Origin of the sequence: Plantactinospora sp. BB1 (assembly GCF_003030385.1) — a bacterium.
Taxonomy (GTDB): domain Bacteria; phylum Actinomycetota; class Actinomycetes; order Mycobacteriales; family Micromonosporaceae; genus Plantactinospora.
In genome coordinates this window covers 5,961,823-6,077,165 of the sequence record NZ_CP028159.1, presented here as the reverse complement: position 1 = coordinate 6,077,165, position 115,343 = coordinate 5,961,823, and the positions used below count along the sequence as shown (strand labels likewise).

Annotated in this window: 102 protein-coding genes and 1 pseudogene (2 of these 103 only partly in view); 69 read left to right on the top strand and 34 right to left on the bottom strand. The window is 72.8% G+C overall.

Annotated features, from left to right (window positions below):
- Nucleotides 1-342, bottom strand: the 5' end (the start) of a protein-coding gene (locus C6W10_RS26515) for a helix-turn-helix transcriptional regulator (protein ID WP_107261476.1). The gene continues 708 nt to the left of window position 1, outside the view; only the first 342 of its 1,050 coding nucleotides appear in the window; it begins with the start codon at nt 340-342; its stop codon lies beyond the left edge, outside the window.
- Between the two features lie 90 nt (nt 343-432).
- On the opposite strand from C6W10_RS26515, the gene C6W10_RS26510 reads away from it, so the two are divergent.
- The 4 genes from C6W10_RS26510 (at nt 433) to C6W10_RS26495 (ending at nt 4,836) form a co-directional block, all read left to right on the top strand.
- The gene (locus tag C6W10_RS26510) at nt 433-1,629 is read left to right on the top strand and encodes an MFS transporter (RefSeq protein ID WP_107261474.1); all 1,197 of its coding nucleotides are present in this window, start codon (nt 433-435) and stop codon (nt 1,627-1,629) included.
- Between the two features lie 124 nt (nt 1,630-1,753).
- Nucleotides 1,754-2,248, top strand: coding sequence for a hypothetical protein (locus tag C6W10_RS26505; RefSeq protein ID WP_107261472.1), 495 nt, complete (start codon nt 1,754-1,756; stop codon nt 2,246-2,248).
- A gap of 139 nt (nt 2,249-2,387) precedes the next feature.
- Nucleotides 2,388-3,794, top strand: a complete 1,407-nt coding sequence (locus C6W10_RS26500) for a class II 3-deoxy-7-phosphoheptulonate synthase (protein ID WP_107261471.1) — start codon at nt 2,388-2,390, stop codon at nt 3,792-3,794.
- Complete coding sequence (locus C6W10_RS26495) at nt 3,787-4,836, top strand: low specificity L-threonine aldolase (protein ID WP_369937003.1); 1,050 nt, start codon at nt 3,787-3,789, stop codon at nt 4,834-4,836. The genes C6W10_RS26500 and C6W10_RS26495 overlap by 8 nt, the downstream gene beginning before the upstream one ends.
- Nucleotides 4,837-4,891: 55 nt before the next feature.
- Here C6W10_RS26495 and C6W10_RS26490 read toward each other — a convergent pair whose 3' ends face one another.
- Genes C6W10_RS26490 through pknB form a run of 3 tightly spaced genes read right to left on the bottom strand, consistent with a single transcriptional unit; the run spans nt 4,892 to nt 8,675 of the window.
- Nucleotides 4,892-5,725 carry a M15 family metallopeptidase gene (locus tag C6W10_RS26490; protein WP_199853753.1) on the bottom strand — a complete coding sequence of 278 codons (834 nt, stop codon included), beginning with the start codon at nt 5,723-5,725 and terminating at the stop codon, nt 4,892-4,894.
- 54 nt (nt 5,726-5,779) lie between these two features.
- Nucleotides 5,780-6,694, bottom strand: a complete 915-nt coding sequence (locus C6W10_RS26485; RefSeq protein ID WP_107261469.1) for a deoxyribonuclease IV — start codon at nt 6,692-6,694, stop codon at nt 5,780-5,782.
- The gene (gene pknB / locus C6W10_RS26480) at nt 6,675-8,675 is read right to left on the bottom strand and encodes a Stk1 family PASTA domain-containing Ser/Thr kinase (protein ID WP_107261468.1); all 2,001 of its coding nucleotides are present in this window, start codon (nt 8,673-8,675) and stop codon (nt 6,675-6,677) included. Before pknB ends, C6W10_RS26485 begins: the two co-directional genes overlap by 20 nt.
- 188 nt (nt 8,676-8,863) lie before the next feature.
- Here pknB and C6W10_RS26475 point away from each other — a divergent pair, with 188 nt between their 5' ends.
- From C6W10_RS26475 to C6W10_RS26465, 3 genes are read left to right on the top strand one after another with little or no spacing between them, the layout of a single operon-like run.
- Nucleotides 8,864-9,229 (top strand): Rv2175c family DNA-binding protein, encoded by a 366-nt coding sequence (locus C6W10_RS26475; RefSeq protein ID WP_107261466.1) that lies wholly within the window; start codon nt 8,864-8,866, stop codon nt 9,227-9,229.
- Nucleotides 9,230-9,243: 14 nt separating this feature from the next.
- Nucleotides 9,244-9,576, top strand: a complete 333-nt coding sequence (locus C6W10_RS26470; protein WP_107261464.1) for a lycopene cyclase domain-containing protein — start codon at nt 9,244-9,246, stop codon at nt 9,574-9,576.
- Nucleotides 9,577-9,595: 19 nt separating this feature from the next.
- Complete coding sequence (locus C6W10_RS26465) at nt 9,596-9,961, top strand: lycopene cyclase domain-containing protein (RefSeq protein ID WP_107261462.1); 366 nt, start codon at nt 9,596-9,598, stop codon at nt 9,959-9,961.
- 55 nt (nt 9,962-10,016) lie between these two features.
- Here the strand turns inward: C6W10_RS26465 and mptB are convergent, their stop codons facing one another.
- From mptB to C6W10_RS26450, 3 genes are all read right to left on the bottom strand, one after another.
- On the bottom strand, nt 10,017-11,549 hold the full coding sequence (gene mptB, locus C6W10_RS26460) for a polyprenol phosphomannose-dependent alpha 1,6 mannosyltransferase MptB (protein WP_107261460.1): 1,533 nt from the start codon (nt 11,547-11,549) through the stop codon (nt 10,017-10,019).
- 108 nt (nt 11,550-11,657) lie between these two features.
- Nucleotides 11,658-12,740, bottom strand: coding sequence for a polyprenyl synthetase family protein (locus C6W10_RS26455; RefSeq protein ID WP_107261458.1), 1,083 nt, complete (start codon nt 12,738-12,740; stop codon nt 11,658-11,660).
- Between the two features lie 243 nt (nt 12,741-12,983).
- Entirely contained in the window at nt 12,984-14,261 is a 1,278-nt protein-coding gene (locus C6W10_RS26450; protein ID WP_159104758.1) for a transcriptional regulator, read from the bottom strand.
- On the opposite strand from C6W10_RS26450, the gene C6W10_RS26445 reads away from it, so the two are divergent.
- The 5 genes from C6W10_RS26445 to C6W10_RS26435 all read left to right on the top strand — a co-directional run bounded on the left by C6W10_RS26445 (nt 14,260) and on the right by C6W10_RS26435 (nt 20,034).
- Nucleotides 14,260-15,936 (top strand): recombinase family protein, encoded by a 1,677-nt coding sequence (locus C6W10_RS26445; RefSeq protein ID WP_159104757.1) that lies wholly within the window; start codon nt 14,260-14,262, stop codon nt 15,934-15,936. The genes C6W10_RS26450 and C6W10_RS26445 overlap by 2 nt on opposite strands.
- Nucleotides 15,937-16,350: 414 nt before the next feature.
- Nucleotides 16,351-16,518 (top strand): hypothetical protein, encoded by a 168-nt coding sequence (locus C6W10_RS37525; RefSeq protein WP_159104756.1) that lies wholly within the window; start codon nt 16,351-16,353, stop codon nt 16,516-16,518.
- Nucleotides 16,515-16,880, top strand: coding sequence for a hypothetical protein (locus C6W10_RS38090; protein WP_199853752.1), 366 nt, complete (start codon nt 16,515-16,517; stop codon nt 16,878-16,880). Before C6W10_RS37525 ends, C6W10_RS38090 begins: the two co-directional genes overlap by 4 nt.
- A 1,685-nt stretch (nt 16,881-18,565) precedes the next feature.
- A complete protein-coding gene (locus C6W10_RS37520; RefSeq protein WP_159104755.1) occupies nt 18,566-18,736 on the top strand; it encodes a hypothetical protein in 171 nt (56 codons plus the stop codon).
- Nucleotides 18,737-18,861: 125 nt separating this feature from the next.
- Nucleotides 18,862-20,034 carry a phage major capsid protein gene (locus tag C6W10_RS26435; RefSeq protein WP_107261452.1) on the top strand — a complete coding sequence of 391 codons (1,173 nt, stop codon included), beginning with the start codon at nt 18,862-18,864 and terminating at the stop codon, nt 20,032-20,034.
- Between the two features lie 970 nt (nt 20,035-21,004).
- Here C6W10_RS26435 and C6W10_RS37515 read toward each other — a convergent pair.
- Nucleotides 21,005-21,691, bottom strand: coding sequence for a hypothetical protein (locus tag C6W10_RS37515; protein ID WP_159104754.1), 687 nt, complete (start codon nt 21,689-21,691; stop codon nt 21,005-21,007).
- Between the two features lie 908 nt (nt 21,692-22,599).
- On the opposite strand from C6W10_RS37515, the gene C6W10_RS26425 reads away from it, so the two are divergent.
- The gene (locus C6W10_RS26425; RefSeq protein ID WP_234361437.1) at nt 22,600-22,797 is read left to right on the top strand and encodes an AlpA family transcriptional regulator; all 198 of its coding nucleotides are present in this window, start codon (nt 22,600-22,602) and stop codon (nt 22,795-22,797) included.
- 58 nt (nt 22,798-22,855) lie between these two features.
- On the opposite strand, the gene C6W10_RS26420 is transcribed toward C6W10_RS26425, so the two are convergent.
- From C6W10_RS26420 to C6W10_RS38785, 5 genes are all read right to left on the bottom strand, one after another.
- Nucleotides 22,856-23,038: a hypothetical protein gene (locus C6W10_RS26420; protein ID WP_107261449.1), complete on the bottom strand. Its 183-nt coding sequence runs from the start codon at nt 23,036-23,038 to the stop codon at nt 22,856-22,858.
- A gap of 11 nt (nt 23,039-23,049) precedes the next feature.
- Nucleotides 23,050-23,661, bottom strand: coding sequence for a DUF2637 domain-containing protein (locus C6W10_RS26415; protein WP_107261447.1), 612 nt, complete (start codon nt 23,659-23,661; stop codon nt 23,050-23,052).
- Nucleotides 23,658-24,224, bottom strand: a complete 567-nt coding sequence (locus C6W10_RS39780) for a helix-turn-helix domain-containing protein (protein WP_107261445.1) — start codon at nt 24,222-24,224, stop codon at nt 23,658-23,660. Before C6W10_RS39780 ends, C6W10_RS26415 begins: the two co-directional genes overlap by 4 nt.
- A gap of 137 nt (nt 24,225-24,361) precedes the next feature.
- On the bottom strand, nt 24,362-24,541 hold the full coding sequence (locus tag C6W10_RS26405) for a hypothetical protein (RefSeq protein WP_107261443.1): 180 nt from the start codon (nt 24,539-24,541) through the stop codon (nt 24,362-24,364).
- A 135-nt stretch (nt 24,542-24,676) separates the two neighbouring features.
- Complete coding sequence (locus C6W10_RS38785) at nt 24,677-24,859, bottom strand: hypothetical protein (protein ID WP_234361436.1); 183 nt, start codon at nt 24,857-24,859, stop codon at nt 24,677-24,679.
- Nucleotides 24,860-25,048: 189 nt separating this feature from the next.
- Here C6W10_RS38785 and C6W10_RS26395 point away from each other — a divergent pair, with 189 nt between their 5' ends.
- From C6W10_RS26395 to C6W10_RS26370, 6 genes and pseudogenes are all read left to right on the top strand, one after another.
- Complete coding sequence (locus tag C6W10_RS26395; protein ID WP_159079517.1) at nt 25,049-25,234, top strand: AlpA family transcriptional regulator; 186 nt, start codon at nt 25,049-25,051, stop codon at nt 25,232-25,234.
- An 86-nt stretch (nt 25,235-25,320) separates the two neighbouring features.
- Nucleotides 25,321-25,839, top strand: coding sequence for a hypothetical protein (locus C6W10_RS26390; RefSeq protein WP_107261437.1), 519 nt, complete (start codon nt 25,321-25,323; stop codon nt 25,837-25,839).
- Between the two features lie 150 nt (nt 25,840-25,989).
- A complete protein-coding gene (locus C6W10_RS26385; RefSeq protein WP_159104752.1) occupies nt 25,990-26,256 on the top strand; it encodes a hypothetical protein in 267 nt (88 codons plus the stop codon).
- 82 nt (nt 26,257-26,338) lie between these two features.
- Entirely contained in the window at nt 26,339-27,256 is a 918-nt protein-coding gene (gene metF / locus C6W10_RS26380; RefSeq protein WP_107261433.1) for a methylenetetrahydrofolate reductase [NAD(P)H], read from the top strand.
- A gap of 64 nt (nt 27,257-27,320) precedes the next feature.
- Nucleotides 27,321-28,001 (top strand): annotated as a pseudogene (locus C6W10_RS26375) (CDP-alcohol phosphatidyltransferase family protein); the annotation flags it as partial.
- A 366-nt stretch (nt 28,002-28,367) separates the two neighbouring features.
- A complete protein-coding gene (locus tag C6W10_RS26370) occupies nt 28,368-29,570 on the top strand; it encodes a DUF418 domain-containing protein (RefSeq protein WP_107261431.1) in 1,203 nt (400 codons plus the stop codon).
- Nucleotides 29,571-29,588: 18 nt separating this feature from the next.
- Here the strand turns inward: C6W10_RS26370 and C6W10_RS26365 are convergent, their stop codons facing one another.
- The 5 genes from C6W10_RS26365 to C6W10_RS26345 are packed head-to-tail and all read right to left on the bottom strand — an operon-like array spanning nt 29,589 to nt 34,399.
- Complete coding sequence (locus C6W10_RS26365) at nt 29,589-31,085, bottom strand: NAD(P)/FAD-dependent oxidoreductase (protein ID WP_107261429.1); 1,497 nt, start codon at nt 31,083-31,085, stop codon at nt 29,589-29,591.
- Nucleotides 31,086-31,102: 17 nt separating this feature from the next.
- Nucleotides 31,103-32,212, bottom strand: a complete 1,110-nt coding sequence (locus tag C6W10_RS26360; RefSeq protein WP_369938716.1) for a glycosyltransferase family 2 protein — start codon at nt 32,210-32,212, stop codon at nt 31,103-31,105.
- A 23-nt stretch (nt 32,213-32,235) separates the two neighbouring features.
- Nucleotides 32,236-33,069, bottom strand: coding sequence for a carotenoid biosynthesis protein (locus C6W10_RS26355; RefSeq protein WP_107261427.1), 834 nt, complete (start codon nt 33,067-33,069; stop codon nt 32,236-32,238).
- The gene (locus tag C6W10_RS26350; protein ID WP_107261425.1) at nt 33,066-33,617 is read right to left on the bottom strand and encodes a GNAT family N-acetyltransferase; all 552 of its coding nucleotides are present in this window, start codon (nt 33,615-33,617) and stop codon (nt 33,066-33,068) included. The genes C6W10_RS26355 and C6W10_RS26350 overlap by 4 nt, the downstream gene beginning before the upstream one ends.
- Nucleotides 33,614-34,399, bottom strand: coding sequence for a monooxygenase (locus C6W10_RS26345; protein ID WP_107261423.1), 786 nt, complete (start codon nt 34,397-34,399; stop codon nt 33,614-33,616). Before C6W10_RS26345 ends, C6W10_RS26350 begins: the two co-directional genes overlap by 4 nt.
- 96 nt (nt 34,400-34,495) lie before the next feature.
- Here C6W10_RS26345 and C6W10_RS26340 point away from each other — a divergent pair, with 96 nt between their 5' ends.
- Entirely contained in the window at nt 34,496-35,149 is a 654-nt protein-coding gene (locus C6W10_RS26340) for a phosphatase PAP2 family protein (RefSeq protein ID WP_107261421.1), read from the top strand.
- A gap of 31 nt (nt 35,150-35,180) precedes the next feature.
- Here C6W10_RS26340 and C6W10_RS26335 read toward each other — a convergent pair whose 3' ends face one another.
- On the bottom strand, nt 35,181-36,152 hold the full coding sequence (locus tag C6W10_RS26335) for a DMT family transporter (protein ID WP_159104751.1): 972 nt from the start codon (nt 36,150-36,152) through the stop codon (nt 35,181-35,183).
- 261 nt (nt 36,153-36,413) lie between these two features.
- Between C6W10_RS26335 and C6W10_RS26330 the strand changes: the two genes are divergently transcribed.
- The 9 genes from C6W10_RS26330 (at nt 36,414) to C6W10_RS26290 (ending at nt 48,377) form a co-directional block, all read left to right on the top strand.
- A complete protein-coding gene (locus C6W10_RS26330) occupies nt 36,414-37,658 on the top strand; it encodes a hypothetical protein (RefSeq protein WP_234361435.1) in 1,245 nt (414 codons plus the stop codon).
- Between the two features lie 454 nt (nt 37,659-38,112).
- Complete coding sequence (locus tag C6W10_RS26325; RefSeq protein ID WP_107261417.1) at nt 38,113-38,562, top strand: SAV_6107 family HEPN domain-containing protein; 450 nt, start codon at nt 38,113-38,115, stop codon at nt 38,560-38,562.
- Nucleotides 38,563-38,638: 76 nt separating this feature from the next.
- The gene (locus C6W10_RS26320) at nt 38,639-39,373 is read left to right on the top strand and encodes a hypothetical protein (protein WP_107261415.1); all 735 of its coding nucleotides are present in this window, start codon (nt 38,639-38,641) and stop codon (nt 39,371-39,373) included.
- Nucleotides 39,374-39,396: 23 nt separating this feature from the next.
- On the top strand, nt 39,397-40,974 hold the full coding sequence (locus C6W10_RS26315; protein ID WP_107261413.1) for a DNA polymerase Y family protein: 1,578 nt from the start codon (nt 39,397-39,399) through the stop codon (nt 40,972-40,974).
- Nucleotides 40,975-41,133: 159 nt separating this feature from the next.
- Nucleotides 41,134-44,493, top strand: a complete 3,360-nt coding sequence (locus tag C6W10_RS26310) for an error-prone DNA polymerase (RefSeq protein WP_107261412.1) — start codon at nt 41,134-41,136, stop codon at nt 44,491-44,493.
- Between the two features lie 21 nt (nt 44,494-44,514).
- Entirely contained in the window at nt 44,515-45,264 is a 750-nt protein-coding gene (locus tag C6W10_RS26305; RefSeq protein ID WP_107261410.1) for a methyltransferase domain-containing protein, read from the top strand.
- On the top strand, nt 45,261-46,553 hold the full coding sequence (locus tag C6W10_RS26300) for an alkaline phosphatase family protein (RefSeq protein WP_107261408.1): 1,293 nt from the start codon (nt 45,261-45,263) through the stop codon (nt 46,551-46,553). The genes C6W10_RS26305 and C6W10_RS26300 overlap by 4 nt, the downstream gene beginning before the upstream one ends.
- A 62-nt stretch (nt 46,554-46,615) precedes the next feature.
- Nucleotides 46,616-47,875 carry a DNA polymerase IV gene (locus C6W10_RS26295; RefSeq protein ID WP_107261406.1) on the top strand — a complete coding sequence of 420 codons (1,260 nt, stop codon included), beginning with the start codon at nt 46,616-46,618 and terminating at the stop codon, nt 47,873-47,875.
- Between the two features lie 115 nt (nt 47,876-47,990).
- On the top strand, nt 47,991-48,377 hold the full coding sequence (locus C6W10_RS26290) for a DUF3040 domain-containing protein (RefSeq protein WP_107261404.1): 387 nt from the start codon (nt 47,991-47,993) through the stop codon (nt 48,375-48,377).
- A 318-nt stretch (nt 48,378-48,695) separates the two neighbouring features.
- Here C6W10_RS26290 and C6W10_RS26285 read toward each other — a convergent pair whose 3' ends face one another.
- The 3 genes from C6W10_RS26285 to C6W10_RS26275 all read right to left on the bottom strand — a co-directional run bounded on the left by C6W10_RS26285 (nt 48,696) and on the right by C6W10_RS26275 (nt 53,624).
- Nucleotides 48,696-51,176 (bottom strand): DUF3488 and transglutaminase-like domain-containing protein, encoded by a 2,481-nt coding sequence (locus C6W10_RS26285; RefSeq protein WP_107261402.1) that lies wholly within the window; start codon nt 51,174-51,176, stop codon nt 48,696-48,698.
- 85 nt (nt 51,177-51,261) lie between these two features.
- Nucleotides 51,262-52,560: a DUF58 domain-containing protein gene (locus tag C6W10_RS26280; RefSeq protein WP_107264302.1), complete on the bottom strand. Its 1,299-nt coding sequence runs from the start codon at nt 52,558-52,560 to the stop codon at nt 51,262-51,264.
- Between the two features lie 2 nt (nt 52,561-52,562).
- On the bottom strand, nt 52,563-53,624 hold the full coding sequence (locus tag C6W10_RS26275; protein ID WP_107261400.1) for a MoxR family ATPase: 1,062 nt from the start codon (nt 53,622-53,624) through the stop codon (nt 52,563-52,565).
- A 408-nt stretch (nt 53,625-54,032) separates the two neighbouring features.
- Here C6W10_RS26275 and leuS point away from each other — a divergent pair, with 408 nt between their 5' ends.
- The gene (gene leuS, locus C6W10_RS26270; protein WP_107261398.1) at nt 54,033-56,873 is read left to right on the top strand and encodes a leucine--tRNA ligase; all 2,841 of its coding nucleotides are present in this window, start codon (nt 54,033-54,035) and stop codon (nt 56,871-56,873) included.
- Nucleotides 56,874-57,209: 336 nt separating this feature from the next.
- Entirely contained in the window at nt 57,210-58,835 is a 1,626-nt protein-coding gene (locus tag C6W10_RS26265) for a pentapeptide repeat-containing protein (protein ID WP_107261396.1), read from the top strand.
- A gap of 15 nt (nt 58,836-58,850) precedes the next feature.
- Here C6W10_RS26265 and C6W10_RS26260 read toward each other — a convergent pair whose 3' ends face one another.
- The 6 genes from C6W10_RS26260 to C6W10_RS26235 form a co-directional block, all read right to left on the bottom strand.
- Nucleotides 58,851-61,094, bottom strand: a complete 2,244-nt coding sequence (locus tag C6W10_RS26260; protein ID WP_107261394.1) for a xanthine dehydrogenase family protein molybdopterin-binding subunit — start codon at nt 61,092-61,094, stop codon at nt 58,851-58,853.
- A gap of 13 nt (nt 61,095-61,107) precedes the next feature.
- Complete coding sequence (locus C6W10_RS26255) at nt 61,108-62,124, bottom strand: xanthine dehydrogenase family protein subunit M (protein WP_107264301.1); 1,017 nt, start codon at nt 62,122-62,124, stop codon at nt 61,108-61,110.
- A complete protein-coding gene (locus tag C6W10_RS26250; protein WP_234361949.1) occupies nt 62,111-62,566 on the bottom strand; it encodes a (2Fe-2S)-binding protein in 456 nt (151 codons plus the stop codon). Before C6W10_RS26250 ends, C6W10_RS26255 begins: the two co-directional genes overlap by 14 nt.
- Before the next feature lie 329 nt (nt 62,567-62,895).
- A complete protein-coding gene (locus tag C6W10_RS26245) occupies nt 62,896-63,678 on the bottom strand; it encodes a TVP38/TMEM64 family protein (protein ID WP_369938715.1) in 783 nt (260 codons plus the stop codon).
- Complete coding sequence (locus C6W10_RS26240; protein ID WP_107261389.1) at nt 63,621-64,379, bottom strand: type 1 glutamine amidotransferase; 759 nt, start codon at nt 64,377-64,379, stop codon at nt 63,621-63,623. Before C6W10_RS26240 ends, C6W10_RS26245 begins: the two co-directional genes overlap by 58 nt.
- The gene (locus C6W10_RS26235; RefSeq protein ID WP_107264300.1) at nt 64,369-65,616 is read right to left on the bottom strand and encodes a Mur ligase family protein; all 1,248 of its coding nucleotides are present in this window, start codon (nt 65,614-65,616) and stop codon (nt 64,369-64,371) included. Before C6W10_RS26235 ends, C6W10_RS26240 begins: the two co-directional genes overlap by 11 nt.
- Nucleotides 65,617-65,871: 255 nt before the next feature.
- Between C6W10_RS26235 and C6W10_RS26230 the strand changes: the two genes are divergently transcribed.
- From C6W10_RS26230 to C6W10_RS26100, 27 genes are all read left to right on the top strand, one after another.
- Complete coding sequence (locus C6W10_RS26230; protein ID WP_107261387.1) at nt 65,872-68,808, top strand: DEAD/DEAH box helicase; 2,937 nt, start codon at nt 65,872-65,874, stop codon at nt 68,806-68,808.
- A gap of 332 nt (nt 68,809-69,140) precedes the next feature.
- On the top strand, nt 69,141-69,572 hold the full coding sequence (gene mraZ, locus C6W10_RS26225) for a division/cell wall cluster transcriptional repressor MraZ (RefSeq protein WP_107261385.1): 432 nt from the start codon (nt 69,141-69,143) through the stop codon (nt 69,570-69,572).
- Nucleotides 69,573-69,774: 202 nt separating this feature from the next.
- Entirely contained in the window at nt 69,775-70,911 is a 1,137-nt protein-coding gene (rsmH, locus tag C6W10_RS26220) for a 16S rRNA (cytosine(1402)-N(4))-methyltransferase RsmH (RefSeq protein WP_107261383.1), read from the top strand.
- Nucleotides 70,908-71,567 carry a hypothetical protein gene (locus C6W10_RS26215; protein ID WP_107261382.1) on the top strand — a complete coding sequence of 220 codons (660 nt, stop codon included), beginning with the start codon at nt 70,908-70,910 and terminating at the stop codon, nt 71,565-71,567. Before rsmH ends, C6W10_RS26215 begins: the two co-directional genes overlap by 4 nt.
- A 4-nt stretch (nt 71,568-71,571) precedes the next feature.
- A complete protein-coding gene (locus C6W10_RS26210; RefSeq protein WP_107261380.1) occupies nt 71,572-73,806 on the top strand; it encodes a penicillin-binding protein 2 in 2,235 nt (744 codons plus the stop codon).
- Between the two features lie 52 nt (nt 73,807-73,858).
- The gene (locus C6W10_RS26205) at nt 73,859-75,430 is read left to right on the top strand and encodes a UDP-N-acetylmuramoyl-L-alanyl-D-glutamate--2,6-diaminopimelate ligase (RefSeq protein ID WP_107261378.1); all 1,572 of its coding nucleotides are present in this window, start codon (nt 73,859-73,861) and stop codon (nt 75,428-75,430) included.
- Entirely contained in the window at nt 75,427-76,833 is a 1,407-nt protein-coding gene (murF, locus tag C6W10_RS26200; protein ID WP_107261376.1) for a UDP-N-acetylmuramoyl-tripeptide--D-alanyl-D-alanine ligase, read from the top strand. Before C6W10_RS26205 ends, murF begins: the two co-directional genes overlap by 4 nt.
- Before the next feature lie 49 nt (nt 76,834-76,882).
- A complete protein-coding gene (mraY, locus tag C6W10_RS26195; RefSeq protein ID WP_107261374.1) occupies nt 76,883-77,986 on the top strand; it encodes a phospho-N-acetylmuramoyl-pentapeptide-transferase in 1,104 nt (367 codons plus the stop codon).
- A 313-nt stretch (nt 77,987-78,299) separates the two neighbouring features.
- Nucleotides 78,300-79,718 carry an FtsW/RodA/SpoVE family cell cycle protein gene (locus C6W10_RS26190; RefSeq protein WP_107264299.1) on the top strand — a complete coding sequence of 473 codons (1,419 nt, stop codon included), beginning with the start codon at nt 78,300-78,302 and terminating at the stop codon, nt 79,716-79,718.
- Nucleotides 79,718-80,824, top strand: a complete 1,107-nt coding sequence (gene murG, locus C6W10_RS26185; protein ID WP_107261372.1) for an undecaprenyldiphospho-muramoylpentapeptide beta-N-acetylglucosaminyltransferase — start codon at nt 79,718-79,720, stop codon at nt 80,822-80,824. Before C6W10_RS26190 ends, murG begins: the two co-directional genes overlap by 1 nt.
- A 190-nt stretch (nt 80,825-81,014) precedes the next feature.
- Nucleotides 81,015-82,529 (top strand): UDP-N-acetylmuramate--L-alanine ligase, encoded by a 1,515-nt coding sequence (gene murC, locus C6W10_RS26180; protein WP_107261370.1) that lies wholly within the window; start codon nt 81,015-81,017, stop codon nt 82,527-82,529.
- Nucleotides 82,526-83,473 (top strand): cell division protein FtsQ/DivIB, encoded by a 948-nt coding sequence (locus C6W10_RS26175; protein WP_199853751.1) that lies wholly within the window; start codon nt 82,526-82,528, stop codon nt 83,471-83,473. Before murC ends, C6W10_RS26175 begins: the two co-directional genes overlap by 4 nt.
- A gap of 291 nt (nt 83,474-83,764) precedes the next feature.
- A complete protein-coding gene (gene ftsZ, locus C6W10_RS26170) occupies nt 83,765-84,862 on the top strand; it encodes a cell division protein FtsZ (RefSeq protein WP_107261368.1) in 1,098 nt (365 codons plus the stop codon).
- Between the two features lie 8 nt (nt 84,863-84,870).
- The gene (locus C6W10_RS26165) at nt 84,871-85,620 is read left to right on the top strand and encodes a YggS family pyridoxal phosphate-dependent enzyme (RefSeq protein WP_107261366.1); all 750 of its coding nucleotides are present in this window, start codon (nt 84,871-84,873) and stop codon (nt 85,618-85,620) included.
- A gap of 193 nt (nt 85,621-85,813) precedes the next feature.
- On the top strand, nt 85,814-86,524 hold the full coding sequence (locus C6W10_RS26160; protein ID WP_107261364.1) for a cell division protein SepF: 711 nt from the start codon (nt 85,814-85,816) through the stop codon (nt 86,522-86,524).
- 29 nt (nt 86,525-86,553) lie between these two features.
- Nucleotides 86,554-86,850: a YggT family protein gene (locus C6W10_RS26155; RefSeq protein WP_107264297.1), complete on the top strand. Its 297-nt coding sequence runs from the start codon at nt 86,554-86,556 to the stop codon at nt 86,848-86,850.
- 52 nt (nt 86,851-86,902) lie between these two features.
- Complete coding sequence (locus tag C6W10_RS26150) at nt 86,903-87,712, top strand: DivIVA domain-containing protein (RefSeq protein ID WP_101367143.1); 810 nt, start codon at nt 86,903-86,905, stop codon at nt 87,710-87,712.
- 73 nt (nt 87,713-87,785) lie between these two features.
- Nucleotides 87,786-88,508: a hypothetical protein gene (locus tag C6W10_RS26145; RefSeq protein ID WP_107261362.1), complete on the top strand. Its 723-nt coding sequence runs from the start codon at nt 87,786-87,788 to the stop codon at nt 88,506-88,508.
- A 61-nt stretch (nt 88,509-88,569) separates the two neighbouring features.
- Entirely contained in the window at nt 88,570-88,875 is a 306-nt protein-coding gene (locus tag C6W10_RS26140) for a DUF167 domain-containing protein (protein WP_234359059.1), read from the top strand.
- 25 nt (nt 88,876-88,900) lie between these two features.
- Nucleotides 88,901-90,403 carry a potassium/proton antiporter gene (locus C6W10_RS26135; RefSeq protein WP_107264296.1) on the top strand — a complete coding sequence of 501 codons (1,503 nt, stop codon included), beginning with the start codon at nt 88,901-88,903 and terminating at the stop codon, nt 90,401-90,403.
- A gap of 431 nt (nt 90,404-90,834) precedes the next feature.
- Nucleotides 90,835-91,254, top strand: a complete 420-nt coding sequence (locus C6W10_RS26130) for a TraR/DksA C4-type zinc finger protein (protein ID WP_107264295.1) — start codon at nt 90,835-90,837, stop codon at nt 91,252-91,254.
- Nucleotides 91,255-91,290: 36 nt separating this feature from the next.
- Nucleotides 91,291-91,956, top strand: coding sequence for a signal peptidase II (lspA, locus tag C6W10_RS26125; RefSeq protein ID WP_107261359.1), 666 nt, complete (start codon nt 91,291-91,293; stop codon nt 91,954-91,956).
- A 77-nt stretch (nt 91,957-92,033) separates the two neighbouring features.
- On the top strand, nt 92,034-92,912 hold the full coding sequence (locus tag C6W10_RS26120) for an RluA family pseudouridine synthase (RefSeq protein ID WP_107264294.1): 879 nt from the start codon (nt 92,034-92,036) through the stop codon (nt 92,910-92,912).
- Between the two features lie 37 nt (nt 92,913-92,949).
- Nucleotides 92,950-94,080 (top strand): hypothetical protein, encoded by a 1,131-nt coding sequence (locus tag C6W10_RS26115; protein ID WP_107261357.1) that lies wholly within the window; start codon nt 92,950-92,952, stop codon nt 94,078-94,080.
- A gap of 134 nt (nt 94,081-94,214) precedes the next feature.
- Nucleotides 94,215-95,930 (top strand): MinD/ParA family protein, encoded by a 1,716-nt coding sequence (locus tag C6W10_RS26110; protein WP_369936983.1) that lies wholly within the window; start codon nt 94,215-94,217, stop codon nt 95,928-95,930.
- Nucleotides 95,931-96,258: 328 nt separating this feature from the next.
- Complete coding sequence (dnaE, locus tag C6W10_RS26105; protein ID WP_107261353.1) at nt 96,259-99,795, top strand: DNA polymerase III subunit alpha; 3,537 nt, start codon at nt 96,259-96,261, stop codon at nt 99,793-99,795.
- A 360-nt stretch (nt 99,796-100,155) separates the two neighbouring features.
- Complete coding sequence (locus C6W10_RS26100) at nt 100,156-100,917, top strand: DUF2567 domain-containing protein (RefSeq protein ID WP_107264293.1); 762 nt, start codon at nt 100,156-100,158, stop codon at nt 100,915-100,917.
- Here the strand turns inward: C6W10_RS26100 and C6W10_RS26095 are convergent.
- Complete coding sequence (locus C6W10_RS26095; protein ID WP_107261351.1) at nt 100,832-101,587, bottom strand: LON peptidase substrate-binding domain-containing protein; 756 nt, start codon at nt 101,585-101,587, stop codon at nt 100,832-100,834. The genes C6W10_RS26100 and C6W10_RS26095 overlap by 86 nt on opposite strands.
- Before the next feature lie 236 nt (nt 101,588-101,823).
- Between C6W10_RS26095 and hisD the strand changes: the two genes are divergently transcribed.
- The 8 genes from hisD (at nt 101,824) to hisF (ending at nt 107,761) form a co-directional block, all read left to right on the top strand.
- Nucleotides 101,824-103,158, top strand: coding sequence for a histidinol dehydrogenase (gene hisD / locus C6W10_RS26090; RefSeq protein ID WP_107261349.1), 1,335 nt, complete (start codon nt 101,824-101,826; stop codon nt 103,156-103,158).
- Nucleotides 103,155-104,303 carry a histidinol-phosphate transaminase gene (locus C6W10_RS26085; RefSeq protein ID WP_107261347.1) on the top strand — a complete coding sequence of 383 codons (1,149 nt, stop codon included), beginning with the start codon at nt 103,155-103,157 and terminating at the stop codon, nt 104,301-104,303. The genes hisD and C6W10_RS26085 overlap by 4 nt, the downstream gene beginning before the upstream one ends.
- 71 nt (nt 104,304-104,374) lie before the next feature.
- On the top strand, nt 104,375-104,986 hold the full coding sequence (gene hisB, locus C6W10_RS26080; protein WP_107261345.1) for an imidazoleglycerol-phosphate dehydratase HisB: 612 nt from the start codon (nt 104,375-104,377) through the stop codon (nt 104,984-104,986).
- Entirely contained in the window at nt 104,986-105,159 is a 174-nt protein-coding gene (locus tag C6W10_RS38085) for a hypothetical protein (protein ID WP_199853107.1), read from the top strand. The genes hisB and C6W10_RS38085 overlap by 1 nt, the downstream gene beginning before the upstream one ends.
- 17 nt (nt 105,160-105,176) lie before the next feature.
- Nucleotides 105,177-105,797, top strand: a complete 621-nt coding sequence (gene hisH, locus C6W10_RS26075; protein WP_107264292.1) for an imidazole glycerol phosphate synthase subunit HisH — start codon at nt 105,177-105,179, stop codon at nt 105,795-105,797.
- Nucleotides 105,798-105,852: 55 nt separating this feature from the next.
- Entirely contained in the window at nt 105,853-106,179 is a 327-nt protein-coding gene (locus C6W10_RS26070) for a hypothetical protein (protein ID WP_107261343.1), read from the top strand.
- A gap of 36 nt (nt 106,180-106,215) precedes the next feature.
- Nucleotides 106,216-106,941 (top strand): bifunctional 1-(5-phosphoribosyl)-5-((5-phosphoribosylamino)methylideneamino)imidazole-4-carboxamide isomerase/phosphoribosylanthranilate isomerase PriA, encoded by a 726-nt coding sequence (gene priA, locus C6W10_RS26065; protein ID WP_107261341.1) that lies wholly within the window; start codon nt 106,216-106,218, stop codon nt 106,939-106,941.
- A 49-nt stretch (nt 106,942-106,990) separates the two neighbouring features.
- Nucleotides 106,991-107,761 carry an imidazole glycerol phosphate synthase subunit HisF gene (gene hisF, locus C6W10_RS26060; protein ID WP_107261339.1) on the top strand — a complete coding sequence of 257 codons (771 nt, stop codon included), beginning with the start codon at nt 106,991-106,993 and terminating at the stop codon, nt 107,759-107,761.
- 48 nt (nt 107,762-107,809) lie between these two features.
- Here the strand turns inward: hisF and C6W10_RS26055 are convergent, their stop codons facing one another.
- Entirely contained in the window at nt 107,810-108,265 is a 456-nt protein-coding gene (locus tag C6W10_RS26055) for a hypothetical protein (protein ID WP_107261337.1), read from the bottom strand.
- A 189-nt stretch (nt 108,266-108,454) separates the two neighbouring features.
- On the bottom strand, nt 108,455-109,120 hold the full coding sequence (locus tag C6W10_RS26050) for a YitT family protein (RefSeq protein ID WP_107261335.1): 666 nt from the start codon (nt 109,118-109,120) through the stop codon (nt 108,455-108,457).
- A gap of 59 nt (nt 109,121-109,179) precedes the next feature.
- Here C6W10_RS26050 and C6W10_RS26045 point away from each other — a divergent pair, with 59 nt between their 5' ends.
- Together C6W10_RS26045 and C6W10_RS26040 are read left to right on the top strand one after the other, a co-directional pair.
- Complete coding sequence (locus C6W10_RS26045) at nt 109,180-110,637, top strand: PLP-dependent aminotransferase family protein (protein WP_107261333.1); 1,458 nt, start codon at nt 109,180-109,182, stop codon at nt 110,635-110,637.
- Between the two features lie 55 nt (nt 110,638-110,692).
- Entirely contained in the window at nt 110,693-111,097 is a 405-nt protein-coding gene (locus tag C6W10_RS26040; RefSeq protein ID WP_107261331.1) for an NUDIX domain-containing protein, read from the top strand.
- A 101-nt stretch (nt 111,098-111,198) separates the two neighbouring features.
- On the opposite strand, the gene C6W10_RS26035 is transcribed toward C6W10_RS26040, so the two are convergent.
- Both C6W10_RS26035 and C6W10_RS26030 read right to left on the bottom strand, forming a co-directional pair.
- Entirely contained in the window at nt 111,199-111,969 is a 771-nt protein-coding gene (locus C6W10_RS26035) for an ATP-binding protein (protein WP_159104750.1), read from the bottom strand.
- Between the two features lie 392 nt (nt 111,970-112,361).
- Nucleotides 112,362-114,188, bottom strand: a complete 1,827-nt coding sequence (locus C6W10_RS26030; protein ID WP_107261327.1) for a long-chain fatty acid--CoA ligase — start codon at nt 114,186-114,188, stop codon at nt 112,362-112,364.
- A 332-nt stretch (nt 114,189-114,520) separates the two neighbouring features.
- On the opposite strand from C6W10_RS26030, the gene C6W10_RS38780 reads away from it, so the two are divergent.
- A complete protein-coding gene (locus tag C6W10_RS38780) occupies nt 114,521-114,919 on the top strand; it encodes a hypothetical protein (protein WP_234361432.1) in 399 nt (132 codons plus the stop codon).
- 55 nt (nt 114,920-114,974) lie between these two features.
- Here C6W10_RS38780 and C6W10_RS26020 read toward each other — a convergent pair whose 3' ends face one another.
- Nucleotides 114,975-115,343, bottom strand: partial view of a hypothetical protein gene (locus C6W10_RS26020; RefSeq protein WP_107261325.1) — the end only. The gene runs 900 nt beyond the window's last position; only the last 369 of its 1,269 coding nucleotides appear in the window; the start codon falls outside the window, past its right edge; the stop codon is at nt 114,975-114,977.

Here is a 115,343-nt window from a genome sequence, read left to right as displayed (position 1 = left end):
CGGCACGGCGCGGATCCGGCGCAGCTCGGCGGCGAAGATCTCCTCGGCGTCACCGGCCGGGGTCCCGGCGGCGTCGGCGCGGCCGCCGAGGAAGCCGGTCGGCGTGCCGAGGAAGTCGGGCAGCCACCGGGGCGGGAAGGCGCTCCGGACGAAGGCGACGGCGAACGGGTCCGCCGCCAACCGGGCCCGGTAGGCGGCCGAGTGCGCGTCGACCCAGGCCCGCTGACCGGGCAGCGTCGGATGCCCGTCCAGCATCTTGAGCACCGCGACCGTCTCGACCAGCGGGGAGAGGGCGAACCGGCTGCGGGCCAGCACGTCCGCGTCGAGCCGCCAGAGCCCCACGACCGACCACCTCCGGTTCCGTTCGACTCCGGTTTCGTCTGCACGTGAAAAGGTAACGGCTCGCCGGAGGGCGCACCCAGACTGCCGTCCGTGCGTACCTATCGGGAGTTGTTCCGGGTCCCCGAATTCCGTCCCCTCTTCCTGGCCACCGCCGCGCAGGTGGCGGCGGGCACCGTCAACGGGCTCGCCCTCGGCACCCTGGTGTACTCCGCCACCGGGTCACCGCTGCTCGCCGCGCTCAGCCTCTTCGGCCCCTCCTTCGCCCAGATGCTCGGCGCCACCACCCTGCTCTCGATGGCCGACCGGGTGCCGCCGCGCGCCGCGCTGGTCAGCGTCAAGCTCTTCCTCTGCGCCGGCAGCGTCACGATGGCCCTGCCCGGCATGCCGATCTGGGCCATGTTCGTGGTGATCGGGCTGATGGGGCTGGCCGGCTCGATGGGTGGCGGGGTCCGCTGGGGGCTGCTCGGCGAGATCCTGCCCGACGGCGGCTACCTGCTCGGCCGGTCGGTGATGAACATGTCGGTCGGGGCGATGCAGATCAGCGGCTTCGCGCTCGGCGGCGCCCTGCTCGCGGTCGTCGCACCGCGCCAGGTGCTGCTGATCGGCGCCGGACTGCACCTGGGCGCCGCGCTGGTCGCCCGGTTCGGCCTGCCCCGCCGCCCGCCGAGGGCGTCCGGCCGGCCGTCGGTCCGGCGGACCTGGCAGGTCAACGCCACGCTCTGGGCGACACCCGCCCGACGGTACGTCTACCTCGCGCTGTGGCTGCCGAACGGGCTCGTCGTCGGCTGCGAGGCGCTGTTCATCCCGTACGCCCCGGAATCCGCCGGGGTGCTCTTCGTCGCCGGTGCCCTCGGAATGCTCGCCGGGGACACCATCGTCGGCCGGTTCGTCCCGGCCCGGTGGCGGCAGCGGCTCGTCACGCCGCTGCAACTGTCGCTCGGGTTGCCGTACCTGCTCTTCGCCCTGCCGATCCCGCTGTCGGTGGCCGCGCTCGCCGTCGCGGTGGCCTCGGCCGGATTCGGTGCCGGGGTGCTGCTCCAGCAGCGCCTCGTCGACCTCACCCCGGTGCAGATGCGCGGCCAGGCGCTCGGGCTGCACTCCTCGGGGATGTTGACCATGCAGGCGGTGTCGGCGGCGCTGGCCGGTACCGTCGCCGAACATCTGCCGGTCGGTGCCGCCATGACCGTGATGGCGGTGCTCTCCCTGCTGGTCACCCTCCTGCTCCGCCCCGGGTTGCGCACCCCGGCCGACCCCCGTACCCGTACCCGGGAACCGGCGCGGCCCTGAGTCCGGCGCCGGCCGGTCGCCCCCGCTGCCGGGGGCGCCGGTTGCCCCGTGCTGCCGGGGCGTCGGGGCGGGTGGGTCGACGGCGGCTCGACTAGGGTGGAACCCCCTCGGTGGAAGGAGCGCGATGGTCGGCGTACGGCGACGGGTGGTCGGCGTGGTCGCGGTGCTGGCGACGGTGCCGCTGGGCCTGGCCGGCTGCGGCGCGTTCGACGGGCTCGCCGGGCAGGGCGCCGAGCCCACCCCGACCCCGGACGAGGGGCCGCAGCGGGCCCGGGAGCGGGTGCAGGCATATCTGGACGCGATGAAGGCGAAGAGCGTCGCGGACGGCCGGGAACAGCTCTGCGAGCCACTGCGGGAGTCCTTCGACCAGGCGGCCACCGGCCCGAACGGCGACTTCGCCGAGCACTTCTCGGTGCCGGCGGCGACGATCACCGACGTCCGGGCCAACGGCGCCGACCAGGACGTGAGTACCTCGATCACGGTCAAGGTCGGCGGCAAGTCCACCCCGACCAAGGTCCTCTTCACGGTCGCCCGGGCGGACGGGCAGTGGTGCATCGCCAAGGAGACGATCGGCGGCCACACCCCGGCCCCGTCCGGCTCGCCGACCGAGCCGACCTGAGCACCTCGGCCGGTGCTGTCGACCGAGCCGGCCCGATCATCTCCTCCGGTGGCGCCGGCTGCCGCTCGCGGGCTCCCACGAAGCGGACGGGCGCCCCTCGCTCCCGGCGCGGTGCGGGTCCCGCCGTACGCTTTCTGACATGCGCCATGAGTGGCACCAGTTGAGCTATCCCGCCGTGGGCAACACCGCGTTGCAGACCAGCCGGCCGACCGAGGACTCCGCCGAGGACGAGGCGCTCGGCCTGGACCGCTGGCGGGGACTGCCCCGGGCCCAGACCCCGCCGTGGCCGGACCAGGCGGTGGTGGACGGGGTCTGCAAGATCCTCCAGAACGTGCCCTCGATCGTCGCGCCCTACGAGGTCGACCAGCTCCGGGCGCGGTTGGCGCTGGTCTGCGAGGGGCGGGCGTTCCTGCTCCAGGGCGGCGACTGCGCCGAGACCTTCACCGACAACACCGAGAGCCACCTGCTGGCCAACGCCCGGACCCTGCTCCAGATGGCGGTGGTGCTGACCTACGGCGCGTCGCTGCCGGTGGTGAAGGTGGCCCGGGTGGCCGGGCAGTACACCAAGCCGCGCTCGCTGCCGACCGACGCGCGGGGGCTGCCGGCGTACCGGGGCGACATGATCAACTCGCTGGAGGCGGTACCGGAGGCGCGGGTCGCCGACCCGCAGCGCATGATCCGGGCGTACGCGAACTCGGCCGCCGCGATGAACATGCTCCGGGCGTACCTCGCCGGTGGGCTGGCCGACCTGCACGCCGTGCACGACTGGAACAAGGGCTTCGTCAAGAACTCCCCGGCCGGTGAGCGCTACGAGGCGATCGCCCGGGAGATCGACCGGGCGCTCGCCTTCATCCGGGCCTGCGGGCTGACCGAGGACGAGGCGCTGCGCACCGTCACCCTCTACTGCTCGCACGAGGCGCTGGCCCTGGAATACGACCGGGCGCTGACCCGGGTCTCCGACGGCCGGGCGTACGGCCTCTCCGGGCACTTCCTCTGGGTCGGCGAGCGCACCCGGCAGCTCGACGGGGCGCACCTCGACTTCATCTCCCGGATCGCCAACCCGATCGGGGTCAAGCTCGGCCCGACCACCACGCCGGACGAGGCGATCGAGCTGTGCGAGAAGCTGAACCCGGAGAACATCCCGGGCCGGCTCACCCTGATCAGCCGGATGGGCAACGGCCGGGTACGCGAGGTGCTGCCGCCGATCGTGGCGAAGGTCACCGCCGCCGGTGCCAAGGTCGTCTGGCAGTGCGACCCGATGCACGGCAACACCCACGAGTCGTCCAACGGCTACAAGACCCGGCATTTCGACCGGATCGTCGACGAGGTGCTCGGCTACTTCGAGGTGCACCGGTCGCTGGAGACCCACCCCGGCGGCCTGCACGTCGAGCTGACCGGCGAGGACGTCACGGAGTGCCTCGGCGGCGCGCAGGCGATCGAGGACATCCACCTGCCGGACCGCTACGAGACCGCCTGCGACCCCCGGCTCAACACCCAGCAGTCGCTGGAACTCGCCTTCCTGGTAGCGGAGATGCTTCGTGGCTGACCAACCCAGCTCCACCCCGGCCCCGGTCGACCTCCGGTCGGACACCGTCACCCGACCCACCCCGGGGATGCGCGCCGAGATGGCCTCGGCCGAGGTCGGCGACGACGTCTACGCCGAGGACCCGACCGTCAACGCCCTCGAAGCCGAGGTCGCCGCGCTCTTCGGGCACGAGGCGGCCCTCTTCGCCCCGACCGGCTCGATGGCCAACCAGATCGCCATCCAGCTGCTGGTGCCGCCCGGCGAGGAGCTGCTCTGCGACGCCGACGCGCACGTGGTGACGTACGAGATCGGCGCCGCCGCCGCGATCGGCGGCGTCTCCACCCGGACCTGGTCGCCGGCCGGCGCCGACGTCGACCCCGAGGTGGTCGCGGCGATGATCCGGCCGGACGGGTACCACGCGGTGCCGACCCGGGCGATCGCGGTCGAGCAGACCCACAACCGGGGCGGTGGCGGAGTGATCCCGCTGGCCACCCTCGGCGAGCTGCGCCGGGTCGCCGACGAGGCCGGGATCGGGCTGCACTGCGACGGCGCCCGGATCTGGCACGCGCACGTCGCCGACGGGGTGCCGCTGGCAAGCTACGGTGCGCTCTTCGACACCCTCTCGGTCTGCCTCTCCAAGGGGCTCGGCGCGCCGGTCGGCTCACTGGTGGTCGGCAGCGCGGAACGGATCGCCCGGGCCCGGGTGATCCGCAAGCGGATGGGTGGCGGGATGCGCCAGGCGGGGATCCTCGCCGCGGCCGGCCGGTACGCGCTCCGGCACCATGTGCGGCGCCTCGCCTCCGACCACGTCCGGGCGGCCCGGCTCGCCGACGCGCTCGCCCCGTTCGGGGTGCTCGCCGGCCCGGTACGCACCAACATCGTTCCGCTGGACCTGACCAAGTGCGGGTTCGACGCTCCCGAGCTGGGTGCGGCGGCCCGGGACCGGGGCGTACTCGTCTCGGTGCTCGGCCCGCGCATCGCCCGGCTGGTGACCCACCACGACCTGGACGACGCCGGGGTGGACCGGGCCGTCGAGGTGCTCACCGAGCTGTTCCGGCGCTGACCGGCCAACCTGTCCCACCTGTCCCGCCCGGCGCGGCTCGGTCGCCGATGCGGGGTCAGCCGCCGGTGCGGGTGAAGTGCTGGTAGTCGGGGGAGCGCCACCGCCCGCCCCACTCCCAGCCGGCGGCGGCGAACGCCTCCACCAGTACGCCACCGGGGACGGCCATCCCGGGGCGGTGGCCGGAGCGGTCCCGGTACGCCGCACCGGCGGGTGGCAGGACCCGACCGTCGATCAGGTACGGGTTCTCCACCGGGTTGACGTCGATCGCCTTCCCGTACGCGTGCGCGGACCACTTCGCCGCGCCCGTGGAGACCGCCCGGCGGCAGTTGAAGCCGGAGGTGTTGTCGTCGGCCATCGACCGGTCGTCGCTGCCGGCGTACGCGTCGACGGGTTGTAGCCGCCGGATCGGGAAGCGTTCCCGGTAGAGGGTGGCGAAGATCTCGACCACCTCGGCGGTGACCGACCGGTGTACGACGATCGTGCCGACCCGGGGCCGGCCGTCGAAGTCCCAGTAGCCGAGCCGGATCCGCCGGAGCTGGTCCGGGCCGACCGGGCAGCCGGGTCGCCAGCTCTGGCCGAGGTCGGCGGCGGTGACCGTGGAGATCTCGTGCCCGAACGCCGGTGCGGTGGTCGCCGGGTCGCCGGGCCGGCTCGTCGTCGGCCCGGCGGGGGTGCGTGCCGCGCCCGCCCCGCCGGTCGAGGTGCCCGCGCCGCCGGTCGGGCCGGTCGCGCCGCCGCCCGGGTCGCTCGCGTTGCCGGCCGGGCCGGTCGCGTTGCCGGCCGGGGCACCCGCCGGCCCGCCGCAGCCGGCCGCCGCCACCAGCGCGGTCAGCAGCCCGACCAGCAGCAGCCCGACCGGCGGCAGCACACCCCGCACGCCCCGTCTCACCGCCGCCACGCTACGCCGCGCCCGACCCGGCACCCAAACGGAGCGGGGCCGAGGTCAGGGGCGGAAGCGTTTGAGGGTGGCGATGTCGTCGGCGTGCCCGTGGTTCTCGCTCGGCGTCTCGACCACCACCGGGATGCCGGCGGTCGCCGGATGGGTCATCAGCTCGGCGAAGGCGGACTCGCCGATGCTGCCCTTGCCGATCGTCTCGTGCCGGTCCCGGGTCGAGCCGCAGAGGTCCCGCGAGTCGTTGGCGTGCACCAGCCACAGCCGGTCCGCCCCGATCACCTCGACCAGGGTGTCCAGCGTCTCGCGCATGCCGCCCTCCCGGGCCAGGTCGTGCCCGGCCGCCCAGGCGTGGCAGGTGTCGAAGCAGGCACCGAGCCACGGGTGCCAGTCGACGGCGCCGAGGTAGGGCGCCAGGTGCTCGACCCGGGAGGCCAGCGAACGCCCGCCACCGGCGCTCGGCTCCACCAGCAGCTTCGGCCCGCCGCTGGCCGCCGCCGAGTCGAGCAGCGGCAGCAGTGCCTCGCGTACCTGTCGCATCGCCGCCTCGGCGTGCCCGGCGTCGACCGCGCTGCCGGCGTGGAAGACCACCCCGGCGGCACCGATCGCGGCACCCCGGTCCAGCGCGTGCGCCAGGGTCGCCACCGACCTCTCGACGGTCGCCGGGGTGGGCGAGCCGAGGTTCACCAGCAGCGACGCGTGGATGTACGTCAGCAGCCCGCGTTCGGCGCAGCCGGCCCGGAACGCCGCGTCCTGGCCGGGGTCGCCCGGTGGCAGCGCCCAGCCCCGCGAGTTGCCGACGTAGACCTGCACCACCTCGGAGCCGATCGCGTCGGCGTACGGCAGGGCCGCCCTGGCCAGCCCGCCGGAGGTGGGCGTGTGCGAGCCGACGGGCCGGCTCGGCGCGGGCGCGCTGCCCGAGCCGGTGCCGAGGTCGGTGGCGGGGTCAGAGGCAGGTGATGACAACCTGGGTCCCTGGCGGTACCGGAGTGTTCTCGTTCGGGTTCTGGAACCGGACCGTACCGTTCGGGTTGAACTGCACCCCGACGGGCAGGCCCTGGCTCTCCAGGAGCTGTTTCGCCTGCTGGCAGGGCATGTCGATCACCCGGGGCATGGCGATGGCCGGCGGGCCGTTGCTGACCTCGACCTTGATCTGCGCGTTCTTCTCCACCCCGGCGCCGTCCTGCGGGGTCTGCGCGATCACCTCGTCCTTGGGCTTGTCGGAGTCCTTGTACTCCTCGCTGAGCTTGAGGTCGAGTTCCTTGATGATGTTGCGTACCTCGTTGATGTTCTTGCCGACCAGGACCGGGACGCTGATCGGCGCCTTGCCCTTGCTGACGATGACAGTGATCTTGTCGCCGGGCTTGACCTCGGCGCCGACCTTCGGGGTGGTGGCCATCACCACGCCCTTGGGCAGGTTGTCGTCGTAGCGGTCGGTGCCGCGCACCAGGACCAGGTTGGCGTTCTCCAGGTCGAGCTGGGCCAGGTCCAGCGTCTTGCCGACCACGTCCGGCAGCGGGAAGCGCTCCGGGCCGAGGGAGAGGGTGAGGGTGATCGTGCCGCCCCGCCGGATCCGGCTCGTCGACTCGGGGTCCTGGGCGAGCACCCTGTCCTTGGCGACGTTCTCGCTGTAGCGGGGGTCCGCGTACTTGACCACGAAGCCCGACCGTTCGGCCTGCGCCTGCGCCTGCGTCCCGGCCAGCCCGGCCAGGCTCGGCGTCTCGGTGTAGCGGCCGAACCCGAACCACCAGCCGGTCATCGCGACGACCAGGGCGAGCGCGACCACGGTCACCACCACCGAGGCCCGGCCCGCGAAGAGCTGCCCACCGACCTGGCGGACCCGGTCGAGGAGATCGGAACCCGGGCCGGTCGCCGCGCGGCGGCGGTGCGGGGTGGCGCGTTCCCCTGGCTGGTCGGGCAGGCGGGCCCAGGACGGGCGGGCGGTGGGTTGCACCGAGGCGACCACCATGGTCGGCTGCTGCACCACCATGGTCGGGTGGTCGGCGGCGGGGATCTGCCGGAGTATCGCCGTGTTGGCGTTGGCGACGGTGCCGAGGTCGTCCCGGACCACCTGCACCTCGCTCTGGAACGCGCCCGCGTCCGTCGGCCGGGCCCCGGGGTCGCGCCGGGTCGCCCGGCGGACCAGCTCGTCGAGGACCGGCGGCAGGCCGGGGACCAGCCCGGAGGGCGCGGGTACGTCCCGGTCGACGTGCTGCCAGGCGACGTCCACGGCCCGGTCACCGTCGTACGGGACCCGGCCGGTGAGCATCTCGAAGAGCACGATGCCGGCGGCGTAGACGTCGGTACGCGGATCGGCCCGGCCCTCGGTGACCAGCTCAGGCGCCACGTAGGCGACCGTCGCCATCAGCTGGTTGCCGCCCTCGGTGGTGTCGGAACTCGCCTCGACAGCCCGGGCGAGCCCGAAGTCGGCGACCTTCACCACGCTGTCGACCAGGTTGCCCGCGCCGCCGCTCGGCGCCTCGGCGACCAGCACGTTCTCGGGTTTCACGTCCCGGTGCACCAGCCCGGCCCGGTGCGCGGCACCGATCGCGGCGAGCATCTGCTCCAGGATCGCGAGCGCCTCGCTCGGGTTGAGCCGCTTGCGCTCGGCCAGGATCTCGCGCAGGGTCCGGCCCCGGACGTACTCCATGACGAGGTACGGCAGACCGCCGTGGGTGCCCTGGTCGTAGACGGCCACCACGTTCGGGTGGGTCAACCGGGCGATGGTCTTGGCCTCGTCGGTGAACCGCTCCAGGAAGCCGGCGAGCTGCACCTGCGCCGCCTGTGCCTGGTTCGGGTGAATGATCTTGATCGCGACCGTACGGTCGAGGCGCTCGTCGATGGCGGTGTAGACGGTCGCCATCCCACCACGGGCCACGCGACCGCGGATGCGGTAGCGTCCGTCGATCAGCGAGTTCAGCAGCGTGTCGGCGACCTGTATGTCCATCGGCAGGCAGTCTATGTCTCCAGGGGGCAGCGGCAGAACAGGATGCCACAGCCGACGCCGAAGCGAAAACTTCGTGTCGCCCGTTCCGCGCTCGGCGGAGATCATTTCGGCGGGATTTGCCGGTGTCGTCCCGCCCGGCTGACCGGAGCCGTTCGTCCGGCTCGGCGGTGGCGTGGCAAGGTGAGCGGGTGACCGAATCCTCACCTGTCGACCCGCAGCCGACCGAGCCGTCCGGCTGGCTGAGCCTCCCGGACGTCGCCGAGCGCCTGGAGGTGACGATCAGCAAGGTGCACCAGATGATCCGGGACCGGGAGCTGCTGGCGGTCCGTCGGGACGGCACCCGGGTGGTCCCGGCCGAGCTGGTGGCGAATCGAACGGTACGCAAGCACCTGCCGGGCATCCTCACCCTGCTGCACGACGCCGGATACGACGACGAGGCGACGCTGCGCTGGCTCTACCTGCCCGACGACACCCTGCCGGGCGTGCCGGCGCAGGCGCTCGGCGACGACCGGGCCCGGGAGGTCAAGCGCCGGGCCCAGGCCACCGGCTTCTGAGGCGGGTCCCGCCGATGGAGCGATTCGCCTACCTGGCCGTGCTCGCCGGGTGCCTCGGTGCCGCGCTGTGGCTGGAGCCGGTCCTGCGGGTCAACGTGCTGCGGCGGTGGCGGCGGCTGCTGCTCACGCTGCTCCCGGTGGTGGTGCTCTTCGCGCTCTGGGACCTGGCCGCGATAGCCGCCGGGCACTGGACCTTCGACCCGGAGCAGACCACCGGGGTACTGCTGCCCGGCGGTCTGCCGCTGGACGAGTTGCTCTTCTTCGTCGTCGTACCCTGCTGCGCCATCCTCGGCTTCGAGGCGGTACGCGCGGTGCGGCGCTGGCCGGCCGGCGACGAGGCGCCGTGAACGGCGACGGGTCGTCCTCGTGAGCTACACCGTGGCCGCCCTGCTCGGGGTGGCCGGCGCCGTACTGGTCGACCTCTTCGTGCTGCGTACCCGGCTGGTCCGCCGGCCGGTGTTCTGGGCCACGTACCCGATCATCGTGTTCTTCCAGCTCCTCTCCAACGGCATCCTGACCGGCCGGGGCATCGTCCGGTACGACCCGGAGGCGATCATCGGCTGGCGGCTGGCGTACGCGCCGGTCGAGGACCTGCTCTTCGGCTTCGCCCTGGTGCTGCTGACCCTGAGCGTCTGGGTCCGGCTGGGCCGGGCCGGCGTGCAGCGGACCCCGGCCGCCGGGGAGGGCTCCCCGCTGCTCCGGCTGCTCCACCGGCAGCGATCGGAGCGTTGACGGCGTCCACCGTCAGCCCCGGACCGGCACGGTCAGCCTCGGGGGTGGGGGACCGTCAGCCTTGGGAGCGGGGGGACCGCCATCTTCGGTACGCCACGACGGCCAGCACCAGCACCAGGGCCACGTCGAAGAGGGCGCCGGGCAGCTTGCTGAGTACGGCCAGCCCGAACCCGCCGGGCAGGACCAGGAAACTGAGTACGGTCACCGCGACGGCGACCCGGTGCACGTGGCGCCACCCGGCGAGGCCCGCCGCGAGCACGGCGACGGCGACCAGCCCGTACCAGGGGTAGAAGATCGGGGAGAGCAGGGCCAGGGCGGTGAAGGCCAGGCCGGTGAGGGCGACCAGTCGACGCCGGGCGCCCGTCCGGTCGGGTGCCGGGACGGCCCGACCGGCCCGGACCAGCAGTACCGCGATCGTCCCGGCCAGCGCGACGAGGCCGAGGAGCCGGGCCGCCGCCACCGCGCCGTCGACCGCCTCCGGGTGCCCGGCGAGCCGCAGCAGGTATCCGGCCGCCATGCCGAGCCCGGTCGGAACCGAGGTCCACTGCACCAGCCGGCCGGTGTCGGAGAGCGCCGAGATCCAGCCCAGGTCGAGCCCGGTGGCCAGGGTCACCCCGGCGAAAGCCAAGCCGGCACCGGCGAAGGCCAGGCCGGCACCGGCCAACGCCGCGGCGGCCGGCGCGGCGCGGCTGGAGCCGGGCCGGACGACGGTGAGCAGGATGGCGAACGGCAGCGCCACGATCGCGGTGACCTTGATCGCGACAGCCAGCCCCAGCAGCGCACCGCTGCCGACCCCGGCCCGACCGGCCCCGAAAGTTGGCGACGGGCCGGCCGCTAGGGACAGCGCGGCGACGACCAGACCCAGCACCAGGGCGTCGTTGTGCGCCCCGCCGAGCGCGTGGACTCCGACGAGCGGGGAGAGCAGGCCGAGCCAGGTCGCCCGGACCGGGTCGACGCCGGCCGCCCGGGCCAGCCGGGGCAGGCAGGCGACCGCGAGTACGACGCCGGCCAGCGCCTCGGCCCGGAGCAGCCCGACCGCGACCAGCAGTTGGCCGTCGGTGGTGGTGTCGACCAGCCGGGCCACCGCGACCGCCCCGCCGGCCAGGGCCACCGCCAGCGGGCCGTACGGGGTCGGGGTCTCCTGCCACAGCGCGGGTACGGCACCCGACCAGACACACCCGCCCGGCAGCACCCCGACGGAGTACGGGTCGACGCCGTCGAGCCAGAGCGCGCCCTGGCAGGCGTAGGCGTACGCGTCCCGGCTGCCGACCGGGGGTGCGAGCAGCAGCGGAGCCGCCCAGAGCAGCCCGGTACGCAGCAGCCAGCCCAGCGGGACGCTCGCCGGCCGGCGCCGTACCCGTACCCCGAGCCGCCACCAGGTGACCGTCAGTGCCACCAGCCCGGCGACCCAGCCGGTCAGGCCGAGCCAGTCCGCCCAGGTGTCCGGCAGCGGCGCCGCCTCGGCGGCACCCGTCGGCAGTGCCCCGACCCGGTAGGCGCTGGCCGTCAGCGTGGCGCTGGCGACGAGCCCGACGATCCGCAGCCGGGTGGGCCGGTCCGGGGCGGGCAGCTCTCCGACGGATCGCACCAGACCAGCATCCCCAGCCGCCGGTACCCCGGACGCACGGTTCCACTCGACCGACCGGGGGAAACCCGACCGACCGGGGGAGGGGCCGCTCCCGTACCCCTGTCCGGGTCAGTCCTTGCGGCGGGTGGCCACGACCGCGAGATCCACCAGCACCTCGCGGGCCTCGGGCTCCAGTTCGGCGCCGACCAGCGCGGCCAGCGCGGTGTCGGTGAGGGTGGCTATCCGCCGCTCGGTGCGGTCCAGCGCCCCGCTGCTGGTGATGACCTCGCGCAGCACCTCGATGCCGGCCTGGTCGAGTCCGGGGTCGCCGAGCCGGCGGTCCAGCAGTTCCCGTCCGGCCGGGGTGGTCGCCTCCAGCGCCGCCGCCACCAGGTAGGTCCGCTTGCCTTCCCGCAGGTCGTCCCCGGCCGGCTTGCCGGTCTGGCCGGGGTCGCCGAAGACACCGAGTACGTCGTCCCGGAGTTGGAACGCCTCGCCCAGCGGCAGCCCGTACCCCGAATATGCGGCCCGCAGCTCGGCGGGCGCGTCGGCGAGCGCGGCGCCGAAGAGCAGCGGTCGCTCGACCGTGTATTTGGCGGACTTGTACCGGGCGACCTTGCTCGCCCGGTCGACCGAGGCGTCCCGGGTCGCCTGCGCGAGCACGTCGAGGTACTGCCCGATGGTGACCTCGGCGCGCATCTCGTCGAAGACCGGCCGGGCCCGGCTGACCACAATCGGGTCGATGCCGCTGCCGTGCAGCAGCTCGTCGGACCAGACCAGGCAGAGGTCGCCGAGCAGGATGGCGCTGGACTCGCCGAAGCCGTCCGGTCCACCGCCCCAGCCGGCGGCCCGGTGCTGGGCGGCGAACCGGCGGTGGATCGACGGTTCGCCCCGCCGGGTGTCGGACCGGTCCATCAGGTCGTCGTGGATCAGGGCGCTGGCCTGCACGAACTCCAGCGCGGCCAGGCCGCTGACGATCTCGTCGGAGTCGCGCCCACCCGCACCCCGGTAACCCCAGTAGCCGAACGCCGGCCGCAGCCGCTTGCCGCCGCCGAGCACGAACGCCTCCAGCGCGTCGGCGACCGTGCTGAGCCCGTCGTCGATGCTGGTCATCCAGGCGCGCTGTTTGCCGAGGAACCGGGCCAACGAGTTGTCGACCCGCTGGCGGAGGCCGGCGCGCTCGACCGGTGGGACGGGGGCGGATGCGGTCACGCCATGACGCTAGTGGATCGACCATCCGAGCGCGCGGTGCGGGCCGCGCCACCGGCTTCGGGAGGCGGCCGGTGTCGGACCGCTCGTCCGACCGTCTGCCCTGCTCACCCGCGTGATCAACTCCTGTGGCCGGCCGTCGGGGCCGCTGCGACAGCAGAGAGATTCGTCGATGGAGTCCGGGTGGCGGAGGCCGGGCGACGATCGGCGGGCGCGTCCCGGCCACGCCGGCCGGTCGGCTCGTGGTCATCCGGCGAGAGCTGCCGGCGGCGCCGTGGGCAGGTAGCGACGGGCCGCCGCCGACAGCGCCGCGTGCCGGCGGCCGGCCGGCTCCGCCCGGTACGCCGCGAGTCGCCGGCCGACGCCGGCCAGCTCCGCCGCCGCCCGTGCCGACCCGGACCGTACGGTGTCGAGCAGCGCCGCGTCCGCGACCTCGGCGGCCCGCTCCCACTCGCCGAGGTCCAGGCAGGTACGGGCCAGCCAGGCGCCGTAGACCGCCGCCGTCCTCGGCTGCCCGCCCCGGGTCAGCGCGGCGCGCAGCAGCGGCTCGGCGCGCAGCGGGCGGCGCAGCGCGGCGAGGCAGCGGCCGGTCATCGCGGCAAGTTCGCCCTCGTCCAGCCAGTAGAGCCAGGGCGGTTCCCGGGGCGGCTGGCGTCGTCCGGCCGCCCGGTCGGCGGCGCGCAGCGCGGCGTGAGCGGGGCGTCGGCGCCCGCACCGCGCCGCCGCGAACGCGATCCGGTGCAGCAGCAGCGTCCGCAGCCCGGCCGGGGCGGTTCGTCGGGCGCCGAGATATCCGGTACGGGCCAGCAGCAGGCTGCCCCGGGCGTCGCCGAAGGCGCCGAGCAGGTGGCTCGCCGAACCGAGTACGTGGGCGCCGAGGCTCCGGTCACCGGCTCCGGCGGCGGCGGTCAGCGCCAGCCGGTACGCCCGCAGCGCGGCGTCGACCTCTCCCGCGTCGGTGTGCAGCCAACCGGTGAGCTGCGCCGCCTCGGCGACCAGCGCAAGCGCCTGCCGTCCGGGGCGGCCGGTCGCGCACCGTGCCGTCGCCAGGGCGAGCCGACCGGCCGGGGACGACAGCAGGTCCGCTCCGCCGACGACGTCGTCGAGCCGCCGCAGCCCGGCGACCCCGGCCGCGTCGAGCGGCAACTCGGGCGGCGGTGCACCGGCTGTTCCGGATCGGTCCGGCGTCACCCGCACCGGCCCGCCCGGGAGCGCTCGGGTCGGCTGGAACGGGATGGTGACCGCCGGTCCGACCGGCCCGTCCGGATCGGTGAGCCAGGCATGTGCCGAGGCCAGCAGCTCCTGCCGGGCCCGCACCGCGCCGGCATCTGCGCCGTCCCCGCCCGTGCCGTCGGCCGCCCTGGGTCGGCTCGCGGCGGCGGCGACGGCCAGCTCCTCGACGGACACCTCGAACACGGCCGCCAGCCAGCTCAGCCAGAACTCGCCGGGTACCCGTTGCTGCCGCTCCCACCGGGACACATCGTACCAGTCAGACTTACAAGCATGCCGTACGCTTCGGGGCATGCAGGACATGGTGGCGGCTTCCGCTGGCAGGCGTCCCAGGGCCAGCCTCAACGTGCGGCTTTCGAAGGCGGCGGATGACGCGAACACGTCTCTTGACGGGATGGTCGCGGACCTACGCGACCTCTGCCGAAGGGAGGGGTTCGAGGAGATAGCGCTGCACATCGATGATGGGATTTCGGGAGCGGTTCGGGATCGACCCGGGTTCGTCGCTTGGTTGGACGATGCGCGTGAGGGTCGGGCTGATGTGTTAGTGGCCTGGCATGTGGATCGGATGACGAGGGAAGGGCTGAACGTCGCGGCTCTGATCCTGGATGTGCAGGAGGGGAAGGATCCTGCAACCGGCCAGAGAGTCCGTGAGCCTGTCCGGCTGATGGATACGCGAGGACTCGACTCGAATGATGGGGACAGTTTTCGAATCCGGTTCGTATTGCAGGCTGAGATGGCACGGTCTGAGCGGCAAAGAATGATTGACCGGAGTCGCCGGAGGGTGGCTCGGTTGCGTGAGGCGGGCCGGTGGGGAGGAGGCACACCGCCCTACGGCTACAAGCCTGAACGCTCTACCGATGGTAAGGGTTGGCGGTTGGTCGTCGACCCTGACTCGGAGGCTCGGGTACGGGAGATCGTTGATCGCATCCTAGGCGGCGATTCTATGAACTCGATTTGCATCGATTTCAACGATCGTGGTGTGCCGACACCGAGCGACCATTACCGGAAGCAGATGGGGAAAGATTTGTTGAGTCGTCGATGGAAGACGACTGCCCTAATTCCAATACTCAGGTCACGGACGCTGCTGGGGATTGCTGAGCAGGCGGGTGAGGTGATCCGAGACGCTGAGGGGATGCCTGTTAAGAGGGCTGAGCCGATTCTCACCCAGAAGGAATGGGATCGTGTTCAGGTAGCGTTAGATGCGCAGTCGCGTAGAAAGACGCGGACGGCGCAGACGTCGCCCCTCCTCGGTATCGTATTTTGTCATCTGTGCGGGTTGCCGATGTACCGGGTTCTGGTCGGATCTGTGGCCCGTAAGAACCGTTACCAGTACTACCGTTGCCGAGGAAAAGCGGAGCGACTGAACGATTGCACCGCATTGTCTGTCCGGGCAGACAAGTTGATGGTCCTGGTAGAAGAAATGTTGTTAGCTGCGGTGGGGGATCTTGAGATCATGGAGTCGGTTTTGATTCCGGCCAAATCCCATCACGAGGAGTTGCGGCAGGCCGAGGAGAGCTTGGCCGATCTGTTGCGAAAGTCCGCAGGTAAGCCCGAGGCAATCCAAAGGATCTACCGAGCCCAAATTGAGAGCCTAGAGCATCGGATTGTGCGACTCTCAGATCTTCCGGAGACGGAGGAGCGTACCGAGTTCCGGCCTACTGGGAAGACGTACCAGGAGGCTTGGCGTGAGGCTGATACGGAGGATGCGCGTCGAAGGATGCTCCTCCGGGCAGGGGTGAGAGTGAGAGCCGGTAGAGCCGATTCTGATGGGCTTCGGGCGGTGACGTTGCCGGTGTGGGAATCAGATAACTCGGAGTTTTCTGCTGTCACGCTGGCTGCACGGGACGGAGTTCAGGCGGCCATGTTCTTGCCTCGGGACCTGGCCGAGCGTGCCACCGGAAGCCCCAGCAAGCGGATTGCCTGGAGGCAGCGGAGTCTGTTACCTGGCACGCTTGAACGGACGCTTTAAGGGGCGCACGGCTTCGACGGAGCCCCGGGGTAAAATTCCTCGCTCCGGGGTTCCTTCATGTCATGCCTCTGCCGTCGGGCTCACGACTGTCACAGTCGCGGTAGTCTGCCGTCAGGTCCAGTCAACCCCTGCCGGTCCCCTTGGAGGAGACAGCCGGGCGCGCGGTGACCGTTCCCGCGTGTAAACGCTGCCTTCATTCCACACACCGTTAGGGGGACAACTCTGCCCGTTTCTGGTAGCCGCGTAAGTCGCGGTATAGGAAGCGCGCCCAGCCGTTCCGCTTGGGAAGCGCATGTCAAACGAATTGTCGATGAGGCGCCGCCGTTGTCTGTTGAGGCGCGCGTGCGCCTCAGGGGACTACTAGGGGGCCGCTGACTGCGGCCCTTCAACCTGTTGAGGCTAAGGAGTGTGTATATGGATTTTGCCGCCGTCGTCGCATGGGCTGAAAGCTTCGCCGAGGATGAGACGGCACCCCTCGGCCTGCGACTGTTCTGCACGGTGCTTCTTGGCACTGAGGCAGTAAAGGCGTTCATTGCCGAGCGGGATGCGCAGCTTGGCGAGAACTGCGAACGGTGCCGGTGAGCCGGTTCAAATTCGCCGGAGACTTCGGGGCAATCCATCAGCCGGAGTACCGGCGGATGGCCAAGGATGAGCGGATCAGTCCGCGTGCCTTCCGGGTTCACTTCGCTGCCCTCGGCTGGGCCAACCAGATCGGACACGCCGAGTTCGGCCCGGGGGAGCTGGCGCAGGTGTTGGGGATCGGCTGCGGCCGGCAGGCAGACAAGGCCGCTGACAAGGCCGTTACCGCAGCGAAGACGATGGGGCTTGTCCTCCCGGAGTCCGGCCTACGCTGCCTGGTGCTGCCCTACACACTCTTTCAGAAGGGCAAGGGGACGGTGGTCTGCAACCACCACCGGGCCAGCATCGCCCAGGGCGTCACGTAGCCCCTTGTCCCCCTCGCAGGGAGACAGCGTCCCCCTCACAGGGGGACAGGGATGGTGTGTGACCTGCGGGAACCTGGACGCACTCTATATCTACTTTGGGGTTGCCTTCACGGAAGAAGTTGGGAGGGGTTGAAGTACCCAGTTCAAAGGGCAGCCCTTTGGAGGGCTGTCCTAGTTGCTAGTAGTTAGTGATACTTGATCAGTGCCGAGCGTTCCTGGCGCTCGGCTTCAGCGACCAAAGAGGTGGAAGGCCAAGCGCGACCACGCTGCCTGCGACGGCACCAGAGCAGCCGACGACGGGTGATCTTGCTTTGGTCGCCCGTCAAAGGGCGGCACTAACGATCTTTCTGCCTTCGGCCCGCTTCCGGGCCGTGCAACTCCGGCGTAGGGAACCGCAACCACGGCCGACAGGCGAGGTTGCGTAAGCCGCCTACTCTGCTCTCGTGAACTCTGTTGCTCTGCAAACAGCCGACTGGGGCGACGTACCGGCGTGGATAAGCGCGATCGGCTCCCTTGGTGCTCTCGTTGCTGCTGTCATCGCATCATTGATAGCGAGGCGCATCTACCAGATTGAATCAGCCCGCGATGAACGGGCTGAGGCCGACCGACGAGCGCGCGACCTGGACGCTATGCAAACGCAAGCAAACCAGGTGTCGTGTTGGTGGGACGTGATCGTTATTGGACCGACGTCTCCTACTCCCATCGGAGGCACTATGACCGAACGAGTTGTGAGGGTGAGGAACGCCTCGGCCCTGCCAGTCTACGGGGCTTCAATCTTCTTCTACCGACCAATAGGTGACGGGACGCACAAGGCCGTACAGCCCCTAACCCGCGCCGTTATTCCGCCGAACTCCGAGCCTCTCGCCTTGGTTCCGCCACATGAAATATCATCAGATATTCGCAACAGGGAGGCGGACGACATTCTCATAGAGATCTTCTTTGCTGATGCTAGTGGCAACAAATGGAGGCGAGACGTTGGCGGCCGGCTCGAATTGCTACTGTCTGGCCGGAATGAGTAGGTCGCGCCCCTTCATTGTGTCAATCTAGCGAGCTCGATTCATCAGGGGGTAGGGGGTGCTGAAACTTTACTGAGGATCGCCTGTCGACCCACTGGTTTAGGCGCGTTTTTGCGTCTGCGAATCTTCTTAGTTTTGTGGGAATTCGTTCGATCTAGAATTGATTGGAGAATCGTATTTGGATAATTGTAAAAACTATCGGTGGTGCTCGCGGTGCAGAGTAGGGCATCCCGTAGGCGAGTCGCCGTGCCCGGAGTGGCTTGCTGCTTTGGCTGAGCGTGCCGCTGTGATCCAGCGGCGGCGCGAGGAGTGGAAGCGGGCCCAGAACCGGGGCCAGCGTTGCCGTAGGTGCCTCGTGTGCGGCCGAACGTTCGACGGTGGGCCGCCTCGGAGAGGTAGACCCCGGGAAATGTGCTCGCCAGCCTGCCAGGAGATCCGGGAGGCGGAGAACCAGCGCGCTCGGTTGTCCGGTAGCCCTGTACGGCGTAGGCGCCCTGAGCACAGGCTGCGGACGCGACGGGTTCTCCGGGTCAGTCCGGCAGTGCTGGACTTCCTAGACGCCTTCCCTGACGGCTGGTCTACGGATTAATTCACTATTGGTAGAGGGACCTAACCCCGGCCAACACCGGCCGGGGTTCTTTTGTGCCCCATACAGAAGGAGGAAGACACATGGAGCAGCTCGTTACCGCACTTGCGCGGCTCGACACTGACGACCTTGACGCGATCATCGCTGAATTCTATGACCGGACTGAGCGATGCCTTGAGGTTGGCCAGGATGCTTGGGCGCAGGTCTATGCCGCTATTGCGGTCGCTGCCGTTGACGCGCTACAGGCCAAGTAGTCAAGGCACCACAGCTTTACCAACTAGTTAGCAACACCTGGGTAGCCGTCCCGGTCATATGGGGCGGCTTTTTGTTTCTAGCCCTGCGCAGTCTGCGCTTGGGCTTGCATCGGATTGGAGTACATGTGACTGATTACGTAGCGGAGGCGGAGCGTGTCCTTGAGATGCGCGCACGCGCTTTCGAGCAGCTTAAGGCTGTGCAGGCTGACACGTCCCTGAGCGAGGCTGACCGAGGTCAGCGAGCGGCCCGGATCAACGGTGAGATTGACGAGCTGGGCCAGGAGGCGGAGCGGTACGTCCGGGCTGCGGAGCTTGAGGCGGAGCATCGGGCGTTGAACGCTCACGCTGGCCGGCTGGCTGCCGCTGGTGCCCGTAGAACGCGAGACAGCGACTCGGACAGCGGCATGGAGTGGCGAGCGCTTCTCCCGAACCGGACCGAGCTGCGGGCCCTGAAGGAGTCCGACAACGCCGATGGCGGGTACACCGTTCCGACGCGGGTGTCCGGGCGGTACATCGATCTGCTGCGGCGGCGTTCGGTGGTGCTGCGGGCCCCGGGTATCAACGTGCTGCCGCTTACGTCGAACGTGCTGAGGCTTCCTCAGCTCGTAGCGTCGTCTGGTGTCGCTGGGCCGACGCCTGAGGCGACGACTATCCCTGAGGGGGATACGGAGTGGCAGGGGCCGGAGCTGCGGGCGTACGGCTACAAGACGATTCACCGGGCGAGTAATGAGATCTTGATGGATTCGGCTCTTGAGCTGCGCTCGATCCTTGCGGACACCATGACCCGGGATATCGCTACCCGGATCGATCTCGACAGCTTCGGTGCCGCAACAGGCCGAATCACTGGCTTCACCGCCGCCGGGAATCACACCAAGGTCGCTCTTGCGTCCGGTAGCACTACGGTCGCTTGGGATGATGTTGTGGGTGCGGTTGCCGACATTGAAGCGGACGGCGGTGCCGCTACCGTCGTGTTCGCTAACGGTGCTATGGCGAAGGCGCTGCGGCTTGAGCGTGAGAACGGCACCACTGGCGCCTACCTTCAGGGGACTGTGACGGGTAATCCGGCCCGGACCGCCCAGGGGCTGCCGATCTTTGCGTCTAACAATGTTCCGGCTCGGTCGGTGATCGTGGCGGACATGTCGCGGGTCTTCTTCGGTATCCGCAGCACGAAGCTCGATATCTCCGACGACGCCTACTTCGATACGGACGAGGTTGGTTTCCGTCTAGTACACCGTGCTGCCGGTCTGATTGTGGCTGAGCCGGACTCGGTGATCTGGATCGAAGCTGCGGCTAGCTAGTTGAGGAACCCCGATGGGCCCACGCTTCCGTTGGGCCCTGGGTTCTCAACGGTGCCGTACGTAAGCAACACCTACCCCCGCAGACGCACACCGCTCAGGTAGCCCGAACTTGCGGATGGCGCATCTCAAGAGGCTGATGGGCGGTCATCCGTTCGGCTGACAATTAGCGGGGCCAAGTAGCAGCGAGTAGCAAGGCGCCGATCATACGTTTCCAGTGGTTGCCACTTGTTGCCACTCCTTGCCAGGCGGATCACCCCTTAGTCGTCTAGTCGTCCTACGCACAGCGCTCCGTGGGGTGGTTGCGGTTATACGCTAGCGCCCTTACCGTCAGTCCCGGTACTTGCAAGGGTTTAAGAGGTGACTGACGGACGGGCACGACCGCCTGTTTGTGCACATGGCGGATAGTGATCAAGGATCGTTGCGCCTTGAGGCGTGCTGGGCGGCTCTGAACTGTTCTGAGATGTCGCCAGTGCACATGGGGATGTGGAGACAGCCACACACGGTCAACTTGACGAAATCTCGAATGACTGTTGAAGTGTCCGCCAACAAGGGCAGGGTCACCCACGTAGGGCTCTGATGCCGGATGTGTTTACGGCGCCCAGATGGCCGTCTGGGCGCCGTAGGGGTGGCTCCGTCCTAGCAGCGTTACGAGTTGGGTCTCAACTACAGTTTGGAGCGCACTTGGCGACAGTAGGGGGCAGGAAGAAGCGAGTCAACAGGCGACAGCCCCAGCCGCGCAGGCGCAGGACGAACTACCTGCGGGAACTTCCCCCGCTGATTCAGGCTGTTGCGGCGTTGGTAGTCGCGCTGAGCGCTGCGGCGGCACTGATCAGGTAGAGGGCGCGGGGCGGTCGGCTCTGGTGTAGAGCCGGGGCCGGCTGTCCATCCAGAGCGGTCTAAGGGCCCCCATCGCTGCATCGGTGGGTTCCGGTTGGACGTCAATGCATCGTCGGACGCGGGTTGGGGTCCATCACGGGCAAGCTGGCCGCCCCTGCGGCCCAGCAATAACCACTTCTGCTAAGTACTCCATATCGGACTCGTCGCAGTATTGACGATCCTTGATCTCAGCTTCAGGGAGGCGGATAACAGATTTCTTTGCTGGGTCAAAAAAAACGTATTCGCCGTCTTTGCGTTCGAGTACGTATATTTTTTTCGGCGTTCCCGAAACCGTCGCCCGCTCGGGTGGTAGCCACATTCCTGGATACACGAACGGCATTAGGGCAAACAGGGCTATGGAAAACATCCCGATCTGCACGAAGCGTTTGCCTACGGGCTTCGGAAAGTCAGGGGCGAGGCGCTCGGCAGTTATGTCTGTCGTGACGAGGTGTGGAAAGGCGATTAGCATCATGGCCGCGATTGCCCAATCCCCGCTAGGAAACCCCATAGCAATCGGCACCATGAAGAATGGCAGACCCACGTACGGCGCAAGGACCACTAGAGTCGCGTGCTGCTCTCGCTGAATTGTGGCACGGCATGCCAAGCGGGCGAGGAGTACGCCGAATAATATCAGGAATATAGGAAGCGTCAGCAGGAGTGCGGCGTATATCAATTGAGCTGGTGTGGTATGCAGCATCAGTGCCGAAGCCACACCGAGATCGAAGGACGCGACCAGCCAAGCCCGTAACGCGAAGGCCGGTACGGCCAGCAGAGCCAGCATGCCAGCCAAGTCCCGGACTTGAGCCAGACGAACGTCCCACGCTGTCGGCTCAAGCGTTGACAGCGGCTCCCTTGAGTAAGGGGGCCGCTGCCGGTAGAAGCGGGATGGCAGACGCCGATCGGCTTGCCGAATCCTCGTCACGATCGTGACCATAGCGAGGCAACGCAACCCTGCCCGGCTACACCGGAGCCACCCCGGCTCTCCGGCTACGGCCGTTGATTGCGGCTAGGTTCCCCCTCCGGCCAATACGGCGCCCTGGGTGGAACTGCCCAGGCAAGGAACCGCGCGAACACGGCGGCAGCGTCAGGGCCCGGGTTTGGTCGGAGCCGGTGGAGGTCGGCTAGAGCCTCGTAGAGGTTGCTTCCGAGGTAGACGGCTAGCGCTGTCCGGTCGTCGGCGTACTCGGCCAGCAGCGATGCTCGGGCCGGGGGACACGGCCAGGGGACACCGGGGCAACTATGGCAGTACCACAGTGGCCGGCTGGGAATGTGGGACCGAGATCCGCTCACTGCGGTTCCCTGCCGGGCGGAACGGCTACCCGACACCACGCTAGCCGCACGTAGTGCCACGTCTCCCGCACTGCTTCACATCCGTCGGGGTCGAGCAGGTAGCCGCGCAGTAGTAGGAAGCCATCCCGTGCCGAGGTGTCGCGGGGTACGACTGTGACCCGTAGCCGGAGGTCCCCGAGGATGCGCGGTGTCGCGTCGTAGGGCTGGTAGTGGTGCCCCTCTGGTGCGTAGAGGGTGTCACCTGGTGTTACGGGCTGTCGGGCGCGGGGGAAGCTAGGTGACCGGTTGGGTTTTGGGGCGCTCTCACTGGGCATGCCCAACCGTCCCACCGGCCTTTACGAGTCGTCAAGAGGGGCTACATGACGTGTCGTAAAGGGTGGCCCGTCGGAAGGTCTGCCGGTGACCGAGGAAGTGATGGCGATGGCTGAGATTGCCGACTTCCTTGGCATCTCTCGGCAGCGGGCTAACGCCCTGGCGGACCGGGACGACTTCCCGGCGCCGATCGCACACCTGACGGTTGGCCGTGTCTGGGCTACGAAGGATGTTCGGGCGTGGGCCGAGAAGCGCCGTAAGGATCTTGAAGGCGAACACGGCTGACCGTAGTAGGTGCCAAGGACCCCGGAAGCCCGGGGCCCTTGTGCCAGCCGTGGTGGGCTCAGTTGATCGCTTCGACCCGGGGAACCTCCCACCTCATGTAGAGCCTGTCTCCGTCCTGTTCCACGTCGGTGCAGACAGCTTCCGCCGGAACCTTGCCGGCAAGCTCCGTCAACTCCTCGGGTGCGAGCGGCATCTCTAGAACGGCGACCCATTCGCCCGGGTTCTCTTCGGTGACCTTCATAAGGGTGGCTCCTAACCAGCGTTGAGGACGGTACGGAGGTAGCGGGGGGTTATGCCGAGGGATGCTGCCACTTGCTCCCGGGTGGTTCCGGGCTCGGCAAGCATCGCGGCGGCAAGCTTCCGGGTCTCTGTGGCCGGTCGCCGCTTCCTAGACAGCTTGTGATCCTCCCGAGGGGTGGACGGCGGTCCCGGATCTACCGGCGGCTGTACGGCTGTTTCAGGCTGCGGCGCGGCTTGTTCCGCCGGTCGTTCCGCCGGAAGTGCCGGGGAAGGCTTGCCGGACCGGGCTAGAACCTCCACCGTGAGCAGCAGAGCAACCGCCGGCCACGCCGACACGACGCGGGACACCGGGTCAGGGTCGGCAACGATGACGTTCGCTGCCAGGGACGCGGCCACCCCGACGAGGAACGCCAACCAGGCAGACCAGCGGGACCGGCGGCCGTCCCCGAGTGCCAGCGTCGCTACGAGAATCATCCCGTCAACGGACAGCGGCAGCAGGGCCGCCAGCAGCGGCGACTGTCCGGCCCGTAGCGCAAGCTCACGCATGTGGTCGTACGACGCGACAGCGGCAATCACCGTGACGGCAACGGTTCCGGCGATCGACGCGACCCGGCGAACGTTCACGCCGCACCGCCGAGACCTTCACTGCGGCACGGTCCACAGTTCCCGGCAGGGCTGCCCCTGTGCTTCGGGCACTGGTCGGCCCTATTCGCTACCGGTAGAGCGGCACCTCGCCGCTCCGGGTACCCGTACGACTGCCGTTGCGGGGGAGTGTTGGGTTTGATCCACTGGCGCCAGTTCCGCGCGGCAGCGCGGCCCTTCAACTTCGATTGATCTTCAACAACTTCAGGTGACACGCTACGGCTGTCACCCCTCGGCCCGTCATCCGTCACCCCCTGGCCCTGGTCGTCACCCCCGGCTCGCTGTCCCGACACCAGCCGGTAGACGCGGGTGGCGATGTTGGCGACCTGGCGCACGGCTAGGCGGCCGAGCTGCACCAGCTTGGCAAGGCACCGCTGCACGGTCCGGGTAGAGACACCCGCGTAATCGGCAATCGTGGCGACCGAGGGCCAGGCGTCCCCGTCGCGGTTCGTGTGAGCGGCGATAGCTACCAGCACAAGCCGTTCATTGGGGCGAAGATCCTTGGAAGCGAGCAGGGCCGCCTTCACGGCGGCAGCTCCGCCCATGGCGGACGTAGGTCCTACAGTGGTCACGGGTCAGGACTCCGATCCTGATCAAGCCCCCGGACCAGTGTTCGCAGCACTGCCCGGGGGCGCCCAACAAGGCGCAGGTCAGAGCCGCACAGTGTCTGTAACTCCGACCGTCACGACACCTCGTGCCGGCTGACCGTCGGTACGCCGGACGCGGCGCAGAGCTGCTCGGCCACCCGGAGCTGACTCCAGCCCCGGGCGAGGCGCAACTCGGTCAGCAGCGCGCCGAGTGAGCCCGGTGCGGCCGGGTGGCGGGACGCGGAGTCGTGCGGCTGGTGCTCTGGTCGGGGCATCGGCGGTCCTTCGGCGCGTGACGATCTGACGAAAGCTGCTGCTGACCCCCGCGCACGACCCCGGAGGCGGCGACGCCACCTCCCTGCGCGGCTCAATTCCTACCGCCCGGGTACGACGTTCTCGTGTCATCGGGCTCAGTGGAGAGGTTCCCGGGCAGTCCATGCGACGAACCGCTGGAACAGGATCTTGGGCTCCGGTGCCGGGCTGGGGCTGAGCCGGTGCAGGTCGGTCAACGCCTCCATGAGCTGTGCCGACATGTACAGGGCGAGTCCGACCGGGGCGTTGGAGAATTCGGCCCGCAACAGCAGTCGTGCCACCCCGCACGGCCATGGTTGGCCGGGGCAGCCCGAACAGTGCCACAGCGGGCGCCTGGGCGAGTGCGGTCGGAGTCGGAACGGCATCGGGCGCTCGGAGATCGGTAGCTCGTTCGGGGAAGTCATAGCCCCTAGTGTTGACGTCGTAGTTGTCGACGTCAACGGCAAGTGCAGTTGCTTAGCGTCGGCCCTGTGGAGGAACTGGTCGGAGTGGCGGAGATCCGCGACATGTTGGGCGGCAACCTGTCCCGACAGCGAGTCCACGTCATCACCAGCCACCGAGACTTCCCGGCGCCGATCCAGAAACTGAAGATGGGCAACGTCTGGTTGAAGCGGGACGTCGAGGAGTGGATCAGAAAGCGGCAGGCTGCCGGATAGAGGGAACCGACTCGGGGTCGGGGCCAGGGAGAGATGGGGATCATCCCCGATCACGCCGCCCCGCCTCCGGCCTAGCGTCGGAGGCCATGTCCAGCTTCGTACCGCAGACCGCTGACCAGCGGGACGACCGTGTTCCGACCCGGTGGACCCGACCGGTGCAGAACCTGACCCTCGTCTGCTCACTCCTCTTCGTGGCCGGCACGGCGCTACAGAACTTCGTGGTCATCGACCTCCGGGCGATGGAGGAGATGATGCGGCTGGCCGGCTCCACGCAGGCACAGGCGCAGGCCGACGCGCCCGGCTTCCTGACCGGGTTCCGGATCGTCGGCTGCGTCTACCTGGTCGGCAACGCGGTCGGCCTGCTCGCCAGGACCGGCCGGACCTGGGTCTTCTGGACGGCACTGGCGGTGAACGTGACCCAGGCGGCCGGTCTGGTGATGATCCCGCCGGAGGTCTTCGAGGCCACCCGGGACCGGTTCGGCGTGCCGGGACTGCTGCCGTCGTACGTCACGGACGGCGGGGCGGCGCTGCTCGCCGTCGTACTGCTGGCGGTCCTGCTGCGGTACCGGCGGCCGTGGGCGTACCGGAGGATCCCGGCACCGTAGCGCGGCGGCTGGCCCCGACGCTGGCCCCGGGGCCAGCGGGCTGGCCCCGCCCCGCTGGCTCCTCCACGGCGGCCCGATCCGCCGTTCGATCGGCACCCGACGGCACCACCGACCGGCGGTGTCCGATCGAGGAGTCGAGGAGTGCCCGTCGTGCCCAGCGAGTTGCCGTTCGACCCGGAGGACCCACCCGACGAGCCACCGCCCGAGGTGGTGCACCCGATGGCCTGGCGGCTCGCCATACGCCTGCACCGGGAGCACAGTCCACTCCCCGCCGAGCCGGGGAACAGGCTCTCCGGCCCGGCCGGACCGAACGTCTGCCGTGCCTGCGCCGACCCCTGGCCCTGCCACGGCCGGCAGATCGCCGTACGCGGACTGCTCGCGGCCTGCCGCGGCCCGCAACATCGTGGTGACCGCTAGATGGGACCGAAAAGCGGACTTCCCGCCCCCAACAGGGCCCAATGGTGCGGGACCAGGCCGGCCCGACCGGTAGAGTCGCGGCGTGGCGCTCGGTCTTCCCTCCGTCCTCCCCGACTCGCGGCCGGCGATCGGGGACCTGGTCCGTGGTCCCTCGCCGACCTTCTCCTTCGAGTTCTTCCCGCCCAAGACGGAGAAGGGCGAGCGGCTGCTCTGGCAGGCGATCCGCGAGCTGGAGTCGCTGCGTCCCTCGTTCGTCTCGGTCACCTACGGTGCCGGCGGGTCGAGCCGGGACACCACCGTCGCGGTGACCGAGCGGGTCGCGACCGAGACGACCCTGCTGCCGATGGCGCATCTGACCGCCGTCAACCACTCGGTCGCCGAGCTGCGCAACGTGATCGGCCGGCTGGCCGGCGCCGGGGTGCGCAACGTGCTCGCGGTGCGCGGCGACCCGCCGGGCGACCCGATGGGCGAGTGGGTGCAGCACCCGACCGGCGTGCTCTACGCCGAGGAACTGGTCCGGCTGGTCCGCGAGGCGGGCGACTTCAGCGTCGGGGTGGCGGCGTTCCCGTACAAGCACCCCCGCTCGCCGGACATCGCCACCGACACGCGGTACTTCATCCAGAAGTGCCGGGCCGGAGCCGACTTCGCGATCACCCAGATGTTCTTCGACGCCGACGACTACCTGCGGTTGCGCGACCGGGTCGCGGCGGCCGGCTGCGACACCCCGATCCTGCCCGGCGTCATGCCGGTGACCCAGCTCAGCACGATCGAACGCTCCCAGCAGCTCTCCGGGGCACCGTTCCCGCCCGCGCTGGCCGCGCAGTTCGACCGGATCGCCGACGATCCGGAGGCGGTCCGCCAACTCGGCATCCAGCAGGCCAGCGAGATGTGCCGCCGGCTGCTCGACGAGGGTGTGCCGGGGATCCACTTCATCACCCTCAACCGGTCGACCGCGACCCGGGAGGTCTGGCAGAGCCTCCAGGCCGGCGTCGGAGTCTGACCGGATGCGGCCCGGGCCGGAGCCGCAGGCGCGACCTGGGCCGCCGTCCGGCGGTTGAGCCAACGTGGGCAACCGGTTGACGTGGGACGAGTACGCCAACAAGTGGGCGCGGCTGCACGGCGGCTTCGACCCCCGGATGGCCACCACGTCGGTGCGCCGCTGGCTGCGGATGTCGTACGTCCTGGGCTGCTTCCTCGCCCGGCTGCACGTGTCGCCGACCGCGGTGACGGTGCTCGGGGTGCTGCTCTGCGTCGCCGTACCCGTGGCGGTCGCCCAGTCCCGGCCGGGGCCGCTCGGGCCGCTCCTGGCGGCGGGGTTCGTGCTGCTCGCCGCCGTGGCGGACAGCATCGACGGCGCGGTCGCCGTGGTCACCGGCCGGACCACCCGACTCGGGTACGTCTACGACTCGCTCGCCGACCGGGTCGGCGAGGTCTGCTGGCTGATCGCCTTCTGGCTGGTGGGCGCCCCCGGCGTACTGGTGGTGGCGGCCGGTGGACTCTCCTGGTTGCACGAGTACACCCGGGCCCGTTCGGTCTCGGCGGGGATGAAGGAGATCGGCACCGTCACCGTCGGGGAGCGGCCGAGTCGGGTCAGCGTCGCCGTGGTGGGACTACTGGTCGCCGGGCTGGCGCACCTGGTCATGCCGGAGCTGGCGGCCGGCACGATCACCCTGGCAACCGCCGTCTGGGTGCTGCTCGGCTTCTTCGGCATGGTCCAGTTGCTCTCGGCGGTCCGCCGGTCGCTGGATACCGGCCGGGAGTCGACCGGCAGGGGAGCGGGTGGCGGCGACCCGGCCGGGCAGCCGTCCGCCGGTCGGCCGGTCGGTGCGGAGTCGTCCGGCCGGCACCCGATCGGGGAGGCGCCGACCGGCGACGAGATCCTCCCCGGCAAGGAACTGGCCCGCCGCGAGCCGACCGGGATGGAACTGAGCCGCCGCGAACCGCCCGAGTGACGTCGACGCTGCCGCCGAGGCTCCGAGCGGACGGCCCGGCACGGTGAGCCGTTGAGCCGGTGAGCTGATCGGTCGTCGATGCCGGCGACCGACTTTGGTCGATCCGTTACCGACCGAAGCACGACGAGAACCGGTACCCGACCCTGGTTGGCTCTGGGCATGACAGCGCACCGTCGCCCGGACCTGACGGACCAGCCCCCGAGCCGGCCGACGACGTCGAGTGCGGCCCGCCCGGCGCCACTGTCGACCCGCGCTCTCGGGCCCGACCTGGCCCGCGGCTTCATGCTGTTGTTCATCGCCCTGGCCAACTCGCACTACTTCCTGCGCGGCGCATCGGTGCTGGGTGGCTACCCGCAGGACGGCTCGGCCCTCGACCGGGCCGTCACCTGGCTGCTCGCGACCTTCGTCGACGGTCGGGCGTTCCCGATGTTCGGGCTCCTGTTCGGGTACGGGGTCGCCCGGATCGCGCACCGGCAGGAGGCACTCGGGCCACGGGCCGTACGCCGGCTGCTGTGGCGACGCAGCCTGGTGCTGGTGGTGGTGGGTTTCCTGCACGCGGTACTCCTCTACGTCGGCGACATCCTGGCCGCGTACGGGGTACTGCTGTTCGCGGGCGCCTGGCTGGTACGCCGCCGGGACCGCTGGCTGCTGTCGACGGCCGTCCTCTTCTTCCTGCTCGGTGCGCTGCCGGGGGCCGACTCGTTGACGATCAGCACCGACCCGCCGCACGTCTCGATGCTTCCGCCGGACCCACTCGCCATGGTCGTGCAGCGTGCTCCGGTGTCGCTCTACGTCGCCCTGCTCGGGCCGCTCGGCTTCGCCTGCCCGTTCGCGCTGGGGCTGTGGGCGGGGCGCCGACGCGTGCTGGAGCAGCCGCAGCGACACCGGAGGCTGCTGCGCGGCACGGCGGTGGCCGGGATCGGCGCGGCGGTGCTCGGTGCCCAGCCGATCTCGTTGATCCTCGCCGGTGTGCTGGCGGTGCCGGACCGGGCGACCCTCGAACTGCTGGGTCCGCTGCACGACGCGACGGGGCTGCTCGGCGGCCTCGGGTACGCCGCGCTGCTGTCGCTGGTCGCGGCCCGGCTCCAGGCCCGCCACCCCCGGCCGGTGGTCGACGCGATCGCCGCCACCGGCCAGCGCTCCATGACCTGCTACCTGGCCCAGTCGATCGTCTGGGCCGTCACCTTCACCCCGTTCCTGCTCGACCTCTCCGGCACCCTCACCGTCGCCGGCACGGCGGCACTGGCCGCCACGACCTGGCTGGGTACCGTGCTGCTGGCCGACTGGATGCGCCGGACCGGACGGCGCGGACCGTTCGAGGTGTTGATCCGGCGGGTCACCTACCGGCAGCCGCCAGGCTGAGTCTCCGGCGCGGGCCGGTCAGGCCGGGCCGATCTCGGCCGCGACGATCTGCGCGGAGAGCGCCACCATCGGCAGGCCGCCGCCCGGGTGGGTGGAGCCGCCGACCAGGAAGAGGCCACGCGCCGGACCCCGGTTCGCCGGCCGCAGCAGCCCGCCGACGCTGCCGTGGATCGCCCCGCCCGGGGCGCCGGCCGCGCCGGCCAGGTCGGCCGGGGTACGCACCTGTCGGAAGAGCAGCCGGTCCCGCACCTCCACACCCCGGTCGGCGAGCACCTGGAGCACCCGGTCGGCGTAGGCGTCCGCCAGCCCCGGCCGCCGCCAGTCGACCCCGCCCAGCGTCCGCCCCTGCCGGGGCGCGTTGACCAGCACGAACCACGCCTCGTGCCCGGCCGGCCGGACCAGCGGGTCGTCCGGCACGCTGACGAAGACCGTCGGGTCGGCCACCGGGCGGGCCGGTACGCCCCGACCCGGATCGCCGAAGACCGCGTCGAACTCGGCGTCGTAGTCGGTCGGAAAGAAGACGTTGTGGTGGGCCAGGCCGGAGTCGCCGCGCACCCCGAGCAGCAGTACGAAGCCGGCCAGGCTGCGGTCGGCCAGCCCGGCCAGCCGCTCCGGGGTCGGCAGCAGGTCCCGATAGAGGGTCAGCGCGTCGGTGTTCGCCACCACCACGTCCGCCGGTACCGGACGTACGGCACCGGCCAGGCGTACCCCGTGCACCCGGCCGCCGGCCGCCTCGATGCCAGTGACGGTGCTGCCGGTCGCCACCACCACCCCGAGGTCGAGACAGCGGGAGAGCAGCACGTCGGCGATGGTGCCGAGCCCGCCGCGCGGATACCAGCCGCCGAAGGTCAGCTCCGCGTACGGGATGGCGGCGAGCACGGCCGGCGCCCGGCGCGGATCGGCGCCGGTGTAGGTGGCGTACCGGTCCAGCAGCATACGGAGCCGAGGGTCGCGCAGGTAGCGCCGGCCCAGGTCGCGCAGGGTCCGGCCGGGTGCGATCGCGGCCAGGTCGCCGAGCCGCCAGGCGAGCCTCGCCAGGTCCCGGGGCGAGTCGACGGGGCGACGCAGCACGTCCCGCCAGGAGGCCGTCCAGATCCGCTCGGCGCGGCGCCACAGCCGCCGCCAGTCGTCGGCGGCCGGCCCGCCGAACCGCTCGGCGATCCGGGCCGCGAAGACCTCCGGATCGGCGCCCGAGTCGAGCACCGTCGCCGCAGAGGTGGCCGACGACGGGAAGACGTGCCGGACGATCGGGTCCAGCGGGGTCAGGTCGAGGTACTCGTCCAGTTTGGCGCCGGTCGCCTCGAACAGGTCGGCGAAGACCTGCGGCAGGGTGAGCAGGCTGGGGCCGGTGTCGAACCGGAACGTCCCGAACGGCGTCTCCCGGGCGTACCGGCCGAGCTTGCCGCCGACCACGTCGGACCGCTCGTAGACGGTGACCTCGTGGCCGAGCGCCGCTGCCCGGGCCGCGGCGGCCAGCCCGCCGACGCCGGCACCGATGACGACCACCCGACTCACCTACGTACGCCCCCTCGTCAGCGCACCGGTCGGCCCCGCCAGCTGAGCCGTCCCCGCCTTCGCAGATGGTACGACCGGATGGTGAGCCAACCGAGGAGCGCGACCGACAACGGATGTGCCAACGCGTCCGGCCAGCCCCGGCCACCGGTCGCCCGGGCGCTGACCAGGCGTCCGAGCACCCCGAACAGATAGCCGAGCAGTGCCGCCAGGGCGACCGTCGGCGCGCCGCCCAGTGCGGCGCCGACGGCGAGCAGCGGCGGCAGGGCGTACAGCAGGAGCAGCAGCAGCACGACGGCGGTGGCGCCGGCCGGCGACCCGAACGCGGCCCAGAGCGACTTGGTGTAGCCGTCCCGCAGCTCCGGCCAGGAACCGTACATCCGGCACTGCGCCAGCCGGGAGCCGTCGGCGAGCGCGATCCGGCCGCCGGACCGCTTCACCGCCCGGGCCAGCTCGATGTCCTCCAACACCCGGTCCCGGACCGCCGCGTGCCCGCCGGCCCGCCGGTAGCCGGCCCGGTCCAGCACCAGGAACTGGCCACCGGCGGCGGCCAGGCTCGGCCGGGGCGAACGCTCCATCGCCGCCAGCGGCAGGAAGGTCAGCCAGAGCCACTGCAACAGCGGCTGGACCAGCCGCTCGGCCGCCGAGCCGGCGACGATCCGGGGGTACGCGGAGAGCAGCACCGCCTCCGCCGACCGGAGCGTGTGCACGGCGGCGGCGACCGCGTACGGGCGAAGCGTCACGTCGGCGTCCACGAAGACCAGCACCCGCGCCTTCGGGCCGGCCCGGTCGGCGAGCTGCTGGCAGGCGTACGGCTTGCCGAGCCAGCCCGGCGGCAGCGGTGCACCGTCGAGCAGGCGTACCCGTCGGTCACCGGCCGCGACCGCCCGGACCACCTCGGCGGTACCGTCGGTCGAACCGTCGTCGAGCACCACGATCTCCAGCTCGGGTACGCCCCGCTGGGCGAGCAGCGCCCGCAGGCAGGGCCCGACCCGGGTCGCCTCGTCGCGTACCGGCAGCAGCACCGCGACCGGCTCGTCGGTGCCGGCGGTGCCGGGCGGGGGACGGCGCAGCCAGCGGTTGGCGTTCAGCCAGGCGTGCCCGGCCAGCAGCCCGAGGACGGCGGTCAGCGCCCAGGCGGGCAGGGTCCCGGTCACGCGGGTGCGGCGGCACCGGTGCGGGACCGTCGCCGCTGTCGGGCCAGCCGCACCGCGAGCGGTACCGCGACGACCGCCATGGCCAGCCCGCCCCAGCCGGCCGACGCGGGCAGGTCGAGGAAGACCGCGTGCGCGAGGAGGCTGCCGGCGTAGGTCCAGAGGTAGAGGGCGTGCATCGGGGCGTCCCGGTCGGCGGCGAGCCCGGCGGCCCGGCCGGCGACCGGCCCGAGCAGCGCCATCAGGAGTACGGCGAAGACCAGCCAGCCGAGGTAGTTGCTGATCGGCACGTCCGGCACCCCCGGCAGGGCCGGGTCCGGGTCCCGCCAGCTCCAGTAGCCCTCGGCGACCATCTGCGGGTCGAGGAAGAGGTCCCAGCCGGCCAGCCCCACGGCGGCCAGGGCGACCCGACCCGCCCCGGGCCGGGTGAGCCGGACCGCGGCGAGCCAGGCCGGCCAGGCCATCCAGGTCCAGGCGAGCGGGATGATCAGTGGTACCCCGGCCAGCTTCGGGCCCAGCTCGCCGGAGTAGGCGTACCCGCCGAACGGTACGCCGGTGGCCACGCCGAGCGCCTCGACCGCGAGCCCGCCGCCGGTGGTGACCAGTACCAGCCCGGCGGCCACCCGCGATCCCCGGGTGAGCAGGGCGTGGCTCACCGACAGCAGCCAGCCGAGGCAGACGGTGGCGACGGTCAACCGGGCCCGATCGGCGCCCCCGGTCAGCGGATAGCCGATCTGCGCCAGCACCAGTACGCCGAGCAGCAGCCAGCTCAGCCGCCCGGCGGCGGTACCTCCGGCGGCCGTACCTGCGGTGGGGGTGCCGCCGGTGGTCATCGCTCCGGCGCGGGGAGCGGCAGCTCCCGGCCGAGCACCGCGAAGGCCCGCTCGTCACCGGGGAAGCGGAAGTCCCGCAACACGTCGACGAAGCCGAACCGGCGGTAGAGCCGCCAGGCCCGGGAGGTCCGCTCGTCCGCCTCCGGGGTGGAGAGCAGCGTGGTGCTGCCCTCGGCCATCCCGAGCAGGGCGCGGAGCTGGCGGGCGCCGAGCTGGTGCCCCTGGGCGGCCGGACGGACGTGCAGCTCGACCACCTCGAAGCAGTCGGCGAACCAGCTCTTGCGGGCGTCGCCGGGCAGCGCGTTGTACACCTGGTCGTGCCACCACTGCCCGGGGGCGGAGAGGTACCCGTAGCCGAAGCCGACCAGGTGACCGTTGCTGCTCAACGTCGCCACCGCACGGAACCCGGGCCGGCGTACGTGGGTCGCGATGTAGCCGCGGCGGGCCTCCAGCAACTCGGCCCGATATCCCATCGCCTCGCCGTAGACCGACACCACCTCGTCGAGCCGCCGGGCGAGATCGTCCGGTTTCCACGGCACCAGCCTCATGGTCGTCCGCTCCTCACTACCTGACCGCTGCCGGGCTCCGGGGCACCGCCGGATCCGACCCAGCCGAGCACCGCCGGGTCACCGGCGAGATTGCATACCTCGAACCGCGCGAACAGTTCCTCGGCGTACCAGCGTTGCCGGGGCGTACGAGTGATCGCCGCGCGGTGCTCGGGGGAACGGTACGCGAACTGACGCAGGTACGTCGCGTTCCGCCACACGCTGACCGTGCCCTGCCAGCCGAGCGGCGCCTCGCCGATGCCGAACCGGGCCAGCAGGCCGGACGCGTCCCGCAGCGCGGCGGCGACGGGCGGGACGGCCCGCCAGAAGGTACCCGCGCGCAGCGGTCGGAGCCGGGCCCGGGTGAGCGCCAGCACCGGCCGGTCCGGCGCGGTGCGCGCCGAGGCGCCGTCCGGCCCGGACGGGGGTACCCCGAACGGCTCGACCCCGGACCACCGGCCCCGGCTGGCCAGCGGGGCCAGGTCGAGCCGGGCGCCGGCCAGGGCGATCCGCCGCCAGGCCCGGCCGACCGGTGACTCGTCGAAGGCGGCGGCCCGCTCCGGGTCGGCCCAGACGGCCAGCGCGGCCCAGCGGGTCAGGTCGGCGTCGGTGGGCCCGAATCCGGTACCCGTGCCGGTGCCGAGCAGCTTGCCGAACCGTACGCCGGGAACCGCCCGCAGCCGGCGCGGGTCGACGGCCATCCGGGTCAGCGCCCGGGGCAGGGCGCGCGGCGGCACCCGCCAGACGTGCAGGGTGACCAGCGGTACCGGCTGCATGGGCTCCATCTTGCCTCCCCGTTCGGTGGACCTGACCAAGGTCGTACGGACCGGATGACCTTCGACCGGGGCGGCGGGCCGGGCGAACGACTACCTTGATCCACTATGACGGTGTTGCGGCGGATTCTGCTGGTCGTGCCGATGCTCCTGCTCGCCGGGGCGGCGGTGGCCCTGCTCGCCCCGGGCGGGCTCGGCGACCCGCAGCCGCAGGTGGTGACCGAGGGACCGTCCGCGCAGGCGTACCGGGGGATGGTCGGAGGCGCCGGTGAGCTGCCCGGCTGGCTGCACGGCCTGGGGGAGTACGGCGCCGCCGGTGGCCTGCTCGTCCTCGCCGCCCTGCTGGCCCGGGTCGGCTGGCTCGGCTGGCGGCGCAGGCGTACCCCGGACGCGCTCGGCGCGCTCCTGGTCGGCCTCGGCACGTTCCTGGCGTACCTGGTCAGCGAGGCGGTGAAGCTGGTCGTGGACCAGGAGCGGCCGTGCCGGGCGTTCGCCGACGTGGTGACCTGGGTGTCCTGCCCGCCGACCGGGGACTGGTCGTTTCCGAGCAACCACTCCACGCTGGCCGGTGGGCTGGCGGCCGGGCTGGTGCTGCTGGCGCCCCGGCTCGGGTACGTGGCGGTGCCGGTGGCCGGTGCGGTGGCGGCGCTGCGGGTGGCGGCCGGTGTGCACTATCCGCACGACGTGCTCGCCGGGCTGCTGCTCGGCGCGGCGGCCAGCGTCGCCCTGCTGATCGCGCTGCGGCCCGGTCCGCGCCGCTGAGCGTGACCGGTCACCCGGTCCGGCGGGCCGGTCAGCGGGGTACGGCGACCACGTCGGGCGCGGGAACGGGCGGGACGTCGACCGGTGAGGCGGCGATCCGGGCCGTCTCGGCGAGGGCGACCCCGGCCAGCACCAGCAGCCCGCCGCCGAGCTGGGCGGCGTTGAGCGCCTCGCCGGCACCGAGCGCGATCCAGGCGACCGTCGCGGCGATCACCGGCTCGATCATGCCGAGGATGCCGACGCTGGTCGCCGGCAGGTGCCGCAGTGCGCCGGCGACCAGCAGGAAGGGCAGGATCGAGCCGAGCAGGACGACGTACCCGCAGAGCAGCGCGACCGGCACCCCGCCGCTGGTCTCGCCCAGCGGCGCCCAACCGCCGGTGCCGTCGGTGACCGCCCGGGTGAGCAGCCCGGCCACGGCCGCGGCGCCGAACGCCCAGGTGGTCAGGGCGAGCGTGTCGTGCCGCTCCACGCCCCGGGCACCGAGCAGGTAGTAACCGGCCAGCAGTACGGCGGCACCGAGGCCGGCGAGTACGCCGAGCCCGTCCAGTTTGAGTTCTCCCCAGACCTCGGCCACGCAGGCCAGGCCGGCCAGGCTGAGGGTGAGCCCGACCCAGAGCCGGGGACGTACCCGCTGGTGCTGCCCGAACCGGGCCCAGAGCGCGACCAGCAGCGGCGCGGTGTACTCGAACAGCAGCGCGATGCCGACCGGCATCCGGGAGATGGCGACGAAGTAGAGCATCGGGGTCAGGAAGAACCCGGCGAGGCCGTAGAGGAGCAGCAGCGGCAGTTGGCCCGGGGTGATCCGGAGTCGGCGGGCGCCGGGCCGGAGCAGCAGGCTCAGCGCGAGCAGCCCGGCGAACGCTCCGGCGGCCCGGATCAGGGTCAGCTGCGCGGCGTCGACGCCGGCCCGGAGTACGAGCTTGGAGACGGTGCCGTTGACGGCGAACAGTACGCCCGACGAGAGCACCATCACTACGCCGAGGGCGGGTCTGCGAGTCGTCACCGGGAGAGGGTAGCCGGGGATTGGTCAGGAGCCGAATAGCTTTTGGTCATTACCACCCGGGTGATCGCCGGTTGCTGGGCGGTCGGTGGTCGGTCGGTGGCTGGTCGGTGGCCGGTTCGAGGGCGAATTCATCGATGACGTTGACTTGATTGAAACGATTCGATACGTTGCCGACGTTGGGAAAGGGCTTTCCGATCCGGCCCGTCCCGCCGGTGCGGCACCGGCTTTCCCGACCACCGTTCCCCCAGCTCAGGAGGACCAATGACGCTCACCACCACCACCAACCGGAGACCACCCGACCACCGGTCGCGACGACGCGGCCGGCGAGCCGGCCTGGTGCTGGCGCTCACCACCACGCTGGTCGGCGCCGGCACCGCGGTCGGACTCCCGTCCATGGCGGCCACCGGCGACCAGCGCATCTCCGGCGAGGCGCCCGGCCTCTACGCCGCCGAGTGCGGCAGCGGTTCGTACAACGCCGAGGCGGTGCTCAGCGGCAGCACCTGGACCGCCCGCAACGGCGGCAGCACGGTCTACACCGGCAGCGACATGCGCTCCGCGGTGCAGGCCGCGGTGAACAGCCTCTCGTCGGGGCGTACCTCGAAGCAGCGGGTGGTCGTCCGGGGCTCGGGCTCGGTGAGCGCCAACTCCCGGATCTCGCTGCCGAGCTACACGGTCCTGGACGTCTGCGGCACGATCAACGTGACCGGCTCCGGCTCCGGAGACCAGGCCCCGGTCTACGCCCGGGGCGCCACCGACGTCGAGGTGCAGCACCTCAACCTGACCGGGTCGCCGCTCTACGGCATCTTCATGCGCAACGTGAACAACCTGACGCTGGGCCAGATCGACATGCGGCTCTCCAGCGGTCTCGGGGTGCGGATCGACAACCACGGCGGCGACCGGGCGGTGAAGGTCCGCAACATCCGGATCGACAACGTGTACGTGCAGGGCACCCGCAGCCAGGGCGTGGAGACGTACGGGGTGGACGGGCTGACCGTCGGCACCGTCACCGCCCGCAACGTCGGCGAGTCCGGGCTGCTGCTCAACGACACCATCAACGCCAACATCGGTACGGTCGACGCGGACAACGCCGGTGCCGGCACCGGGTACGCGGCGTTCCGGATGGCCAACCGCAACGGCCGGGTGGGCAGCAGCTACCCGACGAACATCCGGGTCGGCAACGTGATCGCCCGGGGTGGCGGGCGCGGCATCTTCTGCGTCTCGGAGAGCGGCGGCGCGGTGATCGACCGGGTGACCATCTCGAACACCGGCAACAACTCGATCCTGATCGAGAACTGCTACAACGTCACCATCGCCGGGCAGTCCGGGACGGTGACCGGTGGCGGCGAGGTCCGGATCGCGGCGCGCAGCGAGTTCCCGATCTCCTCGGGCATCACCTTCCAGAACCTGACGGTGACCAACACCAACATCAGGCAGAGCCCCTGCGGCGGCGCCAACAACGTGATCCGGAACGTCACCCGGAACAACTCCACACTGACCTGGTGCTGACCCGTACCCCGGCAGCTTGCGTTTTTGTCGGTGCCGGGGTGTACTCTCTCCAGTAGTTAGAACGAGTGTTCGATTGGGCAGGGTTCGATGCGAGTCGGCCCGCCGACCGGGTGCTCGGGCTGACGCCGGGGGCGGCGTTCGCGGCGTAACCCCCGAGTGCGGTTTCGCGGACCGCACGGGATCCGGATCCGCGAGTCCGGGCCCAACCAGGCAGGATCGTCGTCCGCCGCCCACGACCCCCGGGCGGCGGACGACGAACCCGCCGGTCGGCCGGCCGGGTGTGGTGTGGGGAAGCGTCCACATCCGGCCGGCCAGACACCGGTGCGTCTTCCTCCGCAGCCGGTTAGCTCGACGTGATGCGTCGCCCTCGGCCACCGCGCTGGCGTTGACCAGCGTGGTCGTTCCGGCCGACAACGGCGACGCGGTGAATGGGTGACGCGGAGGAGACAGTCCCATGCCGACCAGCCAGGCTCAGGCGCCGACGGTGCCGTCGCACGTGCTGCCGCACCGCACCCCGGCCCAACTACTGACGATCGCCCGGATGGGGCTGGCGGAGGCCGCCGAGACCCGCCCCGACGGCCTGCGGTACGCCGCCGCGCACCTGGCCGCGCTGCGGGCCGCCGCGGCGATGCTCGCCGCCCGGGCCCGCCCCGCACCCACCCGCCGAAACCGGGTCACCAGTGTCTGGGCCCTGCTGGTGGTCGTCGCCCCGGAGTTGGGGGAGTGGGCCAACTACTTCGCCACCGGTGCCACCAAGCGGGCCGCCGCCGAGGCGGGCATCCCCCGGGTGGTGACCGCCCGGGAGGCGGACGACCTGCTCCGCGCGGCCGAGCAGTTCGTCGCGGTGATCGAGGTGGCGCTCGGAGTGGCGCACCAGCCCGTCCTCGACGGGATCGCCGCCTGACCGCTGCCGCACGAGCGGCGGAGCACAGAGGCGGAGCACGAGGCGGAGGCGGGACACACGGGGGAGCAGGGTCGAGATGGCGGGGCGGATGGTCGTCGGTTCCGCTGCCCTGGCAGACCTGGTACGCCCGGCGAACGGCTCCGACCAGGCCGGCGCCCACCGCCTGCTTCCGGTGCTTCCAGAGCTGGCCGGGCTGCTGCCCAGCCGGGGACTGCGTCGGGGCAGCACCGTCGCGGTCGGTCTCGGCCAGCCGGCCCGGGGTGGCAGCACCTCGCTGATGCTGGCGCTGCTCGCCGAGGCGTCCCGGGCCGGATCGTGGTGTGCCGTGGTCGGAGTGCCGACCCTCGGCGCGGCCGCCGCCGCCGACCTCGGCATCGAGCTGGACCGGCTCGCCCTGGTCCCCCATCCCGGCCCGGAGTGGGCGACGGTGGTCGCCGCACTGATCGACGGGGTCGACGTCGTGGTCGCGGCGGTGCCCGACACGGTCTCCGCCACGGTGGTCAGCCGGCTGGCCGCCCGGGCCCGGCAACGCGGCAGCGTGCTCGTTCCGTATGGCCGCTGGGCCGGTGCCGACGTGACGCTCCAGGTGATCCGGGGCGCCTGGGAGGGGCTGGGACAGGGCCGGGGCAGGCTGCGCCGCCGGGAGGTGACGATCTCCGCCCGGGGCCGTGGCGCGGCGGCCCGCCCCAAGGAGATCCGGGTCTGGCTGCCCGGCGACGGGGCGACCCGGGCACGTGCGTCGGCACCGTCGGGGACGACAACACGGGGTAGGGGCAACCTGAGTCGAACACACGTTCTAAGATCCGCATAACTGCTGGTCGAGGGAGGTGTGCGGTGGCGCCGGTGCGGACGATGCTGCTCTGGTGCCCCGACTGGCCGGTGATCGCCGCGGAGATCGTCGACGGGGTGTCGGCCGCCGCCCCCGTCGCGGTGCTGTACGCCAACCGGGTCGTCGCCGCCTCCGCCGTCGCCCGCGCCGAGGGCGTACGCCGAGGGCTGCGCAAGCGGGAGGCGCAGAGCCGCTGCCCCGGACTGACCGTCCTGGACCACGACCCCGGCCGGGACGTACGCGCCTTCGAGCCGGTGGTCGCCGCCGTCGAGGAGGTGGTGGCCGGGGTCGAGGTGATCCGCCCGGGAGCATGTGCGGTCGCCGCGCGCGGCCCGAGCCGGTACTTCGGCGGCGAAGAGCAGGCCGCCGAACGGATCGTCGAACACGTCGCGCAGAGCTGCGAGGTGGAGAGCCAGGTCGGGATCGCCGACGGGGTCTTCGCCGCCGGGCTGGCGGCCCGGTCCGGTCGGGTCGTCCCGCCCGGCGACACCGCGACGTTCCTCGCCGGGCTGCCCGTCGAGGCGCTGGGCCGGCCGGGGCTGACCGACCTGCTGCGCCGGCTCGGGCTGCGTACCCTGGGTGACTTCGCGGCGCTGCCCGCCGCGGACGTGCTGGCCCGGTTCGGCTTCGACGGGACGCTGGCCCACCGGCTGGCCGCCGGCCAGGACCACCGCCCGCTCGCGGTCCGCCGCCCGCCGCCCGACCTGGCGGTGACCGAGACCTACGACGATCCGCTCGACCGGGTCGACGCGGCGGCGTTCGCCGCGCGGACGCTCGCCGAGCGGCTGCACGACACCCTCGCCGGGCACGGGCTGGCCTGCACCCGGCTCGGCATCGAGGCGGTCACCGCGCACGGCCAGGAACTGCGCCGGGTCTGGCGGCACGACGGGCTGCTGACCGCGGCGGCGATCGTCGACCGGGTGCGCTGGCAGCTCGACGGCTGGCTGACCGGGACCAGCCGGCGTCCCGGCTCCGGCCGGGCCGGGCCGGCCCGGCCGACCGCGGGGATCATCCGGCTGCGCCTGGTCCCCGAGGGGGTACTCGCGCACGTCGGCCTGCAACCGGGGCTGTGGGGCGAGACCGGGGCGGAACGGGAGCGGGCACACCGGGCACTGAGCCGGGTGCAGGGCATCCTCGGCCCCGAGTCGGTGCTGACCGCGGTGCTCGGCGGCGGGCGTTCCCCGGCCGACCAGACCCGGCTGGTGCCCTGGGGCGACGAACGGGCGCCGGGCCGGCCGGCGGCTCCGCCGTGGCCCGGCCGGCTGCCGTCCCCCGCACCGGCGGTCGTGCTGCCCGAGCCGTTGCCGGCGGCGGTCTACGACGCGGCCGGAGAACTCGTCCGGGTGACCGCCCGACTGGCAGTCAGCGCCCCGCCGGCCCGGCTGGAGCTGACCACCACCGTGGCCTCCGTCGGCTCGGTGGAGATCGTGAACTGGGCCGGTCCGTGGCCGGTCGACGAACGCTGGTGGGCTCCGGTGGAGGCCCGGCGCCGGGCCCGGTTCCAGGTGGGCCTGGCCGACGGTACGGCGCTGCTGCTCTCCCTGGCCGGCGGCCGGTGGTGGGTGGAGGCCATCTATGACTAGACGCGCGGGGGCGGGCGGGGCGGCGGCGTGGACGATCGGGTGTCGGGCCGACCGAGGCAGGTATGAATCGAGGAAGGTGCCAGGAAGTCACCTTGGTGACTCCGTGGCACCTTCCCCGAGCCACACCTGCCCGCTCGACGGGCTCGGGGAAGGCCGACGGTGAGCTTCCACAACCCCGACATGCCCTGGTCCGAACTGGAACGTGTGCTCTCCGGCCGGCCCGGCGGCCCGGACGAGCCACGGCTGCGCGTGGTGGACCCGCTCGCGGTCGACGCCGACGGCGGCGACTCCCCGGCCTGGACCCGCAAGCGCCCCGGCTACACCCCGGCCGAGCTGCCCGCGCCGGTCGAGGGCGCGGTGCCGTACGCGGAACTGCACGCGCACACCAACTTCAGCTTCCTCGACGGGGCCAGCCACCCCGAGGAGCTGGCCGAGGAGGCGACCCGGCTGGGGCTGACCGCGCTGGCGGTGACCGACCACGATGGGTTCTACGGGGTGGTGCGGTTCGCCGAGGCGGCCAGGGCGCTGCGGCTGCCCACCATCTTCGGCGCCGAGCTGTCGCTCGGGTTGCCCGGACCGCAGAACGGTGAACCGGACCCGCTCGGCCGGCACCTGCTGGTGCTCGCGCACGGCCCCGAGGGGTACGCCCGGCTGGCCAGCACCATCGCCCGGGCACACCTGCGCGGCGGCGAGAAGGGCCGCCCGGTCTACGGCGAGCTGGAAGAGGTCGCCGCGGAGCTGAAGGACCACGTACTGGTGCTGACCGGCTGCCGGAAGGGGACGGTACCGGCGGCGCTGCTCACCGAGGGGGTCGAGGCGGCGGCCCGGGAGCTGGACCGGTTGACCGCGCTGTTCGGGGCCGAGACGGTGGCGGTGGAGCTGACCGACCACGGCGACCCGTACGACGGCGACCGCAACGACGCGCTCGCCGAGCTGGCCGCCACCGCCGGGCTGCCCACCGTGGCCACCAACAACGTGCACTACGCCACCCCGTCCCGCCGCCGGCTGGCCACCGCGCTGGCGGCGGTACGCGCCCGGCGCAGCCTCGACGAGATCGACGGCTGGCTGCCGGCGGCCGGTACCGCCCACCTGCGCAGCGGGGCGGAGATGGCGGCCCGGTTCGCGGCCTATCCCGGCGCGGTGGCCCGGGCCGCCGAGTTCGGCGCCGAGCTGGCCTTCGACCTCAACCTGGTGGCGCCGAGCCTGCCGGACTACCCGGTGCCGCCCGGGCACACCGAGATGAGTTGGCTGCGTGAGCTGACCATGGACGGCGCGCTGCGCCGGTACGGCCCCCGCGACGCGCACCCGGAGGCGTACCGGCAGCTCGACCACGAGCTGGGGATGATCGAGGCGCTCGGCTTTCCCGGCTACTTCCTGGTGGTCTACGACATCGTGAAGTTCTGCCGGGACAACGACATCTACTGCCAGGGCCGGGGTTCGGCGGCCAACTCGGCGGTCTGCTACGCACTCTGGATCACCAATGTCGACGCCGTCCGGCACCAGCTCCTCTTCGAGCGCTTCCTCGCCCCGGAACGGGACGGCCCACCGGACATCGACGTCGACATCGAGTCCGACCGCCGGGAGGAGGTGATCCAGCACGTGTACGCCAAGTACGGCCGGGAACACACCGCCCAGGTCGCCAACGTCATCTCGTACCGGCCCCGGTCGGCGGTACGGGACATCGCCAAGGCGTTCGGCTTCTCGCCCGGCCAGCAGGACGCCTGGAGCAAGCAGATCGACCGGTGGGGCAGCGTGGCGGCGGTCGACGTGGACGACATCCCCGAACACGTGATCACCTACGCCAACGAGCTACAGACCTTCCCCCGGCACCTGGGCATCCACTCCGGCGGGATGGTGATCTGCGACCGGCCGGTCATCGAGGTGTGCCCGGTCGAGTGGGGGCGGATGCCGGGCCGCACCGTGTTGCAGTGGGACAAGGACGACTGCGCCAGCGCCGGACTGGTCAAGTTCGACCTGCTCGGCCTCGGCATGCTCTCCGCGCTGCACTACGCGTACGACATGATCGAGTCGACCCTCGACCTGAGCTCGATGTCCCTGGACGACCCCGAGGTCTACGACATGCTCTGCCGGGCCGACTCGGTCGGGGTGTTCCAGGTGGAGAGCCGGGCCCAGATGGCCACCCTGCCCCGACTGAAGCCGAAGTGCTTCTACGACCTGGTGGTGGAGGTGGCGCTGATCCGGCCCGGCCCGATCCAGGGCGGCTCGGTGCACCCGTACATCCGGCGCAAGAACGGGCTGGAGGAGGTCACCTTCCCGCATCCGCTGATGCGCAACGCGCTGGAGAAGACCCTCGGGGTGCCGCTCTTCCAGGAACAGCTGATGCAGCTCGCGATCGACCTCGCCGGCTTCGACGCCGGTGGCGCCGACGAGCTGCGCCGGGCGATGGGGTCGAAACGCTCGGCCGAGCGGATGGCGCAGATCCGGGACCGGCTCTATGCCGGGATGGCCGAGCGGGGCATCACCGGTGAGGTCGCCGACGACGTCTATCTCAAGCTCTCCGCCTTCGCCAGCTTCGGCTTCCCGGAGAGCCACGCGATGAGTTTCGCCTACCTGGTCTACGCCAGCTCCTGGCTCAAGCGCTACCACCCGGCGCCGTTCCTGGCCGCGCTGCTGAACGCTCAGCCGATGGGCTTCTACTCGCCGCAGACCCTGGTCGACGACGCCCGCCGGCACGGCGTCGAGGTACGCCGCCCGGACATCAACGCCAGCGGCGCCAAGGCCACCCTGGAGTCCACCCGGCAGACCCGGTGGGGAAGCGCGCCCGGCGAACCGCCGCACCGGTGGGGGCTGGGCGGTCCGGCGGTCCGGCTCGGGCTGGCCGGAGTACGTACCCTCGGCGACGACCTGGCGGAGAAGATCGAGCGGGAGCGGGCCGCGCACGGGGCGTACCGGGACATGGCCGACCTGGCCCGCCGGGTCGGACTCTCCGCCGCGCACCTGGAGGCGCTGGCCACCGCGGACGCCTTCGCCTGCTTCGGGCTGACCCGCCGGGCCGCGCTCTGGGCGGCCGGCGCCGCCGCCCAGGACAGGCCGGACCGGCTGCCCGGCACCATCGCCGGAGCGGAGGCGCCGACCCTGCCCGGGATGGACGCGGTGGACCGGCTGGTCGCGGACGTCTGGGCCACCGGGCTCTCCCCGGAGAGCCACCCGGCCCAGTTCGTCCGGACCCAGCTCGACGCCGCCGGCGCGGTGCCGATCGTCCGGCTGGCCCAGGTCGAACCCGGCACCCGGGTCCGGGTCGGCGGCATCGTCACACACCGGCAGCGTCCGGCCACCGCCGGTGGGGTCACCTTCATCAATCTGGAGGACGAGACCGGCATGCTCAACGTCACCTGCTCGCCGGGGCTGTGGCAGCGCTACCGGAAGGTGGCCCGGACCAGCACCGCACTGCTGGTGCGGGGGAGGCTGGAGCGGCACGACGGGGTGACCAACCTGGTCGCCGACCGGCTCGACGCGATCACCCCACCGGTCACCCCCGCCTCCCGCGACTTCCGCTAGCCAGCCCATTAGGCTCGTCGGGTGGAGCGAACCCAGAGCCGCCCGTCCGGCCCGGCGACCGGCCCGCGTACCGCCGTCGTCTGGACCGTGCTGCGCCGCGAGTTGACCCGGCAGCAGGGCAGGACGCTCACCGTGCTCGACGTCGGCGGCGGGACCGGCGGCTTCGCGGTGCCGCTGGCCGAGGCCGGTCACCGGGTGACGGTCGTCGACGCCAGCCCGGACGCGCTCGCCGCGCTGACCCGGCGGGCCGCCGAGGCCGGGGTCGCCGATCGGGTACGCGCCGTGCAGGGCGACGGTGACGCCCTCGCCGGACTCGTCGAGCCGGCCAGCGTCGACCTGGTGCTCTGCCACGCCGTACTGGAGGTGGTCGACGATCCGGCCGGAGTGGTCGGGGCGATCGGCACCGCGCTGCGTCCCGGCGGCGCGGCGAGCGTACTGGTGGCGAACCGGGCGGCCGCCGTGCTGAGCCGGGTCACGAACGGGCACCTGGAGGTCGCCGCCACGCTGCTGCGCGACCCGGACGGGCACGCCGGACCCCGGGACACCCTGCGTCGGCGGTACGACGCCGAGGGTGCCGCCGCGCTGCTGGAGGCCGCCGGGCTGACGGTCGAGCAGACCCACGGGGTACGCGTCTTCGCCGACCTGATCCCGGCGGTGGCCGCCGAGGCGGATCCGCCGGCCCTGCTGGAGCTGGAGCTGGCCGCCTCGGCCCTGCCGCCGTACCGGGACATCGCCGCCCAGCTGCACCTGTTCGCCCGTCGTGCGGCATGACGAATCCACTCGACCCACTCGACCTGGTCCGGCCGCACTACTTCGGCGGCAGCCTCTCCGACGTACTGCCCAGCGCGCTGTCGGTGCTCGGCGTCGACCGGGCCGACCCGCTCGGGCTGGCCGGCGAGCTGGCCGGGGTACGCCGGATCGCGGTGCTGCTGGTCGACGGCCTCGGCTGGTACCAGTTGCCGACCGCCGCCCCGCACGCACCGACGCTGGCCGACCTGGCCGCCCGGTTCGGACGCCCGCTCACCTGCGGTTTTCCCTCCACCACCCCGACCAGCCTGGTCAGTCTCGGCACCGGCGCCGCACCCGGCGCCCACGGGGTGCTCGGCTTCCACGTCAACGTGCCCGGCACCGACCGGATACTCACGCACATCGACTGGCCCAGGTCACCGGTCGACGGCCCGAACTTCCCCGGCGGCGGTCCGGGCTCACCCGTCGGCGGCGACCGCCCCAGCGGCTCCTGGGCGCCAGCCGGCGACCCGGTGCCCACCCCCGCCACCGGGTCGGGCGACGACCCCGATCCGCGCCGTTGGCAGCCGCTGCCGACCCAGTTGCAGCGGGCCGAGGCGGCCGGAGTCGCGGTGACCGTGGTGAGCCGGCCGGCGCTGGCGAACACCGGGCTGAGCGTGGCCGCCTACCGGAACGGAACGCACCGGGGAGCGGACGACACCGACGCGCTCGCCACCGAGATGCTCGGCGCGCTCACCGCCGGGGACGGCCCGACCCTGGTCTACGGCTACCACCCGGAGGTGGATCGGCACGGGCACCTGCGCGGCATCGACTCCGCCGACTGGCGGTCGGCCGTCGCCGAGGTCGACGCGCTGGTCGCCCGGCTGGTCGACGGGCTGCCACCGGACGCGGCCCTGCTGGTCACCGCCGACCACGGCCAGCTCGACATCCCGGCCGAGGGGCGCTACGACCTCGACACCGATCCCCGGCTGCGCGCCGGACTGCGGCTGGTTGCCGGCGAGGCCCGGGTCCGCTACCTGCACACCCTGCCCGGGGCGACCGCCGACGTGGTGGCCGCCTGGTCGGAGGTGCTCGGTGAACGGGCCTGGGTGGCGACCCGGGAGGAGGCGGTCTCGGCCGGCTGGTTCGGCCCGGTACCCGAGGCGCACCTGCCGCGCATCGGCGACGTGGTGGTCGCCTGCCTGGCCCCGACCGTCGTACTCGCCTCGAAGACGCACAACCCGATCGAGACGACGCTGGTCGCGTACCACGGCTCGTGTACGGCGACCGAGATGACGATCCCGCTGCTGGCCGTACCGTCGAGCAGGGGTTGACTCCACAGCCCGGTGTCGGCAGCCGGCGCGGTCGCGTCGTACCCCCGGGTTAACCTGCCGATATGGGTCGCAGCCACGCCGTGCCACGCGGCGGTGATCCGCGCTTCGGCGCGGACGCCGACGACTCCGGCTCGCCGATCCTGCACGTCGACATGGACGCGTTCTTCGTCGCGGTCGAGGTCCGCCGCCGGCCCGACCTGCGGGGCCGGCCCGTCGTGGTCGGCGGGATCGGCCCGCGCGGCGTGGTCAGCTCGGCCAGCTACGAGGCCCGGAAATACGGCGTACGCAGCGCGATGCCGACGATGCGGGCCCGGGCGCTCTGCCCGTCGGCGATTTTCCTGCCGCCCGACTTCGCGCAGGTCTCGGCGGCCTCCCGGGCGGTGATGGAGATCTTCCGGGACGTGACCCCGCTGGTGGAGCCGCTCTCGCTGGACGAGGCGTTCCTCGACGTGGCCGGGGCGCGCAAGCTGCTCGGCCGGCCGGCCGAGATCGCCCGGCTGATCCGGGCCCGGGTCGCCGAGCAGGAGGGTCTGACCTGTTCGGTCGGGGTGGCGCCGACCAAGTTCGTGGCCAAGCTCGGCTCCAGCCGGGCCAAGCCGGACGGGCTGATCGTGGTACCGGTCGACCGGGTGCTGGAATTCCTGCACCCGCTGCCGGTGGAGGCGCTCTGGGGGGTGGGGGAGCGGGCGGCGGAGACGCTGCGCCGGCTCGGCCTGCGTACGGTCCGGGACATCGCCGAGGCGCCGGTCGGGCTGCTCCGGGGCAGCCTGGGTGACGCGGCAGCGGCCCACCTGCACGAGCTGGCCTGGGGGCGCGACCCGCGCCGGGTCAGCCCGGAGCACGCGGAGAAGTCGATCGGCGCCGAGGTCACCTTCGACACCGACCTGGCCGAGCCGGAGACGATCCGGCGGGCCCTGCTGGCGCTCGCCGAGAAGGTCGGCGTCCGGCTGCGCCGGGCCGGGCAGGTCGGTCGGACGGTTTCGATCAAGGTCCGCTTCGCCGACTTCCGGACGATCAACCGGTCCCGCACCCTCGGCGGCCCGACCGACGTGACCCGGGAGGTGTTCGACACCGCCTGGGCGTTGTTCGACGCACTCGGCCCCGGTGACCGGATCCGGCTGATCGGCATCCGGGTCGAGGGGCTCAGCGACGGCGACCAGACGCCCCGACAGCTCGCGCTCGGCGCGCCCGAGCACGGCTGGCGGGAGGCGGAGGCCGCCGCCGACGCCGCGGCCGCCCGATTCGGGCGTTCCATGGTGCGCCCCGCGAGTCTCTTGGGGCACGACGACCTGCGGCGGACGGAAAATCCGACGCGGCCATAGGTCGTCCCGCTTTCCGACCCGCGACCCCCCTCGTAGACTGGCGGGTAAGCAGCCGGTTGGCTGCCACGGTCTGTCGGTCCGAGCGGACCGGCCAACGTGACCGGGGAGGAGTGCCGTGCCGCTCTCGGAGCACGAGCAGCGGCTGTTCGAGCAGATCGAGCAGTCGCTTGCCGAGGACCCCAAGTTCGCCTCGGCTGTGCGCGCCAGCGATCCGCGTTTCCACGCGCGGCGTCGCCTGCTCGTCGCGGTCAGCGTGATCATCGCTGGCCTTGCATTGGTCGTCTACGGCACGGTGAGCAAAACTCCGCTGCTCGGAGTGGCGGGCTTCGTGGTGATGCTCGGTGCGGCCGCGTTCGCGATGATGTCGCAGCGTAAGGCGCAGTCACCGGACCTGCACGTGGTCGGCGGCACCACCAGCCGCCGCGTCCGCAGCGGGCGACGCCTGTCGTTGATCGACCGACTCGAGGAGAGGTGGCGTCAGCGGCCGGAAGGCCACCGCTGACCGTTGCCCGTCCGTGGGGTACGCCCCGCTGGCGGTAGCCGTCCGGGATCCGTCCCGGCGACCAGTGGCAATTCTCCATGCCTGCACACCTGCCGTCGGGGGTGCGCCTCCGCCGGCCGTTCGCGTTTCCGACTGCGGCCGCAGGGCGCTGCCGAGCCGCACCCGACTTCCGGTGTGCCAATCCAGCGGGTCCGGGGCGCTGTGATCCGCCTCACGATTCCGTGGTACCCGCGCCGCGACATCAGCTGGACCGAAGGGCCCACCCCGCGACTCGCGGAGTGGGCCCTTTCGATCGGTCGACGGTACCGGCGGCCCGGGTCAGCGGGACGGACGTCCGGCGAGCACCCGTCGAGGGCTCCACCGCAGCAGGCGGTCCCGGACCCGGCCGGTCAGCCCGACGAAGCCGGCCGACATATCCATGATCGCCAATCGCCAGCGGAACAGTACCGACGGCGGCAGGGTGGCCGCGACCAGCCGGGTACGCCGGTCGGCCCCGGCGCTCAGCGCCCGGCGTACCGAGCGGAGCGCCTCAGCCAGCGGACCGTGCCGCAGCGGCTCCCGCGCGTACCTGGCGCGTTCCTCCGCGTGCCCGAGCAGCCGGATCGCCTCGTCGGCACTGCCGGCGGTCAGCCCCTCCCGGACCAGCCGGTCGGCGGTGGCCCGGGGCGTCTCCGCCGGATCCACCCGGACCCGGAAGTCCACCAGGGTGTCGACCAGCTCGTCCCAGGCGGCGTGCGCGTCGGCCCGGGCCCGGGCCAGCTCGGAGTCGCTGAGCACCACCCGGGCCACCCCGGGCGCCGCGTTCTCGTCCGCCGTCACCGAGGCCAGGGCGGTGGCCGCGGCGGCGGCCCGGGTCTGGCGGCGCCGCCGCAGCAGCACCCGCCGCAGCGCCGGCACGGTCAGCAGCAGGGCCAGCAGCACCACCCCGGCCAGTACCCAGAGCGGCCAGTTCGGTCCGCTCTCCGGGGCGATCCCGGCGGTGCCGTCGAACGCCTCGTCGAGCGGGCGGTCCGACCCGTCAGCCGCCTCCGGGCCGGCCGACGGGTCGGCGGTCGGGCCGGTCTGCGTCGTCGGGGAGGTGGAGGTCTGCTCGGGCGCGTCCGGGTCCGGTGCCCACTGCGAACGCCACGAGCCGGTGACGCTGGCCGCCGGCGTCGCGTCGAACGGGACCCAGCCGATCCCGGTGAAGTAGACCTCGGTCCAGGCGTGCAGGTTGTTGTTGGTCAGGGTGTAGGTGTTGCCCGACCGGTTGGCGCTGGTGAAGCCGAAGGCCACCCGGGCCGGGATGCCGGCCTCGCGGACCAGCCAGGTCATCGCGGCGGCGTACTGCTGGCAGAAGCCGACCTTGTTGGTGAGGAAGTTGACGATGTCCTGCCCGCTGGTGCCGCCCTCGGTGTTCAGGGCGTAGCTGAAGCCGTTCTTCCGGGAGAAGTGGTCGTAGATCGCCCGCACCCGCTCGTAGTCGTTCCGCTTGCCGCTGGTCAGCCGGGCGACGAGTTCCTCCACCTCACGTACCGGCTCCACGGTGGTGTAGAGCTTGCGGAACGCGTGCTCCGGGGCCAGCGTCGGTGCCGCGGCGAGCGCCGCCGGGGTGTACTCCGAGCGGACGAAGTCGAAGGAGTACTTCCGGTTCCGCGACGACGCGCGTTCCGAGTAGAGGACCTGCATGGTGGCGTCGTAGCGCCAGTTCGCGTCGACCTGGCGGGTGCTCACCGGAGCGGTGTAGACCGGCAGGAACGGCATGGCGAAGTCGAGGATCTCGATGTCGGCGTTGTACTGCTCGCGGCTGATGCCCGGGGTCTCCCGGGTCACCTCGCGCGGATCCGGCAGCCCCTGGGTCACCGGCGTCCCCTCCGGGGAGCGCGGCCCGAACCCGGTCCGGGAGAAGTCGTCGGCGACCGCGAAACGCAGGTAGAACGGATCCGGGTCGCTGGTGCTCACCCGTACCATGTCGCGCTGCTCGGCCCGGTTGAGTTCACCGCTGAGCTGGGCGAAGAGGTTCACCCGGCCCGGCGAGCCGCCCGGCCCGGCCCGGCCGCTCCCGTCGCCGCTGCCACCACCGCTGTTGAACTGGCTGAGCAGGCCCGAGGTCATCCCCGGTACGGCCAGCGGCAGCAGTACGGCCACCGCGACGCCGATCACCGCCAGTCGGCGACCGGCGGCGGCCAGCGGCGACGGCTCCCAGACGTCCACGTCCCGCCCGTCGCCGGTGAACCGGCGTCCGAAGTGGCGGACCCGGTCCACGTTGTCGGCGGCGAGCAGCCAGAGGAAGCCGACCGCCCCGATCACGAACGGCACCGCCGAGACGCTGTCGACGTGTACGGCCACCGGCACCGAATAGATCGCCAGCATCGGCAGCCCGGCCAGGGCGGGCCGGCGCATCCCGACGGTGAGCAGGTCCACCACGATCGCCACCCCGCCGACACCGAGCGCCGTCAGGAAGAGCAGCGAGTCGAGGTCCTGCACGGGTACGCCGTACGCGCGCATGTCCGCGCCGGAGCTGGCGAGCAGCGAGCCGAAGTGGGTGATGGTGCCCGGGGTGGGGAGCAGGGAGAGCATCTCCTGCCCGCTCGGGAAGATCCAGGTCAGCCCGAAGAGCAGCGCGGCGACCATGCCGAGCCCCTGGGCCCAGACCGGTGCCCGCCACCAGCGGGTCAGGGTGGCTGTGCCGGCGATCAGCCCCACGACGACCGCGCACTGCACCAGCCAGGTCCACCGGTCGTAGATGGTGGACATCGGCGCGGCCGCGAGCAGGGTGGCCGCGGCCGCCACGAATCCCAGGTGTCGGCGTCCCCTCATCACATTTTCCCGTCCGTGCCGGTGCTGCCGTTCGGTTTCATTCCGCCGCCCTCATCCGCCTAGCCGGTCCCGTCCCGCGCGACCGTCACCGCACTCCACCGGCGACCGTCTCGGCCAGTACGGCCCGCCAGGCGAAGCCCTGCGAGCCCCGGGCCGCCTGCGGCCAGAGCGCCGGCAACTTGCTGCCGTGTTCGACCCCCACCACCCGCCAGCCGCTCTGCATCAGCCCGAGTGCCGCCGCGCCGTGCGCGTGGTTCGCCTCCTCGCGGGCCTGCGGGTTCAGGTTGAGCCAGGTCGAACTGTCCACCAGGAACGCGATGCAGGTCGCGCCGTTGCCGCGCAGCCCGGCCAGCAGGTCCGCCTCGGCGGTGGTCAACGTGCCGAGCAGTGCGATGACCAGCCCGCCGTCGGAGCGTTGCCGGACCCGCTCCACAAGCGTAGCCACGTCGCCGCGCTGGCTGGGCCGGACGTCGGCGAGGTAGTCCAGCAACAGTCCCTCGCCACCGGCGTCGTTCGCGCTGGCGTCGATGCCGGAGTCGCTGACCAGCCGCAGCTTGTAGCCGGCCTGCCGCAGGTGCACGGCGATGCTGGCCACCGCCGAGACCGCCCACTCGAAGCTGGCGGTCGGCCCCTCGCCCCGGTGCGCGAACGCCCGGGTGTCCAGCACCACCGTCGCCCGGCTCTCCCAGGGCTGCTCCTCCCGGCGCACCATCAGCTCGCCGGTGCGGGCGGTGGACTTCCAGTGCACCCGGCGCAGGTCGTCGCCGCGCCGGTACTCCCGGGTCGCCGCGTCGTCCTCGCCGTGCACCGCCACCGAGCGGGCCCGGCTCTCGCCGGTCCCCGCGTACTCGCCGGCCAGCCGGACCGAGGGCAGCGGGGTGACCTGCGGGATGACGGTGAGCGGGTCGACGCTGGGGAAGGCCCGGGTCAGCTCGCAGAGCCCGAACGGGTCGGTCAGCCGGATCACCAGCGGGCCGACCTCGTAGCGGCCGCGCACGTCGGCCCGGACCGTGTACGCCACCGAACTGGCCTGGTGCGCGCCGAGGCGCTCCAGCACCACCCGGGGGCGGCTGCCGAGCGCGTACGGCAGCCGGTCCTCCAGCAGCAGCGTCCCGGTCGGCAGCCGGGACATGTTCTGCAACCGGAGCACCACCCGGGAGCTGGCACCGACCGGCACCCGGTGCGGCTCCAGCGAGCGGCTGCACGCGAGCTTGTAGCGGCTGCGCCCGACGTAGAGGGCGGCGAGCAGCGGCAGTACGCCGAGCAGGATGGCGACCCGGAGCAGGTCCTTCTCGCCGAGGATCAGCGCGGAGATCGCCGCTGCCACGGCGGCGGCGAGGAAGGACCGCCCCCGGGTGGTGAGACCGCGCAGTGCCTCGCGCACCGTCATCGCCTCCGCGGCTCGTACTGCGAGCGCCCGGTGCTGCCGTCCCCTGAGGGTGGCCGGGTGTCGTAGGGGGAGCGCTGCCGCTCGTGCGGCAACGCCAGCCGGTGCACCAGGTCGGAGATGATCGCGTCGGTGGTGCGCCGGGCGAGCTGCGCGTCCGCGGTGGAGATCACCCGGTGCGCCAGCACCGGCACCGCCAGCGCCTGGAGGTCGTCGGGGAGGACGTAGTCGCGCCCCTCCAGCGCGGCGACCGCCCGCGCGGTGCGCAGCAGTTGCAGGGTGGCCCGGGGGGAGGCGCCGAGGCGCAGGTCGGGAGCCTCGCGGGTGGCGGTGACCAGGTCGACGGCGTACTGCTTGACGGCGTCGGCGACGTGCACGTCGCGGACGGTGGCGATCAGCTTCCGTACGGTGGCGGCGTCGGAGACCGGCCGCAGTTCGTGGATCGGGTCCCGGCCGCCGTGCACGTCCAGCATGGCCAGCTCGGCACCCGGGTCCGGGTAGCCCATGGCGATCCGGGCGGTGAACCGGTCGCGCTGCGCCTCCGGCAGCGGATAGGTCCCCTCCATCTCGATCGGGTTCTGGGTGGCGATCACCATGAACGGGGTCTGTAGTTCGTAGGTGACGCCGTCGACCGTGACCTGCCGCTCCTCCATGCTCTCCAGCAGCGCGGACTGGGTCTTCGGCGAGGCCCGGTTGATCTCGTCGCCGACCACCAGGTTGGCGAAGACCGCGCCCGGCTTGAACTCGAAGTCGTGCGTCTCCTGGTTGTAGACGCTGACCCCGGTGACGTCGCTGGGCAGCAGGTCGGGGGTGAACTGGATGCGCCGGACCGAGCAGTCGATCGACCGGGCGAGCGCCTTGGCCAGCTTGGTCTTGCCGACCCCCGGTACGTCCTCGATCAGGAGATGGCCCTCGGCCAGCAGGACGGCGAGTGCGAGCCGGACCGTCGCGGTCTTGCCCTCGATGACCTCTTCGATATTGGCCACGATCGCGTCGCTGGCGGCACGGAACTGGTCGCTCGGCAGCGCGCCGCCCAGTTCGTCCCAGGTCTGTTGAGTCACGGGCCTCCTCCTCGTCGATCACGGCCGCCGCCTAATAAGAGTCGTTGGGCCGGCCGTATGGTTCGCGGGAGAATACGTCCGTCCGGAGTAACCGGATCACCCGCATCACTCAGGCTAACCGCATTCGGCGGGAGAGCCGAGCACACCCGAGAGCCCGGGGTCGGATCCTGGCGCCGGTATCGGGTGCGACAGCCCTGCCGGGGGCGCGGTACGATGACCGCATGTCCAGGGTCCACCTGCTCCTTAGCGAGCCGTGCTGACGCGACAGACAGCGACAGCGCGGCCACCCCTCCTGCGTGAGGGGCTTTTTTATGCCCGGAGAACGGACCCGGCCCACAGACCTGAATTCGGTGCTCAGCCAGCTCGGTCGACCAGGGCGGAGCGACGAGGATGTAGCGAGGAGACGACATGACCGAGGCAGCCGAGCCGGCGGCGGACATCCCGCCGTTCCGGTACACCGCCGCGCTGGCCGGCGAGATCGAGATCCGCTGGCAGGACCGGTGGGCCGAGCGGGGTACCTTCCGGGCGCCCAATCCGGTCGGGCCGCTGGCCGACCCCGACCACCCCCGGGTGGACGCGGAGAAACTGTTCGTGCTGGACATGTTCCCGTACCCGTCCGGTGCCGGGCTGCACGTCGGGCACCCGCTGGGCTACATCGGCACCGACTGCTACGCCCGCTACCAGCGGATGGCCGGGCGGAACGTGCTGCACACGATGGGCTTCGACGCGTTCGGGCTGCCCGCCGAGCAGTACGCGGTGCAGACCGGCACCCACCCCCGGACCACCACCGAGGCGAACATCGGCTACTACCGCTCGCAGCTGCGCCGGCTGGGGCTGGGGCACGACGACCGGCGTTCGGTGGCGACCATCGACACCGACTACTACCGCTGGACGCAGTGGATCTTCCTACAGGTCTACAACTCCTGGTACGACACCGCCGCCGCCCGGGCCCGGCCGATCGCCGAGTTGGTCGCCGAGTTCGAGTCCGGCACCCGGGCCACCCCGGACGGCCGCCCCTGGGCGGAGCTGTCCGCGACGCAGCGGCGCCGGATCGTCGACGACCACCGGCTGGCGTACGTCTCCGAGGCGCCGGTCAACTGGTGCCCGGGCCTGGGCACCGTGCTGGCCAACGAGGAGGTGACCCCGGACGGCCGCTCCGACCGGGGCAACTTCCCGGTCTTCAAGCGCAGCCTGAAGCAGTGGATGATGCGGATCACCGCGTACGCCGACCGGCTGATCGAGGACCTGGACGCGCTGGACTGGCCCGAGCCGATCAAGCTGCAACAGCGGAACTGGATCGGCCGGTCGACCGGCGCGCACATCGAGTTCCCGACCGCCGCCGCGCCGATCCGGGTCTTCACCACCCGGCCGGACACCGTCTTCGGCGCCACCTACATGGTGCTGGCCCCGGAGCACCCGCTGGTCGAGTCGCTGGCCGCCGACGCCTGGCCCGAGGGGACCCGGGACGCCTGGACCGGCGGGCAGGCGACCCCCCGGGCCGCGGTGGACGCCTATCGGAAGGCGGCCGGCGCCAAGACCGACATCGAGCGGCAGGCCGAGAACCGGGAGAAGACCGGCGTCTTCATCGGGGCGTACGCCAGCAACCCGGCCAACGGCGCGCAGATCCCGATCTTCATCGCCGACTACGTACTGGCCGGCTACGGCACCGGCGCGATCATGGCGGTGCCGGCGCAGGACGAGCGGGACTGGGAGTTCGCCGAGGTCTTCGAGCTGCCGATCGTGCGTACCGTGCAGCCGCCGGAGAACTTCGACGGCAAGGCGTACACCGGGGAGGGGCCGGCGATCAACAGCGCCGCGCCGGACCGCGGCCTGGACCTGAACGGGCTGTTCGTCGCCGACGCCAAGGCCAGGATCATCGAGTGGCTGGAGGCGAACGGGCACGGCTCCGGCGCGGTGACCTACCGGCTGCGGGACTGGCTGTTCAGCCGGCAGCGCTACTGGGGCGAGCCGTTCCCGATCGTCTACGACGAGCAGGGCAACCCGCACGCGCTGCCCGAGTCGATGCTGCCGGTCGAACTGCCCGAGGTGGACGACTTCGCGCCGCGCACCTTCGACCCGGACGACGCCGACTCCGACCCGGAGACCCCACTGTCCCGGCGCAAGGACTGGGTCGAGGTCGAGCTGGACCTGGGCGACGGGCCGAAGCGCTACACCCGGGAGACCAACGTGATGCCGCAGTGGGCCGGCTCCTGCTGGTACGAGCTGCGCTACCTGGACCCGACCAACGCCGACCGCTTCGTCGACCCGGCCAACGAGGCGTACTGGATGGGCCCGCAGTCGCCCGGCGACCCGGGCGGGGTCGACCTGTACGTCGGCGGCCAGGAGCACGCCGTGCTGCACCTGCTGTACGCCCGCTTCTGGCACAAGGTGCTGTTCGACCTGGGCCACGTCTCGTCCTTCGAGCCGTACCGGCGGCTGTACAACCAGGGCATGATCCAGGCGTACGCCTTCCAGGACGACCGGGGCAGCTATGTCGAGGCCGCCGAGGTGAAGGAGGACGACGGCCGGTACTACTTCGGCGACAGGCAGGTCACCCGGGTCTACGGCAAGATGGGCAAGTCGCTGCGGAACGTGGTGACCCCGGACGAGATGTGCGAGGCGTATGGCGCCGACACGTTCCGGGTCTACGAGATGTCGATGGGCCCGCTGGACGTCTCCCGGCCCTGGGAGACCCGGGCGGTGATCGGGGCGTACCGGTTCCTGCAACGGGTCTGGCGGACCATCGTCGACGAGCAGACCGGGCAGCTGCGGGTCACCGATGCCCCGGCGGACGAGCAGACCCGCCGGCTGCTGCACCGGATCATCGACGGGGTCCGGGGCGACCTGGACGGCATCCGGATGAACACCGCGATCGCCAAGCTGATCGAGCTGACCAACGGCCTGACCAGGCTGGACGCCACGCCCCGCGAGGTCGCGGAGCCGCTGCTGCTGATGCTGTCGCCGTTCGCACCGCACATCGCGGAGGAGCTGTGGCAGCGGCTGGGGCACGCCGAGTCGCTGGCGTACGAGCCGTTCCCGGTGGCCGACCGGAGCCTGCTGGTCGCCGAGTCGGTGACGTACCCGGTGCAGGTCAACGGCAAGGTCCGGGGCCGGGTCGAGGTGCCGGCGGAGGCGACCGAGGAGGAGATCCGGTCCGCCGCGCTGGCGGCGGTCGCCGACCAGTTGGCCGGTCGGGAGCCGCGCAAGGTGATCGTGGTGACCGGCCGGATGGTCAGCGTCGTCGCCTGACCTCCCGTCGTCGCCTGACCCCCCGTCGGGGAGCCCGCCTCCGCCACCGGGCGGCGGGTTCCCGGCGTCACCGGGCGGCGGGCTCGCGGGGTCACCGGGCAGCGGGTCCGGCCTCGACCTGGACGCCAGAGGCGTTATGGCAGCGTCGTAGCGCCTCTGGCGTCCAGGTGAGCGGCCCAGGTGAGCGGCCCAGGTGAGCGGCTGCCGGCGCGCAGGGGGCCGGCGGCGCAGGGGGCGGGCGGCGGTTCGGAGTTGCCCGCGGTGGCTAGGGTGCGTTCCGGCGGCGCCCTCGGGGGCGCCGCCGAGGCCGGAACGGCGGGGGAGGGCGGGTCGGGCATGGCGGATCGGGACCTGGCGGAACACCGGGCGGACCTCGCCGCGCTGGCGGACGCTGAGGCGCCGTCGACCGACCGGCTGGCGGCGGTACGCCGGCTGCTGGCCCGCGCCGACGACCGCCCCGAACTCCGGCAGCCGGTGGCGGACGCGATCTGCGCACACCTGCGCGCCACCGCGCCACTGGAGTCCACCGCGCCACTGGAGTCCACCGTCCCGGTGCTCCGAGCCACCGGCCCGACGGACCGTTCGGCGAATCGTCCGGCGGACCGTTCGGCGGATCGTCCGGCGGATCGTTCGGCGGACCGTCCGGCGAACCCTCCGGCGGATCGTCCGGCGGCCGGGACGGAAGACACCGACGAGCGGGGGACCGACCTGCGCCGGGCCGCCCTCGACCTGCTCGCCGCCCGGCTGCGCCCCGGCGGTCCCGGGCCGTGGCCGGAGATCGACCTCGACCTCTCCGGTACGACCCTGGTCGACGTCGACCTGCGCGGCTGCGAACTGGCCGAGGGACGGTTCGCGGACACCCGGTTCGTCGGCACGGCGTCGTTCGAGGGCGCCAGTTTCGACGGCGACGCGCTCTTCCCGCGTACGGTCTTCGAGGGCGACGCCCGGTTCGACGGCGTCCGCTTCGGCGGCGAGGCGGTGTTCGGCCGGGCCCGGTTCCGGGGCGTCACCGGGTTCGCCGGTGCCCGGTTCGACGGGATCGCCTGGTTCGGCCGGGGCGAGGAGACTCTCTGGGAGGACGACCCGGCCTGGGAGGCGATCGAGGAACTCTCCCCGCTGCCGTGGGACGAGCCGAACGAGACCGATCCGCAGTGGCCGGTCGCGGTCCTGATCGAGGACTACCAGGACTGGGAGGAGGGCGGCGACGGGGCGCGTTTCGCCGGGCCGGTCTCGTTTCGGGACGCCCGCTTCGGCGGCCCGGCCTGGTTCTACCAGGCCCGGTTCGGTGCGGTCGCCGACTTCCGGGAGGCGGGGTTCACCGCCCGGGTGCACCTGGACCAGCCGGCCGTGCGGCTCACCGGCGCGCACTGGTCCGACGAGAACGACGACGGCTACGGCGAGACGTACTGGCCGCTGGGCTGGGCGGTGGAGTCCGGCACCGGCCGGCTGGTGCCGGACGACGACGTGCACCCGTACGCCGGGCAGCTCGGCGACCCGGACCCGGAGACTCGGCGGGCCGGCCTGCGCCTGCTGGCCGTACTCGGCGACAGCCGCCCCGAGCTGCGCCAGCGGGTCGTCGACGCGCTCTGCGCCTACCTGCGTACCCCGCTGCCGTTCCGGGTCACCGGTGACCTCGATCCCGGGCAGGCCGAGGAGTTGCGGCTGCGCCGGGAGGTTCAGCAGGTGCTCGCCGAGCGGCTGCGCCCGGCCGCCGAGCCGTACTGGCCGGAGCTGGACCTCCAGCTCTGCGGCGCCACCCTGGTCGAGCTCGACCTCAGCGGCGGTGCGGGTGGGTACGCCGATTTCGTCGGGGCACAGTTCCACGGCTCCACCAGCTTCGCCGGCTGCCGCTTCGAGCGGACCGCCTTCGACCTCGGCACGGGCAGCGGAGTCGCCACCTTCCACGGCCCGGTCGACGTCAGCGGGGCCCGGCTCGGCGCCGATTCGCCGCTGCCCGGGTAGCCCCGGGGGTGCGGTTCAGAGCAGGTCCTCGACGGTGATCGGCAGGTGCCGGATCCGCCGGCCGGTGGCGTGGTGGACGGCGTTGGCGATCGCGGCGGAGGTGCCGACGATGCCGATCTCGCCGACCCCCTTCACGCCGAGCGGGTTCACCACCGAGTCGGGTACCTCGATGGTCTCGACGACGACGTCCGGGACGTCGGCGTTGACCGGTACCAGATAGTCGGCGAGGTTGGCGTTGGCCCAGCGCCCGGTCTGCGGGTCCATCCGGGTCGCCTCCAGCAGCGCCTGGCTCAGCCCCCAGAGCATTCCGCCCATCAGTTGGCTGTGCGCGGTCTTGCGGTTGAGTACCCGGCCGGGGGCGAAGACGCCGACCAGCCGGCGTACCCGGACCAGGCCGAGGTCGGCGTCGACGGCCACCTCGGCGAACTGCGCGCCGAAGGTGTGCATCGCGTGGTCCGTCATCGGCGGCAGGACCGGCTGCCAGGTGCCCACCGTCTCGACGTCCGGGATGTGGTTCCGGCCGAGCAGCTCGGCGTAGGTCTCGCCGACGTCGGGGCGGTCGCGCAGGCACATCCGGCCGTCCCGGACCACCACCCCGGCCGGGTCGGCGCCGTGCAGCGGGGAGTGCTGGTCCGCCACCGCCTGCGCGACGAGCTGGTCGCGGAGCTGGGTGCAGGCCAGGTGTACCGGCGAACTGGTCGCCCCCGAGCCCGCCGAACCGACCGCGGAGGCGACGTTCGGCAGGTCGGTGGTGCCGCCGAGGAACCGTACCCGGTCGACCGGCAGGCCGAGGCCGTCCGCCGCGACCTGGGTCATCGCGGTCAGCGCGCCGGTGCCGAACTCCGAGATGCCGGCCTCGACGACCGCGCTGCCGTCGAGGTAGATCCGGGCCCGGGCCCGCTGCGGGCTGATCGGGGCGGCCACCGGGTAGGCGGCGGTGGCCATTCCGGTACCGATCCGCCAGCGTCCCTCCCAGCGGACGCCGGGGGTCGGGTCGCGCTCGGCCCAGCCGAAGAGTTCGGCGCCGCGCTGGTAGCACTCCTTCAGGCCCTTGCTCGACCACGGCTTGCCGGTGTCGGGGTCGACGTCGGCGTGGTTGCGCAGCCGCAGCTCGATCGGGTCGATCCCGGTGGCGTACGCCAGCTCGTCCATCGCGGACTCCAGCGCGAACATCCCGGTCGCCTCGCCGGGGCCCCGGGTGAAGGTCGGGGTGATGATGTTGCCCCGGGCCAGCCGGTAGCCGCCGGCGTAGTTCGGCGAGGCGTAGCTGATCGCGGCCGACTCCAGCGAGGTCTCGGCCCAGTCGTCGAAGTGCGAAGTCAGCGAGATCTTGTCGTGGGTAAAGGCGACCAGCCGACCGTCGCGGCCGGCGCCGAGGCGGATCCGCTGCTCCTGTTCCTCCCGGTGCCCGCAGGAGTGGAACATCTGGTCGCGGCTGAGGGTGAGCCGGACCGGCCGGCCGACCTGGCGGGCGGCGAGCGCGGCGAGGGTGACGTGCGGCCAGATCAGCGCCTTGGACCCGAAGCTGCCGCCGACGAAGTGGCTCACCACCCGCACCTGCGTCGGTGGCAGGCCGAGCAGTTCGGCGACGCTGAGCTGGGTGGCGGTCGGCCCCTGGGTCGAGTCGTACACGGTGAGCCGGTCGACGTCGTCCCAGACCACCGTGGTCGTCGACATCTCCAGCGGGTTCTGGTGGTTGGCCGCGAAGCCGTACGTCAGGTCGAGGCTCAGCTCGGCGTCGCGCAGCCCCGTCTCCGGGTCGCCCCGGGTGGGATTGCGGCCGGGTACCAGCCCGCCGAAGATCCGCTCCGGCTGGTAGCTCTGGTCGCGTACCTGGTCGAGCAGGGTCGCCGACGGTGTCTCGGCGTAGCTGACCTGGACCAGGGTGCCGGCGTACTCGGCCCGCTCGATGGTGTCGGCGACGACGATCGCGACGGGCTGCCCCGCGTAGTGCACCACGTCGTCCTGCATCGGGAAGAAGCTCTGCCCGTGCGCGACCAGTCCGGCCAGCGACGGGAAGAGCTTCGGCTGGGCGGCGACCCGGGGCAGGTCGAGGTGGGTCAGCACCGCGCAGACACCGTCGGCGACCGTGGCCTGCCGGCAGTCGATGCCGATGATCCGGCCGCTCGGCACCCGGGCGCCGACCAGCACCGCGTGGCCGAGGTTGGGCAGGTTCAGTTCTCCGGAGTACCGGGCCGCGCCGGTGACCTTGGCCCGGCCGTCCACCCGGTCGAGGGCGGCCCCGAGCACCGGACTCATCTGCGCACTCCGTTCATGGCGGGTTCCCGTCCTCGCTGACCATCCGGGCGTCGCCGGTGACCATGCGCAGCGCCCGTACGATGGTGCGCCGGCCAAGTTCGATCTTGTACGCGTTCATCGCGTGCGGCACCGCGTCGGCCATCTCCGCCTCGGCCGCCGCCCGGAACGACTCGACGGTGGCCGGGGCGCCGACGAGCACGGACTCGGCCCGACGGGCCCGCCAGGGTTTGCTGGAGACACCGCCGAGCGCCAGCCGGACGTCGGTGACCACCCCGGCGTCCAGTGCGACGGCGACCGCCGCCGAGGCGAGCGCGAACTCGTACGATTCCCGGTCCCGCACCTTCAGATAGATCGAGGTACTGGCCATCGGCAGCGGCGGGATCTGCACGGCCACCACGAGTTCGCCGTGCGCGATCGGGTGTTCGCGGTCCGGGGTGTCCCCGGGGGCGAGGTAGAAGTCGTCGGCGAGGATCTCCCGGTGCCCGACCGGCCCCTGGGTGAGGACCACCGCGTCCAGCGCGACCAGCGCGACGGCCAGGTCGGAGGGGTGGGTGGCGATGCAGTGCTCGCTGGTGCCGAGGACGGCGTGGCCACGGTTGACGCCGGTCATCGCGCTGCACCCGGTGCCCGGCTCGCGCTTGTTGCAGGCCGCCGCCACGTCCCGGAAGTAGCCGCAGCGGGTCCGCTGCATCAGGTTGCCGCCGATGGAGGCCATGTTGCGCAGTTGCGCGGAGGCGCCGAGCAGCAGCGCCTGGGAGACCATCGGGAAGCGGCGCCGGACCGGCAGGGCCTGGGCGACGTCGCTCATCCGGGCGACGGCGCCGATCCGTACCCCGCCGCCGGGCAGCTCCTCGACCTGTCGCAGCGGCAGGTCGTTGATGTCGACCAGGCGCTTCGCGCTGGCGACGTGGATGCGTTGCAGGTCGACCTCGGTGGTGCCGCCGGCCAGGAAGGTGCTGCCCGGGTCGGCGGCGACCGTGCCGATCGCGGTGGCCACGTCGGCCACCCGGGAGTAGCTAACCGGTCGCATCGGGCCCACCCGTTCCGGCCTCGTCCCGGACCTGCCGGATGGCGGCCCGGATGTTCGGGTACGCCGCGCACCGGCAGATGTTGCCGCTCATCCACTCCCGGATCGTGTCGTCGTCGGCGGCGTGCCCCTCGGCGAGGAACGCCACCGCCGACATGATCTGTCCGGGGGTGCAGTATCCGCACTGGAAGGCGTCCTGGCTGATGAACGCCGCCTGCATCGGGTGCAGGTCCACCCCGTCGGAGAGCCCCTCGATCGTGGTGATCTCGCGGGTCTCGCAGGTGATCGCCAGGGTGAGGCAGGCCAGCACCCGCCGCTTGTCGACCCAGACCGTGCAGGCGCCACAGGCGCCCTGGTTGCAGCCCTTCTTCACGCCGGTGAGGTCGAGCCGGTCGCGGAGCGCGTCCAGCAGGCTGACCCGGGGCTCGACCAGGATGCTCCGGATGCTGCCGTTGACGGAGAGCCGGACGACGGTCGCGTTCGGGCCGCGTACGACGGCGGTGTCGGCGACCTCGACCGCACCGGCTGTCTCGGCGTACGACTTCACCCGTCACCTCGCTGAGCAATGCTGCGCGGAGATCGCGCCCGGCGGGAATGCCCACCGCCGGGGCCGGGGGGTCGCCCGGCCCCGGGGTGAGGCTCGGCCATCCGTCCTCCCGGGCTGCCGCTCCCGGAGGACGGTGGTGCGATCAGCCTATCGACGAAGAGTCCTTATAGGGCAAATACCGCGAAATGCACAACGTGCCGGTAATCGCCTGGGCTGGGTGGGGTTGGCTACTCCGGGTTCGTCGCCGGCTGGTCGACCCGGGGGCGCCGGTCGTCGGCACCGACCGGCCCGGTGCGGCGTTCCGCCCGCCACCAGCGCACCGCCAGCACGCCGGTGGCGACCAGGCCCACCGCGCCCGGGGTGACCGCCAGCCAGTTCACCTCGTCCGGCGAGACCGCCGCCGCACCCACCGCCGCGTAGCCGAACGCCGACGGGGTGGCGGCCAGCACGCTGCCCAGCAGGAACGGCCCCAGCCGTGCGCCGGTGGTGCCGTAGCCGTAGCTGACCAGCCCGAACCCGCCGATCGGGATCAGCCGTACGCTGACCACCCCGAGCACGCTCTGCCGGGCGAACCAGCCGTCGAGCCGGGCCAGCCGGCCGCGTACCCGTTCCGCGACGAACTCCCGACCGAGCAGCCGGCCGACCGCGAAGCCGGTGAGCGCGGCGATCAGGGCGGCGGCCAGGGTGTAGCCGGCACCGAGCAGCGGCCCGAAGATCGCCCCCCAGACCACCGTGATCGCCGTCCGGGGCACCAGCGCGACCAGCAGCAGCGCCCCGCCGCCGATCGCCGCGACCGGTGCCAGCCGGCCGAGCCGGTCGGCCAGCCGGGGCAGCTCGGCCACCTCGGGCCGGGGTGCGAGCAGCAGTACCAGCCCGAAGAGGCCGAGCACCAGGAGCAGTACGGTGAACCGCGCGACCGACCGCTGCCGGAGCAGCCGCCGGACGCGTCCGATCACTGCCGGGCGGCGGCCAGCGCGGCGCTGCGTTCGGCCCGCAGCCGCTCCGACCAGGTGTCGTCCAGCGGCGGTAGCTGCGGCACCCCGATCGCCCAGCGCAGCAGCAGGTCCGCCAGGGCCGGGTTGCGGGCCAGCGCCGGCCCGTGCGAATAGGTGCCGAGCAGCTTGCCCCGCCAGGCGCCCTCGGTGCTGCCGTCGTTGCCGACCCCGGTGCTGACCCGGGCCAGCGGGGAGACCCCGGCGCCGAGGTGGGTACGCCCGCCGTGGTTCTCGAAGCCGCTCAGCGGCGGCAGCCCCAGCCGGGGGTCGATGGCACCGGCGATCTCGCCGACCGCCCGGGACGGTCCCCGGTCGGAGTGCAGGTCGAGCAGGTCGAGGCCGGCGCACTTGGTGCCCTTGGCGAAGAACGAGCCGCCCAGCAACTGGTAGCCGGCGCAGACCGCGAAGACCACCGAACCCTGCTCGGCGGCCCGGCGCAGCCCGCCGTCCGCGATCAGCCGCTGCGCGCCCAGCGCCTGCGGGCCGTCCTCGCCACCGCCGAGCAGATAGATGTCGGCCGAGACCGGCAGCCGCTGGTCGGAGCGGATCTCGATGCACTCCACCGGCAGGCCGCGCAGCTCGGCCCGGCGGGCCAGGATCAGCATGTTGCCCCGGTCGCCGTAGGTGGAGAGCAGGTCCGGATAGATCCAGACGACCCGCAGGTTGCTCTCCCCACCGGCCGGGCCGGGCGTGCGGTAGACGGGATCAGTCGACACGGTCCAACTCCGCTCGGATGTCCTGGAACGCCGTGTAGTTGGCGATGACCTCGAGCCGCCCCGGCGGGACGCTCGTGATCGCTTCGGTGAAGGTCCGTACGTGCTGGAACGGTACGCCGTTGATGTCCAGCCGGACCGCGAGGTCGTACGCCCGGTCGCCGGTGATCAGCACCTGCCGGCCGCGCAGCGGGGCGAAGTCGACGTCGAAGAGCCAGGAGGTGTCCAGCCCGTCGGGGTCCCGGGCGTTGATCGAGAGGAGTGTCGGCGCCTCCTCGGCCATGTCGAACGCCTCCAGCCAGCTCGCCGGGTTCTTCGCCAGCAGCAGCCGGATCGTCCGGCCGTCCCTGATCACCTGGGCGTACCGGCCGGCGACCGAGGCGACCCCGCCGAGCCGGGAGACCGCGTCGGTCGGGCGTACCCCGAACTCGGCGGCCACCGCCAGCGCGGTCGCCGCGTTGCCGAGGTTGACCCGGCCGGGCAGTTGCAGGACCACCTTGTGCCAGTCGCCGGCCGGGTCGACCACACCGTCGTCCTCGACCACCCACTGCGGCTCGGGCCGGCGCAGCCAGCAGCCGGTGCACCACCACTGGTCGGCCAGCCGCTCGATCGGGGAGCCGCACTCGGGGCAGACCCAGGAGTCGTCGTGCCAGCGCTGGCCGGCGCTGAACCAGGTGACCGGTGCCGGGGTCAACTGCGGGCTGCGGGTCGCCGGTGGGGTCGCCGCCCAGACCACCATCGGGTCGTCGGCGTTGGCGACCACCCGTACCGACGGGTGCCGGACCAGCGCGGCCCGCCAGAGCTGGGCCATCATCGCCACTTCCTTGGCCCGGTCGAGCTGGTCCCGGGAGAGGTTGAGCAGGGCCACCACCCGTGGCTCGGTCGCCTCCAGCACCTGGGCCAGGTAGTGCTCGTCGACCTCCAGCACGGCATAGGGAGTACTGCCGGCCTTGGCCAGCGCCGAAGTGTGCCCGGTGGGCATGTTCGCCCCGAACGAGTTGGTCGCCACCCGGCCGAGTACGCCGACCGCCGCCGCGGTCAGCCGGGTCGTGGTCGTCTTGCCGTTGGTGCCCGACACCAGCGCGATGGCCCGGCCGGACGACAGGTGGGCCAGGAGATCAGGATCGATCTTGAGACCGATCCACCCGCCGATCACCGAGCCGTCGCCCCGGCCGGCAGCCCGGGACAGGGCCGCGGCGGTCCGCGATACCGAACTGGCCACCTTTGCCCGGAGAGGCATCTTCCCGTCCGTCACGCGAGCGAGGTTACCGGACGGCGCCGGCTGGGTGACCGCCGCACGAAAGTACCGGACGGCCCGGGACGCGGTCGGCGACCGGCCGGGTCCCGCCGGACCGGCCCGGAGCGGGTCCGCCGGCCCCGGATGCCGGCGACCGGGTCTGCGCGACCGGCTTGTCCGGGCCGGTCGCGCGGCTGCCCGGCGACCCGGACCGAGGACCCGACCCGGGGCGTACCCGGTTGCTAGGCTCGGCTGCCGATGAGCCCCTCCGTCGCGTCCGTGCTGCGGGCCCTGGCCGACCTCGCCCCGGCCGCCCCCGAGCGGGTGCTCGACGTGACCCGTCCCGGCCAGCCGTTGATCTGGCTGGCCGATCCGGACTCCTGCCGGCAGTCCCGCGAGGTGGACCGGCTGGCCGCGGCCGACCTGCTGCACCGCGACGATCGGACCCTGCGCCGAGGCTGGGGCCTGGTCGCCGGGGTGGTCGAGACCGACGGGGTGACCCGGAAGGTGCGGTTTCCGCTGCTCAGCGAGCCGGTCCGGCTGGAGCGGACACTGCGCGGATACCGGGTGGTCCCGGCCGGCGACCTGGAGGTCACCCCGCTGGTCGAAGACCGCGACCTGGCCGCCCGGCTGGAGGTGGCGCCGGGGCTGGGCGGAGCCGGGTGGCTGACCAGTGCCGGCGGTGAGGAGTGGTTGCGCACCGTGGCCCGGGCCGCCGGCCTGCCGGTACGCGAGTTCGACCGGGTCCGGCGTACCGGTCGGGCGAGCTTTCCGGCCCGGCCGCCGGTGCTCTACGTCTCGGCGGTGCTGTTCAGCGTGCGGGACGTCGCCGGGCTGGCGCTCGGCGACCGGCTGCGCGCCTGGGCCGCCCGGCCCGACGTCGAGTCCACCGCCCTGGCCGTGGTGTACGGCACCGCCGCCCCGGACACCGCCGACCCGGCCGAGGCCGCCGACCCGGTCGACTCGCCGCTGCCGTTGAACGAGGCCCAGACCGAGGTGGTACGCCGGGTCCGGCACCAGCCGGTGACCGTGGTCTCCGGTCCGCCCGGCAACGGGAAGAGCCATGCGGTGGTGGCCGCCGCGCTGGACGTGGTGGACCGGGGCGGGAGCGTACTGGTCGTGACGCAGTCGGCGCACGCCGCCGACGTACTCGGCGAACTGCTGGAGCGCTATCCCGGCCCGCGACCGGTGCTCTTCGGCGACGCGGAACGCCGGGCCGCGCTGGCCGCCTCGCTGGAGCTGACCGTCGAGGCGGAGGTGACGGCGGCGACCCTGGCGGCGGACCGGGCCGCCGTGGCCGAGGCGGCGGCCGAGGTCGAGCGGGTGACCGGCCAGCTCACCGAGCTGCTCGACCTGGAACTGCTGGCCGGCGAGGTGCCGCGCTGGGCGCCGGTGGTCGGCGGGCTGCGGCTCGACGTACCCGGTGCGTTCGAGCCCGGTGCGGACCTGGCGGCGGCGGCCCGGGCGGCCGGCCGGGTTCGGGCCTCGGCCGGTGCCTGGTGGCGGCGCTGGTTGCCCGGGCCGCCCGGCCGGCTGCTGCGCCGCCGGTTGGGCGCGGCCCGGACGGTGCCGCTGGACCGGATCGACGACGCGATCGCGGCGGCCCGGGCGGAGGTGGCGGCGGCCCGGCTGGCGACGGTCGGCGGCGCCGACCCGGGTCCGCTGTGGCCGGTGCTGGCGGCGGCCCGGCAGCGGTTGTCGGCGGCGCTCGGCACCGCGATGCGGCATCGCAGCCGTGGCCCGGACCGGTGGGACCCGGCCGGCCGGCGCAGCGCGGCCGCGCTGGCCGGGGCGCTGCGGGCCGGCCGCAACCGGCGCCGGGAACTCCTCGCCGAGCTGAGCGGGGAGTCGCTGGTCCGGGCGCTGCCACTCTGGATCGGTACGGTCACCGACGTCGAGGAGTTGCTGCCGCCGATCGCCGGGCTCTTCGACCTGGTGATCATGGACGAGGCGTCGCACACCGACCAGATCCGGGCGGCGCCGGCCCTGGCCCGGGCCCGCCGGGCGCTGGTGGTGGGCGATCCCCGGCAACTGCGGTTCGTCTCGTTCGTCGCCGACGTCGACGTGGCGGCGACCCTCCAGCGGTACGGCCTGGACAACCGGGTCGACGTACGCCGGGTGAGCGCCTTCGACCTGGCCGCCGGGGCCGCCCCGGTGAGCTGGCTGGACGAGCACTACCGCTGCGCCCCGCACCTGATCGAGTTCTCCGCGCACCGCTTCTACGACGACCGGATCGCGGTGGCCACCCGCCATCCGGGCAACGAGACGGCGGACGTGATCGACGTGTTGGCGGTGTCGGCGGAGCCCACCGAGGCCGGGGTGAACCGGGCCGAGGTGGCGGCGGCGGTGGCCGAGGTCCGCCGGCTGGCCGAGGCGGGCCGGGTCGGGATCGGCGTGATCACCCCGTTCCGGGCCCAGGCCGACGCGCTGGAATCGGCGCTGGTGGCGGCGTTTCCGGTGACCGAGATCGAGCGGCTCGGGCTGCGGGTCGGCACCGTCCACTCGTTCCAGGGCAGCGAGGCGGAGACCGTGATCGTGTCGCTGGCGGTGACCGATCCGGTCCCCGCCGGGCGGCGGCGGTTCCTGACCGACCCGAACCTGTTCAACGTGATGGTCACCCGGGCCCGGCGCCGGATGGTGGTGCTGACCTCGCAGTCCGCCCCGAACGGCCTGCTCGGCGACTATCTGCGGTACGCGGCGCTGCCACCGCGGCCGCGCGGCGAGCCGGTCGCCGTCCCGGCCCCGTTCGGCGCCGGTCCGGGCGCCGTCGCCAGTACGGTCGGCGGCGGACCGGTGGCCGTCGCCACCAGGTTCGGCGGCGCCCCGGCAGGTGGCTGTGCCCCGGCAGGTGGCGGCGCCTCGGAGCCGGTGCCGGCCCGGCCCGGTGTCGCGCCGGCCGGGTCGGGAGGTCCGGGGTCGGAGGGCTGGCCGGGCGAGTTGGCCGTGGAGCTGGCCCGGATCGGGCTGCCGGTCCGGCGTCGCTATCCGGTCGGGCGCTGGACCGTGGATCTCTGCGTCGGCACCGGCGAGTCGGCGATCGGGCTGAACTGCGTCGCCCATCCGGCCGGCCCGGCGGCGCACATCGCCCGGCACCGGGCGCTGGTCCAGGCCGGTTGGGTGGTGGTCGACGCGTTCGCCAGCCGGTGGGGCGGAGATCCGGTCCGGGCCGCCCTGGAGGTCGCGGCCCGCCGTTGATTTTTCCTCCACTTCCCTCTCCACTCCGCTCCACCGGGGGTGCCGAGGTGCCCGGATGGGTCGGAAAAAACCTCTATATCCGGGCACCGTACGGCCGGTGTACCGCTGTCGGATAGCGGACCTTCCCGTCGGCAGGCCCATTTCCCTCCACCGCCGGCCACCCCTTCTGACGTGCGGTTTCATCCGGCGGACAGCCGGTCTTTCCGGGCGATTCCGGTTGCGGGTGGAGGGAAGTGGAGTAGAGTGGGGCGCGATGGGGGGCCAGGAGGGCCCGCCGGCCCGGGGGGCAGCGGCGCCGCGAACGCCGCTGGTAGGGCGAGGGGGTTGGGCCGGTGTTTCTCGGCACGCACACCCCGCGCCTGGACGACAAGGGCCGGCTGATCCTTCCGGCCAAGTTCCGGGACGAGCTGGCGGGAGGTGTCGTGATCACCAAAGGGCAGGAGCGCTGCCTCTACGTCTTCCCGATGCCCGAGTTCCAGCGGATCGCGGGGCAGTTGCGCGAGCAGCCGATGACGCACAAGGCGGCCCGAGCCTACAGCCGGGTCTTCTTCGCCAGCGCGCACGACGAGATCCCGGACAAGCAGGGTCGGGTCACCATCCCGATCCACCTGCGGGAATACGCCGCGCTGGATCGTGAGCTGGTGGTCATCGGGGCGAGCACCCGGGTGGAGATCTGGGACAAGCGGTCCTGGGAGACCTACCTCGCGGAGAGCGAAGAGGACTTCGCCGACATCGAGGAGGGGGTGCTGCCCGGCGGACTGTAGGGCGGCGCGTGCCGACGCCCGACGTACTGCGAGATCTCCACCCGCTCGAGGTTCCTGGCGCCTCTTCCCCGGTGCCAGGCGCGATTCCTCCGAAGGTCCGAAGGTCGGCCCGGAGGAGCAGAGCGGATGGGGATCTGGCGGTACGACGAGCGCCACAACTACCGGGCACGTCCGGACGAGACAGGGGTCACTGGGGGTCGACATGGGGGAGCTACGCGGTACGCACGTGCCGGTGCTGCTTGAGCGATGTCTCGAGCTGCTCGCCCCCGCCCTGGACCGGGCCGACGACCGGACGACCGTCTACGTCGACGCCACCCTCGGGCTGGCCGGGCACGCCGAGGCGGTGCTCGCCGCGCATCCGCGTACCGTCCTGATCGGACTCGACCGGGACACCGAGGCACTGGCACACGCGCGGGCCCGGCTCGACCGGTACGCCGACCGGATCCACCTGGTGCACGCGGTCTACGACGAGCTGCCCGAGGTGCTGGAGCGGCTCGGCCACGACCGGGTGGACGGCATCCTCTTCGACCTGGGCGTCTCCTCGCTGCAACTCGACGCGCCCGACCGCGGGTTCGCCTACGCGCAGGACGCGCCGCTGGACATGCGGATGGACCAGTCGGCCGGTACGACGGCCGAGGAGGTCGTCAACGGCTACTCGCACGGCGAGTTGGCCCGGGTGCTCCGGGTCTACGGCGAGGAGCGGTTCGCCGGCCGGATCGCCTCGGCGATCATCCGGGAGCGGGAGCGCCACCGGCTCACCTCGTCGGCCCGGTTGGCCGAACTGGTCAGGGAGTCCATTCCAGCACCAGCCCGACGAACTGGTGGACATCCGGCCAAGAGGACGTTTCAGGCTTTACGGATTGAGGTAAACCGGGAACTGGCCGCGCTGGAAACGGCGCTGCCGGCCGCCCTGGACGCACTGTCCGTGGGCGGTCGCGCGGTGGTGCTGTCCTACCACTCACTGGAGGACCGGATCACCAAGCAGGTGTTCGCCGGGCGTGCCCGGAGCACCGGGCCGGTCGACCTCCCGGTCGAACTGCCCGGTACCGGGCCGATGCTGCGGCTGCTCAGCCGGGGAGCCGAGCTGCCGGGCGAGGCGGAGGTCCAGGCCAACCCGCGGGCCGCATCGGTGCGGCTGCGGGCGGCCGAACGGATCGAACGGGACGGCGGTACGAGTACGACGACGAGGCGGGCCAGCCGCGAACGGCCCGGGCGAGTCGTCGGGGCAACAGGTCCGGCCGGTGCGGGGGCACCGGGCGGATCCGACGGAGCGCGACGGGACTTGTCGCCGCCGGCATCCGACGGCGGCGGCACGACAGTACAGGGGGAGGGAAGATGAACGTCAACAAGCGCGAGCGCCGGGAACAGCCCGACGCGACGCGCGACGCGCAGCAGCGCGCACCGCGGTCGGGGGGCCGGACCACGGTGCAGCGGGCGCAGCGGGCGGGCGGCGGCCGGTCGAACCCGGCGTCGGAAGCCCGGGTGCGGGGGGCGCGACGGTATCCGACCCAGGGCAGTGCCGCGCTGCGGGAGCCGGACTGGGAAGAGCCGGCGGTGCGGGTCTGGGACAGCTCCGAGGAGCGGCCGGAGGGGGCATCCGAGTCGGCGACGCCGGCCCGGCGCTCCCGGCTCCGGGTGGCGCCACCGATGCCGGTGGCCCGACCCCGGGTCTCCTTCGTGGCGCTGATCCTGGTGCTGGTGGTCGGCGGGATGCTCGGCATCCTGGTGGTCAACAGCAAGGTGAACGAGAACGCGTTCCGGCTGGAGCGGTTGCAGCAGCAGCAGTCCACGCTGGACATCCAGGAACAGGAGCTGAAGCAGAAGATCGCCGACGCCGAGGTGCCGGGCAACCTCACCGCCCGGGCCCGCCAGCTGGGCCTGGTCGACTCGGGGCCGCCCGCCTTCATCCGGCTGCCCGACGGCCGGGTGATCGGGGTGCCGCAGCCGGCCGGTGGCGAGCCGGCGATCACCAGCCAGCAGGGCGCCGGGGGATGACCCGGTGACGCCGCGGTCCGACGAGCCGCGCCGGGACGCTTCGGTGTCCCGGCGCGGCTCGTCGCGTGCCGGTCGGGACCCCGAACGCGGCGCCGAGCAGGGCGGCCGGTCCGGCTCCGGGCTGGGCGGCATCTCCGACGCCCGGGCCTACACGCCGCGCGGGCGGACCGTGCGGGACACCCCGGAACTTCGGCGTACGCCCGGATCCGTCGGCGGCTCCGGCGACCAGGGCGGGCGATCCCGGCGTACCCCCAGGACCGGACGGTCGGCCGACCCGTTCCGGCCGGCGTTGCAGGTGCTCGACGGCGGCCGTGCCGGCGCGGCCCGGACCGCCCGGCGCACCGCGCCGACCGGCACCGGACGCACCGTCACCCCGCGCCCGGTCCGCGGCGCCGACGTCGCCAAGCCGGTCCGGCGGCGAACGCCCGACCCGGCCGGCGGCCCGAACCGGACCGGCGCCGGAGCGCCAGCCCGCCGCCCGACCCGGCGACCCCGCCGGCCACCCCGACTCGCCGACGCGCACCGGCGGCTGCGCCTCGGCACGCTGCTCGCGCTCGCCATGTTCACCACCATCGGCATCCGGCTGGTCGCACTCCAGGTCGTCGACGCACCGGAGTACGACGGCGGCGGCGTCGGCGACCGGCTGCGTACCGTCGTCCTGCCCGCCCCCCGGGGCGCCATCTACGACCGCTCCGGGGCGGCGCTGGCGCAGAGCGTCGAGGCCCGCTACGTCTACGCCGACCCGGAACTCGTCGAGGATCCGGCCCGGACCGCCGCGGCGCTCTCGCCGCTGCTCGGCATCGCCCCCTCGAAACTGGCCGAGGAGATGCGCAAGCGGAAGCGGCCGGACGGACGCCCCTCGAACTTCGAATACCTGGCCCGCAGCGTCGAGGTCGGCACCGCCGAGAAGATCATGGATCTCAACCTGGCCGGCATCGGCACCGGGCGGGACGAGCGGCGCGAGGTCCCCGGCGGCGACCTGGCCGCCAACCTGCTCGGCTTCACCAGCCAGGACCGGGTCGGCCTGGAGGGGATCGAGGCCCGCTACGACGAGCTGCTGCGCGGGGTGAACGGCGAACGGGAGTACGAGGTCGGCAAGGGCGAACTCGCCGCCGAGATCCCCGGCGGCTACAGCCGGGTCACCCCGGCCCGGCCGGGCAGCTCGCTGCAACTCACCATCGACCGGGACCTCCAGTTCATGGTGCAGCGGATCCTCGCCAAACGGATGCAGGAGGTCAACGGCACCACCGGGGCGGCGGTGGTGCTCGACGTACGCACCGGCGAGGTGCTGGCCCAGGCGAGCTATCCGACCTACGACGCCGCCGACTGGCGGAAATACGATGCCAGCGACCGCAACGACGCGGCCACCAGCTTCGTGGTCGACCCCGGATCGGTGCACAAGGCCATCATCTTCGGCGCCGGACTGGAGGAAGGGGTGATCACCCCGGAGACCGCCTGGCCGACGCCGTACAGCATCCGCAAGGGCGACCAGACGTTCCGGGACACCCACAACGCGCAGGGCCGCCGGCTCAGCGTCGCCGGGATGCTCGGGTTCTCCTCCAACGTCGGCACCATCCGGGTCGCCGACAGACTCGGCGCGGAGAAGGTCTACGAATACCAGCTCCGGTTCGGGCTGGGCCGGCCGACCGGGGAGGGGGTGCTCGGCGAGGCGTCCGGCCGGGTGCTCAAGCCGTCGGAATACAGCGGCTCGACGTACGGGTCGGTGCCGATCGGGCACAGCGTCGACGTCACCCCGTTGCAGATGGCCGCCGCGTACGCCGCGATCGCCAACGACGGCACCTGGGTGCAGCCGCACCTGGTACGCGAGATCATCGGCCCGGACGGCAAGCGGAAGCCGGTACCCGCACCGCAGACCCGACAGGTGCTCCGGCCGGAGACCGCCGCCGCGCTGCGTACCCTGCTGGAGGCGCCGGTGACCATCGAGGGCGGCACGGCCAGACAGGCGGCGATCAAGGGTTACCGGGTCGCCGGCAAGACCGGCACCGGATCGCGGGTGGTCGACGGCCGGTACGCCCCCGGCGAGGTCGCCTCCTTCATCGGGATGGACCAGGCGGACGACCCGCGCTACGTCATCGCGGTCTTCGCGCACACCCCCTCCGGTGGCGGCGGGGACGTCTCCGCACCGGCCTTCAAGGAGATGATGGAGTTCGTACTCGCGCACTATCGGGTGCCCGCCACCGGCACCGCGCCACCCAAGTTCGTCGTCTATCCGCGCTGACCTGCCGAAACGGGACATCATCGGTGGGTGCGGGCAAACCACCGGGGCGGCTGTGCGGGGTGGACCCCCCGACGGGGTAGGGTCTGACGCCGTGCCCGGCAATCCCCGTCCCCGCGCCGTGACGCCGGTCCGGCTCACCGATCTCGCCGCGCGAGTCGCCGCCGAGTCGCCCCCGGACGCCGCCGAACTGGCTGTCACCGGGGTGACCCATGCCAGCGGCGAGGTCCACCCCGGTGACCTCTACGCGGCGCTTCCGGGCGCCCGCCGGCACGGCGCCGAGTTCGTGGCGGCGGCGATGGCGGCCGGCGCGGTGGCCGTACTCACCGATCCGGCCGGCGCCCCGGCGGCGGCCGAGGCGGGGCTGCCCGCCCTGGTGGTGCCGGAGCCGCGTGCGGTGCTCGGCGAGCTGGCCAGCGCGGTCTACGGCGACCCGACCGCCGGGTTGACCGTCGTCGGCGTCACCGGCACCGCCGGCAAGACCAGCACCACCTACCTGATCGAGTCGGGGCTGCGGGCCGCCGGGGAGGTGACCGGGCTGATCGGCACCGTGGAGTGCCGGCTCGGCGACCTGGTGGTGGAGAGTGTCCGGACCACCCCGGAGGCCACCGACCTGCACGCCATGCTCGCGGCGGCCCGGGAACGCGGCGTCACGGCGGTGGCGATGGAGGTCTCCAGCCACGCCCTGGCGATGGGGCGGGTCGGCGGGGTGCGGTTCACCGTCGGCGGCTACACCAACTTCGGCCACGACCACCTGGACTTCCACGCCGACGTCGACGACTACTTCGCGGCCAAGGCGCGGCTCTTCGACGGCCGCTGCGACGTCGAGGTGCTCAACCACGACGATCCGGCGCTCGCGCCGCTGCGCAAGCCCGGCACCGTCACGTACTCGGCCGCCGGTGACCCGACCGCGACCTGGTGGGCCGACGCGGTCCGGGAGCCCGGCTACACCCAGACCTTCACCGCGCACGGCCCGGACGGACTCGCGGTCGAGGCCGGGGTGGCGCTGCCCGGCCGGCACAACGTGGCCAACGCGCTGCTGGCGATCGCCGTGCTGGCCGGCGCGGGCGTCGACCCGGCGGTCGCGGCCCGGGGCGTGGCCGCCTGCCCGGGCGTGCCCGGCCGGCTGGAACTCGTCGCGGCGCCCGGCCCGGTGCGCGGGGTGGTCGACTTCGCGCACACCCCGGACGCGGTGGTGGCCGCGCTGACCGCGCTGCGCGACCTGACCAGCGCCGGCAACCGGCTGATCTGCGTGCTCGGCTCCGGCGGCGACCGGGACCACGGCAAGCGCTCCCTGATGGGTGCCGCCGCGTCGGCCGGCGCCGACCTGGTGGTGGTCACCGACGACAACCCGCGCAGCGAGGAGCCCGGGGTGATCCGGGCCGAGGTGCGGCGCGGGGCCGAGCGGAACGGCGACCCGGACCGGGTACGCGAGGTGGCCGGCCGGCGGGCGGCGATCGACGAGGCGGTACGGCTCGCCGAGCCCGGTGACGTGGTCGCCGTACTCGGCAAGGGGCACGAACGCGGTCAGGAGATCGCCGGCCGGACGTACCCGTTCGACGACCGGGTGGAGTTGGCCGCCGCGCTCACCGCCCGGTTCGGCAACCTGGTGGAGGGGCGCCGATGATCCCGCTGACCCTGGCCGAGGTGGCCGCCGCCGTCGACGGCTCCCTGGTGGCGGCCGAGCCGACCCTGCGGGTCACCGGCCCGGTCGAGTTCGACTCCCGCAAGGTACGCCCCGGTGGGCTCTTCGTGGCCTTCCCCGGTGAGAAGGTGGACGGGCACGACTTCGCGGCGGCGGCGGTCGCCTCCGGCGGCGCGGTGGCGGTGCTCGGCTCCCGGCCGGTCGACGGGGTGCCGATGGTGCTGGTCCCGGACGCCCGGGCGGCGCTCGGCCGGCTGGCCCGGACGGTGCTGGACCGGCTCCCCGAGCTGACCGTGATCGGGCTGACCGGGTCGTCCGGCAAGACCACCACGAAGGACCTGGTGGCCCAGCTCACCACCCGGCTCGGTCCCACCGTGGCACCGCCCGGCTCGTTCAACAACGAACTCGGGCACCCCTACACCGCGTTGCAGGCCGACGCGCAGACCCGGTTCCTGGTGCTGGAGAAGGGCGCCCGGGGGTTGGGGCACGTCCGCTACCTCTGCGAGATCGCGCCGCCCCGGATCGCGGTGGTGCTGAACGTGGGCGTGTCGCACATCGGCGAGTTCGGCTCCCAGGAGGCGATCGCCCAGGCCAAGGGCGAACTGGTCGAGGGGCTGCCGGCGGACGGGCTCGCGGTGCTCAACGCCGACGACGAGCGGGTACGCGCGATGGCGACCCGCACCGGCGCCCGCGTCGTGCTGGTGGGCGAGGCCGCCGACGCCGAGGTACGGGCCGAAGAGGTCAGCCTGGACGATCGCGGGCGGGCGTCGTACACCCTGGTGACGCCGGAGGGGCGGGCGGCGGTCCGGCTCGGGATCAGCGGCCGGCACCAGGTCGGCAACTCGCTCGCCGCGGCGGCGGTGGCCCGGGAACTCGGCATGCCGCTGGCCGAGTTGGCCGAGGCACTCGGCCTGCTCGGCCTGCCCTCGACCCGCCGGATGGACGTCTTCGACCGCACCGACGGGGTGACGGTGATCGACGACTCCTACAACGCCAACCCGGCCTCGACCTCCGCGGCGCTGCGGGCGCTGGCCGGGATGGGTGAGCGGCGACGGACCTTCGCGGTGCTCGGCTACATGGCCGAGCTGGGCGATTTCGAACGGGACGGGCACGAGCAGGTCGGTCGGCTCGCGGCCGAGTTGGGCGTCGACCGGCTGATCGTGGTCGGCGAGCCGGCCGCGCCGATCCACGACGGCGCGGTGGCGATGGCGAATTGGGGAGGAGAGTCGGTGCTGGTTACCGATCAGGCGGCGGCGGTCGAGGCGCTGCGCCGCGAGTTGCGGCCGGGCGACGTCGTCCTGGTGAAGGGCTCGCGCTACCGCACCTGGGAGGTGGCCGACGCGCTGCGCGCCGAGGCCGTCCAGCCCGGAAACGGGTCCCGATGAACGGGCGGGTCGCGGCTGTCGTGCCGGTCACGGCGGAAGGTCTGCCGGCGTGAGGGCGGTCATCGTCGCCATCTTCGTGGCGTTCCTGATCTCGCTCTTCGTCACCCCGGTCGCGATCAAGGTCTTCACCCGGTTGAAGGCCGGGCAGCCGATCCGGGCCGAGGGTCCGATCATGCACCAGGGCAAGAAGGGCACCCCGACGATGGGCGGCGTGGTCTTCATCGTCGCCACGGTGATCGCGTACGTCGCCGGGCACCTCGCCCTGACCACCCTGCCCGAGGCGCAGATCGCCCAGGTCACCCCGACCATCACCGCGCTGGTGCTGCTCGGCCTGATGGTCTTCTCCGGTGCGGTCGGCTTCATCGACGACTTCCTCAAGGTCCGCAAGCGGAACAGCGCCGGGCTGAACAAGCGGGGCAAGCTGCTCGGCCAGATACTGGTCGGCGCCGTCTTCGGGGTGGTCGCGCTCTATTTCCCGAGTACCGCGGGCGTGACGGTCGGCAGCACGGCGCTCTCCTTCATCCGGGACATCAACGCGCTGGAGGTCGGGAAGGTCGCCTCGGTCGTCATCTTCATCTTCGTGGTGATGGCGACGACCAACGGGGTGAACCTGACCGACGGGCTGGACGGGCTGGCCACCGGCGCCTCGGTGATGGTGCTCGCCGCGTACGCGCTGATCGCGTTCTGGCAGTACCGGCACTGGTGCGCGGACACCGACTACGCCCGGGGCGGTGCGTACTGCTACACGGTGCGGGACCCGTTGGAGATCGCGCTGATCGCCGGGGCGGCGGCCGGGGCGTGCGTCGGCTTCCTCTGGTGGAACACCTCGCCGGCCCGGATCTTCATGGGCGACACCGGGGCGCTCGGCCTGGGCGGGTTGATCGCCGGGATGGCGATGGCCACCCGGACGCTCCTGCTGCTGCTGATCCTCGGCGGACTCTTCGTGATCATCACGATGTCGGTGGTCATCCAGATCATCTCGTTCCGGACCACAGGAAAACGGGTCTTCCGGATGTCGCCGCTCCAGCACCACTTCGAGCTGGCCGGCTGGAGCGAGGTCAACATCGTCGTCCGGTTCTGGATCATCGCCGGGATCGGCGTGGCGATCGCCCTCGGCCTCTTCTACAGCGAGTTCCTCGCCTCCGTCACCTGACCTCGGCCCGGGACACGCCGTACCGTTCCGACACGCCGGTCGGCCACCTGCGCCAGGGTGGCCGGACCAGCGCCGATGATGGGCGGATGGGGGAGGACGAGGGGACAGCGCGGTGACCGGGGAAGAGCCACGACGGCCGGCGGGTCCCGCCGGCCCCCGTGCGAGCGGGCGGCCGGCCGGCGGCGGTCGGTCCACCGACGACGGCGGGCGGCCGGCCGACGACACCGCCCGCGAACCGGTCGGCGCCGGCCGCGAACCGGTCGGCGGCGGCCGTCCACCCGGCGCCCCGACCGGGGTCGACGTGGCCGGTGGCCTGGCCGCGCTGCGCGGGCTGCTGGCCCGGCCGCTCGCCTCCTACTACCTGCTCATCTCCAGCTCCGGACTGCTGCTGCTGATCGGGCTGACGATGGTCTTCTCGGCGACCAGCGTCCGGGCGTACGCCAGCGACGGGAACGCCTTCGCGATGCTGGCCAAGCAGGCGCTCTTCGCCCTGATCGGGCTGGTCGCGTTCTGGATCTGCCAGCGCCTGCCGGCCCGTACCTTCCGGGCGGTCGGGCTGCCGACCCTCGGCGTCGCGGTGGTACTGCTGGTGGTGCTGGACGTCCTGCACCTGTGGGACAAGCTCAACGGGGACCGGGACGCCGTCCTCGGCCCGCTGGAGGCCCGGCTGCTCTGGCTGTACATCGGCCCGATCCAGGTGCAGCCCTCCGAGTTGGCGAAGTTCGGCCTGGTGCTCTGGGGCGCGGACATGATCGCCCGCAAGGGCGCCGCGCTCGGCTGGTGGCGGGAGCTGGCCACCCCGCTCTTCCCGGTGGTCGGCCTGCTCTTCCTGCTGGTCGGCTACAACGACCTGGGCACCATGCTCTGCCTGCTCGCCGTGGTGGTCGGGCTGCTCTGGGCCGCCGGCATCCGCAAGCGGGTCTTCGCCACCCTCTCGGTCTTCGGCCTGGTCGGGGTCGGGCTGCTGGTCGCCGCCGCCTCGATCGGCGCCGGATCCGGCGCCGAGGACGCCAAGAACTACCGGCTGGCCCGGCTCACCATGTTCTTCAACCCGCCGCCGCCGGACGAGTGCGGGCTCACCGACTGCTACCAATACCTCCAGGCCCGGTACGCGATCGACAACGGCGGCTGGTTCGGCGTCGGGCTGGGCAAGAGCAGCCTGAAGTGGAACTGGCTGCCCGAGGCGCACAACGACTTCATCTTCGCCATCCTCGCCGAGGACCTCGGCGTGGTCGGCTGTGCCGTGGTGCTGACCCTCTTCGCCGTGCTGGCGTACACCGGGTTGCGGATCGCCCGCCGGGTCGCCGACCCGTTCCGCCGGCTCGCCGCGACCGCCGCGACCGCCTGGCTGGTCAGCCAGGCGGTGATCAACATCGGCGGGGTGGTCGGGCTGCTCCCGATCACCGGCCTGCCGCTGCCGTTCATCTCCGACGGCGGCAGCGCGCTGGTGGTCACCCTCGCCGCCATCGGCATGCTCGCCTCCTTCGCCCGCGCCGAACCGGACGCCGCCCGGGCCCTGCACGCCCGTCCGGCGCCCCGATGGGTACGGCTACTCTGGGCCCCGTTGCCGCCGCTTCCCTCGGCGCGCCGCCGTGGGAAGCCATCCGCGCCGGCTCCCCGGGAACCCCTGTCCGGGTCCGGATCCGGGCGGCGACGGGAGCCGGAGGCCGGGCCAGCAGGTGGCCGGGCGAGGCGAGGGCGCGCCGGTACGGCGAGCGAGAGGAGACGCTGATGGGTCCGCTGCGGTCGGTGGTACTAGCGGGAGGCGGCACGGGTGGGCACATCTACCCGTTGCTCGCCTTCGCCGACTGCCTGCGCCGGCACGACCCGGGAGTACGGATCACCTGCCTCGGCACCCCGAAAGGGTTGGAAAACGACCTGATCCCGCCGCACGGCTACGATCTGCGGCAGATCCCGGCCTATCAGCTCCCCCGGTCCGTCAACATGAACCTGATGCGTACGCCGGACCGGATGTGGAAAGCCGCCCGGGCCGCCGGAAAGGTGATCGACGAGGTACGCGCCAACGTCGTCATCGGGTTCGGCGGCTACGTCTCGGTGCCGGCCTACCTCGCCGCGTGGCGCCGGGAACTGCCGATCGTGATCCACGAGGTGAACGTGCCGCCGGGGGTGGCGAACCGGCTCGGCATGAAGTTCACCAAGCACGTGGCGGTCGGCTTCCCGCACCAGCCGGCCCAGGCCGAGTCGCTGCGCAACGCCCGGGTGGTCGGGGTGCCGCTGCGACGCGGCATCACCACCATCGACCGGGTCGCGCACCGGGCGGCGGCACGCCGGCAGTTCGGCCTGCACCCGGACCTGCCGGTCCTCTTCGTGGCCGGCGGTTCGCAGGGCGCCCGCTCGATCAACCTGGCGGTGGCCGGTGCGGCCAAGGCGCTCGCCGCCGCCGGGGTGCAGGTACTGCACGTGATCGGCGCCCGCAACGAGCCGGTGCACGTCCCGGCCGACCTGCCGGTGCCGTACGTGACCCTGCCGTACCTCTCGCAGATGGAGCTGGGTTACGCCGCCGCCGACCTGATGCTCGGCCGGGGCGGGGCGATGACCTGCGCCGAGGTGGCGGCGATCGGCCTGCCCACGGTCTACGTGCCGTACCCGCACAGCAACCAGGAGCAGAAGCGCAACGCCCTGCCGGTGGTCGAGGCCGGCGGCGGGCTGCTGGTCGACGACTCGGAGATGACGGCGGCCTGGGTCGAGCAGACCGTGATCCCGCTGATCCGCGACCCGCGCCGGCTGGCCGCGATGGGCGCCGCCGCCGCCGCGTACGGCCGGCGCGACGGCGACGAGGCGCTGCTCGACTTCGTCTACGAGGCGGTGGCCCGGTGAGCGCGAGGAGTGAGCCGGGTTTGCGAGCCCCGCAGTCGCGAACGAACGGAAAACCCGTGAGCGCGAGGAGTGAGCCGGGTTTGCGAGCCCCGCAGTCGCGAACGAAGAGCGGCCCGATGATGGTGGGCGTACCTGTGGTGAGTGTGGGCAAGCCGGTGACCGGACGGATTCCGAGTGGAAGGCTGGTGTCATGAACACCGCGCAGTTCAGCCCGGTCGGCACGCTGGCCGCCGAAGACCTGGGCCGGATCCACCTGATCGGGGTCGGCGGGGTCGGCATGAGCGGGCTGGCCCGACTGCTGCTCACCCGGGGCCTCCAGGTCTCCGGCAGTGAGTTGCGGGAGTGGCCGGCGCTGGCCGGGCTGCGGGCGCTGGGCGGCACCATCCACATGAGTCACGCGCCGACCAACCTGGACGGCGTCGACACCGTGGTCTACTCGACCGCCATCCCGCAGGACCACCTGGAGCTGGTCGCCGCCCGGGAGCGCGGGCTGCGGGTGCTGCACCGGTCGGAGGCGCTGGCCGCCGCGATGACCGGCCGGCGCACGATCGCGGTCGCCGGCACGCACGGCAAGACCACCACCACCTCGATGGTGACGCTGATCCTCCAGCACGCCGGCCAGGACCCGTCGTTCGTGATCGGTGGCGAGATCTCCGAGGTGGGCTCGAACGCCCACCACGGCAGCGGGGAGTACTTCGTCGCCGAGGCGGACGAGAGCGACCGCTCCTTCCTGCTCTACCGGCCGTACGTCTCGATCGTCACCAACATCGACGAGGACCACCTCAACACGTACGGCGACTACGCCGGCCTGGAGGAGGCGTTCGCCGACTTCGCCCGGCTGACCGACCCGGACGGGTTCGTGGTGACCTGTGCGGACGACCCGGGCACCCGGCGGATGGCCGAGCGGCTGCGCGACGAGGGCCGGACCGTCTACACCTACGGTACGGCCGCCGACGCCGACCTGCGGCTGACCGACGTGGTCTCCTCGGCCGGCGGCGTACGCTATCTCGCCGCGCTGCACGGCGAGTCGCTGGGCGAGGTCCGGCTGCCGGTGCCCGGCGCGCACATCGGGCTGAACAGCGCCTCGGCGGTGCTCACCGCCTGCAAGCTCGGCCTGCCGATGGATTCCGTGACCTCGACGCTGGCCTCCTTCCCCGGGGTACGCCGCCGGTTCGAGCGCAAGGGGGTGGTGGCCGGCGTCCAGGTCTACGACGAGTACGCCTACCACCCGACCTCGATGACCGCCGCGCTGAGAACCCTGCGCGAGGTGGCCGGCGACGGCCGGTTGATCGTCGTCTTCCAGCCGTACCGGGTCTACCGCACCCGGGACCTCCAGGCCGAGATGGCCACCGCGCTCGCCATCGCCGACGAGGTGGTGATGCTGGAGGTCTTCGGCCCGGGTGAGGTGCGGGCGCCCGGTGAGGGCGGGGCGGCGCTGACCGACGCGATCGACCTGCCGGCCGAGCGGAAGATCTTCCTTCCCTCCTGGGAGGATGTACCGGCCGAGGTGGCCCGGCGGGCCCGCCGGGGTGACGTGGTGGTGACCATGGGTGCGCCGCCGATCTCGCTGATGGGCGACGAGCTGCTCGACGCGCTGGCCGGCGGCGGCGCTGCGACCGGCCGGCCGGCCGCGACGGCGGGCGCCGCCGAGCAGGCGGCGGGGGCGACCCCGCGCGGCGCCGGGGCAGCCAGCGACGCCGGATGAGCCCGGGCACGTCCCGGGGCCGCTCCGGCGGTCCGGCTCCGGGTGGTCGCGCCGGCGGTCCCGGGCAGGGTGGCCGGGGAGCCGGTGGGCGTGGCGCGGGCCGTTCGGTCCGGGGTGGTCCGGCCGTCGGCGGTGCCCGGTCCGGCGCGGGTCGTCCGCCGGCCGGCCGGTCGGGTACGGGTCGTGGCGCCGACCGGGGCTGGCGGCTGGTCCGGGCCGGCACCGACGCGGTGCCTCCGTCGGTACGCCGGTTCACCCGCCGGGCGCGGCAGCGGCGGGTACGGGCCGCGCTGCCGTGGACGGTGCTCGCCGGAGTGCTGGTGCTCAGCCTGGCCGGTGCCGCGATCGTGTACGCCACCCCGCTCCTCGGCTTCCGTACCCTGCGGGTCGTCGGCACCACGCTGGTCACCGACGACCAGGTACGCCAGGCGGCCTCGGTGACCGAGGGCGTTCCGCTGGCCCGGGTCGACCTCGACGGGGTCCGGGCCAGGGTCGCCGAGCTGCCGCCGGTGGCCCGGGTGACGGTCTCCCGGCAGTGGCCGAACACCCTGCGGGTGGAGGTGGTGGAGCGCACCCCGGTCGCGGTGGTGCCGCAGAACCGGCGCTTCCTCGTCATCGACGCCGCCGGGGTGGTCTTCCAGACCCGGTCGGACCGGCCGGCGGGGCTGCCGCTGGCCCGGCTCCGCACGCCCGGCCCCGACGACACCGCCACCGAGGGGGCGTTGACCGTGCTGGCCAACCTGACCCCGGAGCTGCGGGAGCGCCTCGTCGAGCTGGTGGTGGAGGGTCCGGCCCGGATCACCGTGAAGCTGCGCGGCGGCCGTACGGTGCTCTGGGGCGACGCCTCGCGCAGCGACGCGAAGGCTCAGGTGGCGACGTCGTTGCTGGCCCGCGAGGGGGAGACCATCGACGTACGCACGCCGGACGTGGTGACCATCCGCTGACCGTTGGTGGGCCCTGCGGTCCGCTCCGCCGGTCGGTCGCGTCGACACGCCGGTCGGTCGCTCGCCGGTGACGTTTGTCGGCGGGCGTGCCGACACGCCGCGCAGGTCCTTGGGTTCGGCCGCGCGTACGCATACGTTGCCCCGAGAGGATCAATGGTTGACATAACTGTAAGCCTCTAGTAGAGGGTGAGGGTTACCCTTCGCATCCTCGTACCGAATGGTTGTCGGCCTCGCTCCGGCCGGATCGCCGGGCGGGGTAGCGGCCGCCGAGATCGAAGGAAAGGACCGGCGATGACACCTCCGCACAACTACCTGGCGGTCATCAAGGTCGTCGGCATCGGCGGCGGCGGCGTCAACGCCGTCAACCGGATGATCGAGGTCGGGCTCAAGGGCGTCGAGTTCATCGCGATCAACACCGATGCACAGGCCCTGCTGATGAGTGACGCCGACGTCAAGCTCGACGTCGGCCGGGAACTGACCCGGGGGCTGGGTGCCGGCGCCAACCCGGACGTCGGCAAGAACGCCGCCGAGGACCACCGCGACGAGATCGAGGAGGTGCTCAAGGGCGCGGACATGGTCTTCGTGACCTGCGGTGAGGGCGGCGGCACGGGTACCGGCGGCGCGCCCGTGGTGGCGAACATCGCCCGCAAGCTCGGCGCGCTCACCATCGGTGTGGTCACCCGGCCGTTCTCGTTCGAGGGCAAGCGCCGGCAGGTGCAGGCCGAGGCCGGCATCGACGAGCTGCGCAACCAGTGCGACACCCTGATCGTCATCCCGAACGACCGGCTGCTCGCCCTCGGCGACCGCGGCATCAGCATGATGGACGCGTTCCGGCAGGCCGACCAGGTGCTGCTCTCCGGTGTGCAGGGGATCACCGACCTGATCACCACGCCGGGTCTGATCAACCTGGACTTCGCCGACGTCAAGAGCGTGATGAGCGGCGCCGGCAGCGCGCTGATGGGCATCGGCAGCGCCCGGGGCGACAACCGGGCGGTGGAGGCGGCCGAGGCGGCCATCTCCAGCCCGCTGCTGGAGCAGAGCATGGACGGTGCCCGGGGCGTGCTGCTCTCCATCGCGGGCGGCTCCGACCTCGGTCTCTTCGAGATCAACGACGCGGCGCAACTGGTCACCGACGCCGCACACCCGGACGCGAACATCATCTTCGGTGCCGTGATCGACGACGCCCTCGGCGACGAGGTCCGGGTCACCGTGATCGCGGCCGGCTTCGACGGTGGCACTCCGGCGTACAAGCCGGTGGAGCAGGCCCGCAAGGTCAGCCCGCCGGCCGTCGCGCCGGTCTCGCCGCCCCCTCCGCCGCCGGTGCAGGCCCCGCGTCGGGTGCTCTTCGACGACGTGGACGTGCCGGACTTCCTCAAGAACGGTTCCTGAGCCGCCAGATGACCGAACCACCCCTCCCGGCGCCGGACGACGAGCGCCGGGCAGAACTCGCGGCCAACCTGGCCCGGGTACGCTCCCGGATCGACGCCGCCTGCTCGTCGGCGGGGCGGGATCCGGCCAACGTCACCATGGTCGCGGTGACCAAGACCTATCCGGCCTCCGACGTGGCGCTGCTGGCCGGGCTCGGCGTGCGTGACGTGGGGGAGAACCGCGACCAGGAGGCGGCACCGAAGGCGGCCGAGGTGGCGGCGACCGGTGCCCGGGTGCGGTGGCACTTCGTCGGGCAGCTCCAGCGCAACAAGGCCCGCTCCGTCGTCCGGTACGCCGACCTGGTGCACTCGGTGGACAGCGTACGGCTGGCCGGCGCCCTCGCCGACGCGGCGGCGCGGCACCGGGAGCACCCGCTGGAGGTGCTGGTGCAGGTCAACCTGGACGGTGCCGCCGACCGGGGCGGTGCGCTGGTCGGCGGTGACGACCCGGACCGCGGAGTCGACCAGGTCGCGGCGGCGGTGGCCGGGTCGGACCGGCTGCGGCTGGCCGGGGTGATGGCGGTGGCCCCGCTCGGTGCGGATCCGGAGCCGGCCTTCGCCAGGTTGGCCGAGGTCGCCGCCAGGCTGCGGGCCGGATATCCGGAGGCGGTCGCGGTCTCGGCCGGGATGAGTGGTGACCTGGAGGCGGCGATCGCGCACGGCGCGACACATGTGCGGATCGGCAGCGCGTTGCTCGGAATGCGTAGCACGCTGCGGTAGCCTGATAACCGGACACCAAACTACATCAGTGTTGTTTGAGGCGACATCCCCACTGGCGGGGGTCGGGGTGAGACCGGTTTCACGGTCGTGCCAGGGGTTGCCGTCTCGGGCCGGTGGGCACTGCAGTGTTCACGCGCGTGACAGGGGCACGGCACGGGGGGTGTGTGTCGCACGGCGGACGGAGGGGCGCGGGATGGGTGCACTGCGCAAGGCGGGGGTCTGGCTCGGGCTCGTCGAGGAGGACGACGAGCGGGCCTACGACGACGGTGGCTACGAGAAGAGTGGCTACCGCGAGTCGCGTTACCGGCAGAGCCGGTACGCCGACGAGTTCGCCGACGAGGACGAGGAGCAGGACGAGGCGCCGCCGCCCCGGCCCCGGGCCGGTGAGCGGACCCGGCTCGCCGAGCGCAACGTCGGCCGCTCCGTCGAGCACGACCGTGACCGCGTCGACGGTGACCGTCCGGAGCGGACCGAGCGCGGGGAGCGATCGAGCGTGCGGTCGATCAGCCGGCCGAGCGGCACCGAGCCGTCCAGCGCGTTGACGTACCAGACCCGGGACAATCTCGCGCTCGCCCCGCAGGCCCAGGTGCGGGAGCGGCCCGTGCCGGTGGAGCAGCCGGAGCAGCGCTACCAGATCACGACGCTGCACGTCACCACCTATCGCGAGGGTCGCACCATCGGCGAGCACTTCCGGGACGGCGTCCCGGTGATCATCAACCTCACCGAGATGGACGAGGCCGATGCCCGCCGATTGGTCGATTTCGCCGCCGGTCTGGCGTTCGGACTGCGCGGTACGATCGAGCGCGTGACCAACCGGGTGTTCCTACTCTCACCGGCTAACGTCCAGGTCACCGCGGAGGACAAGGCCAAGATCGCTGAGGGTGGGTTTTTCAGCCTGAGCTAGCCCGACCGAGGGATCCGCCTGCCGTGTTTCTGCCCATCCTGTTTCAGGTCCTCTACCTGATTCTCTACGTCTTCCTCCTGGTGCTTTTGGCCCGGTTTGTCCTAAGTGCCGTCCTCCAGTACGGTCGCCGCTGGCAGCCGAGCCGGGGGGCGTCGGCAGGAATGGAGTCGGTGTGGAGCGTCACTGATCCGCCTCTCAAGGCGTTGAGGCGTGTGATCCCTCCATTGCGAATTGGTACCGTGAGCATCGACCTGGCCTCCCTTGTGCTCCTGGTTATCCTGTTCGTGCTGATGGAGTTCGTGTTAAGGCCGTTGATCTTCAGTTGAACAACCTGGTGACCGGCGTGCCGCGCGGCCGCAACTGACCCGAGGAGTTTCGATGCCGCTGACCCCGGCCGACGTGCACAACGTCGCCTTCAAGAAGCCGCCTATCGGCAAGCGGGGGTATGACGAGGAGGAAGTCGACGCGTTTCTGGACGAGGTCGAGCGTGAGCTCGCCCGTCTGATTGAGGAGAACAACGAGCTGCGCGCCCAGGTGGAGCGCGGTGGCCGTGGCGGCGCACCAGCCGGCCCGGGCCCCGACCCACGGCTGGCCGCCGAGCTCAACGACGTCAAGGCCCAGCTCGACCGGGTGCAGCGAGACAAGGCCGCGGCCGAGCAGGCCGCCCGGGCGATGCAGGCCGAGCTGGAGCAGGTCCGGGCCCAGGGCGGCCCGGCGGTCGGCGGCGGCGACGGGGAGCAGCAGGCGCTCCGGGTGCTGATGATGGCGCAGCGCACGGCGGACGACCACGTCTCCGACGCGCGCCGCGAGGCGGACCAGCTCCTCTCCGAGGCCCGCACCAAGGCCGAGGAGGTCACCCGTGAGGCCCGGGCCAAGGCCGACGCGCTGGAGCGGGACGCCCGCCAGCGGCACCAGGAGGCGATGGGTGGGCTGGACGCCAAGCGCACCGCCTTGCAGAAGCACATCGAGGAGCTCAAGCAGTTCGAGCGCGAGTACCGCACCCGGCTCAAGGCGTACCTGGAGAGCCAGTTGCGGGACCTCGACGGGCGTGGCCAGGGCCTTGAGGTGGAGATGACCCGGACCGACGGCAATCGGTCCGGCGGCAGCACCCCCGGCCTCGCCACCGCGGGCCTGGCGAACTCGTACGGCGGGAGCGGGCGCTCCGGCGCACTCGAGACCGGGCGCTGATCCCCCGACGGGGACCAGCGTGGTACGTCAGGACGCCGTACGACAACCGGAACCGATGCGTCGGGGGTGAGCCGTGATAGTCGGCAGTCTGGTGCTCATCCTCGCCGCCGTCGCGCTGCTCGTGCTCGGCCTGGCGAGCGGGTCGAGCGGGCTGCTGATCAGCTCGATCGCGGTCAGCCTGCTGGCCGCCGTCGCGCTGGTGGTCGGCGCCCGGCAGGCGGCCGGGGAGCGGGGCGTGGCCAGCGGCTTCGCCCCGGACGGGCCCGATGACGACGGGCTGGCCGCGCGTGGCGGCGGCGACGGGGACGAACCGCGCCGTCGCCGGCCACCGACCAGCACCCGGATGGCACCGCACGATCCACGCCTCCCCGGCAGCGACGCGACCGACCCGTTCGCCGAGAGCGGTTCGGTGCTGACCGAGCCGGTGGAGGCCACGGTTCCGGCCCAGGCCACCCGGGCCGGCGCCGACGACGACACCGGCTGGCGGCAACCGGCCGGCGCGTCGGAGCCGACCGTGGCGGGCCCGGTCGGGCAGGGCGAGCCGGACGACGACGTCCCGGCGGACGAGCCGGCACCCCAGCCGGTCTCCGAGGCCGACGCCGCGCTGGTCGCCGCCCTGCTCGACGACGTGTACGTGGTCGACGGCCGGCCGCGCTACCACCTCGCCGACTGTGCACACCTCGCCGGTCGGGAGAGCGAACCGCTTCCGGTGAGCGAGGCGGTGGAGCTCGGCTTCACCCCGTGCGGGCATTGCGAGCCGGCCACGGCCCTGCTCACCGATGCGCCCCGGGCCTGACGGTGGGGCGCCGGCGCGGCCGTCGCGTGCCCGCGGCGCGGAGGGTTCCGGTGTCGAGGCGGTGACCGGGCCGGCGGTGCTGACCGTCGCGGTCCGGGTCAAGCCCGGGGCGTCCCGGGCCCGGGTCGGCGGCCGGTTCGACGGCCCGTACGGACCCGCGCTGGTGATCGCGGTACATCCACCGGCGGCCGACGGCCGGGCCACCGAGGCGGCCCGGCGGGCGCTCGCCGAGGCGCTCCGGCTGCGGCCGGCGGCGGTGCGCCTGCGTACCGGCGCGGCCAGCCGCGACAAGCTCTTCCTGGTCGACGGGGCCGATCCCGACCTCGACGCGCGGCTGCGCCAACTGCGCGACGGACCGGCACGGTGAGGCCCCGGCCGCGTGCGTGGCGGCCGTGACCGATCGGCTCGACGTCGCCCTGCTGATCGGCGCGGCGGTACTGCTCGTCGCCGTCGGCGCGGTCCGGCTCTCGACCCGGCTCGGCGTGCCGAGCCTGCTGGTCTATCTCGCCATCGGGGTGGCGATCGGCGAGTCCGGCCTCGGCATCCGGTTCGACGACGCCGAGCTGACCCGGGCACTCGGCTTCTGCGCGCTGATCGTGATCATCGCCGAGGGTGGCCTGACCGCCCGGTGGAGCACCCTGCGACCGGTGCTCGGCATCTCCGTCACGCTGGCCACCGTCGGCGTGGTGGTCAGCATCGGGGTGGTCGGGGTGGTGGTGCACGCCCTGCTCGGGCTGGACTGGCGGCTCGCACTGCTCTACGGGGCGGTGCTCTCCTCCACCGACGCGGCGGCGGTCTTCGCCACGCTGCGCTGGCTGCGGCTGCCCCGTCGGCTGGTGGCCACCCTGGAGGCCGAGTCGGGGATGAACGACGCCCCGGTGGTACTGCTGGTGGTGCTCCTCTCCACCTCGTCGCTGGCCGGGCACGTCTGGTGGTACGAGGTGCTGCTGGTCTGCTACGAGCTCGCCGTCGGCGCCGTACTCGGCTTCGGGGTGGGAATGCTCGGGCGCTGGACGTTGCGCCGGGCCGCCCTGCCCTCCTCCGGGCTCTATCCGATCGCCGCGGTCGGCCTCACCGTGCTGGCGTACGGGGTGGCGACCGTGTTGCACGCCTCCGGCTTCATCGCGGTCTACGTCGCCGGGGTGGTGCTGGGCAATTCGCGGTTGCCGCACCGGCAGGCGATCCTCGGCTTCGCCGACGGGCTGGCCTGGCTGGCCCAGATCGGCCTCTTCGTGCTGCTCGGCCTGCTCAGTTCGCCGGGCCGGCTGGAGGACGCGCTCTGGCCGGCCGTGGTGACCGGGCTGGCCCTGACCTTCCTGGCCCGGCCGCTGTCGGTACTGGTCAGCGTGGCCGGGTTCCGGGTGGGGCTGCGGGAGCAGGCGTACCTGTCCTGGGCCGGGTTGCGCGGGGCGGTGCCGATCGTGCTCGCCACCATCCCGCTCTCCGAGGGGCTGCCCGGTGCCGACCTGCTCTTCGACACCGTCTTCGTACTCGTGGTGATCTTCACTCTGGTGCAGGCCGGCACCCTCGCGCCGGTGGCTCGCCGGTTGGGGATCATCGCCCCGGCCGAGCTGACCGAGCTGCGGGTGGAGACCGCTCCACTGGAGCGGATGCAGGCGGACCTGTTGCAGTTGGAGATCCCGCCGGGCTCGCGGCTGGTCGGCGTGCACCTGGACGAGCTGCGGTTGCCGGTGGGTGCCTCGGTCACCCTGGTCTCCCGGGACGGGGTCGGGTTCGTGCCCGGGCCGGACACCCGGCTGAAGGTCGGGGACAGCTTGTTGATCGTGGCGACCGCCCGGGTCCGGGACGAGGTGGAGCGCCGGCTCCGGGCGGTGAACCGGCGCGGTCGACTGGCCCGGTGGTTTGGGGAGTCCGGCGACGATCGCGGCAAATAGTGTTATTGTTCCCTTTGCCCGGTTTGCGGATTATTACGGGTTGAAATCGGTAACATCGGTGCGGCATGTTGTCGGACGTCTGTACGTTCCGTATTCTTGCCAACCTCCGGAGTGCGCGGCGTCCCGCCGCGCGCCCGTTTTTGCAATGGGGGACGTCGTGGTCGGACGGGCGAGGGTCGGAGGCGAGACAACCGGAAAGTTCGGTTTGTCGCCCGCGCCGGACCCGGCCCGGCAGCCCCGCACCGCCGCGCGGCGTCGACGTCCGGCGCCTCCGGGACCCGGCGGCGGTGGAGCCCGCCGGCAGCACCCCACCGGTCGCGCCCGCCGTAGCGACCGGACCGCGCAGGACCCGCCGGACCGTCACGGGAGCGTCGGAGGTTCCTGTCCAGGCACGGCCGATCGCCGCGGAGTCCGCGGCCGAGGGAGCGACGATGGCTAAGCCAGCAGAGACCAGGACCGCCGGGCGCAAGTCGGCCCCGAAGACGTCGCGCACCGCCGCGGAGACCGAGAAGATCCGTGCCGCGCTGGCGGCCCGCCGGGACGAACTCCGTGCCGAGTACGATCAGACGCTGAGCGAGATCACCGAGCTGCAGCGCGACCGGTTGACCGACTCGGCCGGGGACGACCAGGCCGACACCGGCACCAAGACGTTCGAGCGGGAGCAGGAGATCTCCCTCGCCAACAGCATCCTGGAACGCATCACACAGGTGGAGCGGGCCCTGGAGCGGCTTGACGAGGGCAGCTACGGCTGGTGCGAGCGGTGCGGCAACCCGATCCCGGTGGAGCGGCTCGCCGCGTTCCCCTCCGCCACGCTGTGCGTCTCGTGCAAGCAGTTGGAGGAGCGCCGGTGAGCCCCACCGGGCGGTGAAGCTGACGGAAAGGGACTCCTGCTGAACATCGACGACGAGCGGACGACCACCGACGACGAGCCGACCGCGCAGACCCGGGCGACCGGGTCCGGGTCGGAGGCGCCCGCACCGGGGCGGGCCCGGCGGGTGGCCGTCACGGTACTGCTGGCCACCGCCGTACTGGCCTGGCTCGCCGATCTCGGCACGAAGCACCTCGCCCTGGAGGCCCTGACCGACCGTGACCCGGTACGCCTGCTCGGCGGCGCGGTCTACCTCACCCTGACCCGCAACAGCGGGGCGGCGTTCAGCCTCGCCTCCGACCACACCTGGGTCTTCCCGCTGGTCACCGCCGGGGTGATCGGCTGGATCGGCTGGATGGCGGTCCGGCTCCGCTCGCTGCCCTGGGCGATCTCGCTCGGCCTGGTCCTCGGCGGCGCGCTCGGCAACCTGACCGACCGGATCTTCCGGGCCCCCGGCGTCTTCGTCGGACACGTGGTCGACATGGTCAGCCTCTTCGACCCGTACGGTCGGGTCTGGCCGATCTTCAACCTGGCGGACAGCGCCCTGGTCAGCGGCGTCGTCCTGGCGGTACTGCTGGAACTGACCGGTCGGCAGCGGGACGGCACCCGGCTGCGCTCCCGGCCCAAGGGCGCCGACACCGACACCGAGTCCGAGTCCGAGACCGAGCGACGGGACCAGTCGTGACCTCCATCTCCGACGCCGGCCCGCTGCGGCCCGCCGGCGACCGCCGCTCCCTGCCGGTACCCGACGGCCTGGACGGCATGCGGCTGGACCAGGCGGTCTCCCGGCTCTTCGGCCTCTCCCGCACCGTGGCGGCGGCCCTGGTCGAGGCCGGCGACGCCCTCGTCGACGGTGCCGCCCGGCCCAAGTCCGACCGGGTCTCGGCCGGCTCCTGGCTGGAGGTGGTGCTCCCCGCGCCACCCGTCGCGCCGACCGTCATCCCCGAGACGGTGCCCGGACTCCGGGTCGTCTACGCCGACGACGACATCGTGGTGGTCGACAAGCCGGTCGGGGTGGCGGCGCACCCGAGCCCCGGCTGGACCGGCCCGACGGTGATCGGCGGGCTGGCCGCGCTCGGGCACACCATCGCGACCAGCGGCGCGGCCGAGCGGCAGGGCGTCGTGCACCGGCTGGACGTCGGCACCACCGGGGTGATGGTGGTGGCCAAGAGCGAGCAGGCGTACAGCCTGCTGAAGCGGGCGTTCAAGGCCCGCGAGGTGGAGAAGCGCTACCACGCGGTGGTGCAGGGTCACCTCGACCCGCTGCGCGGCACCGTCGACGCGCCGATCGACCGGCACCCGAGCCACGACTACCGCTGGGCGGTGGTGGCCGGCGGCAAGCCGAGCATCACCCACTACGACACCCTGGAGGCGTTCCCGGCGGCGAGCCTGCTCGACGTACGGCTGGAGACCGGGCGTACCCACCAGATCCGGGTGCACCTCTCCACCCTGCGGCACCCCTGTGTCGGTGATCTGACATACGGCGCCGATCCCACCCTGGCGGCCCGGCTCAAGCTCACCCGACAGTGGCTGCACGCCCGCGAGTTGGCCTTCGCGCACCCCCGGACGGCCGAGCAGGTCCGGTTCGTCAGCGACTACCCTGACGACCTGGAAGTTGCACTCCGCATCCTGCGCGACTGACCGACCGGCAGGGATCACCCGACGAGGGAGTTCGTCCGTGCGCCTCGGCGACCTGTTGCGACAGTTGGACAGCCGACTGTTGCCGCCCCTGGCCCGGGGCATGGCCCGGCTCGGGCACGGCCGGCTCCGGCTCCGCCTGCTGACCACGGTGGCGCTGCTCTGCTCGGCGGCCGTACTGGTCACCGCGGTCTGGGCGGCGGACCGGCGGCCGGCCGGCGACCAGACCGTCGGCGAGGTGACCCGGGTCGGGGTGATGCAGGGCGAGTCGATCCCCGGCTATCTGGAGGCGACCCGGGGAGAGCTGCGGTCGCTGGTCGCGGCCGGCGCCTCCGAGCCGGCCCAACCGACGTACGCCCTGGTCACCATGTCGGCCTACCTGGCGCCGGACCGGCTGACCCCGGTGCTGACCGGGATCGGTGTCTCGGAGGTCTTCGCCCGGCTGTGGCGCCCCGGCACCCAGACCGAGATCGTCCGCATCCCGGCGCTGCGCGTCCCGGACGACGTGGTCGCCGGGATGTCGGAGGTCGCGGCCCGCAAGGAGCAGGAGGCCCGGGACTACCAGGAGCGGGCCGCCGGGGTCACCGGCGACGGTGCCGGGGAGCGGGAACTGCGCCGGTACTACTCCAGCGGCGCCCGGGTCGCCGACGAGGAGGCGACCGCGTACCGGGCCGGGTGCTCGTGCGTCTACGCCGCCGTGGTGCGGGGCGAACCGGCCGCACTGGAGCGGATCGCCGCCCGACCGGAGGTACGGGCCGTCGACCCGGCACCGGAGGTACGCCGGCTGGACCGTACCGTCTTCACCCCGCCCCTGCCCGAGCAGGCCGACGTGGCCCGGCCGCCCGCCGACGCGAGCCTGCCGGCCACCCACGCCGACGGGACCGGTGGCCCGGGCGCCGAGGATGCGCCGGAGGCGGACCCGCTCGCCCCGTCGACCTCGGCCCGCCCGGCGGCCGATCCGCCCGTCGACCCGCCGGCCACCGGGACCGCCGGCCCGGCCGGTCCGGGTGCGACGGAGCCGCCACCCACCGTGGACTCTCCGGTCGACGACCTTCCGCCGGAACCGGACCCGACGGCCGGTTCGCCGTCGGCCGAGATACCGTCGGACCGGCCGCCGGCCGAGGCGCCGCCGGCCGACCCGCCCACCACCGGGGCGAGCGGCGGGGCGTGACGGTGGGCGGCACGATGGACGTCTGGTCGACGGCGGGCACGCCGACGGCGGTGGTGCGCTGGCACAGGTGGCCCGAATAGGGTTTGCTTCGTAGCCTGTCAGGGCGGGGACCGATGGTGCTGGGAGGGCGAGCCGTGGACGGCACCGAGACCGGCTGGGGCCGGCCGGCGGAATCAGCGCCGCGTTGGCGGGCGCTGCTCGACCGGGCCCTGCACGGCGGTCGCACCGACGAGCAGCAGGTTCTCGACGAACGAGGCGGGCCGGAGCCGCCCGCCGAGGGCGGTCAGGCCACCGGTCGGTACGCCGGCAACGGCTACCCCGGCAGGCCGGAGCCCGACCCCCGCCCGCCGGCCCCCGGCTACCCGGCCGGGCCCGGTTATCCGGCCGCCCCCGGTTACGGCGGCGCCGGTCATCCGGGGGAGTCCCGCTACGCCGCCCTGGAGGAGGGCTACCGGCCCGATCCCGGCTTCGGTCCCGGACGCCCGGCCGAGCCCGGGTACCGCCCCGGCCCGGGGCATCCCGCCGAGCCGGGTTACCGGCCCGGCCCGGACTACCGGCCCGGCACCGACCGGCGGGAGCCCGGCTATCCGCCCGGCGGCTACCGGCCCGACCCCGGTTACCGCCCCGAGCCGGTGGAGCCGTACCGGCCGGAGCCGGCGGGCCCCGACTTCGCGGGCGAGTCCCGCTACGCGGCGCTCGGCAGCGGCTACCAGCCTCCGCCGCCGGTGGTGCCGGCACCGCGACCGGCCCTGCCCAGCCCGCCGCCCGCGGTCCGGCGCACCGACCCGCCCCCGGCGCAGCGGCCGCTGCCGCCGCCCGCCACCGGCCGGTCGGTCCCGGCACCGCGCAACTCGCTGGCCCCGCCGCCGGTGACTCCGCCGCCGGCCGTCGCCCCGCCCGTCGTCCCACCGGTCGTCCCGCCGTCCGGCCCGGCACCGGCGCCGCCCGCCGGCTATCCGGCGGTGGACGTCGGCTACGCCCCGGTGTCCCGGCGGGCCACCATCGACCCCTACCCGACCCGGCAGCAGCGGTCGGCCGACCCCGAGGTGGAACGCGCCCGCAACGTGCTGCGTCGCGACCTCGGCTCACCCCGGGTGGTCGCCTTCGCCAACCCGAAGGGCGGCGTGCACAAGACCACCGCGACGGTACTCGGCGCGGCGACGGTGGGCAGCGTACGCGGCCGTGGCGTGCTCGCCTGGGACGACAACGAACTGCGCGGCACCCTCGGCCTGCGGGCCGGCAGCGCCCGGCACGCCCGGACGATCCGGCATCTGGTCGCCGACCTGATCGAGATCGAGGCGCTGCCGAGTACCCAGCTGATCGAACGGCTCGACGACTATCTCCGGCACGCCTCCGACGGCTCGTACGACGTGCTGGCCGGCGAGGAGAGCCCTCGGTTCGCCCAGCGCCTCGACCAGCACACCGTCCGGCGGGTGCTGGAGCTGCTCCGCCGCACCCACGACGTGATCTGTGTGGACACCGGCAACAACGTGGAGAGTTCCAACTGGCAGACGGTGCTGCGCGCGGCCGACCAGCTGGTGGTCACCACGGTGCCCCGGGAGGACGCCGCCTTCACCGCCGACTGGATGCTCGACCTGCTGCACGACATCGGGATGGGCGAGCTGGCCGACAACGCGGTCACCCTGCTCTCCTGCCCGACGCCGGGCCGCTCGCCGCTGCTCGACGACCTGAAGCGGCACTTCGCCACCCGGACCCGCGCGGTGGCGGTGGTGCCGTACGACCCGGCGCTGGAGACCGGCTCGTCGATCGAGTACGCCCAGCTCGCCCAGGAGACCCGGGACGCCTGGCTCCAGGCGGCGTCGATGATGCTGGAGCCGTTCGCCCGCTGACCCGGCGCGTGCCGCATCGGCGCCGCGACCGCCCCGTTCGGGCCGGGACGAACCGGTCGGACGACACGCCCGGGGGCGGAATGTGGGACAGCTCGCCCGGGCGGGTGTCAAGCCTGGAGACCGCGCCGCCCTGGGACTAGGCTCGGGGACCGGCGGTCGCGCGTCGGGGTACGCGCCCTGCCGTCGGGGCACGGATCGTGCCGTCCGGCCCGCGCTCGCCAGGCGCTGCGTGGTGCCGTTGGGGGATGCGTCGCTGGGTGACCGGCCACCGCCGTCGAGCTGTCGTCGGCGTGCCGGCCGGCAGCCGCGTGAGGGAAGGGGGCCCTGGGTGTCTGACTCGTTCGTGCACCTGCACGTGCACACCGAGTATTCGATGCTCGACGGGGCGGCCCGGCTCAAGGAGTTGTTCGCCGAGACCAACCGGCTGGGCATGCCGGCGCTGGCGATGACCGACCACGGCAACCTCTTCGGCGCGTACGACTTCCACAAGCAGGCCACGGCCGCCGGGGTGAAGCCGATCATCGGCAGCGAGATGTACCTCACCCCGGGGACCGACCGGCGGGAGCGGACCCGGGTCCGCTGGGCCGACGGTGGCGAGAACGACGTCTCCGGCGGCGGCGCCTACACCCACATGACCATGCTGGCCGGGGACGCCGACGGGCTGCGCAACCTGTTCCGGATGCAGTCCCGGGCCAGCCTGGAGGGCTACTACTTCAAGCCCCGGGCCGACCGGGAGCTGCTGCACCAGTACGGCAAGGGGATCATCGCCACCACCGGCTGCCCGTCGGGCGAGGTGCAGACCTGGCTGCGGATCGGGAACTTCGACAAGGCGTGCGAGTCGGCGGCGGAGTTCCGGGACATCTTCGGGGCGGAGAACTACTACCTGGAGGTGATGGATCACGGGCTCGACATCGAGACCCGGATCCGCCAGGACCTGATCCGGCTGGGCAAGAAGCTCAACCTGAAGCCGGTGGCCACCAACGACCTGCACTACACCTACGAGAAGGACGCCGACGCGCACGAGGTGCTGCTCTGCGTGCAGTCCGGCTCGACGCTGGCCGACCCGAAGCGGTTCAAGTTCGACGCCCGGGACTTCTACCTGAAGTCGCCGGCCGAGATGCGCGCGCTCTGGGACTCGGAGGTGCCGGGGGCCTGCGACAGCACGCTGGAGATCGCGGAGCGGATCGGCGACTACTCCGAACTCTTCGCGCCGCGCAACCTGATGCCGCAGTTCCCGGTGCCGGCGGGGGAGACCGAGGAGACCTTCCTGCGCAAGGAGGTGATGCGCGGGCTGGAGCGGCGCTTCCCGGGCGGGGTGCCGGAGGACCGTCGGCGGCAGGCCGAATACGAGCTCGACGTGATCCTCAAGATGGGCTTCCCGGGCTACTTCCTGGTCGTCGCCGACCTGGTCGCGTACGCCAAGCGGGAGGGGATCCGGGTCGGGCCGGGGCGTGGTTCGGCGGCGGGCGCCCTGATCGCGTACGCGCTCGGCATCACCGAGCTGGACCCGATGGCGCACGGCCTGCTCTTCGAGCGGTTCCTCAACCCCGACCGTGTCTCGATGCCCGACATCGACATGGACTTCGACGAGCGTAGGCGCGGCGACATGATCCGCTACGCCACCGAGAAGTACGGCGAGGAGCGGGTCGCCCAGATCATCACGTACGGCACGATCAAGGCGAAGGCGGCGATCAAGGACGCGGCCCGGGTCCTCGGGTACCCGTTCGCGATGGGCGACCGGATCACCAAGGCGATGCCCCCGGCGGTGATGGGCAAGGACATCCCGCTCGGCGGCATCTTCGACCCGGGCCACCCGCGCTATCCCGAGGCGGCCGAGTTCCGGCAGCTCTACGACGGCGACGGCGAGGTACGCAAGGTCGTCGACACCGCCAAGGGCCTGGAGGGGCTGAAGCGGCAGTGGGGGGTGCACGCGGCCGGGGTGATCCTGTCCCGGGATCCGCTGGTCGACGTGCTGCCGATCCAGAAGCGCGAGCAGGACGGCTCGATCATCACCCAGTGGGACATGGGTGCCTGCGAGACCATCGGCCTGCTCAAGATGGACTTCCTGGGCCTGCGCAACCTGACCATCATGGACGACGCGCTGGAGGCGATCCGGGAGAACCGGGGCGAGGACCTGGTGCTGGAGGACCTGCCGCTGGACGACAAGGCGACGTACGCCCTGCTCGGTCGGGGTGACACCCTGGGGGTGTTCCAGTTCGACGGCGGTCCGATGCGGGCGCTGCTGCGCTCGATGGCGCCGGACAACTTCGAGGACATCTCGGCGGTCGGCGCGCTCTACCGGCCCGGTCCGATGGGCGCCAACGCGCACAACGAGTACGCCGACCGCAAGAACAACCGCAAGCCGGTGGTACCGATCCACCCCGAACTCGCCGACTCCCTCGCGGAGATCCTCGGCGACACCTACGGGCTGATCGTCTACCAGGAGCAGGTCATGGCGATCGCCCAGAAGGTGGCCGGCTACTCGCTCGGCAAGGCCGACCTGCTGCGCCGGGCGATGGGCAAGAAGAAGAAGGAGATCCTCGACAAGGAGTTCGCGCCGTTCGCCGCCGGCATGAAGGACAACGGCTACAGCGACGCGGCGATCAAGACGCTCTGGGACATCCTGGTCCCGTTCTCCGACTACGCGTTCAACAAGGCGCACAGCGCGGCGTACGGCGTCGTCTCCTACTGGACCGCCTACCTGAAGGCGAACTATCCGGCGGAGTACATGAGCGCGCTGCTCACCTCCGTCGGCGACGACAAGGACAAGTCGGCGGTCTACCTGGCCGAGTGCCGGCGGATGGGCATCAAGGTGCTGCCGCCGGACGTCAACGAGTCCAACGCCCGGTTCGCCGCCGTCGGCCAGGACATCCGGTTCGGGCTGGCCGCCGTCCGCAACGTCGGCGCGAACGTGGTCGAGTCGATCCGCCGGTCCCGCAAGGAGAAGGGCAACTTCACCGACTTCTACGACTACCTGCGCAAGGTCGACGCGGTGGCCTGCAACAAGAAGACCGTCGAATCGCTGATCAAGGCGGGTGCGTTCGACTCGCTCGGGCACACCCGCAAGGGGCTGCTCGCCGTACACACCGACGCGATCGACTCGTTCATCGCGCTCAAGCGCAACGAGGCGGTCGGCCAGTACGACCTCTTCGGCGACGCGTTCGGCGGCGGGGACGACGGCGGGGGCGGCGGCATGGTGGTGACCCCGCCGATCCCGACCGGCGAGTGGGACAAGACCGACCTGCTCACCTTCGAACGCGAGATGCTCGGCCTCTACGTCTCCGACCATCCGCTCTTCGGCGTCGAGCACGTCCTCGCCGCCGCCGCCGACATGTCCATCTCGGCGCTGGCCGAGGAGGGCGGGGTCGCCGACGGGCAGGTGGTCAACCTGGCCGGCATCCTCTCCGGGGTGCAGCGCCGGATCACCAAGCAGGGCCGGGCGTGGGCCTCGGCGACCCTGGAGGACCTCGGCGGCGCGGTCGAGGTGCTCTTCTTCCCGAACACCTACGAGCTGGTCGGGCAGTACATCGCCGAGGACGCGATCGTGGTGGTCAAGGGCCGGATCGACCGCCGCGACGACCAGCCCCGGCTGATGGCGATGGACCTGTCGATGCCCGACATCACCGCACCGGACGAGGTCAAGCCGGTGGTGCTGGCCCTGCCGCCGTCCCGCTGCACGCCGCCGCTGGTGGAACGGCTCCGCGAGGTGCTGGCCAGCCATCCCGGCTCGGCCGAGGTGCACGTCAAGCTGGTCAACGGCTCCCGGGCCACCCTGCTGCGGCTCAGCCCGCTCCGGGTGGCTCCCACCACCGCGCTGATGGCCGACCTCAAGGCGCTGCTCGGACCGAGCGCCGTCGCGGGCTGACCGGGGCCGGCGTGCTCGTGCACCGCGACCGGAGCCGGCTGCCTGGTCGGCCGGCGCTCCGAGCGGGGACGTCTCGCCGGCCGTCGCGGTGGGAGCGGGCAACTCCGGGTCGGGCCTCCGGAGGGCGGCCGGGCCTGAGAGGATCATCTCGTGAGTCCGGCAACCTCCCCTTCCGACGGCCCGCTCGGCGACGGCGACCACGGCGGTCCCGTCGTACCGCCGGCACCTGCTCCGGCGGCGGCGCCGGGCCCGCCGCACGGCGAACCGGCCGGGACAGCGCCGGGCACGCCCGGCGGACCGGTCACGGACGCGCCGGGCCGGGCCGACCCGGGTACGCCGGCCGGTGCGACCCCGGACCCGCTGACCCGACCCGGCCCGGATCCGGCCGCCGCGAACGGCAGCTGGCCGGCCCCGGCGGATCCGACCGCTGCGCCGCCGGCCGGGAGTGAACCGGCCCGCCGGCTGCTCCGGGGCGCGGCGGCCAACGTCGCCGTGCTGCTGGCGCTGATCCTGTTGGGAGTTCCGTTCGGCCTGCTCTGGTCGGCCGTGTCGCCCGGTGTGCCGGTGGTGCAGACCGAGGACGGTGCGCTGCTGGCGGCGCCGCAGCCGGAGGAGTTCATCGCCGCCGACGGCTGGTTCAGCGTGCTCGGGTTCGGCCTGGGCGTGCTGGCCGCGATCGCGATGTGGCTGCTGCTGCGCCGCCACCGGGGGCCGGTCGGCATGCTGGTGACGGTGCTCGGCATGCTCGGCGCCGCCGTACTCGCCTGGCAGCTCGGTCGGCAGATCGGCCTCTCCGGCTACGAGCGGCTGCTGGCCAGCGCCCCGCCCGGGGCGACGTTCAGCAAGCCACCGGACCTGTACGGCGGGCAGTACGACCTGCTGCTCGGGTTCGTCCCGGCCATCGGGGACCTGCTGGTGCCGGCGTTCGGCGCGGCGGTGATGTACACCCTGCTGGCCGGCTGGTCCCGTTACCCCGGACTGCGGCCGGAGGCCGAGCCGGTGTTCCGGCCCGAGGTCGAGCCGGCATCCCGGCCGGTCAGTTGGGACTTGCCGGTACCGCCAGCTCCGCCAGTGGCACCGGCACCGCCCGTACCTGGCGCAGCAGAGCCGCCTCGCGATTGAGCAGCCGGAGTTCCGCACTCAGCCGGCCGGCGGTGTCCGGCGTCGCCAGCAGCCGCTGCCGGTCGGTGAGGGTGAGCGCGGCGGTCGCGGCGACCAGGTGCGACAGCACGGTGGGGTCGTCCGGCAACTGCTCGGAAAGCTCCTCCGGATCGTCCCGGACCAGCGTGAGATAGCGCCGGAAGACCGCGAGCACCCGGGGTGCCAGCAGGTCGGCGAGCTGCTCCTGCCCGACCGGCTCGGGCAGCCACTCCACCTCGGCGGTCAGGTACGGCGTGCTGCCCGCCTCGACGCGGGCGATCCGGAACCGCCGACGGCCGACGGTGACGATGTCGAGCCGACCGTCCGGCAGCTCGGTGACCTGCCGTAGCTCGGCGGTGCAGCCGACGTCGTGCAGGGTGACCGGCGAACCGTCCGGGCGCCGGTCGGTCAGCTCCGGCTGGCCCGGCCGCGACTCCGGCCCGGTCCGGGACTCCGGTTCGGGGCCGGCGGAGACCGACGCCGACCCGCCGCTGCGGATGGCGACCACGCCGAACTCCCGGGGCGTGCCCTCCGGCAGGCCGCGCAGGTGCCGCATCAGGTCGAGATAGCGCGCCTCGAAAATGTGCAACGGCAGGACCAGGCCGGGAAAGAGCACCGTCCCGAGCGGAAACACCGGCAGCCGCGCGTCCACCGTCCGAGCCTAGCCCGTCGGCACCGGCGGCGAACCGCCCCGCCCGGGGAGATCCTGCCGCCGGTCGGCCCGCTCGACCGGTCCGTCCGGCACCGCTGGTACCGGGTCGCGCCGCCCGGCGTGGAGCCGCTGCCGCGCCGGGCGTGTCCGGTGTCCCCGGCCGGGTGGCCCGGGTCACCGTCCCGCCGGCTGGGCGGACGCGGACCGATCGGTGGGTGCCGAATAGACTGCCAAGGGTGTTGAACCGGATCGACCTGCGCGGCGGTTGGCGTGATCCACGTCCGCTGCTGCCCCGTGCCCAGCTCGACGTCTCCGTGGCGGTGGAGAAGATCCGCCCGATCGTGGAGGCGGTCCGCGAGCATGGTTTCGCGGCGATCCAGGACGCCACCCATCGGCTCGACGGCCTGCGGCTGGAGCGGTTCCGGGTGCCGGCCGAGACGATCACCGAGGCCGAGTCGACGCTGGAGCCGGAGGTCCGGGCCGCGCTGGTCGAGGCGATCGACCGGGCCCGCCGGGTGCACGCCGACCAGCGGCGGGCCGACGTGACCACCGAGGTGGTGCCGGGCGGCACCGTCACCGAGCGCTGGGTCCCGGTCGACCGGGTCGGGCTCTACGTCCCCGGCGGCCTCGCGATGTATCCGTCGACCGTGGTGATGAACGTGGTGCCGGCCCAGGCGGCCGGCGTCCGCTCGCTGGTGGTGGCGAGCCCGCCGCAGCAGGAGAACGGCGGCCTGCCCGACGCCCGGGTGCTGGCCGCGTGCGCGCTGCTCGGCGTCGACGAGGTGTACGCGGTCGGCGGCGCCCAGGCGGTCGCCATGCTGGCGTACGGGGCGGACACGGACGCCGACGGGCAGACCCGGTGCGAGCCGGTCGACATGATCACCGGACCGGGCAACATCTGGGTCACCGCCGCCAAGCGGCTGCTCCGGGGCGTGGTCGGGATCGACGCCGAGGCCGGCCCGACCGAGATCGCCGTACTCGCCGACGAGACGGCCGACCCGGTGCACGTGGCGGCCGACCTGATCAGCCAGGCCGAGCACGACCCGCTGGCCGCGAGCGTGCTGGTCACGCCCTCGGTGGAGCTGGTCGAGGCGGTCGACCGGGAGCTGCGCCGGCAGGTGCCCGAGGCCAAGCACGCCGACCGGATCGGCACCGCGCTCGGCGGGCCGCAGAGCGGTGCGGTGCTGGTCGACGACCTGGAGGCGGGGCTGCGGGTGGTCGACCTCTACGCCGCCGAGCACCTGGAGATCCAGACCCGGGACGCCCGCGCCTGGGCGATGCGGGTACGCAACGCCGGGGCAATCTTCGTCGGCCCGTACGCGCCGGTGTCGCTCGGCGACTACTGCGCCGGCTCCAACCACGTGCTGCCGACCGGCGGCTGCGCCCGGCACTCCTCGGGACTGTCGGTGCAGTCCTTCCTGCGCGGCATCCACATCGTGGAATACGACGAGGCGGCACTGCGGGAGACCGCCCCGCACGTGGTGACGCTGGCCGGCGTGGAGGACCTGCCCGCGCACGGCCAGGCGGTGCGGGTCCGGTTCCCGGAGCGCACCGACGGGGCGACGACGTGACCTCGCTCGCCGACCTGCCGATCCGGGACGACCTGCGCGGGCGCAGCCCGTACGGTGCGCCGCAGCTCGACGTGCCGGTGCGGCTGAACACCAACGAGAACTCGTACCCGCTGCCGGAGCCGGTGGTGGAGGCGATCGGCAAGGCGGTCGCGGCCGAGCTGCGGGACCTGAACCGCTATCCCGACCGGGACGCGGTGGCGCTCCGGGCCGACCTCGCCGACTATCTCGGGCACGGGCTCGGCACCGCCAACGTCTGGGCGGCGAACGGCTCCAACGAGGTCCAGCAGCAACTGCTCCAGGTCTTCGGCGGGCCGGGGCGGACGGCGCTCGGCTTCACCCCGGCGTACTCGATGCATCCGCTGCTCGCCACCGGCACCGGCACCACGTGGCGGGACGGCCGGCGGGACGCCGATTTCGGGTTGACCGCCGCCGACGCCGTCGCGCAGGTCCGCGAGTACCGGCCCGATCTGGTCTTCCTCTGCTCGCCGAACAACCCGACCGGCACCGCGCTGGACCCGGCGGTGCTGGACGCGGTGCTGGCCGAGGCGCCCGGGATGGTGGTGGTGGACGAGGCGTACGCCGAGTTCGCCCGCCCCGGCACCCCGACCGCGCTGGCCCTGCTGCCCGGCCACCCCCGGCTGGTGGTGACCCGGACCATGAGCAAGGCCTTCGGCTTCGCCGGTGGCCGGCTCGGCTACCTCGCCGCCGATCCGGCGGTGGTGGACGCGGTGCAGCTCGTCCGGCTGCCCTACCACCTCTCGGCGCTCACCCAGGCCGCCGCCCGGGCCGCCCTGGCCCACCGCGACCGGCTGCTCGGCACCGTCGAGGCGATCAAGGAGCAGCGGGACCGGATCGTGGCCGGCCTGCGCGCGGCCGGCCGGACGGTCGCCGACAGCGACGCCAACTTCGTGCTCTTCTCCGTCGGCGGCGACCAGCGGGTCGCCTGGCGGGCGCTGCTCGAGCACGGGGTACTCGTCCGCGACGTCGGGCTGCCCGGCTGGCTGCGGGTCACCGCCGGCACGCCGCAGGAGACCGATGCCTTCTTCCGGGCCCTAGAATCGGTGCCGACCGGCTCCGAACCGACCGGCTCCGGCCTGGGTCCGGCCGGCTCGGGCGCGGCGCCGACCGGCTCCGGGACGGCGTGATGCGTTACCGAACAGCAGGTCGGCCGAGCCGGACAACCGGTCGGCCGCCCCGGACAGCGAAAGGTCCTACCGTGAGCAGAACCGCCCGGGTCGAGCGGACCACGGCCGAGACCAAGGTGCTCGTCGAGCTGGATCTCGACGGCTCCGGCCAGGCCGACATCACCACCGGGGTCGGCTTCTACGACCACATGCTGCACCAGATCGCCCGGCACGGCGGTTTCGACCTGACCGTGCACACGGTCGGCGACCTGGAGATCGACGCGCACCACACCATCGAGGACACCTCGCTGGCCCTCGGTACCGCGTTCGACCAGGCCCTCGGCAACAAGATCGGCATCCGGCGGTACGGTTCGGCCACGATCCCGATGGACGAGGTGCTGGTCCGGGCTGCCGTCGACCTCTCCGGCCGACCTTACGTCGTGCACGACGAGCCGGCGCTCGCCCCGTACATCGGGCCGGTCTATCCGACCAGCATGACCCGGCACATCTGGGAGTCCTTCGGCCAGTCCGCCCGGCTGACCCTGCACGTCTCGGTGCTCCGGGCCGCCTGGCCCGGCGGGCACCCCGACGCGCACCACGTGGTGGAGGCGCAGTTCAAGGCGGTCGCCCGGGCGCTGCGCGAGGCGGTGGCGATCGATCCCCGGTCGGCCGGCGCGGTGCCGAGCACCAAGGGGCTGCTCTGATGGACGTCGTCCTGCCGGTGGCGCTCTTCGCGCTGGGTGGCGTGCTGATCGGTGGCGCCTGGTCGCTGCACCGCCAGGGCGCACCGCAGCGGGTGCTCTGGATCGTCGGCCTGCTCGCCCTGCTCGCCACCGCCGGTGGCGTGCTCTGGCTCGTACCCGGAGAGGGCGGATGACCGCCGAGGTGCCGGCGCTGCCCCGGGTGGTGGTGCTGGACTACGGCTCCGGCAACCTCCGCTCCGCGCAGCGGGCGGTGGCCCGGGCCGGCGCCGAGGTGACGGTCACCGACGACCTCGACGCGGCGGCCGCCGCCGACGGTCTGGTGGTGCCCGGGGTCGGCGCCTTCGCCGCCTGCATGGCCGGGATCGAGGCGCTGCGGGCCGGGCCGGTGATCGCCGAGCGGGTCGCGGCGGGCCGCCCGGTGCTGGGCATCTGCGTCGGCATGCAGATCCTTTTCGAGTACGGCGAGGAGCACGGCCTCGTCACCAAGGGGCTCGGGCTGCTGCCCGGCGGGGTGACCGGGCTGGCCGCCCGGCGGGTGCCGCACATGGGCTGGAACACCGTCGCCGCACCGCCGGAGTCCCGGCTCTTCGCCGGGCTGCCGGCCGACGCCCGCTTCTACTTCGTGCACTCCTACGCCCCGACCGACACGGCCGCCCTGACCGCCTCCGGTGCGCTGCCGACCACCGCCGAGCACGGTGGACGGTTCGTGGCGGCGGTGGAGCGCGGCCCGCTGTCGGCCGCCCAGTTCCATCCCGAGAAGTCCGCCGAGGCCGGTCGGATCCTGCTGCGCAACTGGCTGGCCACGCTGTGACCGCGCCCCGGACCGGGGCCGTCCCGGGGTGCCGTGCCGGGGCGGGGGTCGCCCGGTGAGCAAGGAACGGGCCCGCCGCCGCGCGGTACGGCTCGCCGAGGCGGAACGGGAACGCGCCGTCCGGGCCCGTCGGGTCGCCCGCCGGCAACGCCGCCGTACCCTGCTGCGCCGGCTCGCCCCGCGACTGCCGGACCGGCGTACCGGGCGGTTGTTCGCGCGGCGCAGCCGGGGCGAGCGGGCCGGAGTGGTCGTACTCTCCGTGGCGGCGGTGATCGTCATCTGGCTGCTCGTCGACGACCTCGCGCTGCGGCTTCTCCTGGTCGCGCTGCTGCTGCTGGTACTGCCGGCGGTCGTGGTGATCGCGCTGGGCCGCCGGACCTGAGCCACCACCGTCGTTTCGCCAACCGAGGAGTGCACGTTGAGCCTGACCCTGCTTCCCGCCGTCGACGTCGCGAACGGCCAGGCCGTCCGCCTGGTCCAGGGCGCCGCCGGCAGTGAGACCAGCTACGGCGAGCCGCTGGAGGCCGCCCTGGCCTGGCAGCGTGACGGCGCCGACTGGGTCCACCTGGTCGACCTCGACGCCGCGTTCGGCCGGGGCTCGAACGCCGAACTCCTGGCCGAGGTGGTCGGCCGGCTCGACGTCAAGGTCGAACTCTCCGGCGGGATCCGGGACGACGCGTCGCTGCGGGCCGCGCTGGGCACCGGGGCGGCCCGGATCAACATCGGCACCGCCGCGCTGGAGGACCCGCAGTGGTGTGACCGGGTGGTCGGCGAGTACGGCGACCGGGTGGCGATCGGGCTGGACGTGCGCGGCCGTACCCTCTCGGCCCGGGGCTGGACCCGGGACGGCGGCGACCTGTTCGAGGTGCTGGAGCGGCTGGACAAGGCCGGCGCGGCCCGTTACGTGGTGACCGACATCACCAAGGACGGCATGATGCGCGGCCCCAACCTCGACCTGCTGCGCGAGGTCTGCGCCCGTACCGACGCCCCGGTGATCGCCTCCGGTGGCGTCTCGACCCTGGACGACCTGCGCGCGCTCGCCACGCTGGAACCGATCGGGGTGGAGGGCGTGATCGCCGGCAAGGCGCTCTACGCCGGTGCGTTCACCGTCGCCGAGGCCCTCGCGGTGCTGCGGGCGGCGTGATGGTCCGCGCGGCGGAGGCGGTCGTGGCCGCGCCGGTTAGGCTCGGCGCATGACGGTGGCGGTACGGGTGATCCCCTGTCTCGACGTGGACGCGGGGCGGGTCGTCAAGGGGGTCAACTTCGTCGACCTGCGGGACGCGGGCGATCCGGTCGAGCTGGCCGGGGCGTACGACGAGGCCGGTGCCGACGAGCTGACCTTCCTCGACGTCACCGCCTCCTCCGACGACCGGGGCACCATGCTCGACGTGGTACGCCGGACCGCCGAGACGGTCTTCATCCCGCTCACCGTCGGCGGCGGGGTACGCCGGGTCGCCGACGTCGACGTACTGCTCCGGGCGGGTGCGGACAAGGTGGGGGTGAACACCGCCGCGATCGCCCGACCGGAGCTGATCGCCGAGATCGCCGAGCGGTTCGGCCGGCAGGTGCTGGTGCTCTCGCTGGACGTGCGGCGTACCCCGGCCGGGACCAGCACCGAGAGCGGGTTCGAGGTGACCACCCACGGCGGCCGGCGCGGCACCGGGATCGACGCGGTCGGCTGGGCCGCCCGGGCCGCCGAGTTGGGCGCCGGGGAGATCCTGCTCAACTCGATGGACGCCGACGGCACCAAGGCCGGCTTCGACCTGGAGTTGATCGGCGCGGTCCGGCGGGTGGTGGACGTACCCGTGGTGGCCAGCGGCGGGGCCGGCGCGGTCGCCCACTTTCCCCCGGCGGTGGCGGCCGGTGCGGACGCGGTCCTGGCGGCCAGCGTCTTCCACTTCGGTGAGCTGAGCGTCGGCGAGGTCAAGGACGCGCTGCGCGGCGCCGGGCACCCGGTCCGCTGACCCCGCCGCTTTCCGACGCGGCGCTGCCGGCCGGTCGGCCCCGGTGGACTATCTGCCGTTCTCCGGTGAGCGGCGCGGCATCGGCAGGGTGAACCGGGCGGCGTACTCCTGAATCGCCGCGGCGTGCTCGTCCTCGGCGAGTTCCCAGTCGTGGCTGCCGGGGGAGTGCCGGCGGGTCAGCACTCCGTGCACCGTCTCGACGGTGGTGGCGAGCCCGCCGTGCGGCCGGGTACGCCACAGGTGCTCACCGGCGGAGGTGACCCGGAACCAGCCGTCCGAGACGGTGATCAGGCCGGCGCCCACCAGGCGGCGCACCGCGGCCTCGATCTCGTGCCGGGCCGGGAGGGCCCGGTTGAGATGGTCGGCGGTGGAGAGCACGTCGGCGAGCCGGACGCCCTCCGGCCGGCGGGTGCTGCTCGACCGCCGGTGCCGTCCGGCACCGCCCGCGATGATCAGCGATACGAAGATCCAAGCGTCGGACCAACGCCATCCCTCATCCCCCATGGGGAAATGATGCCGTGCCGCGCCATCCGACGGAACCGTTGTGCACCGCTTCATTCCGTCGAACCAAGGACACCCGCCCTCCACGTGGGACGATCCGAGCCGGATCGACGATCTTTTTCGGCCGCACCGCCGGGCTCCGCGCGGTGCCCCGGGCGACGGAACGGCTCCGGGCTATGAAGCGGCTCCGAGCTACGGAACTGGGTCGGGCTGTGAGACGGGGTCGGGCCGCGCCGGTGGTACGGGCTGCGCGGGTGGCACCGTGAACATCGGGATGAAGGCGTGCACCAGCGGGCCGATGGCCAGGGCGTAGGCGACCGTGCCGATCCCGACCTGGCCGCCGAGGGCGAACCCGATCGCCAGTACGGCCAGCTCGATGACCGTACGGACCAGCCGGAGCGAGCGGTGTGGCCGGCGGGCGACGTACCCGGTCATCAGGCCGTCGCGCGGGCCGGGGCCGAGCCGGGCGCCGATGTACAGGCCGGTCGCCATGCCGTTGAGCAGGATGCCGGCGACCAGGAAGCCGATCCGGGTGGGCAGTGCCTCGACGGTCGGCAACAGGGCCAGCGCCAGGTCGACGGCGAGCCCGATGACGACGACGTTGCTCACCGTGCCGAGGCCGGGACGCTGCCGCAGCGGGATCCAGAGCAACAGCACCAGGGCGCCGACGGCGATGGTCACGGTGCCGATCGACGCCCCGGTGAGCCGGGAGAGCCCCTGGTGGAAGACGTCCCAGGGGTCGAGCCCGAGGGACGCCTCGACCATCAGCGCCATGCTGACGCCGTAGAGCGTCAGTCCGACGTAGAGCTGTCCGAGACGCCGGACGAGCCGATCGCCACTGTTGCCAATTTTTGCCATGCATGCCACTCTGAGGGCCAATCCAGCGGTACTGAAGGGCCAATCGAGGTGAAGTGGCTATGACCAGCCTCGTTCGAGGCGCACAGCTCGGCCGGATGCTCGGGCAGTGGCACGCCCTGCCGGGGCGCCGGCGCAGTCCCGACTACGTCGCGCTGGCCGGCGCGGTGCGCGGGCTGCTCGCGGACGGCCGGCTGCCGCTCGGGGTACGGCTGCCGGCCGAGCGGGAACTGGCCGAGGCGCTGCGGGTCAGCCGGACCACCGTCACCGCCGCCTACCGCGAGCTGCGGGAGAGCGGGCACCTGAACAGCCGCCGGGGGGCCGGCAGTTGGACCACGCTGCCGGGCGGGCACCGGGTGGCGAGTTCGGGACTCTGGACCCCGCAGGACGACCTGGACATGATCGACCTCGGCTGCGCCGCGCTGGCGGCCCCGGCGGAACTCGCCTCGGCCGCCCGGGCCGCCGCCGAGGACCTGCCCCGCTATCTCGGCGGCGCCGGCTACCACCCGACCGGGATCGTCGAGCTGCGCGCGGCGGTGGCCCGGGGGTACACCGAGCGGGGCCTGCCGACCAGCCCCGAGCAGATCATGGTGACCAACGGGGTGCAGCACGCCCTGGACCTGGTGCTCCGGCTCGCCCTGCCGACCGGCGGCAGCGTACTCGTGGAGTCGCCGACCTATCCCAACGCGCTCGCCGCGCTCGCCGCGCGCCGGGCCCGGATCGCCACCCACGGCCTCGCCACCGAGGGCACCGGCTGGGACGCCGACCTGCTGCTCGGCAGCCTCCGGCAGACCCGTCCCCGGCTGGCCTACCTGATCCCCGAGTTCCAGAATCCCACCGGCCACCTGATGCCGGCCGAGCTGCGCGAGCGGGTGGTGGCGACCGCGCACGCCAGCGGCACCGACCTGGTGGTCGACGAGTCCTTCGTGGACCTCGCGCTGGACGGCACCGAGGTGCCCCCGCCGACGGCCGTCTTCGACCGCCACTCCCGGGTCGTCACCATCGGCGGGATGAGCAAGCCGTACTGGGGCGGCCTGCGGATCGGCTGGATCCGCGCCTCGGCACCCCAGGTGCAGCGGCTGGCGGCGGCCCGGGTCGGGGTGGACATGGCCGGTCCGGTGCTGGACCAACTGGTCGCGGTACGGCTGCTCGGCCACGCCGGGACGATCGTGCGGGCCCGGCGGGCGCAGCTGGCCGCCCAGCGCGACGCCCTGCTCGCCGCGCTCCGGGCGGAGCTGCCGAACTGGCGGGTGCGGACCCCGGCGGGCGGGGTGACGCTCTGGGCCGAGCTGGACGGCCCGATCGCCAGCGCGCTCGCCCGGGCCGCCGAGGAGGCGGGGGTACGACTCGCCCCCGGCCCGAGGTTCGGCCTCGACGGCACCCTGGAACGCTTCCTCCGGCTGCCGTTCACGCTGCCCGCCGCCGAGCTGACCGAGGCGGTACGCCGGATCGCGGCCGTCCGGTACGACATCGACCGGGCGGAGCGCCCGCTCTGGCGGGAGCCGGTGGTGATCGCCTGAGCGGCCCCCGCCGGGGTCTCCGGCGGGCCTTCCTGCGATCATCGGCCCGGTGACGATGACCGACAAGACGATCGACAAGATCGCGTGGATCCGGCTGGAAGAGGGCCGGATCCTCAGCTCCCGATCGCACGGCAAGGACGTCTACTACCTGCCGGGCGGCAAACGGGAGCCCGGCGAGACGGACCTCGAAACCCTGGTACGGGAGATCGAGGAGGAACTCAGCGTCGCCGTCGTCGCCGGTACCGCCGAGCCGGTCGGCGTCTTCACGGCACCGGCGCACGGGCACCCGGCCGGTACGGTCGTCCGGATGACCTGCTACGCGGCGGAGTACCGGGGCGTGCTGCGCCCCGCCAACGAGATCGCCGAGATCGTCTGGCTGGGGTATGCCGACCGGCACCGGGTCTCCCCGGTCGACCAGGTCATCTTCGACCACTTCCACGGCACCGGCGAGCTGCGCTGAGCCCGTCTCCGCCCAGGCTGAGCCCGTCGCTGGCACAGCCCCCGGTCAGGCCGGTGGTTGACCAGCGTCCGGTCGGGCCGGTGGCCGGGTACAGCGTCCGGTCAGGCCGGATAGCCGGCCCGGGGGATGGTGACCAGGCTGGGCAGGCGCAGCCGGGACGCCGGAGTGGCGGCCAGGCTGGCCCAGACGATCTTGCCGTCGCTGCCGGGCAGTACGCCCCAGTTGGCGACCGACCGGCTCACCATGCCGAGCCCGCGACCGCGCAGCGCGAGCGGCTGCCGCGGATCCGGGGCCGACTCCCGCCGGGGCAGCGCCGGTACGTCGGGGTGCCGGTCCGCGACCGCGATCCGCAGCCGCTGCCGGTGGTGGCAGAGCGTGAGGTCGATGTCGGTACCGGCGTGCTCGACGGCGTTCGCCACGAGTTCGGAGGCGACGAGTTGGGCCTCTTCGGCGACGTCGGTGATGCGCCACCGCTCGCAGCACTCCCGGACCAGTCCGCGCGCCGCGCTCACCGCCTGCGGCACCGGCGGCAGCCGACGGTGGGCCCGCCGGGCGCGGGCCGACACGGGGTAGGGCCGGATCCGGCTCAGCGCGTCGGTGAGCCGGGGATAGATCCGGACCCGCCGGGTGGGCAGGCGGCGCAGCAGCACGGTCAGGGCCGAGGCTGGTGCGCAGACCAGCACGGTCATGCCGCGCCGGCACGACTCCCGGAGCATCACCATCGCCGGCAGCAGGGTCGGCAGCAGCTTGTCCGGGGCGATCCGGGTGCAGTCCACCGCCACGTACGGGGGGTGGTGCGCGGCGCAGCGCGAAATCGCCCGTTGCAGGGTGTATGCCTGAGCCACGCTCCACCGGCCTGCCAAGGTGATCACCAAGGCACCGGTCTCCACGTGCGCTGCCACCGTGGCCACCATCACCGGAACCCCCTTACCGCCCGCGTACCGTCACGACCGGGCACCTGATCTTGAGCCCGCCGTGCGCCTGACTCTGCTCTTACCCCGGTGACGGGTCGGTGAAGCCGCCCCGATGTCACCTTGTCGCCGGTAGTCGAGCCGGAACCGACGGTAGCGTCCCGGCCGGCCGGGACGGGCGGCCGAGCCGGGGGTGGCTGAGCCGGGGTGGCCGAGCCGGGTGGCCGGGCCGTCGGCCGGGTCGCCCGCAGGCCCCGGAGAGCACCGGACCGCCGGGCGATCGCGGGTCGCACGGCGGTCCGGTGGGGTGCCGGATCCGATCCCGGAGGGGAGGGACCGGATCGCGGACGGGCTCAGATCTGGGCGAGAGTGCCCTCGTACATCTGGTCGATCTCCGCCTTGAAGCTGCTCTCCACGGCACGACGCTTGATCTTCATCGACGGCGTCATCTCGCCGTCCTCGACGGTCAGGTCGCGGGTCAGCACCGTCACCTTCTTGATCGTCTCCCAGCGGTTGAGCTTCTGGTTCAGCTCGGCGACGTAGCCGTCGACCATGGCACGCACCTCAGCCGAGGAGACGATCTCCGCGTACGGGCGGCCGGCGAGCGGACCCCCGGCGGCCCAGGTGCCGATCGCGTCCGGATCCAGGGTGACCAGCATCGTGCAGTAGTTGCGGGCCTGCCCGATCACCACCACCTGCGAGGTGTACGGGCAGAGCGCCTTGAACATGCCCTCGATGTGCGACGGCGAGATGTACTTGCCGCCCGACGTCTTGACCAGGTCCTTCTTCCGGTCGGTGATCTTCAGGAAGCCGTCGTCGTCGAGTTCGCCGATGTCACCGGTCCGGAAGAAGCCGTCCGAGGTGAACGCCTCGGCGGTCTCCTCGGGCAGGTTGTGGTAACCGCGCATCACCGGCATGCCCCGGAGCAGGATCTCGCCGTCGGAGTCGATCCGGCACTCCAGGTCACCCATGGCCTTGCCGACCGTACCGATCTTGAGGGCGCCGGGCCGGTTGACGAAGTTGCCGGCGCTGGTCTCGGTCAGCCCGTACCCCTCGGAGATCGGCAGGCCGGCCGCGGCGAAGAAGTGCGCGATCTCCTGGCTCAGCGGCGCGGCGCCGGAGACGAGTACCCGGATCCGGCCGCCGAGCCGGGCCTGGAGCTTGCTGAAGACCAGCTTCTCGGCGAGCCCGTAGCGCAGCCGCAGCCCGGCCGAGACGGGCTGGCCGGCCTGTTCCAGCGCCACCTTGTGCTTGCCGGTCCGGACCGCCCAGGCGAAGATCTTCGCCTTCGCGCCGCCCGCCGTCTGCGCGGTGGTGACCGCCCGGTTGTAGACCTTCTCGAAGATCCGGGGTGCGCCGCACATCAGGGTCGGCCGGACCACCCCGAGCAGCTCGACCAGCCGGTCCAGCCGGCCGTCGACGTAGGTGGGCATGCCGACGTGGATCACGCCGCAGATCAGCGTCTTGCCGAACGAGTGCGACAGCGGCAGCCAGAGGTACTGCAGGTCCTCCGCCTTGATCAGTCCGAGCTGTGCCTGTGCCACGCCCTCCCAGCACCAGCCGGCGTGCAGCAGTTCGACGCCCTTGGGCCGGCCGGTGGTGCCGGAGGTGTAGATCAGGGTGGCCAGGTCGTCCTGGTCGATCTCGGCGACCACCCGGTCGATCAGCTCCGGGTCGCTCTCCAGGGCCAGCGCGCCCTGCACCTCCAGGTCGGCGAGGGTGAGCTGCGGCGGGGTGGCGCCCGGGTCGGCCGGCCCGTCGATCAGTACGACGTGGGTCAGCGCCGGCAGCTCCACCCCGGCGATCTTGGCCGCCTGTCCGGCGTCCTCGGCGATCAGCACCTTCGAGCCGGAGTCGGCCAGGATGTAGGCGGTGTCCTCCGGCTCGGTGGTCGGGTAGACCGTGGTGGTCGCGCCGCCCGCGCACATGATGCCGAGGTCGGCGAGGATCCAGTCGAGCCGGGTGTTGGCCAGGATCGCCACCCGGTCCTCGGAGCCGACGCCGAGGCCACGCAGCCCGGCCGCGATCGCCTTGGCGCGCTGGCCGACCTGGGCCCAGCTCAACCAGACCGGGCCGGAGTCGTCCGGGGCGGGGTGGGCGAAAGCGTCCCGGTCGGGGGTGGCCGAGACACGCTTCAGGAACATGTCGGGGATGGACCGGTAGGGGACGTCGAGTGCCATGGCGGGGGGTGCCTCCGAGATATCGTCGCGTGACGGTGATCACGTTGAGTCGCGGTTACCGAAGGGTATTGGGTGCCCCGGGGCCTCGGCTAGTGCCGATCGGTCCGGCTGGCCGTACCGATCGGACCGGGGTCGCCGCCGCCGCCGGGTCGACCGGCTCGGCAGCGCGCCGTTCCGTCGGTCGGCTCGGGCTGACTCAGAGTGGCAAACCCGAAATTTCCGGGTACGTCTGGCAAGCTATCGGGGCGTCGGCCCAGGCTGGCCGGGCCGGCGGCACCGCCCCAGGCGGGCGGAGCGCGAAGGTAACCGAATTTCGGGTGAGGTCATCCACCATGGGTCATCTGAGGTCATCCACCCTGGGTCAGCCAGGACCGGCCACCGGAGGTTCCGGTGCCGGCGACGGGCTGCCGGGCCACGTCATCCACCTTCCGGTTGCCGTGGACACCCTGCACGCCGCCACCGAACTGGCCGCGCGGCTGGCCGAGTCGCTGGCCTTCCTCCCGGAACTCGATGCCGGCGAGGTCACCGTGTCGGCCGAGGACGCCCAGCACGAGCGGTACCGGGTCTTCTGTGACCGGCTGCTCCTCGGCGCCGGCCGGTGCGGCGAGCGGGAGGGTCACCGGGGCGCCTGCGTCGCCGGCCCGCCGGCCGCGACCGGGGCGACGACCGGGCGCCGGGCACTGATCGACGCGACCTCGGGCTGGGCCGGAGCGCTGCCGCCGGCCGGATAACCACCCGGGCACGGGGCCGGGCGAACCCGCCGAAGGGCGGCGGACCACCGAGGGGTCAGCCCCAGGGCACCATACGCACGTCGCCCAGATCGGCCACCGCGACCCGGTCCTCGACCGCGAGTACCCCGACCATCCGCTCGGCCTCCGGAATCGTCACGTGTCGGCCCAGCGAGGCGGCGGCCTCCGGATCCGGCGTCTCCAGCCAGAGCCTGCGCTCCTTCCACCGCATCTGCACGATCCCGCCGGAGCGGCCGAGGAAGGAGACCCAGGCACCCGTGCGGACCGGCATCCGGCGCAGCAGGTCGACACTCTCCCGGAGGGAGAGCGGCACGCCCTGGTATTCGCGCCCCGCCGAATGCTCCCAGGTCGCCTCCACCAGCCCGCCGTCGCCGCCGTCACCGGACGCTTCACCCGGCCCACCCTG

Excerpts from the sequence above, each read along its gene's own strand:
- C6W10_RS26505 (WP_107261472.1), top strand. The coding sequence starts at position 1,754 with ATGGTCGGCGTACGGCGACGGGTGGTCGGCGTGGTCGCGGTGCTGGCG.
- C6W10_RS26500 (WP_107261471.1), top strand. The coding sequence starts at position 2,388 with ATGCGCCATGAGTGGCACCAGTTGAGCTATCCCGCCGTGGGCAACACC.
- pknB (WP_107261468.1), bottom strand. The coding sequence starts at position 8,675 with ATGGACATACAGGTCGCCGACACGCTGCTGAACTCGCTGATCGACGGA.
- C6W10_RS26470 (WP_107261464.1), top strand. The coding sequence starts at position 9,244 with ATGGAGCGATTCGCCTACCTGGCCGTGCTCGCCGGGTGCCTCGGTGCC.
- C6W10_RS26445 (WP_159104757.1), top strand. The coding sequence starts at position 14,260 with ATGCAGGACATGGTGGCGGCTTCCGCTGGCAGGCGTCCCAGGGCCAGC.
- C6W10_RS26450 (WP_159104758.1), bottom strand. The coding sequence starts at position 14,261 with ATGCCCCGAAGCGTACGGCATGCTTGTAAGTCTGACTGGTACGATGTG.
- C6W10_RS37525 (WP_159104756.1), top strand. The coding sequence starts at position 16,351 with ATGGATTTTGCCGCCGTCGTCGCATGGGCTGAAAGCTTCGCCGAGGAT.
- C6W10_RS37520 (WP_159104755.1), top strand. The coding sequence starts at position 18,566 with ATGGAGCAGCTCGTTACCGCACTTGCGCGGCTCGACACTGACGACCTT.
- C6W10_RS37515 (WP_159104754.1), bottom strand. The coding sequence starts at position 21,691 with ATGCTGGCTCTGCTGGCCGTACCGGCCTTCGCGTTACGGGCTTGGCTG.
- C6W10_RS26420 (WP_107261449.1), bottom strand. The coding sequence starts at position 23,038 with ATGAAGGTCACCGAAGAGAACCCGGGCGAATGGGTCGCCGTTCTAGAG.
- C6W10_RS39780 (WP_107261445.1), bottom strand. The coding sequence starts at position 24,224 with ATGGGCGGAGCTGCCGCCGTGAAGGCGGCCCTGCTCGCTTCCAAGGAT.
- C6W10_RS26405 (WP_107261443.1), bottom strand. The coding sequence starts at position 24,541 with ATGCCCCGACCAGAGCACCAGCCGCACGACTCCGCGTCCCGCCACCCG.
- C6W10_RS26390 (WP_107261437.1), top strand. The coding sequence starts at position 25,321 with ATGTCCAGCTTCGTACCGCAGACCGCTGACCAGCGGGACGACCGTGTT.
- C6W10_RS26370 (WP_107261431.1), top strand. The coding sequence starts at position 28,368 with ATGACAGCGCACCGTCGCCCGGACCTGACGGACCAGCCCCCGAGCCGG.
- C6W10_RS26355 (WP_107261427.1), bottom strand. The coding sequence starts at position 33,069 with ATGACCACCGGCGGCACCCCCACCGCAGGTACGGCCGCCGGAGGTACC.
- C6W10_RS26350 (WP_107261425.1), bottom strand. The coding sequence starts at position 33,617 with ATGAGGCTGGTGCCGTGGAAACCGGACGATCTCGCCCGGCGGCTCGAC.
- C6W10_RS26345 (WP_107261423.1), bottom strand. The coding sequence starts at position 34,399 with ATGGAGCCCATGCAGCCGGTACCGCTGGTCACCCTGCACGTCTGGCGG.
- C6W10_RS26340 (WP_107261421.1), top strand. The coding sequence starts at position 34,496 with ATGACGGTGTTGCGGCGGATTCTGCTGGTCGTGCCGATGCTCCTGCTC.
- C6W10_RS26330 (WP_234361435.1), top strand. The coding sequence starts at position 36,414 with ATGACGCTCACCACCACCACCAACCGGAGACCACCCGACCACCGGTCG.
- C6W10_RS26325 (WP_107261417.1), top strand. The coding sequence starts at position 38,113 with ATGCCGACCAGCCAGGCTCAGGCGCCGACGGTGCCGTCGCACGTGCTG.
- C6W10_RS26320 (WP_107261415.1), top strand. The coding sequence starts at position 38,639 with ATGGCGGGGCGGATGGTCGTCGGTTCCGCTGCCCTGGCAGACCTGGTA.
- C6W10_RS26300 (WP_107261408.1), top strand. The coding sequence starts at position 45,261 with ATGACGAATCCACTCGACCCACTCGACCTGGTCCGGCCGCACTACTTC.
- C6W10_RS26295 (WP_107261406.1), top strand. The coding sequence starts at position 46,616 with ATGGGTCGCAGCCACGCCGTGCCACGCGGCGGTGATCCGCGCTTCGGC.
- C6W10_RS26285 (WP_107261402.1), bottom strand. The coding sequence starts at position 51,176 with ATGAGGGGACGCCGACACCTGGGATTCGTGGCGGCCGCGGCCACCCTG.
- leuS (WP_107261398.1), top strand. The coding sequence starts at position 54,033 with ATGACCGAGGCAGCCGAGCCGGCGGCGGACATCCCGCCGTTCCGGTAC.
- C6W10_RS26265 (WP_107261396.1), top strand. The coding sequence starts at position 57,210 with ATGGCGGATCGGGACCTGGCGGAACACCGGGCGGACCTCGCCGCGCTG.
- C6W10_RS26260 (WP_107261394.1), bottom strand. The coding sequence starts at position 61,094 with ATGAGTCCGGTGCTCGGGGCCGCCCTCGACCGGGTGGACGGCCGGGCC.
- C6W10_RS26255 (WP_107264301.1), bottom strand. The coding sequence starts at position 62,124 with ATGCGACCGGTTAGCTACTCCCGGGTGGCCGACGTGGCCACCGCGATC.
- C6W10_RS26235 (WP_107264300.1), bottom strand. The coding sequence starts at position 65,616 with ATGCCTCTCCGGGCAAAGGTGGCCAGTTCGGTATCGCGGACCGCCGCG.
- C6W10_RS26230 (WP_107261387.1), top strand. The coding sequence starts at position 65,872 with ATGAGCCCCTCCGTCGCGTCCGTGCTGCGGGCCCTGGCCGACCTCGCC.
- rsmH (WP_107261383.1), top strand. The coding sequence starts at position 69,775 with ATGGGGGAGCTACGCGGTACGCACGTGCCGGTGCTGCTTGAGCGATGT.
- C6W10_RS26215 (WP_107261382.1), top strand. The coding sequence starts at position 70,908 with ATGAACGTCAACAAGCGCGAGCGCCGGGAACAGCCCGACGCGACGCGC.
- murF (WP_107261376.1), top strand. The coding sequence starts at position 75,427 with ATGATCCCGCTGACCCTGGCCGAGGTGGCCGCCGCCGTCGACGGCTCC.
- murG (WP_107261372.1), top strand. The coding sequence starts at position 79,718 with ATGGGTCCGCTGCGGTCGGTGGTACTAGCGGGAGGCGGCACGGGTGGG.
- murC (WP_107261370.1), top strand. The coding sequence starts at position 81,015 with ATGAACACCGCGCAGTTCAGCCCGGTCGGCACGCTGGCCGCCGAAGAC.
- C6W10_RS26175 (WP_199853751.1), top strand. The coding sequence starts at position 82,526 with ATGAGCCCGGGCACGTCCCGGGGCCGCTCCGGCGGTCCGGCTCCGGGT.
- ftsZ (WP_107261368.1), top strand. The coding sequence starts at position 83,765 with ATGACACCTCCGCACAACTACCTGGCGGTCATCAAGGTCGTCGGCATC.
- C6W10_RS26165 (WP_107261366.1), top strand. The coding sequence starts at position 84,871 with ATGACCGAACCACCCCTCCCGGCGCCGGACGACGAGCGCCGGGCAGAA.
- C6W10_RS26160 (WP_107261364.1), top strand. The coding sequence starts at position 85,814 with ATGGGTGCACTGCGCAAGGCGGGGGTCTGGCTCGGGCTCGTCGAGGAG.
- C6W10_RS26150 (WP_101367143.1), top strand. The coding sequence starts at position 86,903 with ATGCCGCTGACCCCGGCCGACGTGCACAACGTCGCCTTCAAGAAGCCG.
- C6W10_RS26130 (WP_107264295.1), top strand. The coding sequence starts at position 90,835 with ATGGCTAAGCCAGCAGAGACCAGGACCGCCGGGCGCAAGTCGGCCCCG.
- C6W10_RS26120 (WP_107264294.1), top strand. The coding sequence starts at position 92,034 with ATGCGGCTGGACCAGGCGGTCTCCCGGCTCTTCGGCCTCTCCCGCACC.
- C6W10_RS38085 (WP_199853107.1), top strand. The coding sequence starts at position 104,986 with ATGGACGTCGTCCTGCCGGTGGCGCTCTTCGCGCTGGGTGGCGTGCTG.
- hisF (WP_107261339.1), top strand. The coding sequence starts at position 106,991 with ATGACGGTGGCGGTACGGGTGATCCCCTGTCTCGACGTGGACGCGGGG.
- C6W10_RS26055 (WP_107261337.1), bottom strand. The coding sequence starts at position 108,265 with ATGGGGGATGAGGGATGGCGTTGGTCCGACGCTTGGATCTTCGTATCG.
- C6W10_RS26050 (WP_107261335.1), bottom strand. The coding sequence starts at position 109,120 with ATGGCAAAAATTGGCAACAGTGGCGATCGGCTCGTCCGGCGTCTCGGA.
- C6W10_RS26045 (WP_107261333.1), top strand. The coding sequence starts at position 109,180 with ATGACCAGCCTCGTTCGAGGCGCACAGCTCGGCCGGATGCTCGGGCAG.
- C6W10_RS26040 (WP_107261331.1), top strand. The coding sequence starts at position 110,693 with ATGACCGACAAGACGATCGACAAGATCGCGTGGATCCGGCTGGAAGAG.
- C6W10_RS26030 (WP_107261327.1), bottom strand. The coding sequence starts at position 114,188 with ATGGCACTCGACGTCCCCTACCGGTCCATCCCCGACATGTTCCTGAAG.
- C6W10_RS38780 (WP_234361432.1), top strand. The coding sequence starts at position 114,521 with ATGGGTCATCTGAGGTCATCCACCCTGGGTCAGCCAGGACCGGCCACC.